The sequence below is a fragment of the Bradyrhizobium sp. 21 genome (genome assembly GCF_023073335.1).
GTDB lineage: Bacteria > Pseudomonadota > Alphaproteobacteria > Rhizobiales > Xanthobacteraceae > Bradyrhizobium.
In genome coordinates, this window is record NZ_JADPJG010000032.1 from 1 (window position 1) to 115,343 (window position 115,343).

Annotated in this window: 88 protein-coding genes; 48 read left to right on the top strand and 40 right to left on the bottom strand. The window is 63.8% G+C overall.

All coding sequences use genetic code 11. From position 1 onward, the window contains the following. Nucleotides 1–248 precede the first annotated feature (248 nt). A complete protein-coding gene (locus tag IVB31_RS25390; RefSeq protein ID WP_247329223.1) occupies nt 249–1,388 on the top strand; it encodes an MFS transporter in 1,140 nt (379 codons plus the stop codon). 6 nt (nt 1,389–1,394) lie between these two features. Here IVB31_RS25390 and IVB31_RS25395 read toward each other — a convergent pair whose 3' ends face one another. Then, nucleotides 1,395–2,384, bottom strand: a complete 990-nt coding sequence (locus IVB31_RS25395) for a tripartite tricarboxylate transporter substrate binding protein (protein ID WP_247329225.1) — start codon at nt 2,382–2,384, stop codon at nt 1,395–1,397. Between the two features lie 296 nt (nt 2,385–2,680). Between IVB31_RS25395 and IVB31_RS25400 the strand changes: the two genes are divergently transcribed. Next, on the top strand, nt 2,681–5,521 hold the full coding sequence (locus IVB31_RS25400) for a winged helix-turn-helix domain-containing protein (protein WP_247329227.1): 2,841 nt from the start codon (nt 2,681–2,683) through the stop codon (nt 5,519–5,521). Nucleotides 5,522–5,530: 9 nt separating this feature from the next. Here IVB31_RS25400 and msrA read toward each other — a convergent pair whose 3' ends face one another. Both msrA and IVB31_RS25410 read right to left on the bottom strand, forming a co-directional pair. After that, nucleotides 5,531–6,046, bottom strand: coding sequence for a peptide-methionine (S)-S-oxide reductase MsrA (msrA, locus tag IVB31_RS25405; RefSeq protein WP_247329229.1), 516 nt, complete (start codon nt 6,044–6,046; stop codon nt 5,531–5,533). A gap of 151 nt (nt 6,047–6,197) precedes the next feature. Beyond that, nucleotides 6,198–6,620 carry an OsmC family protein gene (locus IVB31_RS25410; RefSeq protein WP_247329231.1) on the bottom strand — a complete coding sequence of 141 codons (423 nt, stop codon included), beginning with the start codon at nt 6,618–6,620 and terminating at the stop codon, nt 6,198–6,200. Nucleotides 6,621–6,928: 308 nt separating this feature from the next. On the opposite strand from IVB31_RS25410, the gene IVB31_RS25415 reads away from it, so the two are divergent. Next, nucleotides 6,929–7,636, top strand: a complete 708-nt coding sequence (locus IVB31_RS25415; RefSeq protein ID WP_247329234.1) for a hypothetical protein — start codon at nt 6,929–6,931, stop codon at nt 7,634–7,636. A 171-nt stretch (nt 7,637–7,807) separates the two neighbouring features. Then, the gene (locus IVB31_RS25420; protein WP_247329237.1) at nt 7,808–8,788 is read left to right on the top strand and encodes an AraC family transcriptional regulator; all 981 of its coding nucleotides are present in this window, start codon (nt 7,808–7,810) and stop codon (nt 8,786–8,788) included. A 145-nt stretch (nt 8,789–8,933) separates the two neighbouring features. Here IVB31_RS25420 and IVB31_RS25425 read toward each other — a convergent pair whose 3' ends face one another. Further along, the gene (locus IVB31_RS25425; RefSeq protein ID WP_247329240.1) at nt 8,934–11,255 is read right to left on the bottom strand and encodes a molybdopterin guanine dinucleotide-containing S/N-oxide reductase; all 2,322 of its coding nucleotides are present in this window, start codon (nt 11,253–11,255) and stop codon (nt 8,934–8,936) included. A gap of 325 nt (nt 11,256–11,580) precedes the next feature. On the opposite strand from IVB31_RS25425, the gene IVB31_RS25430 reads away from it, so the two are divergent. Continuing rightward, on the top strand, nt 11,581–11,931 hold the full coding sequence (locus tag IVB31_RS25430; RefSeq protein WP_247329242.1) for a RidA family protein: 351 nt from the start codon (nt 11,581–11,583) through the stop codon (nt 11,929–11,931). 10 nt (nt 11,932–11,941) lie between these two features. On the opposite strand, the gene IVB31_RS25435 is transcribed toward IVB31_RS25430, so the two are convergent. Then, nucleotides 11,942–12,703, bottom strand: a complete 762-nt coding sequence (locus IVB31_RS25435) for a GntR family transcriptional regulator (protein WP_247329245.1) — start codon at nt 12,701–12,703, stop codon at nt 11,942–11,944. A 76-nt stretch (nt 12,704–12,779) separates the two neighbouring features. Here IVB31_RS25435 and IVB31_RS25440 point away from each other — a divergent pair, with 76 nt between their 5' ends. The 9 genes from IVB31_RS25440 to IVB31_RS25480 all read left to right on the top strand — a co-directional run bounded on the left by IVB31_RS25440 (nt 12,780) and on the right by IVB31_RS25480 (nt 22,904). Continuing rightward, the gene (locus IVB31_RS25440) at nt 12,780–14,096 is read left to right on the top strand and encodes a M20/M25/M40 family metallo-hydrolase (RefSeq protein ID WP_247329248.1); all 1,317 of its coding nucleotides are present in this window, start codon (nt 12,780–12,782) and stop codon (nt 14,094–14,096) included. Between the two features lie 18 nt (nt 14,097–14,114). Continuing rightward, nucleotides 14,115–15,662 (top strand): ABC transporter substrate-binding protein, encoded by a 1,548-nt coding sequence (locus IVB31_RS25445; protein WP_247329251.1) that lies wholly within the window; start codon nt 14,115–14,117, stop codon nt 15,660–15,662. A 15-nt stretch (nt 15,663–15,677) separates the two neighbouring features. Then, nucleotides 15,678–16,625 carry an ABC transporter permease gene (locus IVB31_RS25450; protein WP_247329255.1) on the top strand — a complete coding sequence of 316 codons (948 nt, stop codon included), beginning with the start codon at nt 15,678–15,680 and terminating at the stop codon, nt 16,623–16,625. Next, complete coding sequence (locus tag IVB31_RS25455) at nt 16,618–17,448, top strand: ABC transporter permease (RefSeq protein WP_247329258.1); 831 nt, start codon at nt 16,618–16,620, stop codon at nt 17,446–17,448. The genes IVB31_RS25450 and IVB31_RS25455 overlap by 8 nt, the downstream gene beginning before the upstream one ends. Further along, nucleotides 17,445–19,019 (top strand): ABC transporter ATP-binding protein, encoded by a 1,575-nt coding sequence (locus tag IVB31_RS25460; RefSeq protein WP_247329261.1) that lies wholly within the window; start codon nt 17,445–17,447, stop codon nt 19,017–19,019. Before IVB31_RS25455 ends, IVB31_RS25460 begins: the two co-directional genes overlap by 4 nt. An 18-nt stretch (nt 19,020–19,037) precedes the next feature. Next, complete coding sequence (locus IVB31_RS25465; protein WP_247329264.1) at nt 19,038–20,252, top strand: M20/M25/M40 family metallo-hydrolase; 1,215 nt, start codon at nt 19,038–19,040, stop codon at nt 20,250–20,252. A gap of 99 nt (nt 20,253–20,351) precedes the next feature. Beyond that, nucleotides 20,352–21,326, top strand: coding sequence for an ABC transporter substrate-binding protein (locus IVB31_RS25470; protein WP_247329268.1), 975 nt, complete (start codon nt 20,352–20,354; stop codon nt 21,324–21,326). A gap of 7 nt (nt 21,327–21,333) precedes the next feature. Next, nucleotides 21,334–22,152 carry an ATP-binding cassette domain-containing protein gene (locus IVB31_RS25475; RefSeq protein ID WP_247329271.1) on the top strand — a complete coding sequence of 273 codons (819 nt, stop codon included), beginning with the start codon at nt 21,334–21,336 and terminating at the stop codon, nt 22,150–22,152. After that, nucleotides 22,149–22,904, top strand: a complete 756-nt coding sequence (locus tag IVB31_RS25480) for an ABC transporter permease (protein ID WP_247329274.1) — start codon at nt 22,149–22,151, stop codon at nt 22,902–22,904. Before IVB31_RS25475 ends, IVB31_RS25480 begins: the two co-directional genes overlap by 4 nt. Before the next feature lie 11 nt (nt 22,905–22,915). Here IVB31_RS25480 and IVB31_RS25485 read toward each other — a convergent pair whose 3' ends face one another. The 11 genes from IVB31_RS25485 to IVB31_RS25535 all read right to left on the bottom strand — a co-directional run bounded on the left by IVB31_RS25485 (nt 22,916) and on the right by IVB31_RS25535 (nt 33,819). Next, entirely contained in the window at nt 22,916–24,295 is a 1,380-nt protein-coding gene (locus IVB31_RS25485; protein ID WP_247329277.1) for an amidase, read from the bottom strand. Between the two features lie 4 nt (nt 24,296–24,299). Continuing rightward, nucleotides 24,300–24,821: a hypothetical protein gene (locus tag IVB31_RS25490; RefSeq protein WP_247329279.1), complete on the bottom strand. Its 522-nt coding sequence runs from the start codon at nt 24,819–24,821 to the stop codon at nt 24,300–24,302. A gap of 12 nt (nt 24,822–24,833) precedes the next feature. Continuing rightward, nucleotides 24,834–26,042, bottom strand: a complete 1,209-nt coding sequence (locus IVB31_RS25495) for an FAD-dependent monooxygenase (RefSeq protein WP_247329281.1) — start codon at nt 26,040–26,042, stop codon at nt 24,834–24,836. After that, a complete protein-coding gene (locus IVB31_RS25500; RefSeq protein ID WP_247329284.1) occupies nt 26,042–27,157 on the bottom strand; it encodes a ring-opening amidohydrolase in 1,116 nt (371 codons plus the stop codon). The genes IVB31_RS25495 and IVB31_RS25500 overlap by 1 nt, the downstream gene beginning before the upstream one ends. Next, nucleotides 27,154–29,499 carry a xanthine dehydrogenase family protein molybdopterin-binding subunit gene (locus IVB31_RS25505; protein ID WP_247329287.1) on the bottom strand — a complete coding sequence of 782 codons (2,346 nt, stop codon included), beginning with the start codon at nt 29,497–29,499 and terminating at the stop codon, nt 27,154–27,156. The genes IVB31_RS25500 and IVB31_RS25505 overlap by 4 nt, the downstream gene beginning before the upstream one ends. Beyond that, nucleotides 29,496–29,984, bottom strand: coding sequence for a (2Fe-2S)-binding protein (locus tag IVB31_RS25510; RefSeq protein ID WP_247329289.1), 489 nt, complete (start codon nt 29,982–29,984; stop codon nt 29,496–29,498). The genes IVB31_RS25505 and IVB31_RS25510 overlap by 4 nt, the downstream gene beginning before the upstream one ends. After that, nucleotides 29,974–30,852, bottom strand: coding sequence for a xanthine dehydrogenase family protein subunit M (locus IVB31_RS25515; protein WP_247329291.1), 879 nt, complete (start codon nt 30,850–30,852; stop codon nt 29,974–29,976). The genes IVB31_RS25510 and IVB31_RS25515 overlap by 11 nt, the downstream gene beginning before the upstream one ends. 435 nt (nt 30,853–31,287) lie before the next feature. Next, nucleotides 31,288–32,136 (bottom strand): cyclase family protein, encoded by an 849-nt coding sequence (locus IVB31_RS25520; RefSeq protein ID WP_247329294.1) that lies wholly within the window; start codon nt 32,134–32,136, stop codon nt 31,288–31,290. A gap of 35 nt (nt 32,137–32,171) precedes the next feature. Then, nucleotides 32,172–32,756 carry an SRPBCC family protein gene (locus IVB31_RS25525; RefSeq protein WP_247329297.1) on the bottom strand — a complete coding sequence of 195 codons (585 nt, stop codon included), beginning with the start codon at nt 32,754–32,756 and terminating at the stop codon, nt 32,172–32,174. Between the two features lie 22 nt (nt 32,757–32,778). Then, nucleotides 32,779–33,183, bottom strand: coding sequence for a cupin domain-containing protein (locus IVB31_RS25530; protein WP_247329300.1), 405 nt, complete (start codon nt 33,181–33,183; stop codon nt 32,779–32,781). Between the two features lie 6 nt (nt 33,184–33,189). Further along, entirely contained in the window at nt 33,190–33,819 is a 630-nt protein-coding gene (locus tag IVB31_RS25535; RefSeq protein ID WP_247329303.1) for a hypothetical protein, read from the bottom strand. Here IVB31_RS25535 and IVB31_RS25540 point away from each other — a divergent pair, their 5' ends adjacent. Then, the gene (locus IVB31_RS25540; RefSeq protein ID WP_247329307.1) at nt 33,820–34,323 is read left to right on the top strand and encodes an XRE family transcriptional regulator; all 504 of its coding nucleotides are present in this window, start codon (nt 33,820–33,822) and stop codon (nt 34,321–34,323) included. Between the two features lie 4 nt (nt 34,324–34,327). Here the strand turns inward: IVB31_RS25540 and IVB31_RS25545 are convergent, their stop codons facing one another. The 5 genes from IVB31_RS25545 to IVB31_RS25565 all read right to left on the bottom strand — a co-directional run bounded on the left by IVB31_RS25545 (nt 34,328) and on the right by IVB31_RS25565 (nt 41,100). Next, on the bottom strand, nt 34,328–36,607 hold the full coding sequence (locus IVB31_RS25545) for a xanthine dehydrogenase family protein molybdopterin-binding subunit (protein ID WP_247329310.1): 2,280 nt from the start codon (nt 36,605–36,607) through the stop codon (nt 34,328–34,330). Next, nucleotides 36,604–37,092 (bottom strand): (2Fe-2S)-binding protein, encoded by a 489-nt coding sequence (locus IVB31_RS25550; RefSeq protein ID WP_247329313.1) that lies wholly within the window; start codon nt 37,090–37,092, stop codon nt 36,604–36,606. The genes IVB31_RS25545 and IVB31_RS25550 overlap by 4 nt, the downstream gene beginning before the upstream one ends. Beyond that, nucleotides 37,085–39,400 carry a xanthine dehydrogenase family protein molybdopterin-binding subunit gene (locus tag IVB31_RS25555; RefSeq protein WP_247329317.1) on the bottom strand — a complete coding sequence of 772 codons (2,316 nt, stop codon included), beginning with the start codon at nt 39,398–39,400 and terminating at the stop codon, nt 37,085–37,087. The genes IVB31_RS25550 and IVB31_RS25555 overlap by 8 nt, the downstream gene beginning before the upstream one ends. After that, nucleotides 39,397–40,269 (bottom strand): xanthine dehydrogenase family protein subunit M, encoded by an 873-nt coding sequence (locus IVB31_RS25560; protein WP_247329320.1) that lies wholly within the window; start codon nt 40,267–40,269, stop codon nt 39,397–39,399. Before IVB31_RS25560 ends, IVB31_RS25555 begins: the two co-directional genes overlap by 4 nt. Before the next feature lie 153 nt (nt 40,270–40,422). Next, entirely contained in the window at nt 40,423–41,100 is a 678-nt protein-coding gene (locus IVB31_RS25565; protein ID WP_247329322.1) for an isochorismatase family cysteine hydrolase, read from the bottom strand. A 370-nt stretch (nt 41,101–41,470) separates the two neighbouring features. Between IVB31_RS25565 and IVB31_RS25570 the strand changes: the two genes are divergently transcribed. The 4 genes from IVB31_RS25570 to IVB31_RS25585 are packed head-to-tail and all read left to right on the top strand — an operon-like array spanning nt 41,471 to nt 46,121. Next, complete coding sequence (locus tag IVB31_RS25570; protein WP_247329325.1) at nt 41,471–42,550, top strand: BMP family ABC transporter substrate-binding protein; 1,080 nt, start codon at nt 41,471–41,473, stop codon at nt 42,548–42,550. Nucleotides 42,551–42,567: 17 nt separating this feature from the next. Then, entirely contained in the window at nt 42,568–44,070 is a 1,503-nt protein-coding gene (locus IVB31_RS25575; protein WP_247329327.1) for an ABC transporter ATP-binding protein, read from the top strand. A 22-nt stretch (nt 44,071–44,092) separates the two neighbouring features. After that, nucleotides 44,093–45,169 (top strand): ABC transporter permease, encoded by a 1,077-nt coding sequence (locus tag IVB31_RS25580; protein WP_247329329.1) that lies wholly within the window; start codon nt 44,093–44,095, stop codon nt 45,167–45,169. Between the two features lie 10 nt (nt 45,170–45,179). Continuing rightward, nucleotides 45,180–46,121 (top strand): ABC transporter permease, encoded by a 942-nt coding sequence (locus IVB31_RS25585; protein WP_247329332.1) that lies wholly within the window; start codon nt 45,180–45,182, stop codon nt 46,119–46,121. Between the two features lie 26 nt (nt 46,122–46,147). Here the strand turns inward: IVB31_RS25585 and cutA are convergent, their stop codons facing one another. From cutA to IVB31_RS25660, 15 genes are all read right to left on the bottom strand, one after another. Next, nucleotides 46,148–48,541 carry an aerobic carbon-monoxide dehydrogenase large subunit gene (gene cutA / locus IVB31_RS25590; RefSeq protein ID WP_247329335.1) on the bottom strand — a complete coding sequence of 798 codons (2,394 nt, stop codon included), beginning with the start codon at nt 48,539–48,541 and terminating at the stop codon, nt 46,148–46,150. 59 nt (nt 48,542–48,600) lie between these two features. Beyond that, entirely contained in the window at nt 48,601–49,131 is a 531-nt protein-coding gene (locus IVB31_RS25595) for a (2Fe-2S)-binding protein (protein WP_247329339.1), read from the bottom strand. Next, on the bottom strand, nt 49,128–50,009 hold the full coding sequence (locus tag IVB31_RS25600; protein WP_247329343.1) for an FAD binding domain-containing protein: 882 nt from the start codon (nt 50,007–50,009) through the stop codon (nt 49,128–49,130). Before IVB31_RS25600 ends, IVB31_RS25595 begins: the two co-directional genes overlap by 4 nt. Continuing rightward, nucleotides 50,009–50,779: an alpha/beta fold hydrolase gene (locus tag IVB31_RS25605; protein ID WP_247329346.1), complete on the bottom strand. Its 771-nt coding sequence runs from the start codon at nt 50,777–50,779 to the stop codon at nt 50,009–50,011. Before IVB31_RS25605 ends, IVB31_RS25600 begins: the two co-directional genes overlap by 1 nt. A gap of 5 nt (nt 50,780–50,784) precedes the next feature. Then, entirely contained in the window at nt 50,785–51,756 is a 972-nt protein-coding gene (locus tag IVB31_RS25610) for a 2-oxoglutarate and iron-dependent oxygenase domain-containing protein (RefSeq protein ID WP_247329349.1), read from the bottom strand. 137 nt (nt 51,757–51,893) lie between these two features. Beyond that, complete coding sequence (locus IVB31_RS25615) at nt 51,894–53,141, bottom strand: amidohydrolase family protein (RefSeq protein ID WP_247329351.1); 1,248 nt, start codon at nt 53,139–53,141, stop codon at nt 51,894–51,896. Between the two features lie 152 nt (nt 53,142–53,293). Further along, nucleotides 53,294–54,319: an aromatic ring-hydroxylating dioxygenase subunit alpha gene (locus IVB31_RS25620; RefSeq protein ID WP_247329353.1), complete on the bottom strand. Its 1,026-nt coding sequence runs from the start codon at nt 54,317–54,319 to the stop codon at nt 53,294–53,296. Nucleotides 54,320–54,336: 17 nt separating this feature from the next. Continuing rightward, nucleotides 54,337–55,698 (bottom strand): amidohydrolase family protein, encoded by a 1,362-nt coding sequence (locus IVB31_RS25625; RefSeq protein ID WP_247329355.1) that lies wholly within the window; start codon nt 55,696–55,698, stop codon nt 54,337–54,339. Continuing rightward, nucleotides 55,695–56,495 carry an ABC transporter permease gene (locus tag IVB31_RS25630; RefSeq protein ID WP_247329357.1) on the bottom strand — a complete coding sequence of 267 codons (801 nt, stop codon included), beginning with the start codon at nt 56,493–56,495 and terminating at the stop codon, nt 55,695–55,697. The genes IVB31_RS25625 and IVB31_RS25630 overlap by 4 nt, the downstream gene beginning before the upstream one ends. Next, entirely contained in the window at nt 56,492–57,346 is an 855-nt protein-coding gene (locus IVB31_RS25635) for an ABC transporter ATP-binding protein (RefSeq protein WP_247329359.1), read from the bottom strand. The genes IVB31_RS25630 and IVB31_RS25635 overlap by 4 nt, the downstream gene beginning before the upstream one ends. Before the next feature lie 10 nt (nt 57,347–57,356). After that, nucleotides 57,357–58,352, bottom strand: a complete 996-nt coding sequence (locus tag IVB31_RS25640; RefSeq protein ID WP_247329362.1) for an ABC transporter substrate-binding protein — start codon at nt 58,350–58,352, stop codon at nt 57,357–57,359. Between the two features lie 425 nt (nt 58,353–58,777). Further along, on the bottom strand, nt 58,778–59,362 hold the full coding sequence (locus IVB31_RS25645; RefSeq protein ID WP_247329364.1) for an NAD(P)H-dependent oxidoreductase: 585 nt from the start codon (nt 59,360–59,362) through the stop codon (nt 58,778–58,780). Nucleotides 59,363–59,365: 3 nt separating this feature from the next. Continuing rightward, nucleotides 59,366–60,721: an FAD-binding oxidoreductase gene (locus IVB31_RS25650; protein ID WP_247329366.1), complete on the bottom strand. Its 1,356-nt coding sequence runs from the start codon at nt 60,719–60,721 to the stop codon at nt 59,366–59,368. Continuing rightward, nucleotides 60,718–61,545 carry a cysteine hydrolase family protein gene (locus IVB31_RS25655; protein WP_247329369.1) on the bottom strand — a complete coding sequence of 276 codons (828 nt, stop codon included), beginning with the start codon at nt 61,543–61,545 and terminating at the stop codon, nt 60,718–60,720. Before IVB31_RS25655 ends, IVB31_RS25650 begins: the two co-directional genes overlap by 4 nt. Before the next feature lie 3 nt (nt 61,546–61,548). Beyond that, entirely contained in the window at nt 61,549–62,007 is a 459-nt protein-coding gene (locus IVB31_RS25660; RefSeq protein ID WP_247329372.1) for a cupin domain-containing protein, read from the bottom strand. A gap of 126 nt (nt 62,008–62,133) precedes the next feature. On the opposite strand from IVB31_RS25660, the gene IVB31_RS25665 reads away from it, so the two are divergent. The 3 genes from IVB31_RS25665 (at nt 62,134) to IVB31_RS25675 (ending at nt 65,806) form a co-directional block, all read left to right on the top strand. Continuing rightward, nucleotides 62,134–63,036, top strand: a complete 903-nt coding sequence (locus tag IVB31_RS25665) for a LysR family transcriptional regulator (protein ID WP_247329375.1) — start codon at nt 62,134–62,136, stop codon at nt 63,034–63,036. 209 nt (nt 63,037–63,245) lie between these two features. Then, a complete protein-coding gene (locus tag IVB31_RS25670) occupies nt 63,246–64,076 on the top strand; it encodes a creatininase family protein (RefSeq protein ID WP_247329378.1) in 831 nt (276 codons plus the stop codon). Nucleotides 64,077–64,126: 50 nt separating this feature from the next. Beyond that, a complete protein-coding gene (locus tag IVB31_RS25675; protein ID WP_247329381.1) occupies nt 64,127–65,806 on the top strand; it encodes a CocE/NonD family hydrolase in 1,680 nt (559 codons plus the stop codon). Between the two features lie 103 nt (nt 65,807–65,909). On the opposite strand, the gene IVB31_RS25680 is transcribed toward IVB31_RS25675, so the two are convergent. Continuing rightward, entirely contained in the window at nt 65,910–66,965 is a 1,056-nt protein-coding gene (locus IVB31_RS25680; RefSeq protein ID WP_247329385.1) for a LacI family DNA-binding transcriptional regulator, read from the bottom strand. A gap of 137 nt (nt 66,966–67,102) precedes the next feature. Between IVB31_RS25680 and IVB31_RS25685 the strand changes: the two genes are divergently transcribed. Genes IVB31_RS25685 through IVB31_RS25705 form a run of 5 tightly spaced genes read left to right on the top strand, consistent with a single transcriptional unit; the run spans nt 67,103 to nt 73,249 of the window. Then, the gene (locus IVB31_RS25685) at nt 67,103–68,119 is read left to right on the top strand and encodes a TRAP transporter substrate-binding protein (protein WP_247329387.1); all 1,017 of its coding nucleotides are present in this window, start codon (nt 67,103–67,105) and stop codon (nt 68,117–68,119) included. 38 nt (nt 68,120–68,157) lie between these two features. Next, nucleotides 68,158–70,035, top strand: coding sequence for a TRAP transporter large permease subunit (locus IVB31_RS25690; protein WP_247330548.1), 1,878 nt, complete (start codon nt 68,158–68,160; stop codon nt 70,033–70,035). A 19-nt stretch (nt 70,036–70,054) separates the two neighbouring features. Next, nucleotides 70,055–70,594, top strand: coding sequence for a VOC family protein (locus tag IVB31_RS25695; RefSeq protein WP_247329390.1), 540 nt, complete (start codon nt 70,055–70,057; stop codon nt 70,592–70,594). Nucleotides 70,595–70,598: 4 nt separating this feature from the next. After that, nucleotides 70,599–71,840: a ribulose-bisphosphate carboxylase large subunit family protein gene (locus IVB31_RS25700; protein WP_247329394.1), complete on the top strand. Its 1,242-nt coding sequence runs from the start codon at nt 70,599–70,601 to the stop codon at nt 71,838–71,840. Beyond that, nucleotides 71,837–73,249 carry a four-carbon acid sugar kinase family protein gene (locus tag IVB31_RS25705; RefSeq protein ID WP_247329397.1) on the top strand — a complete coding sequence of 471 codons (1,413 nt, stop codon included), beginning with the start codon at nt 71,837–71,839 and terminating at the stop codon, nt 73,247–73,249. The genes IVB31_RS25700 and IVB31_RS25705 overlap by 4 nt, the downstream gene beginning before the upstream one ends. Nucleotides 73,250–73,398: 149 nt before the next feature. On the opposite strand, the gene IVB31_RS25710 is transcribed toward IVB31_RS25705, so the two are convergent. Beyond that, nucleotides 73,399–74,994 (bottom strand): alpha-amylase family glycosyl hydrolase, encoded by a 1,596-nt coding sequence (locus IVB31_RS25710; RefSeq protein WP_247329400.1) that lies wholly within the window; start codon nt 74,992–74,994, stop codon nt 73,399–73,401. A 246-nt stretch (nt 74,995–75,240) separates the two neighbouring features. Here IVB31_RS25710 and IVB31_RS33580 point away from each other — a divergent pair, with 246 nt between their 5' ends. From IVB31_RS33580 to IVB31_RS25760, 11 genes are all read left to right on the top strand, one after another. Further along, a complete protein-coding gene (locus IVB31_RS33580) occupies nt 75,241–75,363 on the top strand; it encodes a hypothetical protein (protein WP_256464352.1) in 123 nt (40 codons plus the stop codon). Nucleotides 75,364–75,559: 196 nt separating this feature from the next. Continuing rightward, nucleotides 75,560–76,570: a cytochrome c oxidase subunit II gene (gene coxB / locus IVB31_RS25715; RefSeq protein ID WP_247329404.1), complete on the top strand. Its 1,011-nt coding sequence runs from the start codon at nt 75,560–75,562 to the stop codon at nt 76,568–76,570. 2 nt (nt 76,571–76,572) lie between these two features. Next, nucleotides 76,573–78,480, top strand: coding sequence for a cytochrome c oxidase subunit I (gene ctaD, locus IVB31_RS25720; protein WP_247329407.1), 1,908 nt, complete (start codon nt 76,573–76,575; stop codon nt 78,478–78,480). Then, a complete protein-coding gene (locus tag IVB31_RS25725; protein WP_247329410.1) occupies nt 78,477–79,076 on the top strand; it encodes a cytochrome c oxidase subunit 3 in 600 nt (199 codons plus the stop codon). Before ctaD ends, IVB31_RS25725 begins: the two co-directional genes overlap by 4 nt. A 122-nt stretch (nt 79,077–79,198) precedes the next feature. Further along, nucleotides 79,199–79,426 carry a hypothetical protein gene (locus IVB31_RS25730; protein WP_247329413.1) on the top strand — a complete coding sequence of 76 codons (228 nt, stop codon included), beginning with the start codon at nt 79,199–79,201 and terminating at the stop codon, nt 79,424–79,426. After that, nucleotides 79,414–80,337, top strand: coding sequence for a cytochrome c oxidase assembly protein (locus IVB31_RS25735; protein ID WP_247329417.1), 924 nt, complete (start codon nt 79,414–79,416; stop codon nt 80,335–80,337). Before IVB31_RS25730 ends, IVB31_RS25735 begins: the two co-directional genes overlap by 13 nt. Nucleotides 80,338–80,413: 76 nt before the next feature. Next, complete coding sequence (locus tag IVB31_RS25740; protein ID WP_247330551.1) at nt 80,414–81,208, top strand: heme-binding protein; 795 nt, start codon at nt 80,414–80,416, stop codon at nt 81,206–81,208. 140 nt (nt 81,209–81,348) lie between these two features. Next, on the top strand, nt 81,349–83,148 hold the full coding sequence (locus IVB31_RS25745; protein WP_256464357.1) for a methanol/ethanol family PQQ-dependent dehydrogenase: 1,800 nt from the start codon (nt 81,349–81,351) through the stop codon (nt 83,146–83,148). After that, nucleotides 83,132–83,971, top strand: a complete 840-nt coding sequence (locus tag IVB31_RS25750; protein ID WP_247329425.1) for a substrate-binding domain-containing protein — start codon at nt 83,132–83,134, stop codon at nt 83,969–83,971. The genes IVB31_RS25745 and IVB31_RS25750 overlap by 17 nt, the downstream gene beginning before the upstream one ends. Continuing rightward, nucleotides 83,971–84,606 (top strand): cytochrome c, encoded by a 636-nt coding sequence (locus tag IVB31_RS25755; protein WP_247330553.1) that lies wholly within the window; start codon nt 83,971–83,973, stop codon nt 84,604–84,606. Before IVB31_RS25750 ends, IVB31_RS25755 begins: the two co-directional genes overlap by 1 nt. A gap of 12 nt (nt 84,607–84,618) precedes the next feature. Next, the gene (locus IVB31_RS25760; protein ID WP_247329427.1) at nt 84,619–85,008 is read left to right on the top strand and encodes a c-type cytochrome; all 390 of its coding nucleotides are present in this window, start codon (nt 84,619–84,621) and stop codon (nt 85,006–85,008) included. Nucleotides 85,009–85,116: 108 nt separating this feature from the next. Here IVB31_RS25760 and IVB31_RS25765 read toward each other — a convergent pair whose 3' ends face one another. Beyond that, nucleotides 85,117–86,073: a cation diffusion facilitator family transporter gene (locus IVB31_RS25765; RefSeq protein ID WP_247330555.1), complete on the bottom strand. Its 957-nt coding sequence runs from the start codon at nt 86,071–86,073 to the stop codon at nt 85,117–85,119. A 224-nt stretch (nt 86,074–86,297) separates the two neighbouring features. Continuing rightward, nucleotides 86,298–87,080, bottom strand: a complete 783-nt coding sequence (locus IVB31_RS25770; protein ID WP_247329429.1) for an SDR family NAD(P)-dependent oxidoreductase — start codon at nt 87,078–87,080, stop codon at nt 86,298–86,300. A 166-nt stretch (nt 87,081–87,246) separates the two neighbouring features. Here IVB31_RS25770 and IVB31_RS25775 point away from each other — a divergent pair, with 166 nt between their 5' ends. From IVB31_RS25775 to IVB31_RS25820, 10 genes are all read left to right on the top strand, one after another. Then, nucleotides 87,247–88,422 carry a zinc-dependent alcohol dehydrogenase gene (locus IVB31_RS25775; RefSeq protein WP_247329431.1) on the top strand — a complete coding sequence of 392 codons (1,176 nt, stop codon included), beginning with the start codon at nt 87,247–87,249 and terminating at the stop codon, nt 88,420–88,422. Between the two features lie 15 nt (nt 88,423–88,437). Then, nucleotides 88,438–88,983, top strand: a complete 546-nt coding sequence (locus IVB31_RS25780; protein WP_247329433.1) for a hypothetical protein — start codon at nt 88,438–88,440, stop codon at nt 88,981–88,983. Between the two features lie 9 nt (nt 88,984–88,992). Further along, nucleotides 88,993–90,126 (top strand): DUF305 domain-containing protein, encoded by a 1,134-nt coding sequence (locus IVB31_RS25785; protein ID WP_247329435.1) that lies wholly within the window; start codon nt 88,993–88,995, stop codon nt 90,124–90,126. Nucleotides 90,127–90,256: 130 nt separating this feature from the next. Beyond that, a complete protein-coding gene (locus tag IVB31_RS25790) occupies nt 90,257–90,397 on the top strand; it encodes a hypothetical protein (protein ID WP_247329437.1) in 141 nt (46 codons plus the stop codon). A gap of 512 nt (nt 90,398–90,909) precedes the next feature. After that, entirely contained in the window at nt 90,910–92,559 is a 1,650-nt protein-coding gene (locus IVB31_RS25795) for a hypothetical protein (RefSeq protein ID WP_247329439.1), read from the top strand. Nucleotides 92,560–92,701: 142 nt separating this feature from the next. Beyond that, a complete protein-coding gene (locus IVB31_RS25800) occupies nt 92,702–96,217 on the top strand; it encodes a fibronectin type III domain-containing protein (RefSeq protein WP_247329442.1) in 3,516 nt (1,171 codons plus the stop codon). Next, entirely contained in the window at nt 96,214–99,666 is a 3,453-nt protein-coding gene (locus IVB31_RS25805) for a hypothetical protein (RefSeq protein ID WP_247329445.1), read from the top strand. The genes IVB31_RS25800 and IVB31_RS25805 overlap by 4 nt, the downstream gene beginning before the upstream one ends. A 3-nt stretch (nt 99,667–99,669) precedes the next feature. Beyond that, entirely contained in the window at nt 99,670–101,286 is a 1,617-nt protein-coding gene (locus IVB31_RS25810) for an MBL fold metallo-hydrolase (protein WP_247329449.1), read from the top strand. Then, nucleotides 101,283–113,207 carry a LysM peptidoglycan-binding domain-containing protein gene (locus IVB31_RS25815; RefSeq protein ID WP_247329452.1) on the top strand — a complete coding sequence of 3,975 codons (11,925 nt, stop codon included), beginning with the start codon at nt 101,283–101,285 and terminating at the stop codon, nt 113,205–113,207. Before IVB31_RS25810 ends, IVB31_RS25815 begins: the two co-directional genes overlap by 4 nt. Nucleotides 113,208–113,736: 529 nt before the next feature. Further along, a complete protein-coding gene (locus IVB31_RS25820; protein WP_247329454.1) occupies nt 113,737–115,095 on the top strand; it encodes an integrase arm-type DNA-binding domain-containing protein in 1,359 nt (452 codons plus the stop codon). Nucleotides 115,096–115,343 lie beyond the last annotated feature (248 nt).

Consider the following 115,343-nt stretch of genomic DNA (forward strand, 5'->3'; position numbering starts at 1 on the left):
CAAGATCGCCCCTCTTGGTCGAGCCGGGATGGGCGACACATACGACAAATCCGAATTTCGGTAAAGGGGAATATTTTTGCGATCGATGCTTGACACCTTGCCGGGTGTTTTGCCCGACGGGTGGCCGGCGGGGATATCCGCAGGACACCATCTCGCCGCCTGCGGCAATTCAGGCACGCCCCGGACATAAAGGCGCGGCAATCGTGGGGCCTATCGTCCGTCCCGCCCCTGCCTCCTCCGGAGTTCCCATGCCTTCTGCCGACACGCCGGCGACGCGCCTTGCGACGCGGCTCGCCTTCCTCGTTGCGGGCTTCGGCATGGCGTGCTGGGCACCGCTGGTGCCGTTCGCGAAGGCGCGGCTCGCCGTCGACGACGGCATCCTCGGACTGCTCCTGCTCAGCCTCGGCATCGGCTCGGTGGTCGCGATGCTTCTGACCGGAATCATGAGCGCACGCCATGGCAGCAAGCCGATCATCATTGCGGGCGGGCTCGGTCTTGCCATCGTCCTGCCTCTGCTGGCCATCGCGAGTTCGCCGGCGACCCTGGCGGTGGCACTGCTCGCATTCGGCGCCGCGCTCGGCTCCATCGACGTCGCCATGAACATCCACGCGGTGGAAGTGGAGCGCGCCGCGGGACGCCCGCTGATGTCCGGCTTCCACGCGCTGTTCAGCATCGGCGGCTTTGCCGGATCCGCGCTGATGACCGCGCTGCTCTCGCTGCAGCTCGGTGCGTTCGCCTGCACGGTGATCTGCTCTGTCCTGATGCTGATCGCAATGCTGGTCACCTGGCCGCGCCTGCTTCGCTCCGTGCAGGTTCAGGACGGACCGCTGTTTGTCGTGCCGCACGGCTCCGTGCTGCTGCTCGCGCTGCTCGGCGCCATCACCTTCCTCGTCGAAGGCGCGATGCTCGACTGGGGCGCACTGCTCGTGATCGGTGCGGGCCTCGTCTCCAAGGCGCAAGGCGGGATCGGCTACATCGTGTTCTCGATCGCGATGACGATGGGGCGGCTCGGCGGCGACGCGGTCGTTGCGCGGATCGGAGACCGCACGACATTGGTCTGGGGCAGCCTCATTGCCATCGCGGGCTTCGCGGTCCTGCTCACGGCTCCCGTAGCTGCAGTCGCCATCGGCGGCTTCCTGCTGATCGGCCTCGGCGCATCGAACCTCGTGCCGGTGCTGTTCCGCCGGGCGGCGAGGCAGACGGTGATGCCCACCGGGCTCGCCGTCGCCGCGATCACGACCGCCGGCTACGCAGGCGTCCTCGTCGGCCCCGCCGGTGTCGGCTTCGTGGCGCGCCTTGGCGGATTGCCGACGGCGTTCTGGCTCCTGGCCGCTCTGATGGGCCTCGTCACGCTGTCGGCGCGCATTGTGACTCGCGCCGATGCGTGATGGGCCTCACAAATTGCCCAGCCCGATCGATTTGATCACGGGCGCCAAGCTTGCGGTCTCCGCGTCGATAATGCGCTGGAACTTGTCGGGGCTCGAATCGATGTCCGGCTCGATGCCTTGGGCACGATAGCTTGCCTGCAGCGCCGGATCGGCCATCGCGAGGCGTGTCGCCTGCGCGATCCGGTCGATGATCGCATCGTCGGTTTGCCTGGGTGCGAAGATACCAAACCATCCCTCATATCGGAGACCCGGCATGCCGGATTCCATGGCCGTGGGAATCTCCGGCGCACCGCTCAGCCGCCGTTCGGTGGTGACCGCCAGCAGCCTGACCTTCCCTGCCTCACCCAGTTGCTTCAACTGGTCGGACATGACGCCGATAACGAGCGAGATCTGGCCGCTCACGAGGTCATTGGTTGCCTGCGAAATACCCCGATACGGCACGTGAACCATGTCCAGCGCGCCCGCCTGCTGTTTGAAGGATTCGCCGACCAGATGATTTCCGGTGCCGATGCCGGGCGTCCCGTAAGACAGCTTTCCCGGATTGGCCTTCGCGTAGGCGATCAGGCCGCGCATGTCAGCGGCAGGCACCGAAGGATGGATCGCGAAAACCAGCGCCGTGCTGATCAGGCGATAGATGGCGCGGAAATCGCCGACGGAATAACCGGGATTTTTCGAGGTCAGCGGAATGATGACCTGCGTGCTGCCGTTTCCGAGCAGCAGCGAATAGCCGTCGGGCTCCTCGCGCGCGACCGCCGCGGTCCCGATCGCGCCGCCCGCACCCCCGATATATTCGACGAAGGTCGGCCCCAGCAGCGACGACATCCTGTTCACCCAGGGGCGCCCGATCTGGTCACCCGCTCCGCCGGCTCCATAGGGAATCACCAGTCGAATGGGGCGAGACGGATAGTCGGCGGCGTGTCCGCTGCGGGGAAGCGCGGCGAGCGCCGCTGCGCCCGATAACGCATGGACGAAGTGTCGGCGCGTGGAGGAAGCCATGCTGGAATTCCGGAAGTCGGCAGTCAATGTGGTGGCGGGACCGGCTCCCGGACCATGCCATCGCAGCAATCCGCCGCCACAGTCAATGCTCCATCCGGACGAGCTCCGACGTCATCGCGTTGTCACGCCGGCGCAACTCCTTCCTTTTCAAGCATTATTTCGGCGGACCGGCCGACCCAAGCCGTCCGCGCAGGGCTGTCAGCCCCACCCAGTGCTTTCGGCCAGTTTACTGTACCCCTCGTTCTGATAGACCAGAAGCGAATACCTTTTGACTCCCTTCGCGGGGGCGATGGCGCGTGCCAGATCGTAGCGAAAACTCGGCCATTTCCTTTGGGCCATTTCGACTGTTTCCGAAGTCCCGGCTCTTGGAGAAAGAGGGCTCGCCGCTTCATGTCGGCGGCCGCGCGCTCGACATTCTCATCTTCCTTGCCGGACGCCCCGGTGAAGTCGTCGACAAGAGAGAGCTGGTCAAGCGTATCTGGGCCGACGTCAATGTCGACGAGGGCAGCCTGCGCTTCCACATCGCGGCGCTGCGCAAGGCGCTCGGCGATACCGGCAAATCTGCCCGTTATGTCGTCAATGTGCCCGGCCGTGGCTATTGCTTCGTCGCCTCGTTCGCTCAAGCAGCTCAGCCTGCCGCCCCACCCCCGGCCGAAATCGCGCCGCCTCGCTCCCTGCCCGCTCAGCTTACGAAGATGGTCGGACGGGAAGACATCGTCGAGAAGATATCAAACGGATTGTCGCTCCATCGCTTCGTGACCGTGGTCGGCCCTGGCGGCATCGGCAAGACCGCGGTCGCCGTCACCGTCGGGCATCGCCGTTCTCCGGATTTCGGCGGACGTGTGTTCTTCGTCGATTTCGGTCCGCTGCGGGATGCCAGCCACATCGCGACCACCACTGCTTCGGCGCTCGGATTGACCATCAGCGCGGAGGATCCGACGCCGGCCCTGCTGACATTCCTGAAGGCCGGACCGGCCCTGCTGATCTTCGACAGTTGCGAACATGTGCTGGATCATCTGGCGCCGCTCGTCGAGCGCATCGTTCGCGAGGCGCCGCAGCTTCGTGTTCTCGCAACCAGCCGCGAGTCGTTCCGGAGCGAAGGCGAGCGGATTTTCCGGCTGTTCCCGCTGGACTGTCCGCCCGAGCGCGAGGGACTTGCCGTCGCCGAAGTCCTCGCCTACCCAGCGGCCCAACTCTTCGTGGAGCGAATTGCGCAGAGTTCGGGCCCATTCCAGCTCAGCGCGGAAGAGGCGCCCCTCGTGGCGAACATCTGCCGGCGCCTCGACGGCATCGCGCTGGCGATCGAGCTCGCAGCGGGCCGCGTCAATGCCTACGGCATCGCCGGCACGGCATCCCTGCTCGACAGCCGCTTTTCGCTGCAATGGCGGGGGCGGCGCACCGCCGTGCCGCGGCACCAGACGCTCGCCGCGGCGCTCGACTGGAGCTACGACCTTCTGCCCGCAGCGGAGAGCGCCACGCTCCGACGCCTGTCGGTCTTCGCCGGGCCTTTCGCGCCGGAAGCGGCCGCCGCGGTCGCCTCCGGCGACGGTCTCAACGCCTCGGAGACTCTCGAAGCGATCGACAGCCTCGTGACCAAATCGCTGATCTCGCCGTCGGCATCGCGGACGCTGCGCTATCGGCTGCTCGACACCACGCGGACCTACGCGCACGGAAAACTCAACGAGCTCGGCGAGACCAGGCAGTTCGCGCGGCGCCATGCGGAGCATTTTCGCGATTTCTTCGAGCGCGCCGAGGCCGACAATTCGACGCCGCTGCCCGAATGGCTGAGCATCCATGGCGCGGAGCTGGACAATGTGCGCGCGGCGTTGGACTGGGCCTTCGGGCCCGACGGCGAGGCCAAACTCGGTATCGCGCTGACGGCGGCCGCGGTCACGCTGTGGGTGCGTCTTTCGCTGTTCGCCGAATGCCGTGAGCGCAGCAGAACCGCGCTCGCCGCGCTCGGCGACACCGCAGACGACGACCGCATCCGCATGCAGCTCCTGTCGGCGCTCGGCTGGTCGCTGATGTATGGCGAGGGCCGCGCGCGCGAGGCGCGGCCGATCCTCGAGACGACCCTCGAGCTCGCCGACAGACTCGACGACAAGGATTTCCGGCTGCGCGCGCTCTGGGGCTTGTGCATCGACCAGTTCAACAACGGACAGTTCGGCAAGGCCCGTGTGCTCGCCGATCGCTTCGCGAATGCAGCGGCGAACTCGCCCGACAGGACCGATCCCATGCTGGGCGACCGCCTGATGGCCGTCGCACTACATTATCTGGGGGACCAGAACGAGGCACGACTGCGCATCGACCGGGTGAATGCATCGCTGCATGTGTTGGCGGAGAAGCCGAAGATCTTCCCGCTCGATCTGAGAATATCGACGCAATATTTCCGGGCGCGCATCCTGTGGCTTCAGGGCCTGGCCGATCAGGCCCAGGCCCTGACCGCGAGAAACATCGAGGAGGGCCGCGCCAACGGCCACGCGCTGACCTTCTGCAGCGTGCTGGGACAGGCCGCCTGCCCGATCAGTTTCTGGGCCGGTGATTTCGACGCCGCGGAGCGTTACGGCACCGAGCTGCTCGAGCACACCGAACGCCACGCGATCCGGCTGTGGGGCCTGTGGGCACGTGCCTTCAACGCCGCGGTCATTGCCAAGCGAGGCGACGTCGCGACGGGGCTGCCGCTTCTGCGCGACGAACTCAATCGCGCCGGCGATGCGCGCTTCCTGCCGCGCTTCCTTCCCCTGTTTGGTGAACTCGCGGCATGTTTTGGCGAGGCCGACGAGCCCGACCGCGGCCTCGACATGATCGAGGAGATACTGGCGCGCTGCACCGACCGGCAGGAGCTCTGGTACCTGCCGGAGCTGATCCGCATCAAGGGAGAGTTGATGATGAGGAGCACGCGGCATGCGGGAGACGCAGAGGCGCGCTTCCGCGAGGCCATGGACATTGCCGTCCAGCAGGGCGCACATTTCTGGCAGCTGCGCTGCGGCAACAGCCTCGCGCGGCTGATGAGCGGGGCTGGCCGGAACGCCGAGGCGTTGGCAATTCTGGAACGCACATGGAGGCCGTTCGCCGAGGGCGCTGGCATCGCCGATATCCGCAGCGCGCGCGGTCTGATCGAGCAGCTTCGGACCTGACGACCAGCTTTAACCTCCCACAGCCGCCGCGCGCCGCGGCAGCTTCCAGTCGGGCCGGATGAAGTGGCAGGTGTAGCCGTCAGGATAACGTTCGAGATAATCCTGATGCTCCGGCTCGGCCTCCCAGAACTCGCCGGCCGGCGCGACCTCGGTCACCACCTTGCCGGGCCACAGACCGGATGCCTGGACGTCGGCGATGGTGTCTTCGGCAATCCGTCTCTGCTCGTCGCTCGTGGTGAAGATCGCCGAGCGGTAGCTCGTGCCCAGATCGTTGCCCTGACGGTTGAGCGTGCTCGGGTCGTGGATCTGGAAGAAGAACTCGAGCATGGTCCTGAAGCTGGTTTTGGCCGGATCGAAGATGATCTCGATCGCCTCGGCGTGGCCTTCGTGATTGCGATAGGTGGCGTTCTTCACCGCGCCGCCGGTGTAGCCGACGCGGGTGGAGATCACGCCCGCCTGCTTGCGGATCAGATCCTGCATGCCCCAGAAACAGCCTCCAGCCAATACTGCGCGTTCCGTTGTCATATCATCGCTCCCAATCGGTCGGTCTGGTCGTTCTGCGTCTGTCGAATAATATGCTCTCGGCCGCCAGGCCGAAAGCCAGGCATTCCATATATGTCCATCCGGCTCCTCTCGTTAGGCCAGGAACCGGATGGACACGTCTCAAATGTCGGCTCTAGCCCAGCTTGGCGTCGAGCGTGATCGCGGCGTTGAGCACTTTCGACACCGGACAATTCTTCTCGGCCTCGCCGGCGATGCGCGCGAAACCAGCGTCGTCGAGATTCGGCACTTTCGCGCGCAGTGTCAGGGCCGACTTGCTGATCTTGAAGCCCTTGCCTTCGGGCTCGAGCGTGACGGCTGCTTCCGTCGAAAGCTCGTCCGGCGTGAAACCCGCCATCTGAAGGCCGAAGGCCAGCGCCATGGTGAAACAACCGGCGTGGGCCGCCGCGATCAACTCCTCGGGATTGGTGCCCTTCTCGTTCTCGAAGCGGGTCTTGAACGAATAGGGCGTCTCCGTGAGCACGCCGGACTCGCTCGAAATATGGCCAGTGCGGTCACGTCCGGTGCCCTTCCAAACGGCTTTTGCCTTGCGGATCATCTCAATTCTCCTTGTTGTTTTGCCACCGGCACTCTCTACCGGCGAAAGGCGACATCGGCATCACCGCTTGTCGCCTCCCCAACCGGTCGAGCGCCGCAGCGGTTCCGACAGGCCTCGTCGCGTGGTCAGAGGAGGACTTCAGAACCGCGATCCGATCGCCGCCGGGGAGCTGCGGGCCGCCCTGAATTGAGAGTATCTTCAACGAGATACTGCCATGCTGCGCGCTCGCAACTCCTAACAACTTCTAACACGCCAAGCCGCATCCGCCCCGCCATGGTGGTCGCACTTCACGGTGGATCTGGCGGGACATGGCGCTTCTTGACGATGTGATCGATGCCAGCGGCGGAATGGCCCGCTGGAACAGCTTGAACCGGTTCACGCTCCACCTCTCCGTCGGCGGAACGTTGTTCTCCAGCGCCGGACATGCCAGCGAATTCAAGGACGTGACCGCGGAAGGCTCGACCCGGACGCAATCGGTCCGCTTCACCGGCATCACCGGAGGAGAACACTCCGGCTCCTTTCAGCCTGACGCGATCACGATCGAAAGCCTGGAGGGTGAGGTCCTGCGCACCTGGAATAACCCGAGCCTTGCATTTCCACAGACCGGCTCGCCTGCGCTCGCGGACGAGCTGCACCTCGTCTTCTTCTGCGGCGTTGCGATCTGGAATTATCTGACCAATCCGTTCCTGCTTGCCCATCCCGACGTCGTCACGGAAGAGCTGACGCCGTGGCGTGAGAACACCGAGACCTGGCGACGGCTGCGGGCGCAGTTCCCCCCACACCTGATCACGCTCGCGCCCGAGCAAACCTTCTATTTCGACGAGAACGCCCTGCAACGAAGGACCGATCACGATCTCTTTGGAATGAAGGTCGCGCATTACTCCTGGGCCCATGACAGCTTCGGCGGCATCGTGGTGCCGACGCTTCGACGGGCGCAGACGCTGCGGCCAGACGGAACGGTGGTCGCCAAGCCGGTGCTGATGGACGTCGAAATCTTCGACGCCGTCTTCGGGTAGCCGCAACGCGCGCGAGCGCTCGCAGCGTTCAACAGTCCCACAAAAACTAACAGATCCTAATCACCACTAACGGGCGTCCTGGCCAGCTCACGCCTATCCTCCGAACATCGAAAGCGTGGGTTTGCGTGTTTGCCGGTCGCAAGCAGCGGCAAAGCCGGGAGAGGATGAGCCATGTTGACCAATTTGCAGGCGGCGCATGCCTGGATCGATTTTCCGGGCGGTGCGCGGGACCGCGAGATCCCCCGAGCAACACAGGCAATCGCCCGGGAGAGCCAATGGCGTCAGTTCGATCCCGGCCCGCAGGCGACCGAGGACGTCGCGATCTCGCGATGGGAAGAGGCGCGGAGCACGTCGTCGCACCAAGCGACGACGCCCGAGGATCGCTATTTCGTCGGCATCGCCCTGAAGACCACGCGCGCCAAACTGACCCGGGACCGCCAGGTGGTTTTCGACGGCGTCATGCCTGCGGGCACGCTGTATCTCACCGCGCCGTCGAAGCCGCTCGGCGTGCAATTCCAGGCGCCCTGCGCTTTCCTGCACTTTCACATCTCCGCGGATCATTTTCCGGCACAATTTTCCGCGACCGACGGACTGAATGACCTCGTCCTGTTGCGCGACCCGCTCGCGGCCGAGCTTGCCAAGACGCTGATCGAACATGGCGACGCCGCGGACCATCAGTTCGCGCGCTGCATCGGCCAGACCCTTGCGATGCATCTCGCGCGCCTGGAATTGCCGCGGGCCAGGGTGAATGCCTTGCCGAAATGGCGGCTGCGGCGCGTCGAGCAATATATCGCCGATCATTTCCACCGCGGTGTCAGCCTGTCCGAGCTCGCCAATGTCGCCGGCCTGTCCAGAATGCACTTCGCGGCGCAGTTCCGCGCCGCCACCGGTTACCGTCCCCGCGAATATCTGCTCAATCACCGGGTCGAGCATGCCAAGACGCTGCTGGCGACCACCGAGCGGCCGCTGGCGGAGATCGCGCTTGCCGTCGGCTTCAGCACGCAGGCGCATTTTTCGACCGTCTTCAAGCGCATCAGCGATCAATCTCCCGCGCGCTGGCGCCTCGCCAACAAGGGCGACCGGCGCGAGATGCAAGCGCTGCCGACGCGCCGTCGTTCTCCGGAGAGCGACTGGATCAGCGCAGCCGCGTGACGCATCGACTCGCGCCCTCCTCCTCCCGGGCCCGCGAGCCACTCAGGGCCGTCCCTGCTCCCAAACAGGGCGGCCCCTTTTTCTTCATGGACGCGCGATGAGTGGCGGCCGCTCGGGCAAGCGACTCCGGATTGCGCGGCGCTCCCTACACCGGATCAAACGCGCGGATCGGCGGCAGATTGCCGGTGAACTTCTCGATCTCGACTGTCGTGAGCTGGCCGGTGCAGCCCTGCGCAAAGGACGAGGTGCCAATGTCGCGGGTGAGCACGTTCGGATTGCCGTGAACGCAGAGCGGCGCGTCGTCTTCGGGGTCCATCGGGTCGTACCAGGCGCCGGTCGGGAGCTGCACGATACCCGGCGCGATGCCGTCGGTGACGTGGACCGCGGCGAGGCAGGCGCCGCGTGCGTTGAACAGGCGGATGACGTCGCCGTCCTTGATGCCGCGCGCATTGGCGTCAACCGGGTTCATGCGTGCGACCTCGCGGCCGCGATGTTTTGCGGCAAGCGAATGTCCGCCGAAATCGAGCTGGCTGTGCAGGCGCGTCACCGGCTGGTTGGCGACGAGGAAGCAGGGCGCGCCTGGCCTGGGCATGTCGGTCTTGTCGAGCCAGACCGGATGGCCCGGACAATCGGCATCGCCATGGCCGGCGATCTTCGCTGAGAAAATCTCGATGCGGCCGCTCGGCGTCGGCAGCGGATGCGCAACCGGATCCTCGCGAAAACTGCGCAGGCGGCCGCCGTCGTCGGGCTGCTGCGGCACGACCAGGCTGCCGCGCTGCCAGAATTCCTCGAAACTCGGCGCCTCCAGGCCGCGCGCCTCCAACGAGGCGCGGGTCGGTTCGTAAAGATGTTCGAGCCATTCCCGCGACGTGCGGCCTTCCGTAAAAGGCTCGCGCGCGCCGAGACGGTCGGCGAGATCGGCAAAGATGTCGTAGTCGTCGCGCGCAAGTCCGAACGGCTCGGCGATCCGGTGCATCGCGACCATCAGCGGATCGTTGCTGGAATAGCCGATGTCCTCGCGCTCGAGCGTCATGGTCGAGGGCAGCACGATGTCGGCATGCCGGGCCGAGGCAGTCCATGCTAGCTCGTGCACGACGAACGTGTCGACTTTCGCAAACGCCTTGCGCAGGCGATTGATGTCCTGGTGATGATGGAAGGGATTGCCCCCGGCCCAGTAGACGAGGCGGATATCCGGATAAGTGCGCGTCTCGCCATTGTAGCGATAGGTCGTGCCGGGATTGAGCAGCATGTCGGCGATGCGCGCCACCGGGATGAAATCGCGGACGCCGTTGCGGCCCTGCCCCAGTGTCGGCCCCGGCACGTCGTTGACGCGGCGGCCGTAATAGCCGATCGCCCCGAGCGAATAGCCGTAGCCGCCACCGGGAAGACCGATCTGGCCGAGGGCTGCCGCCAGCACCATGCCCATCCACACCGGCTGCTCGCCATGCTCGGCGCGCTGGAGCGAATGCGAGACGGTGATCAGCGCGCGCCTGCCGGCAAGGCGACGCGCGAGTGACCGGATGGTATTCGCATCGACGCCACAGATCGCGGCGGCCCATTCGGCATCCTTGGTTTGGCCGTCGCTCTCGCCGGTGAGATAGCGCAGGAAGACGGGCCACCCTTCCGTGTAGCGATCGAGGAAGGCCTGGTCGTGCAGACCTTCGCTCACCAGCGTGTGGACGATGCCGAGCATCAGCGCGGTGTCGGTGCCGGGCACGCAATTCATCCATTCGGCGCCGGCCTCGGCGGGCAGGTCTTCGCGCAGCGGGCTCATCAAGATGAACTCGCAGCCGCGCCGGCGCGCAGCCTCCATGGCGCCGCGCTCGACATGCTTGCTGATCGAGCCGCCGGCGACCATCGAGTTCTTCAGCGCCATGCCGCCGAACGCCAGCACGATGTCGGTGTTGGCGGCGATCTGCTCCCAGGTGACGTTGCGCTTGGTGATGTCCTCGTAGCCACAGAGTATCTGCGGCAGCAGCACCGAGGACGCGCCGGAGGAATAGGAATTCACCGAGCGGACATAGCCGCCCATGGCGATGTTGAGGAAGCGATGCACCTGGCTCTGCGCGTGATGGAAGCGGCCTGCGCTCGACCATCCGTAGGAGCCGCCGAACACGGCGCCGGGCCCGCGCGTGTCGCGGATGCGGCCAAGCTCGTCGCCCAACAGATCGAGCGCCTTCTCCCAGCTGACGGAGACGAATTCGTCGCGCCCGCGCCTGTTATCGGGACCGGGACCGCGTTCGAGCCAGCCGCGGCGGATCGCGGGTTGGGTGATGCGCGCCTGGTGACGGAGCGCGCCGGGGAAATTGTCGATGATGCCGTTGGGATCGGGATCGCCCGCATACGCCCTGACCTCGAGCCCGGCTTCGCTTTGACGCGCGGAAAACACGCCCCAATGCGACGTGTGCGGCTTGAAGCCGTCGGACAGGTCGAGGCCGGGGTCGGGGAAACCAATCGTATCGTCCATCGTCTGATCCTCATTTCGGGCGCGGCACGGTCCCGGCCGCTCCCGAGTCAATTCGGGTGGCAGTATACCGATCCGCTCTCCGATGTCGTCGGGATCAGGGTCGGCGGAAATGCCGGGCCCTTGTGCAAGGACGGCTTGGTGATCATTCGAGGCAATGGCCACTGTCGATTCTTCGACCCATTCATATTTATTTTCAAGGCCTTATCGGACCGCATTCGGAGACGAGCGATGCGTCTTCGGTAGGACCTCGCGCGCAATCTCTTCCAACGACAGTGACATTGAAATGTGCGATACGCCGCCATCCCACAGCAACAACGGTCCCATCATGATCAAGCGCGTCTTGCCCTACGAAGGTCTGCTCCACGAAGTGGTCGAGCACAATGGCGTGCTTTACATTGGTGGGATTGTCCCGGAAGACACTGGCCTCGATATGTCGGGCCAGGCAAACGACGTCCTCGGGCAACTTGCCCAACTGCTGAAGACTCTCGGATCCGATCTCGCCAACGTCTTGCAGGTGACCATCTACATGACGAACCTGAAGGAGAAGGCAGAGTTCAATGCAGCCTGGAAGGCGCATTTTGCGGAAGCCCATCTGCCGGCGCGCGCCGCAATCGGCGTGGCCGATCTCGGCCCGGGCGTCAAACTCGAGATGACGGTCATCGCCGCTCGACAATAGTCGCCCCTGATCATCGGATCTCGTTGACATAGTGATGATGCGCCGTCGTTGCGCGGTGCTCGCTGAGGAGCGCCAACACACCGGCTTGATCGTACGCCTCTTCGCGGATCACGAGGACTGCACTTGGCGAACGGAGAGCGAGCAACCGCAGGTCTTGCTTGTCCGCAACCTCTGCCAACAGTTTTTCGCGTACCGCCGCGATGCGGATGCCATAGGCATCGAGCAGATGCAGGTAAAGAAGCGCCGGTACCCTCGACGGCGATTGCGGGAAATCAGGCGCCCGCCTCGCAACAAGCCTGATCCGCGAATGCATGACCGGCACACCACCAATCCGCCGAACGCGATGGAGACACAGCAGCGGCTCACCGACGGGCTCCGAAAAGAGCGCAGCCTCCTCGGCGTCTGCCGGGCGGATCGCCACGGACAGGACCTCGGACGCGGAGCGTTGCAGACTGCCGTCTTCGCCGTGCAGGCGGAAATATTGAAAGAAGAAGCGGAGACTGTGCTGCGGCGCGCGGCCGGTCACGACCGTGCCGGTCTTGCGTCGACGCACCAGCATGCCATCGGCCGTCAGGTCCGCCAGCGCCCGGCGAATGGTGCCGACCGCGACGCCGTATCGGGCTGCAAGCGCGACTTCGCCGGGCAGCACCGCGCCGGGAGACAGTTCGCCCACCAAGATCGCTTCGGCAATCTGCCGCTTGACGTGTTCATACAGCGGGACCGGCAGAGTCGAAGGGGCGCTTGTCGCTGCTTTTGCCTGTTTGCCGGTCACAGGTGCCTCATTCTTTGGAATTGACAGCGACGGTTCGACCTATTTCTATATAGAATATAGATATGGGCTATCGCAAATGCTTTCGCCACCTCCAGGCCCCAGGCGGGCCAAGCCGACCCTGAGCGACGGTTTCGCTGAAATCGAACGCACCGCGGAAACTGCGGTCGACGATCTCGCGCGCATGGTGATGGTCGATACGAGTTTCCCGCCCGGCACGGGATACGAAGCGTTTGCCGGATTGATGGAGAACTGCGTCGCAACGCTCGGCCTGGAATGTCAGCGCATCGATGTGCCTGAGCGCTTGTGGCATGTCGCCGGCGGGCCGGCGCGCGGTGTCCGCACCAATCTTGTCGCGCGACGCCGCTCCGGCAGGCCCGTGCTGGGACTCTATTTCCATGTCGACACCGTCCCGGCTGCAACCGGCTGGACGACCGATCCACTCCAGCTGACGCGCGACGGCGATCACCTGATCGGCCTCGGTGCCGCCGACATGAAAGGCACCATCGCGGCCGTGCTGCTGGCGCTACGCGCCGCCGCCGCGATTGGTCTACCGCTCGCCTACGACCCGATGCTGCTGCTTTGTACCGACGAAGAAGGCGGGCTTTATCCTGGCGTCCGCTATCTCGCCGAACAGGGCTTGCTCGAAGGCCACATTCTCAACTTCAATGGAACGCCAGCTCCACGCATCTGGGCCGGCTGCTTCGGCCTCTTCACACTGCTGATACGGGTCCACGGCAAGACGCTTCATGCGAGCGAGGCCCGAAGCGCCGGCGCGAACGCCAACGCCATCGAGGCTGCGCTGCCGATCCTCAATGCGCTCGCCGCATTGAAGCCTGAAATTGCCGAGCGGATTTCGGCCCTGCCCGCGCAGCCGCACGCGACCAGTCCACTTGCCGCGCAGCTCGATATTTCTGCCGCCCATGGCGGCCAGTGCGGCGGCCAGATTCCCTCGCTATTTGAAATTCTGCTCTGCCGCCGCTACGCACCGGAGGAGGATTTCCTCGCCGCTCGCTCCGAGATCGAGAGCGTCATTACGCAGGCCGCGCCCGGTGCTGAGATCGAGATCCTTCTCACCGGCCACCTGATGCCGACATCCGATCCCACCGGCCCGCACTGGCCACGCTGGCAGCAGGCGTTGTCGGCCGGGTTCGGCTATGCGCCTGAAGATTTCGCCAAATGGGGCGCGACGAGCTGTTCCGATTTCGGCTGGGTGCAACAGACCGGAATGCAGGAGGTCCTGTTGACCGGCCTCGGCCGACCGGACAGCCGCATTCATGCGCCCGGCGAATTCACCACGCTCGCCGACATCGTGGCGCTGTCGAAATCCGTCCTTGCCTATCTATCCGCCGAATTCTGTCCCGATCTTTCGCCCGAAACAGCCGCCACTCGCTAACTCAAGGAACATGTATCCATGCTGTCCGTCACTCGCCGCCTTTTCCTTGCCGGCACCGCAATCAGCCTGGCCAGCCTCCCCAAGATCGTCCTCGCCGAGGCGCCGAAGCGCGGCGGCGTGCTGCGGATGTCGCTCGACCAGGCCGCGTCGGTCATTCATCCGATGCTGGCGCGCGTGAACCCCGAATATCTCGTCACCGAGCTGCTCTACTCCAACCTCACACGGTTGAAGCCGGACATGACGGTTGAGCCGGATCTGGCGATTTCGTGGGAGCCGAACGCGACGCTGACGGAATGGATCTTCAAGCTGCGTCCGGGCGTGACATTTCATGACGGCTCGCCGTTGACCTCCGGCGATGTCGTCGCCACCATCAACGCCATCCTCGATCCGAAGACCGCCTCGCCCGGCCGCACCAATGTCGGCCCAATCAAGGAGGCCGCCGCGATCGATCCCCTGACCGTCAAGTTCACGCTCTCCGGTGCCTACGCCGACCTGCCGGTGGCGCTGACCTATCTCAACGCACGCATCGTTCCGGCCAAGGTGGTCGCCGGCGACCTCGCCAGTCTTTCGACCTCCGCCAACGGCACCGGTCCCTTCAAGCTCACGTCCTACGAGCCTGATCGCCGGATCGTCGTCGAGCGCAATCCCGCCTACTACGATCCGACGCGCCCCTACCTCGACCGCATCGAGCTGCTCGTCTATCCCGATCGCACCTCCGAAGCGTCAGCGATGATCTCGGGCGAAATCGATGTTCTCCTCACGACCACACCGGGCGAGTACGAGCGCCTCGTCAAGACCGCTGGCGTCAAGGCTCTGCGCACGCCCTCCGGCCAGTTCCTGAACATCAATCTCGGATGCGACCAGAAGCCGTTCAACGATTTGCGCGTCCGCCAGGCCTTGGCCTTGGCGGTCGATCGCGAAGCAACCGTGGGCTTCGTCGCCGGCGGCTACGGCACGCCCGGCAACGACACGCCGCTGAACTCCGCCTACCACTTCTACAAGGGCATTCCGCTGAAGAAGCCTGATATCGCCAAGGCGAAGCAGCTCCTGGCCGACGCGGGTTATCCCAACGGGGTCGATGTGACACTGATCGCTTCCGACAGGCCGGCAAGCCGCACGCAGCTCGGCGTCGCGGTCCGCGAGATGGCCGCTGCGGCCGGTTTCCGCATCAATGTGCAGACCATGCCGCATGCCACCTATCTCGACCAAGTGTGGAAGAAGGGCAATTTCTACGTCGGCTTCTACAACATGCAGCCGACCGCCGACGCGATCTTCAACCTGCTCTATACGTCGAACGCCGCCTGGAACGAAACCCACTGGAACAATACCGAGTTCGACACCGTCATCGGCGCGGCCCGCGTCGAGACCGACGAAGCCAAGCGTACCGCGCTCTATGCCAAGGCCCAGGAGATGATGAACGCCGAAGTCCCCTCGGTGATTCCAGCGTTCTTCGACCTCCTGGCGGCGCAACGATCCTACGTCGAAGGCTACGCGCTGCATCCACGCGGTTCGGTCTTCCGCCTCGAATTGGTCTCGCTCGGCGCAGGCGCGCCGAAGCGCGCCTGACGCCGGAGGCGTTCGGTGTCACTGGCATGGTTCGCGCGCCGCCTGATCCTGACGGCCTATACCATCATCGTGGTCTCGATGCTGGTGTTCGCGATCACGCAGATCCTGCCGGCGGACGCCGCCCAGTCGCTGCTCGGAGAAAACGCGACGCCCGAATCGCTGGCCGCGCTCAGGTCGAAGCTTGGGCTCGGCGATCCCACCTGGCTGCAATATGCGCGCTGGGCCCGCCACGTCTTCATCGGCGATTTCGGCATCTCGATGCGCACCAGCCAGCCGGTCGGCCCTGAGATGCTTGCTGCGCTGTCGCGCTCGCTGCTGCTCGCGGTTTCGTCTATCCTGGTCACGCTGGTCGTCGCCGTGCCGCTCGGCGTGCTGGCAGCGCTACGCCAGGGCAAACTCGCCGACACGGGCGTCAGTCTCGTCGCCTATTTCGGGGTCTCGCTGCCGGAATTCGTTACCGCAACGCTGCTCGCCCTTTTGCTGGCCGACACGCTGCATTGGCTGCCGGCAACGGGTTACGTCTCGCCGCTGGAGGATTTTGGCAGTGGCATCCTTCATCTGGCGCTGCCGGTGCTGACGGTTTCGGTGATCCTCATCGCCCATGTCATGCGCATGATGCGCTCCGAAATGCTTGACGTGCTGAAATCGGATTATATCCGCGCCGCCCGATTGAAGGGGCTGCCGGAGCGGACCGTGCTGTTTCGCCATGCCTTGCGCAACGCGCTGCTGCCGGTCGTCACCATCATCGCCCTCGACGTCGGCTATTTGCTTGGCGGTGTCATCGTGATCGAGGAGATCTTCGCCATTCCCGGCATCGGCCGGGCGCTGATGATCGCCATCACCACGCGCGATCTGCCATCGATCCAGGCAGGCGCGCTGATCATGGCGGCGACATATGCGCTCACCAACACCCTCGCCGACCTCGCCTACGCCGTTCTCGACAAGCGTATCCGCTATGATTGAGCTGTTCATCCGCCTGTTGCGAAGACCACAGGGTTTCATCGGCGTCGTACTGCTTCTGCTCGTCGCCGCCGCCTGCCTGTTCGGGTCGGCCCTGGCGCCCTATGCGCCGGAGAAGATCGACTTCCTCGGAAGGTTCCGCGCACCCGGCTGGCAGAACTGGCTCGGCGCCGATCAGTTCGGCCGCGACATCCTGAGCCGATTGATGGTCGGCGCACGATCGACCGTGCCGATGGCGCTCATCGCCACGTTCATCGGTAGCGCGGCAGGCGCGATCATCGGCGTTGGGTCCGCCTATCTCGGCGGACGCTCCGACGAAGCGATCATGCGGACCAACGATGCCATGATGGCGATCCCCGGTCTTCTGCTCGCCCTGCTGCTGGTCAGCACGCTCGGCAACGGCGCCAGCAACGCCGTCATCGCGATCGCGGTGGCCTTTGCACCGGGCATGGCGCGGGTGACCCGCTCGGTCGCGCTCAACGTTCGCAATCAGGACTACGTGAAAGCCGCAATCGCGCGTGGCGAGAGCGCGTCGTGGATCATCTTCCGCGAGATGCTGCCCAACGTCATGGCGCCGATCGTGATCGAATCCACCATCCGCGTGTCCTTCGCCGTGATGCTGTTCGCGACGTTGAGCTTCCTCGGCGTCGGCGCCCAGCCGCCCGCATCCGAATGGGGGCTCATGGTAGCCGATGCCCGCCAATACATGCATCAGGCGCCCTGGGGGCTGATTGCGCCCTCGGGCGCAATCGCACTCACGGCGATTGCCTTCAACCTGGTCGGCGACGGCCTTCGCGACGCCCTCAATCCGAAGGACGAGCGGTGACCCCTTTACTTGCGATCCAGAACTATACGCTCGACTACGCCACTTCCGCCGGGCCCGTGCGCGTGCTGCACGACATCTCGCTCCAGATAGCTCCGGGCGAGGTGCTGGGCCTGGTCGGAGAATCCGGGTCCGGCAAGAGTTCGCTTGCCTGGGCCCTGATGCGCCATCTGCCTGATAACGCGCGTGAAGTGGCGGGCTCCTTGCGGCTCGGTGACATCGACCTGCAGCGCCTGGGTCCGAAAGAGCTGACCAGGATCCGCGGCCGGCGGCTCGGCATGGTGTTCCAGGATCCCTCGACCTCGCTCAATCCGACGCTCACCATCGGAACGCAGATCACGGAAGCGCTGATCCAGCACCGCGATCTCAAACCGCGCGAGGCGGACGCGCTCGCCGTCGATCTGCTCGGACATGTCGACCTGCATGACCCGGCCGCGATCATGCGGCGATACCCGCACGAAATCTCCGGCGGCGAGAAGCAGCGCGTCATCATCGCGACGGCCTTCGGATGCCGGCCCGACGTCATCCTGTTCGACGAACCGACCACGGCACTCGACGTCATCTCGGGCGCACGCATCCTTGAACTGTTTGCGCGGCTCCGTGCGGAGACCGGTGTTGCCGCCCTCTATATTTCCCACGATCTCGCACTGGTGACGCGGGTCGCCGACCGGGTCGCGGTCCTCAAGCACGGTCGTCTGGTTGAGCAGGCGCCGGCGACCGAGATATTCCGCGCGCCGCGCCATGCCGATACGAGGGCGCTCGTGGAAGCCGTGCCCAGGCCGGAACGGCGCCTCGTCCATGACCGGCCGAGTGGCGTGGTGCTGCTTGCCGCCTCAGACATCGACGTGCATTACGGCAATGCCGGCCTGTTCCGCAAAGCCGCGCCGCCGGCAACCAAGAAGATCGGGTTGGACGTCTGCGCCGGCGAAATCCTTGGCCTTGTCGGCGAGTCCGGGTCAGGCAAATCGTCGATGGCGCGCGCGCTGACCGGGCTTGCCCGCTTCTCGGGCAGGATTACCTTCGACGATCGCGTGATCCATGGCGCGCGCGACATGAACGCCGCCTATCGCCGTGACGTGCAGATCGTCTTCCAGCATCCGGATTCCTCGCTCAATCCGCGCCATAAGGTCGACCAGATCCTGTCGCGGCCCCTGAAACTCTATGGTGGTGATGCCGCGGACATTCCCCGCCTGCTCGATCAGGTTCGCCTGCCCGCATCCTATGCGGGGCGCTGGCCGCATCAATTGTCAGGCGGCGAGAAACAGCGCGTCGCCATTGCGCGCGCCTTCGCCGCGCGTCCGAAGCTCGTGATCTGCGACGAGATCACCGCACCGTTGGACGTCTCCGTGCAGGCACAGATCATCGAACTTCTGCTGGCACTGCGCGCCGAAACCGGCACCGCCTTCCTCTTCATCACCCACGACCTCAACCTCATCCGTCAGATCGCCCATCGCATCGCGGTGATGCGCCGGGGCGAGGTGGTCGACCTCCTGCCCGTCGAGAATTTCGACATGGATCACGTTCATCCCTACACCCGCGAACTGATGGCCGCCTCCCCTGTGCCGGTCGGCTGACTGCAAGGATTTCCCCCGATGGACCGCAACGCACTTCTCGCCCGGATCGACGTTCCGGCTTCCCTCGAGCTGCTGTCACGGATGGTGCAGCACAAGAGCTATTCCAAATCGGATGGAGAGAAACAGCTCGCGGCCTTCATGGCCGGGCGCATGCGCGAAATCGGCCTCGAGACCGAGCTCGCCGCCTTCGGCAACGAGGGACGGGTCAACGCAATCGGCCTCTGGACGGGCAGCGGCGGCGGCAAAAGCCTGATGTTCAACGGCCATCTCGACACCAACCCGGTGACCGAGGGCTGGACGGTCGACCCCTGGGCAGGCAAGGTCGATGACGCCTTCATCTACGGCATCGGCGTTTCCAACATGAAGGCGGGCGATGCCGCCTATTTCTGCGCGGTGAAGACGCTGATCGACGCCGGCGTCGAACTTAAGGGCGACGTCATTCTCACCTATGTGGTCGGCGAGCTCCAGGGCGGCGTCGGCACGTACTCGCTGGTCGAGCAAGGGCTCCGCGCCGACTACTTCATCAATTCCGAGCCGACCGATCTCAAGGCCATGACCATGCACGCGGCAGCGTTCATGTTCATCATCGAGTTAACCGGCAATACCCGTCACCTGTCCAAGCGCGAAGAGGCAGTCGACGCGATCACGGCAGCGTGCGATCTCGTTCCGCGCCTCAACGCGATGAAATTCTCGGGCGCGCTCTCACCTGAACACGAACGGATCAATCGCGTCCATGTCGGCGTCGTCCACGGCGCGCTCGGCCGCGAGTTGCACGAATGGCGCACGCCCCAGGTGGCTGATTTCGTGCGGATCAAGGGCTCCGGCCGCTATGCACCGGGCCAGACCGAGGTGGCTGCCCTGGCCGACATGCGCCGCGAGCTCGATGCGCTCGAAGCGCGCTTTCCGGGTCTCAAGGCCGAGATCATGTCGGAGGACCGCGCCGGCGTGCCAACCATGCCACCGTTCGAAGTGTCGCGCACAAGCCCGATCGTGGCGGCGATCAACCGGGCCTACCACGCGGTGCGCGGAGAAGATCAACCGACGGGAGCCGTCGCCCCGAGCTGCTTCTACGGAACCGACGCCGGGCATCTGCACCATTTCGGCGGGATGGAAGGCATCGTCTGTGGTCCTGGCGGGCGCTACAACACCATGCCCGACGAACGGGTCGATATCGTCGACTTTGTCGACATGATCCGTATCTACATGCTGGCCATTCTGGAGATCTGCGGATAGTCGGCTTGCAGGCGCGCACGATCGGTCATGCCCGACGGCAGATACCGAAACGCGGCACATTTCTTGCTCCTCCCAGCAGAATTTCGGGGAGCTTTCGGCATGAAATTGTTGAGCAAAATTACTGCATTCGCTGTCCTGCTCCTGGGCCTTACCGCGTTACCCGCTCCGTCCCGGGCCCAGGACAAGGTGTCCGTCGGCGTGTTCCCGGTCAGTTCGTCGCTTCCCTATTTTGTCGCGCTGGAGCGGGGCTTCTTCAAGGAGCAGAACATCGAGCCCGAGATGATCAAGCTGATGGGCGGACCGCCCAACGTCGCCGCCATGATGACGAACCAGATCGAAGTGTCCGCCGTGCTGGTGATGCTCGAAGGCCTCAATGCCGACGTCAAGAAGCCGGGTGTCGCGATGTACATCAGCCTCAACAGCCAGACCAAGAATTGGAAGATGGAGCAGTTCGTCGTCCGCAACGGCTTTCCGGCGAACTCGATCGCCGATCTGAAGGGCGCCAAACTGATGTCCGCGCCGGGCCCGGCCAATCTCAATACCGCGAAAGCCATTCTCGCCAAGAATGGCCTCAAGGAGGGCGACTACACCATCGATCAGCTCGACATGGGCCAGCACGTCAACGCGATGACCGCCGGTACCTTCGACGGCGGCTATACGCTGGAGCCCAACGCGTCGATGATGATCAAGGCCGGCATCGCCCGCTCGCTCGAGGCCGGCCTGATCTCGAAATATATATTGGGCAGCGAAACCGCGGACGCCTATGCCGCGGGCTGCGCGATGACCTCGGACTTCATCCAGAAGCGGCCCGACGTGGCGAAGCGGTTCGCGATGGCGTGGGCCAAGGCGATCGCGTTCATCAACGCCAACCCGGACGAGGCCCGAAAGCACCTCGCCAAGAACACGTTCACGCCCGACAATGTCGTCGACATGGTCTCGATGCTTGGCTACGTCATGGCCGCCGATCTAAGCCCGAAGCAGCTCGCCGACTTCCAGGCGTTTGCGGATTTCGGCACGTCGATCGGCGTGGTGCCGGAAAAGGTCGACGCCAGCAAATTCCTGCAGAAGTTTTGAGGGGCGCATGACCAGTCTGGCCTCGATCGCGGCGAGCCCGCCCGGCAGCTTTGACGAGTCCCGGCGGACAGCGCCGCATGTCACCATCCGCGGCCTGAGCAAGCGTTATCCCGACGCCGTCATCTATGACCGCTTCGACTTCGATATTCCGCGCGGCAAATTGATTTCAGTGTTCGGCCCGAACGGCTGCGGCAAAAGCACGCTGATCAATATGATCGCGGGTCTGGTCCCCGCCGACGCCGGCGAAGTGCTGTTCGACGGAAGACCGCTCAGCCGCGTCAAGTTCGGCTATGTATTCCAGAACTATCGCGAGGCGCTGTTTCCGTGGCTGCCGGCATTCGACAACATCGCCTATCCGTTGAAGGTGATGGGGGTGCCGAAAGCGGAACGCAAGCAGCGGGTCGAACGCCTGGTCGCCCGTCTTGGCGTCAAGATCGACCTTTCGCTCTACCCTTACCATCTGTCCGGCGGCCAGCAGCAGCTGGTGTCGATCATGCGCGCGCTGATCGTCGAGCCGGAGATCCTGTTCCTCGACGAGCCGTTCTCCGCGCTCGACTACGAGATGACCCTGTTCATGCGCGACCAGCTCCAGCGCGTGTTCATGGAGACCAAGACCACGACGGTGCTGGTCTCACACGACCTCGAAGAAGCCGTCTATCTCTCGGACTACGTGCTGCTGCTGTCGCGTCACCCGGCGCGCGTCGTCGAATTCGTCCCCTACGACGCACCGCGGCCGCGCACCGACAAGACCTTGTCGGAGCCCGGCTTCATCGCCACCAAGGCGCGTTGCCTGAAACTGTTTCAGCAGGAGGTACGCCGGGGATGAAGATACCCAATGCCCTGCTGCCGCTGGTCGGCGTCGCCATGTTGCTGGCGATCTGGGGGCTCACCGTGGCGCTGAGGCTGGTCGACCCCGTGCTGCTGCCATCACCCCTCGCAACCTTCCGGACCCTGTGGGAGGGCATGCTCAGCGGCAAGCTCGGGGTCGATTTCCTCAAGACCGTGATGCGGACCATCTCCTCGACCGCGATCGCCGCCGTGATCGCGATCCCGCTCGGTATCCTGCTCGGCTCTTCCGAAAAGCTGTATCGATCGGTGGAATTCTTGATCGACTTCTTCCGCTCAACACCGGCCTCTGCGATGTTTCCGCTGTTCCTCGTACTGTTCGGCGTCGGCGACCGCACCAAGATTTCCGTCGCGGCCTTCGGCGCCGCACTGGTGATCCTGTTCAACGTCGCCTACGGCGTGATGAACGCCCGCAAGACGCGGCTGCTCGCGGCAAAGGTGATGGGCGCGTCGCGGACACGGGTGCTGTTCGACGTGATGCTTCTGGAATCCTTGCCGCAGACATTCGTGGGCCTGCGCAACGGCGTATCGCTGGCGCTGGTCATCATCGTCGTCGCCGAAATGTTCATCGGCTCGACCGACGGCCTCGGCCAGCGCGTGTTCGAGGCGCAGCAGCTGTTCGACATGCCCGGCATGTACGCGGCGATTTTTGCCGCCGGCGCCCTCGGCTACACGCTGAACCTGCTGTTCTTGCTGATCGAGCGCCGCTTCGTGCACTGGGCGGGACGATAATCTCAACAGGCCTAAATGCGCGGCCAGCGATGGGCGAACAGCCGGCCTTCATATTCGCGGGCGAAGGCCAGCAATGGCCAATCGCGATTTGGTCCTGCGATCATCTGCAGGCCGACCGGTAGCACGCCGGCCTCGACCACACAGGGCAATGAAATCGCCGGCAATCCGAGCGCGTTGGCAATTGCCGTGAACACGGCATGGCCGCGCGGGCCGACCGGCTGGCCGTCGATCATGGTGGGGTGCGATTCCGCCGCGGGCCACGGCATCGCCGCCGCACTTGGCGTGACCAGAAAATCGTGACGCTCGAACAGGGATTCGAAATCCCGCCGTATCGACGCGATGGTGTCGAGCGCGTTGAGGTAATCCTTTGCACCGTATTTCTGTCCGGCCGCGGCCATTTCGGCGATCGCGGGAGCGACCCTGTTCTCCCAATCCCGATGCTGCGCGAGCAGCCAGGCAATGCCGGTCTGGCTGATGACCGGCCAGATCCCCGGGAGCGGTTCGGCCAGATCGAAGGGCGAGATCAATTCGACATCGATGCCGAGCGACCGCATCCCAGCCACTGTCCGATCGAGCGTGTCGCGAATGAAGGGGTCGACGGGGGCTCCGCCAAAACTTGGAGCATAGGCGATGCGGGGACGCGGTGCGACGGATTGACCGACCAGCCGCGGCCAGTTCGGACCCGCAATGACCTCCATGCCGAGGATGATGTCGCCGACGCAGCGCGCGATCGGCCCGATCACCTCGAAATCGTGCAGGATGGCGGGAAAGCCCTTCCCGCGCCGGACCGTGTCGCGCGACGGCTTCAAACCGAAAAGGCCGGCATGCGCGGCCGGGCGCCGGATCGAGCCGCCACCGTCGGTGCAGAGCGCGAGCGTGCCCATCCCGGACGCAACAGACGCGACCGCGCCGCCGCTCGATCCGCCCGGCGTCAGCGCCGGGTCCCAGGGATTTCCGGTGGTCCCGAACAGGGCGTTGCCGGTGAAGCCGTGGACCGAGAACTCCGGCACGTTGGTCTTGCCGAGGATCACCGCGCCCGCCTCGCGCAGCCGCCGCACCGGCAGTTCGTCTTCATCCGGCACGAAGTTCTCGTAGAGGCGGCTGCCCCAGGTGGCGGGCAGCCCGGCGACCAGGATGTTATCCTTGATCGTGACGGGAACGCCGTCGAGCCGGCTCAACGGCCGACCATCCTTCCAACGCCGCGCGCTGGCGTCAGCAGCGCGGATAGCGCCGGCTTCGTCCAGGGTGATGATCGCGTTGAGTAGCGGGTTGACGTCGCGAATTCGCGCCAGCGTCGCGTCGATCACGCTTCGGGGCGCGAGGCCATTGGCGTAGGCCGCGGAAAGTTGTTCCGCGTTGAGCGACCATAATGGGCGAGCGCGATCCTCCATCTCGTCAGCCAAGCTTCGGGTAGGTCGCCTTGTCGAAGAAGCTCGCGCCCGCGACGTATTTGCGGCCGGGCGACATGTCGGGCAGCTCATCGCCCTCGCCGCCGCACTCGAAGGTCAATTCGAGCTGGACCCCGCTGGGATCGTAGACGAACAACTGCCAGAGCGAGGTGCCGGGTACGATGAATTCGCGCCAATCCAGCCCAGACGCCTTGAAGCGCGACACATAAGAGCGATAGCCGGAGCAGGACAGCGAGACGTGATCAATCGCTGCCGTGCCCGCCGGCGCCTTGCCCTCCGGACCCAGTGCCGGGCCGCCGGCATAGACGTGAAGGATGGCGAGGCCGCCGGGCTGGGTGCAGCCGAGCCAAGCGCCGGGATAGCCGAAGTCGGGGCGGGGGAATTCGCGCAACCCGATGATGTCGACGTAGAATTTGCGGGTCGCCGCCAAATTCTCGGTCTTGACCGCGATATGATAGAGCCCGTGAACCGTGGCAAGCGGCAGTTGCTTCTCGATAGCGGCGGTCATGGCTTTATCTCCTCAGATCCTGTTTCCATCCAATGGCAATCCAACGTCGCGGTAGAGCGCCTTCAGGCTGTTCTGGAACGCGGCCTCGTTCTTGTGCCGCGTTCCCTCGACCGGATCGGCACCATCCAGCATGGTGTCGGTCGCCTCGAGCGAAAACGCCATCACGAAGCGCATGCGTTCCTGCCGCAGCGCCACGATATCGGCGAGCCAGCCGGCAACGTCGCGCTTGCCGCACGCATAGCGCAGCGTGATCAGCGCCGCCGCGTTGGCCGCATCTTCGAGCGCCTGCGTCGCCCCCTGCCCCAGGGTCGGCACCATGCCATGGGCCGCGTCGCCGAGATAGAGCACGTTGCAGCCGTCGGCGCGATACAGCAGTTCGTGTTCCTGCATCCGCGCCCAATGCGTGTCCGCGGCGTTCTCACAGACGGTGTCGATCAGCCACCGCGCCTGCGGGCTGGGCGGCGCATGACGCGGCGCGTAGGCCGCGCGCAACGCGTCCGGCGTTTTCAGGCTCTCCGCGATCGGCGCATCCTGCGCAATCGGAAACGTGCCGGCGACATAGATATGGCCGGGCGGCACCTTGAACGACAGCAGACGGTTCGGCCCGTTGAACCACTGCTCGTAATCGTCGATCAGCCCGCCCGAATGATCCGGCACCAGCAGGCGGAAGATCGCGACGCCGGTCTGCCGCACCTCCGGTTCGCCCGAGATCGCACGCCGCACCGCCGAATAGCGTCCATCGGCGGCTACCAGGAGATCGATATCATCGAGCCGACGCGTCATCCCGTCTTGCACCCATGCAATCGATGTCTTGCGGGGATCGGCGGCGGCGCGGCCGATCTCGGTGATCTCGCAACCGTAGAAAACGTGGTCCCCCGCGGCCTCTCGCAGCACGCGGTAGAGCTCCGACCAGCGGATCCGCCAGCCCGGCTCGTCGGCGACGTCAGCCAGCGGAAGATCGAACAGCACGGTGCCATCGGTGAGCGAGATCCGCCAATTGTGCCAGAGGTAGCTCGCCTCGGTGATGAGATCGGCAAGCTCCGGATCGATCGCCTTCACGGCCTTGACCGCGTTCGGTCCGACGTTGAGCCCGGTGCCGGCCTCGGAATGGTCGTCACGCGCGACCCGCTCCAAGCAGACCACCTCGACGCCATCCAATCGCGACAGCTGCCGCGCCATGACGCATCCCGCTACACCTCCGCCGACAACGACGATCCGCATCAGGCGCTCTCCTCTCGCGAGGCGATCACCGCAATTAGGCCGCCGCCGTCCGGACCCTGATGCTCGGCGCCGCCGGACACAAAGATCCGGCCATCGCCGATCACGCCGGCGACCAGGCCGGCAACCGCGCCGCGGACATGGCGCTGGGCGTTGATGTCGGTGTCGTCGAGCATGGTGTGCCGGTGGCCGCGAATCTTGCCGCGTCGGTCCGGCTCGCATTTGACCAGCACGGCCGCGATTCTCATGGCGTCGCCGGCAGAGACCTGCGGCCTCGCTTCGATGTCGAGATCGGCCAGCACATCGACGACGGCACCGATATCGAGCGCGTCGGCCATCTGGCGATGCGCGATGCGGAGCGGACCGGCCCAGCGCGCGCTGTTGCCGAGCACGACCACCTCGTTGCTCTCGACCTCGACGCCGGAAGAGATACTGGCGCGCGGCGACTGGATCGCGAAATCGGACAGCAGCGACCCATCATTGAATGCGGAAGGTGCGAGTTCGTGGAGCGCCACTGCCACCCCGAACGCGCCCGCCGCACGGGCAAACGCCATCGACTTGTTTGGATCGCTGGTGAGCGGCGTCTTGCCGGCCGCGATCGCCGCCGCGGCACGCGCGACCGTGACGCAGGGACATTTGACCTGCACGAAATGCACGTCGTCCAACCGTTCGATCCCGGCATTCGCTATCGCCGTGCGCACCGCATCGGCGACGCTCTCGACATGCGCGCGTCGGCCGACATTCTCGGCCGCTACAGGCTCGCTGAACGCGGTGCCGATCGCGAGCGAGGGTCCCGCGCTCGGGCCTTGCTTACCCTCGCCGGAACAGAAGACGCTGTAATGCGGACTCATGACCCCCTCGGTGCCGCCCGACAGCACGCAGGGAATTTCGCGGATCAACTGTTCCGCAGGCCTGTTCAGGTGCTTCGCCAGCAACGCCATCAGGCTCTGCGTGAAGTAGCCTCGGGTGAAATCATTGACGCCGCCATTGCCCTCGGTCTTGCCGATGATGGCCGCGATTTCAACCGCGTGGACCGTTCCGCCTGCGATCAGCCGATCGAGCTCGGAGAGATCGCCCGGATGCGCCATCGACAATCTGAAGACCTGCGCCGTTCTCACCGGACCCTCGCCATGCGCGTCAATTCGAACAGCCGGCTGGGACTGAGCGGAATCTCCAGCAGCTCGACCTCGTTGCGCTTGAGATCCAGCGCGTCCTCGATCGCTTGCGCGAACAACGGCCCGACCGGGATCGCTCCGGCTTCGCCGGCTCCCTTGATCCCCAGCGGATTGAGCGGCGACGGCGTCGTCGTATGGTCGAGCTCCATGCGCGGCACTTCCAGCGCGGTTGGCAGCAGGTAATCCGCCAGCGATGCGTTGAGGAGCTGGCCCTGCTCGTCGAAGGACAGCTTTTCGTAGAACGCGTTGCCGATGCCTTGGGCCACCCCGCCATGGATCTGACCGGCGAGGATCATCGGGTTGATCACCGTGCCGCAATCATGGACCACGACGTATTTGAGGATCTTCAGGTCAAAGGTCTGCGGATCGACCTCGATGATGGCGGCATGGACCCCGTTGGCGGTCGCGCCCATCGGCGGCCCGAAATATTGCGTCGATTCAAGCCCTGGCTCGGTCCCCGGCGACACCGCGCCGCGCATCGGATTGGCGCGTTGAGCGAGGTCCCCGAGCCGGATGAATTTCTGCGAGATGCCCGTGATCGACACCTTGCCGTCGGCAAGCACCAGATCGTCTTCAGAGCATTCGAAGACATCGCTAGCAAGCTTGAGCGCCTTCTTGCGCACCGCGCGCGACGCTTCGCTGACGGCGGTGCCGGCCACCACCGCGCCGCGGCTCGCAAACGTGCCGGCGCCCCAAGAGAACTGGTCGGTATCGCCGGTGACGATATCGACATCGGTGACGTCGACCCCGAGCTCGTCGGCAACGATTTGCGCGAAACTGGTGAAATGCCCCTGCCCCTGGGTGCCGATGCCGGTCGCGACGTTGACCTTTCCATTGGCCTGAATCTGGACCTTGGCACCTTCGTAAGGTCCGATGCCGGTGCCTTCGACGTAGCAGGCGACGGCGATTCCCACGCAACGGCCCTCAGCCCGCAGTCTCGGCTGCTCGTCTCGGATGAAGTGATCATAGCCGATCAGCTCCAGCGCCTTGTCGAGCACCGGCTCGTAATTGCCGCTATCATATTCGAGCGGCTGAAAGTCCTGAAAGATGATCTCGTTGCTGTAGGGGAACGCATCCGGCGGAATCAGATTGCGGCGGCGGATTTCCGCGGGATCGACCTTCAACGCGTGCGCGGCCAGGTCGAGCAGCCGCTCCATCACGAACACGCCGTGCTGCCGTCCGGCGCCGCGATAGGGGGTGACGATCGGCAGATTGGTGAACAGGGCCGTGAAGGTGCTGTCATAGTTCGGCACTACGTAGGGGCCGAGCAATGTGCACTGGCTGTTGATCGGAACCGTCAGCCCGTAAGGATCGTACGCGCCGGTATCGTGCATGAACACGTCCTTGATGCCGAGAATGCGCCCGTCCGCGGCAAGCGCGATCTCGGCGTCATGGATCTGGCCGCGCTCATGCGTGGTGGCGAAAAAATGCTCCAGCCGGTCCTCGATCCACTTCACCGGACGATTGAGCCGCATCGATATCCACGGCAGCACCACCTCTTCCGGATAGAACATCATGATCTTCGGCCCAAAGCCGCCGCCGACGAAGGGCGCGATCACGCGCACCTGGCGTTCGCCGAGGCCGAGCATGGCGGCAAGGCCGTTGCGCACGAACACCGGCGCCTGCGTGGTGTCCCAGATCGTCATGTGCTGGCCGCGCGCGTTCCATAGCGCCACCACGCCGCGCGTCTCGATCGGCGAGGAGATGCCATGCTCATAGAGAAAACGGCGCTTGAGGATCAGATGCGCGTTCGCCGCCGCGCGGCGGTAGTCGCCCTTGCTCTGGCGGACATGCGCCGCCATGTTGGAGCCGAGATCGTCGTGCACATGCGTCGCGGAGTTCAACGCGTCCTCGCAATCGACCACCGCGGGGAGGATCTCCAGATCGACCTCGATATCGTCGAGCGCGTCCTCGGCAATGTAGCGGCTATCAGCCACCACGACCGCGAGCGGCTCGCCGACGTGGCGGACCTTGTCCTTCGCCAGCGGCACCTGCGTCCGCGCGTTGAAGATGCTGCCTTCGATCGGCGGCGGCGGCACCAGGAGCGGGCCGGCCTTCCAGTACTCGCCGAGGTCGGCCGCGGTATAGACGGCGGTCACGCCGGGGCGAGCCAGAGCCCTCGATACGTCGATCCGCCTGATCCGGGCGTGCGCGACCTGGCTGCGCAGGAAGGCTATGTGCAGCATTCCCGGCAATTCGACGTCGTCAACGAACAGCGCCTGTCCGGTGAGGAGCTTGCGGTCCTCATTGCGCTTGACCGGGGCACCGAAGAAGCGGGTCGTCATGGCGCCGCCCGTATCGTCTGCGCCGCCGCCAGCATCGCGTCGACGACGTTCTGATAGCCGGTGCAGCGGCAGAGATTGCCGGACAGCGCCTCGCGCACCTCGTGCTCCGAAGGCTCGGAATTTTGCTTCAGGAAAGCCGTCATCGTCATCAGGATGCCCGGCGTGCAATAGCCGCATTGCAGGCCGTGATGGTCGTGCATGGCCTGCTGGACCGGATGCAGTTCGCCGTCGCGGCCCGCAAGCCCCTCCACCGTCGAGAGTTCATGGCCGTTGGCCTGGACCGCCAGCATCAGGCAGGAGCGGATCGGGGCGCCATCGAGCAGGATGGTGCAGGCGCCGCACACACCGTGCTCACAGCCGACATGGGTACCGGCGAGTTCCAGATCGTGACGCAGGAAATCGCTGAGCAGGATCCGCGACTCCACCGCACGACGATAGATCGTACCGTTGACGGAAAGCTCGATGTCGTGTCGCTCAACCTGCATGGCCTGCCCGTGAATACGCCGCGGTGATCGCGCGCTGGGCAAGCACTCCAGCGATATGCCGCTGATAATCGGGGCTAGCGTGCACATTGCCCGGCGGATCGATCATAGCCTGAACTTCGGATACGACAGTCTCGATCGCTTCACTGGCCCAGGGCTGCCCGATCAGAGACGCAGCGGCGGTGCTGGCATCGACAGCCGTTTCGCCGACACCGCACAGCGCGAGCCGCAGTTGCGAACAGCGTCCTTTTGCGTCGGTGGTTACGACGGCGGCGACACCCGCTAGCGCAAAGTCGCCACGTCGCCGTGCCACCTCCATGAAACAGGTCCCCGTCCGAGCCCTTGGCGCCGGAAAGGCGATCTCGACCAACATTTCATCGCTCCGGATATCGGTCGTCAGCAGGCCCTGGAAGAATTCGGATGCAGCGACCTCGCGTCCACCCTTGGCCGACTTGATCCGCATGCGCGCCTGCATCGCGACCGCGACCGCCGGCAGTTCGGAAGCCGGATCGGCATGGGACAGATTGCCGCCGATCGTTCCCCGATTACGGATCTGCGGATGGGCGATGTGAGGAAGGGCGTCGGCGAATAGCGGGCAGTCTGTCAAAAACCTGCTGTCGCTTTCGAGGGAACGATAGCGCGTCAGCGCGCCTACCCGGATCTCCGCGCCCTCCGAACGTTCGACACCCGCCAGTTCGCCGAGACCATTGATGTCGATCAACACGGAAGGCCGCGCCAATCGAAAATTCATCGCCGGTATCAGGCTCTGCCCGCCGGCGAGAAAGCGGGCTTCGTCGCCGTGTTCGGCCTTCAGGGCGAGGGCGTGGTCGAGAGACGAAGCTGCAATATATTTGAATGGGGCAGGCTTCATCGATCTCGCTCGGAAACCGCGCCCGCTTCGGCCTGGCGCGTGCAACGTCGAAAAGTATCGGTCGTCAAACCGCGCAAGTCAAAACCCCGCGATCGAAAACGCGGCCGGAATGCATCGAAATCCGGCGATTGCTTGCTCATTCTGCTCTCGACCTGCATAAACATCGTGCAGACGCGATGTAGCGCCGACCGCGGCAGTGTCATCCGCGCTGCTCCTCCGAGGTGAGCGCGGTCAGGAATTTCGCGAGCGCCTGCCTTCCGGCTTCCTCGGCGGCTCTCTGCGACGAATACCCGTCGCCGCTCAACTTGACGCCCATCGGCGCCCTTCGGCGCCGGATTTCCCATCGCCACGCGGAGCGGCAATCGTCGCTCATCGTCACGGCATAATAATCTCGCGAAAACGGGATCATGACGTCATCGGCCAGGCCGCCTCGGGTCAGCGCCGCTGGAAGATCGCCTTGGCGACGTCGCCGACCGCCTCGACATCCTCGTCCATGCCGTCGAAGCAGACGATCCGGCACGGGCACGCTTCGAGGCCCTCATAGCGCCACGGAAACGCGCCGATGATCGCCCGCTTGTTCAGCATCTTCTCGATATCGCCGCCAACATTCTCGGCGTGGATCAATCCCTCCTGGAAGGCATAGGAGTGGAACGGGAACATGTCCTCAGTCACCTCCCGACCCGATTTCTTGTGCACGTAGCTGTACTCGCCGAAGAACTCGTCGCAGCCCATGCCCACCTTGGCTTCGAAGCGTTTGGTCAGATCCGGGCGCATCAGACGGATCGAGGTGTTCATGGCGTGATCGCCGGAGCCGCAATCAATCCCGAACCACTTGATCTTCTTCTTCAGCATCCATTCCAGCAGTTCGATCTTGCCACCGGGATGCATGCAGAAATAGCGGACCAGGTCCTGCTCCTTTTGCCCCTCCCAATAGCGGTGCCAGCCGGTATGCAAGATCAGGATGTCGCCTTCCCTTACCTCGACCGGCGCTGCCTCGATCATCTCAGGCGTGATGACCGCCCAATCGTCCATGTGGGCGGAGACGTCGACCACCGCGCCCGGGCCGACCAGAAAATCCAGCGGATAGGACGCCATGTCGCCCATACCGTCAGTGCCATGCATCGCACCGTCGATGTGGGTCCCGACATGAAGCGCCATGTCGATGCGCTGCGCGACGATCATCTTGGTTTGGAGATTCTGCGCATAATACATCTTGTTGCCGGCGTATCCGACCCAGCCGGGCGTGTGCACGTTCATCAGATGGGTCATGTCGACGATCTTCAACTTGGATTCCTTCCGTCAAATAGCGGCACGACCACTCACGCGGTCCGGCGAAACAGGGATTTGAAGCGCCCGCGCAGCGCCAGCATCAGCAGCGCAACAGCGCCGATCGGCTTGGCTCCCGACGGAATGGACGGACTCGCCGCCACATCCGGCTCGCTTGCCACCGTCGTCCCGCGCGCGCCGATCGCAGCCTCGGCATTGGTGACGAAGTTGGCGACCAACGCGTTGGCGATCTCGGTGATGAGCCCGGTGCGGCCGAATTGCGCGATCGTGCCGGACAGCTGAACGTCGGAATCGACGACGATCGCGGTGCCGGCTCCGCTTTCCTTCAGCGTGCAGGCCATCGACATCTTGCCGCGGCTAGCGCCTTTGCGGTCAACGCCCTTGCCTTCGAGCGCGACCGACTTGGTCGCCTCGTCATAGCGAACATCGGCCTCTCCTTCGAAACTCGCCTGGAACGGACCCACTTTGGCCGAGACCTTGCCGGCATGCCGAGCATCGTCTGTGGGACCGATATATTCGGCGCCCGGCACGCACATTGCGACGCGCGGAACGTCGCGAAAAAAGCTCCAGACCTCGTCGATCGGCCGCGCAATGACGAATTCCTGGTGCAACTTCATGGCTCGGTTCGCGGCTCCGCCTTCATTTCGCCTGCGGCGGCTTGGCATCCGCCGGCAGCGCGCCGGCCGCTTTCAACAGCGGAACGTCGGCCGGGGCCGGTCCGCCGACGCTGACGGTATTGGTGCCGCGATCGGCCTTGACCGCATGCTTGATGCCGACGGGGACATGGACGACACAGCCCGCGTGGAACGGCAGCGCGATGTCATTGGTGTAATCGTAGACGGTCCCCTCGCCTTCGAGGATGAAGATCGTATCCTCCGACAGCGTGTGAACGTGGGGAACGTTGCCCTCGCCGGCCTCGAGGAGAACGTAGTTGAGGTTCGCGTCCCAGGCGTCGACGCCGGGCCAGATCACGAAGCGCGCGTCCTTTGAGATCAGCGGCAGCCGCAGGGTGGGATGATCGCGGTGGAACAGACGAATGGCCATTGCGCGTCAGCCCTCGCCCGAGGTCATGTTGGCGTAAAGGCTCGGATCCGGTGGACAGGGCCCGCCGAGCACCTTGATGCCGGTCGCGCCTGCTTCGATCCGATAGAGGTCGCCGGCATCGATATGCACCATGTGCCCCTCGGCGAGATCGATGCGTGACCCCGCCGCTGCATCGACAATGGCGCCGGCACCCTCGATCACGTAGTAGACGCAGTTCGACACGTGGCGCAGGCTGATGGTGCGGGCATTTTCCTTGAGTGTGACAAGCTGGAAGCTGCGGAACGTGGCGCCATTGTGCGGTGACAGCACAACCTTCGCGTTGCCCTCGCCCTCAACGATCGGTATTTCTGGACAACCAACCGCGCTGTCGATGACACGCACACGGGGAATCGGGAGATCGGGCATCATTGCCTTTTTGAATATTACTAAATTATTTTTGACTATAGTCAAAAATTTGAAGTTGCGCAATATCGCGATGCGCACGACAAGAGCGAAACGACGCCGGGAGCGGTAGGCATGAGCGAATCCGAGACTGACTTGAAAATCGACAATGCCGCCGCCCTGTCGGGTGAGCTCGCCGAAACCACCGCCAATACCCTGGCCGCGATCGGAGTCCGGATCCGGGAGCTGCGGCAAGTGCGCGGTCTGACGCTGCAGGAACTCGCCGACGTCTCCGGCGTCTCGACCTCGATGCTCAGCCTCGTCGAACGCGGTCGCGCTTCGCCGTCGATAGGCTCGCTGATCGTGATCGCGAGCGCGCTCGGGGTTGCGATGTCGGACCTGCTCGTCAACGGTGCCGAGGGCGAGGAGAAAATCGTGGTGCGCGCCTCGGAGGCGCGCACGGTCGAGACTGCGCAGCATGTCGTGCGTCGGCTGATGCGCGAAGACCGTTCCCGCGGCGTCTCGGTCGCCGTCAACGAATACGCCCCACACACGGGAAGCGCCGAGCATCCCATTACCCACGACGGCTTCGAGTATGGCTTTGTGCTCCAGGGCGAACTGACCGTCGAAGTCGACGGGACCAAGCACGTGCTGCGCCAGGGCGATCTCATCGCCTACAGCTCCCGCCGCAAGCACAAGATCTGGAACCACGGCAAGACCAAGGTTCGCACGCTGTGGTTCAACCTCGACCGTGAATGAGATGTCATGATCGCGGCCCTCGCAGAATCTCGTGCAGTCGGGCGGGCGTGATCGGAAGCTGCGTCACGGCCCCGGGCTTTTGAAGCGCAGCGTCGATCGCGGCAGCCAGCGCGGCCCCAACGGCATTGATGCCGGCCTCACCGGCTCCCTTGACGCCCAAGGGATTGAGGGGCGACGGTGCATCCTCGCGCAGCAAAACCTCGATCTCCGGCACCTCATGACAGGTCGGCATCAGATAATCGGCAAAACTCGCCGCCAGCGGTTGGCCATTCTCGTCGTAGACGAACTCCTCCAGCAGCGCGCCACCGATGCCCTGCGCCGCTCCCCCGACGATCTGGCCCTCGATCAGCATCGGATTGACGGCGCGCCCGACGTCATAGCCGACCAGATAGCGCTCGATCGTGATCCCGCAGGTCGACGGATCGACCTTCACCTGGGCCGCATGGACGCCGTAAGGATAGGTCATATGGCCGGCAACGAAGCGGCCCTCGCCGGTGAGGCCGCCGGAATCCTTGAGATGCAGCGCAATCTCGCCAAGCGGCAGTGAAGCTCCGCCGCTGACTGCCTCGACCATGCCGTCCGACAATTTCAGCGCATCGGGCGTCGTCTGCAGCAGCCCCGCCGCCGCCTCGAGCGCGCGGTCACGCAACGCTTCGGACGCGATCTTCACGGCTGAACCCGCCATCACCGTCACCCGGGAAGCAAAGGCACCGAATCCGATCTCGATCCGGTCGGTTTGGCCATGGATCACGTTGATCCGTTCGATCGGAATTCCAATCGTCTCGGCGCAAATCTGCGCCAGCACGGTCTCGACGCCCTGACCGACGGAGGCGACGCCGGTCACGATCTCGACCGTTCCGCGGCCATCGACCGTGATCCGGACCAGATCCTGTGGCCCGAGGCCGCTCTTTTCGACGAAACAGGCGACGCCAAACCCGACAAGCTCGCCGCGATCGCGGCGCGCGGCGAGTTCGTCCTGCAGCTGATTGTAGCTCAGACGATCAAGCACGCGCTCGAGCAGATCGCGGTACTGCCCGGAATCGTAGACGACGCCGGTGCCAAGCGTCTTGATGCCGCGATCGAATGGCATCGCCTCGGCGGCGATGAAATTGACGCGGCGCACCTCGACCGGCGATAGATCGAGTTCGGTCGCGATCTTGTCGATCAGCCGCTCGCGGGCAAAGGTGGATTCGTAACGGCCGGGCGCGCGATAGGTGCCGGCCGGGGTCTTGTTGGTGAGACGGATGTGCCCCACGGCCGCGTACGCGGGAATGACGTAGGGACCAGGCAACATCGCCGCCGACAGATCGGTCACCGTGGTCCCGTGGGTGCGCACATAGGCGCCCTGATCGGTGAAGAATTCCGCCTCGAGGCCGAGGATGAATCCTCGTCGATCGACGGCGGCGCGCAGCCGGTAGACCTGGTCGCGCGAATGGTTGGCCGCGAGCAGATGCTCCTTGCGGTCCTCGATCCATTTCACCGGGCGCCGCAGCCGCAGTGCCGCGGCACAGACCAGCACGTCCTCCGGATAGAGTTCGCCGCGAATGCCGAAGCCGCCGCCGACATGGCCCTCGCTGAGATGCAATCGGCCCTCGCCGAGGCCTAGCATCCGGCTGATGGCGTCGCGGTTGTAGTGCGGCACTTTTGCGGCGCCATAAAGCGTCAGCACGTCCTTGTCAGCATCGTAGACGCCGAGCGCGCCGCGGGTCTCCAGCGGCACGCCGGTGTGGCGTCCGACCTTGACCTCCAGCGCGACGATCTTGTCAGCCGCGGCGAAAGCCGCATCAACATCGCCATAGGCGCGGCGGAGCACCGCGGGTTCCGACAACAGCCCGGGATGAATGTCAGGCATGAACGCGCTCGGCGCCGCGGTGGCATCGAGCTGCGGCGCGAGCTCCTCGATATCGCAGAACACGAGATCGGCTGCGTCTTCCGCGACATACGGATCGACGGCGACGACCACCGCTACGGGATCGCCGACATAGCGCACATAATCGCGCGCCAGAACCCATTGGCGGTAGGGCGCAAGCGCCTCGAGGCCCATCTGGCGAAAGTCGATCGGCGGCAGCTCGGCAACATCGTCGGTCGTCCAGATCGCGACGACGCCTTCGAGTGCCGCGGCCTCCGCGGTCTCGACCCCAAGAATCCGTCCGAAGGCGACCGGCGAACGCACCACGCGCATATGGAGCTGGCCGGGCGCATTGCAGTCGGCAGCGAACGAGCCCTTGCCGAGCAGCAGCGGACCATCCTCGATGCGCCGGAACGACCGGCCGATATGGCTCATGCGCGCGGTCCTGCCCGCAATGCGCGCGCGGCGATCCGGACCGCCTTGACGATGTTCTGATAGCCGGTGCAGCGGCAGAGGTTCGACGACAACACGTCCCTGATCTCGTCATCCGACATGTCGGGGTTTTCCTCGAGCGCGCCCGCCGCGAGCATCAGGAAGCCGGGGGTGCAGAAGCCGCATTGCAGCCCGTGATTTTCCCAGAACGCTTGCTGCAGCGGGTGCAGGGTGTCGCCGTCAGCAAGCCCTTCCACCGTGCGGACGGCCTTGCGCTCGGCCTGCACGCCGAACATCAGGCAGGAGCGGACCGGCTTGTCGTCGACCAGCACCGTACAGGCTCCGCAGACACCGTGCTCGCAGCCGATATGGGTCCCGGTCAGGCCGCAGTCATCGCGCAGCACGTCGGCCAACGTCCGGCGCGGCTCGATCGACACCGCATGAGATTTGCCGTTGACGGTGAGATCGATGTTGAACTTGCTAGCCATGGGTCGCTACTCCGGCACGGCGCAGCTGCTCGCGGATGCGTTGCGGCGTCGCCGGCAGTTCAAACAACTGGATGCCGAACGGCGACAGCGCGTCGACGATGGCGTTGACGACCGCGGCCGGCGCGCCGATCGCGCCGCCCTCGCCCACACCCTTGGCCTTGGTGATGCTCTCCGGCGACACCGTCTCCATGTGGATGATTTCAATCTCCGGCACCTCGGCCGAGGTCGGCGGCAGATAATCGGCGAAGGATGCCGTCAGCAGATTTCCGCTCTCGTCATAGATGATCTCCTCGAACAGCGCGTTGGCGATGCCCTGCGCGACGCCGCCGGCGATCTGGCCGTCGACGATCATCGGATTGATCAGCACGCCGGCGTCCTCGACCACGATGAAGCGTTCGATCCTGGTCCCGCCAGTCTCGATGTCGACCTCGACGATGGCAACGTGGCAGGCGTTCGAAAAGGTGCCGCCGGGATCGTAGACGGCACTTTCGTGCAGGCCCGGCGACAGGCCCTTGAAACGGTGGCTCTGGTGATAGGCGGCGCGCGCCAGCACGCCGATTGCCGTCGCCTGGTTGGAATTGCTGACCCGAGCCCAGCCGTTCTCCAGCGTAATGCTTTCGGCGGTCGTCTCCATCAGCTGCGCGGCGATGGTCTTCAGCTTGTGGGCGACCTTGCCCGCGGCCAGTTTCGAGGCGCCGCCGGCGATGACCATCGAGCGGCTGGCGAAGGTGCCCCAGCCGTAGGGCGTAGCGTCAGTGTCACCGGAGATGATCCTGATCCGGTGGGGCTCGATGCCGAGCTCATCCGACACCAGTTGCGCGAGGCTGGTTTTCAGGCCCTGACCATGCGGTGATGAGCCGATGCGCAGCACCACGTCTCCGGAAGGATCCATCGTGCAATCGACGATTTCGTAGCCGGGCACGATCTCCATGCCGCGCGCGGCATAGGCTGGCGTGCCATACCCCGTGCGTTCGCTGAACACGGAAAAGCCGACGCCGAGAAAGTGTCCACGCAAGCGCGCCGCGGCTTGCCGCGCCCGGAACGCCGGCAGATCGACGCTTTTGGCCGCGGCCTCCATCGCCTGGAGGTAGCTGCCTTCGTCGTAGACGAGTCCGGTTGGCGAGCGGTGCGGAAACGCGGTGATGAGGTTACGGCGGCGGATCTCCACCGAGTCGATGCCGAGGCGCGTGGCCGCGACCTCCATCAGGCGTTCCATCGAAAACGTCAGCATCGGCCGCGACACGCCGCGATACGGTGCCATCATGCAGGTATTGGTGGTCACTCCGCGGGAACGGACCCCATATTCCGCAAGGTCATAGGGCCCCGGCAATTCGGCCAATGCCATCAAGGGCTCGACGCCGCAGGTCACGGGATAGCACGAGAACGCCCCGACATTGGAGCGCAGATCCGCGTCGAGCCCCAGCAGTCTGCCGTCCTTGGCAAAGGCGCCGCGCAGACTGAACGCCTGGTCGCGGCCGTGGGCGGAGGCCGTAAAGTTCTCGCGGCGGTCCTCGATCCAGGCGACGTCGCGTTTCAATTTTCGCGCCAACCAGACCAGCACGACATACTCCGGAAAAAGCGACATCTTCTGGCCGAAGCCGCCGCCGACGTCGGGTGCGATGACACGCAAATCCGACTCAGTCATGCCCAGCGCGTCAGCGATGCCTGTCCGCAGCATATGCGGCATCTGCACCGATGCCGTCAGCGTCACCCGTCCCGATGCAACATCATAGACCGCAACGCCGCCGCGATTTTCCATCGGCGCGGCAGATTGCCGGTGCGAGCGCAACTCCAGCGTCACGATCTCCGCGGCTTCCTCGAAGGCCGTGTCGAGGCCCGCCGTCTTCATTCGACCTTCGACCAGCACGTTCGAGACGGCCTCGGGGTGGACCGGCGCGGTACCGGTCGCCAATGCGGCGTCGAGATCGACGATCGCGTTCTCCCCCTCGATGTCGACGAAGACCCGGTCCGCGATGTCCTCGGCGCGGGCGGGATCTTCGGCGACCACGACGGCGACGGCCTGTCCGCAGAAGGTGACGCGGTCCACCGGCAACACCGGCTGGCCGATCGCGACATAGTCGGGACGGTGGAGGATCGGCCGGATCGGCTTGACGCCGGATAGATCGCGTCCGGTAAACACCACTGTCCCCGACGGAATCTCGATGCCGGTGATCGCTCCGCGCGCGAGCGGGCTGCGGACGAACCGGACGGAGGCGGCATTGCCGATGCGATCGGCGACGTAGCTGCCGTTTCCCTTCAATAGCGACGGATCCTCCAGCCGCGGCAGCGATCGCCCGATCCAATTCATGCGGCAGCCTCGGTCAGCGCGCGCTTGACGGCAGTGGCAACGAGATCGCGCCGGTATTCCGGCGTAGCGTGGATATCGCCGATCGGGCTGACCGAGGCCCACGCCTCGCGGGCGATCGTGTCGATCATCTCCTGCGACGCCGCACCTCCGACCAACCGCTCCTCGAGTTTGCGCAACCGGATCGCGCGGTCGGACACGCCACCGACGCCCAGCCGTGCTTCGCGAACGACACCGGCTTCGATCCGTAGCGCCGCCAGCGCCATGCCGAGCGCGAAATCGCCGGCGCGCCGCGAGAATTCGTAGAAGCCGGTCCGCCAGCCCTGCCCCATCGGAGGCAGGTGAACCTCGGCGAGCAACTCGTCGGGCTCGAGATCGGTCGAGAACGTGCCGTTGAAGAAATCGCCGATCGCGATGGCCCGCTCGCCGCGCGCGCTTTTCGCAACCACCGTGGCGTCGAGCGTGGTGGCGAGGAGACACCATTCGGATGCCGGATCGGCATGGGCCAGGCTTCCGGCAAAGGTGCCGCGCTGTCTGATCGGATAATGCGCGATGTGACGCGCGACGGCGGAAAAGAGCGCGCCCAGCGGGCCGTCGACGACGCGCCGGTGGAACGCAGCGTGGCGGGTCAGCGCGCCGATATGGAGGCCGCGATCGTCCGCGTGAACGTAATCAAGTTCAGCGATATCGTTGATGTCGATCAGGATTGCGGGCCGCGCGAGACGGAAATTCATCGCCGGCACGAGGCTCTGCCCGCCGGCCAGAATCTTGCAGTCGTCCTTGTACTTCGCGAGCAATGCGAGCGCGTCGGAAAGGCTCGCGGGTCTGAAATAGTCGAACGCCGCCGGCTTCACATTTTTAACCTTGCTCAATATTATTTAACATGATTAACATGACGATGCCCGGGTGTCCACCAATCACGATGACGAGCTTGCATGGGCTGGTTCAAAGCCATCGAGAACGGGCGCAAGGACGCGTCCGGCATCCTCTCCGGATCCGTGAGCCCTTCGCTTGCGCCCGCGCCTCTATCGGCCGCTCCGCCATTGCTCGAGCAGGTCGGCGGCGTCGGTCACCACGCCGAGATGCAGCGAGACCATCTTCAGCGCGGCGTCCTCCATATCCTCGTCGGTGCCACGAACGAGGTCGCGCAAGACCACCACGCGATAGCTGAGATTGCTGGCGTCGAAGGCCGCGTTGAGAATGCAGCAATCTGTCATGCCGCCGTTGAGCACTACCGTACGGACGTTCATCTGGCGCAGCAGGAAGTCGAGGTCGGTGGCGAAGAACGGCGACAGCCGCTTCTTGCCGGCGACAACGAGATCCTGTGGTTCGACCTGGGTCACGAATTCCGTCCAGCGCGAGCCTTCAATCGCGTGCGCATCGGAATTGGCAATCGGACCGACATGGAGCGGAAAGGTCCGCCGCCATGCCGACGGAATGCCGGCGATGTCGTCGACGCCGCCCTTGCGCAGCACCGATTTGACGTGGATGACCGGCACGCCGACCAGGCGTGCCGCCGCATGAAACGCGTCGATCGGCGCGACGATCTCCCGCGCGCGCGGCGCGGGACAGGGGCACTCCGGCGTATCGGCAAGATGCCCCTGATGCATGTCGACCGACACGATCGCCGAACGCGCGGCAGTGGTGAAATCCTCAAAGCCCCGTGGCAAATCGCGCCTTGCGCCGTACACGTAAGCCTTCATCACGCTCTCCCGCCGAAACCCACTACGCTCCGCATCGCGCGGGCGAAGCAATATCCAGGCCGTACGCCCGCCAGACATGCACCTTTTCTCGATTGTGCTCGGCCAGCCGCCGGCCCGTCTCCTACGACCAGACGCGAAGCCGGCGGCTGCGCCAATACCCGGATTGGAAGGGGACGGAGCTTGCGCGGTGCGTCCTCAATTCCTGCAGCGGCCGACACTGGCCGCGTGACGACAAGACGAGGAGGGGATGCCCAGCGAATGGGTCGAGGGTGACTAAACAATCGGCGTGCTATTTTTTCCAACAATGCGACGATTTTCGAACGTCCGCCTCATGCGGCCGAAAAATTCGCACAGCTAGAGGATTTGCGTGATGCGCTGGACTTACATTCCTGTTCTTGCTGCTGCCCTGACCGGCGGCGCGGCGATTGCCTATGCGGCCGGGTTCACATTGCCCGCACCGCCGAAGATCGCGTTCCTGTATTTCATGGATAAATCCGACGGCGGCTGGACGCAGGCCTTCGAGGAAGCCCGTGTGAAGGTCGAGAAGTCGCTCGACCAGCAAATTGTCTACGTTGAAGGCGTGCCGGAAGTCGCGGGACAGATCACACCTGCGGCCGAACGCTTCATCCAGCGCGGCTACAACGTCATCATCGGCACGGCGTTCGGCTATTCCGATACGTTCAAGGAATTGTCGAACAAATACCCGAAGGTCGCCTTCCTCAACGCCTCCGGCACCACCAACGGTCCGAACCTCGAATCCTTCTATGGCCGCACCTATGAGAGCCAGTATCTCTGCGGCATGGTCGCCGGCGCGATGTCCAAGACCGGCAAGCTCGGCTTCGTCGCCGCGCATCCAATCGGCCCGGTAAACTGGACCATCAATGCCTACGAAATGGGCGCATTGAAGATGAATCCCAAGGCGACGACGACGGTGGTCTTCACCGGTGCCTGGAATGATCCGGTCAAGGAACGCGCCGCGGCGCAGGCCATGGCGGACCAGGGCATCGACGTCATCGGCCAGCACGTCGACACCCCGACGCCGCAGATCGTCGCCCAGGAGCGCGGCATCTACGGCACCGGACATCACCGCGACTTCCGCGAATTCGCGCCGAAGGCAACGCTGTGTTCCTCAGCCTGGACCTGGGAAAAATTCCTGGCGCCCGAACTGAAGAAGGTGGCGGCCGGCAACTGGGAGCCGAGCCCGTATGGCGCCTTCCCCGGCATCAAGGAGGGCGGCACCGACATCGCCTGCTGCAACGCCGCGGTACCGAAGGAGGTGGTGGACAAGGTGATGGCCGAACGCGACGCCATCATCGCCGGCAAGAAGATCTTCACCGGGCCGATCAAGGACATCGCAGGCACCGAACGGGTCGCGGCCAATGCCTCGCTCGACGATGGCGGCTTCTGGAAGATGGACTGGTACATTCCAGGTGTCATTACCCAGAAATAAGCGAGCACTCTCCGCTGATGGCATCTGCGCTGAAACTCGTCGGGATCAGAAAATCCTTCGACGGGGCCCTGGCTCTCGACGGCGCGTCCTTCGAGAGCCGGGCCGGCGAGGTGCACGCGCTGCTGGGCGAGAACGGCGCCGGCAAATCGTCGCTGATGAACGTCGCCGCCGGGCTCTACGCGCCGGACGCCGGATCGATCTCCATCGACGGCGTTCCGATTGCGCTGAGCGGCCCGGCGGCCGCGCGCCAGCACGGCATCGGCATGGTGCATCAGCACTTCAAGCTGGTGAAACCATTCACCGTGGCAGAGAACGTTCTGCTGGCCAATCCGCGGCCACATTTCGCCTCCGGCATCCGCAACATCCGCGCCGCGATCGAGAAGCAGGTCGGCGAACTCAAATTCTCCATCGATCCCGACCGGCGCATCGAGACCATGACGGTGGCCGAGCAGCAGCAGGTCGAGATCGTCAAGGTGCTGGTCGGCGGTGCGAAAATTCTCATCCTCGACGAGCCGACCGCGGTTCTGACCGACGCGGAAGCGGTCGGCCTGCTCGAGATCGTCCAACGGCTGGCGCGCTCCGGTACTGCGGTGGTCCTGGTGACGCACAAGCTGCAGGACGTGAAGCGTTTCGCCGACGCCGTGACCATCATGCGCGGCGGCAAGACGGTCGCAACGCTCGACCCGCGCAAATCGAGCGCGGAAGAGCTGACCGAGCTGACGGTCGGCCAAACGTTGCCGCTGCCGGTGCGGACGCCGCACCAGGGCGGACCGACAAAGCTCAATGTCGGCGCCCTCTGCTACACACGCGGCGACGGCCGCACTATGCTCAACAACACCAGCTTCCACATTCGCGCCGGCGAGATCTATGGCATCGCCGGCGTCAGCGGCAACGGCCAGGCCGAACTCGCCGAAGCGCTGATCGGCGCCATCGAACCGTCGTCGGGTGAAATCTGGCTCGATGGGACCGGCGACATCAGCCGCGCCAGCCAGGCCAAGCGCCGCGAGGCTGCAATCGCCGCGATCCCCGCCGATCGCTATACCTACGCATTGGCCGGCAGCCTGCCAATATCGGACAACCTCGCGGTGGCGCAGATCCGTTCCGGCCGTTACGGCGGCCTCATCAAGCTGGATCGCGCGGCGATGCGCCGCGATGCTGCCACTGCCGTCAAGGACTACGACGTCCAGGGCGTCCGCAGCGTCGGCCAGAAAGCCTCGCTCTTGTCCGGCGGCAACGCGCAAAAGCTCGTCATCGCGCGCGAATTCAGCAGACAGCCCCAGGTCGTGGTCGCGCACAGCCCGAGCCGCGGGCTCGACGCGCGAGCCTGCGCCGCCGTGCATCAGCGCTTGATCGCGGCGCGCGAACGCGGTGCCGCGATCGTGCTGATCAGCGAGGACCTCGACGAAGTCCTGAGTCTGTCGGACCGCATCGGCGTGATGAGCCGGGGCGCCATCGTCGGCGAATTCGAGCGCCCGGCGGACCGCCAGGCGATCGGCCGTGCTATGGTCGATCATGGATGATTTCTCACGCCAAGCGGATCCCTTGATCTCCCCTGCTCCCGCTGCCTCCCGCGGTCTCGGCCGCCTCACCCTCGACGTGCGCCAGGACCTGTCGCCGTGGAAGCAAACGGCCTTCGTCGGTTCATCACTCGTCTTCGGGCTCGCGATTTCACTCGCCATTCTTGCTGCGGCAGGCATCCCGCCTCTGACTTTGGCGAGCGAACTTGCCGCCGTGTTGACCGCAGAAAACCTGCGCGGCGTGCTGGTGCAGGCCGCGCCGCTGATTCTGGTCGGGCTCGGCGCCAGCCTCGCGTTCCGCATCGGCTTCTGGAATCTCGGCATCGAAGGCCAGATGATATTTGGCGGAATTTTTGCCGCGGCAATTTCGATCTATGACGTCGGACCGCAGGCGACTCGGCTGTTGCTGATGGGATCGGCCGCGGCGCTGGGCGGCGCGCTGTGGGTGCTGCTGGTGGTATTCCTGAAACGTCGTTTTCGCGTCAACGAGATCATCGCAACGCTGCTGCTGAACTATGTCGCGATGTATTTCCTGTTTCACCTCCTGTACGGCGCTTGGCAGGACGCCAAAACGGCGTTCCCGCAATCTTCCCCGCTCCGCCCCTTCGAGCGATTGGGGGATATCGGCTATGGCATCAACAGCGGTCTGCTGATCGCCATCGCCGGCGTGCTGGCGGCGGGCTGGCTGATCCATCTCAGCCGCATCGGCTTCTACACCCGCTTCATCAGTGCCAATCCGCGGATGGCGAAAATCGTCGGCGTTCCCGTGCAGGCGGCGACGCTGTGGATCATCGCGGCCTCCGGCGCCTGCTCCGGTCTTGCCGGCTTCGTCAATGTCGCGAGCCAGGAAGGCCGCCTCACGCAGTCCTACGCCAACGGCTATGTGTTTTCCGGCGTGCTGATCGCATTCCTGTCCCGCAACGATCCGGTCGTCGTCGCGGTCGTCGGCTTCCTGATCGCGGTGCTGTTCATTACCGGACAGACGCTGCAGGTGTTTTACCAGATTCCGCTCACGATGGTGCAGATGATCGAGGCGATCATCGTGATGGCGGTGGCGTCCTCGGAATTCTTGATCCGCCACCGCATCCGCTGGCTTCGATAAAGGTATCCCCGTGAACCTGGGCGACTTCCTGATCAATTGGATTGCCAACGCACCGGTCACCGCGGTACCGTACGCGCTCGCCGCTCTCGGCCTGATCGTGGCGGAACGCTCCGGCGTCTTGAATCTCACCGCGGAAGGCTTGATGTTGATCGGCGCGCTGGCGGGCGCCGGGACCTCGCTGCTGTTCGTCGGTCATCCCGCGGTCGCGCTGCTGGCCGCGATGGCGGCGGCGAGCGTGGTTTCGCTGTTGTTTGCGGTGCTCGTGGTGGTGCTGCGCATCAACCAGGTGATCGCTGGATTGTCGGTGGTGTTCTTCTGCCAGGGCCTGACCGGACTGATCGGCACGCTGGCGAAGTGGCAGAACAAGCAGTTGAGCGGGCTCGCGCCGCTGAAGATCTGGCCGCTGTCGGAAATCCCGATCATCGGGCGGATCTTCTTCATGCAGGATCCCGTCGTCTATCTCACCATCTTGATATTCATCGCGGTCAACTTTCTCTTGTTCAAGACCATGCTGGGCTTGCGCATCCGCGCGGTCGGCGAAAACCCGGGTGCGGCCGACGCCGCCGGCGTTAGCATCACGCTGCATCGCATCCTCGCCATCGTTGCCGGCTCCTCGCTGATCGGGCTCGCCGGCGGCTACATCTCGGTGGTCAGCGTCAAATTATGGGTCACGGGAATGACCGGCGGCCGCGGCTGGATCGCGGTGGCGCTGGTGGTGTTCGCGCGCTGGGCGCCTTGGCCGGCGCTCGCCGGCGCGCTGCTGTTCGGCTGCATCGAGGCGCTGATCCCGCACGTCGCGGCAGCCGGCATCCAGGTGCCCCAATATCTGATGCTGATGACGCCGTATCTCGCGACCATCGCCGTCATGATTTGGGTCGGCGCCAAGGACAGCCGCGGCAGTCAGGAGCCGGGCGCGCTCGGCCAGCCACATGTCCGCGAGGAACGAAGGTAGCTTTCAAGCTGCGGGGCCTCATCCCCTCAATGCCGCACCTGCTCCAGCGCGTCGGCGATCATCGTCGGCGACAGCGGCACCTGGCGGAATTTCAAGGCGCCGAACGGGCGGAGTGCGTCCTCGACGCCGGACGCCACCACCGCACCCACCGCAATGCAGCCGGCTTCGCCGACGCCCTTGACGCCCAAGGGGTTGAGCGGAGACGGCGTTTCCAGGTGCAGAATCGAGACATCCGGAATCTCGGTGGCATACGGCACCAGGAAATCCATCAGGCTGGCGTTGGCGAGGTTGCCGTCGGCCTGGTAGTCGAGACGTTCGTACAGCGCACCGCCGATACCTTGGGCGATGCCGCCCATCACCTGGCCCTCAACCAGCATCGGGTTGATCATGTTGCCGCAGTCGTGGATGCAGACGTATTTCCTGATCTTGACGGTGCACAGTCCCGGATCCACCTCGACGATCGCGGCGTGGACGCCGTAGGCCCAGGTCGATTGCGACGGGCTGTAATAGTCGGTCGCTTCCAGTCCCGGCACCTCGCCTTCGGCCAGCGGCGGGCCGTCGTGCTTGCTGGACGGCGCGAATTGCGTCGCCGCTTGCGCCGCCTTGTTGAAGGCGTAGCGCAAGGGATTGCTGGCGGTGGCGATCGCGGCCAGCGGCACGAAGCGGTTGGAGCCTTTCACCCAAGCGGCGGAGTCGCGCAGCTCGATTGACTCGACGTCGATGTCGAGCATGTTGGCAGCGGCCTGCAGCACCTTATTGCGCACGGTGATCGCGGTCTTGTGGATCGCGTTGCCGCTGACGACTGCGGCGCGGCTGGCGAACGTCGCTACGCCCCAGTCGAACGCCTTGGTGTCGCCCTCGACCACGATGACGTCCTGCGGCGAGACGCCGAGTTGATCGGCGACGATCTGTGCGAACACGGTGTCGTGCCCCTGCCCCTGCGTGCTGAGGCCGGTGTTGACGTAGACCTTGCCGGTGATGGGATGGATCTTCACGTGGCCACCTTCGTAGGGGCCAAGCCCGGTGCCTTCGACGTAGCAGGCGAGGCCCAAGCCCAGATAGCGGCCTTCGGACAGCGCCTTTGCCTGCACGGTCGCGAAATCTTCGGCACCGAGTTCGGTCGCGGCCATCGCCAGCGCCCTGGCGTATTGGCCGCTGTCGAGTGTCACCTTCAATCCGTCGGCGAACAAGAGGCCCTCGCGCGCGTAGGGAAACTGGTGGTCGGCGATCAGGTTGCGGCGGCGAATTTCAAAACGGTCGAGCCCGAGTTCCTGCGCAAGTTGATCCATCGCTCGCTCGAGCGCAAAGCAGGCCTGTGGCCTGCCGCAGCCGCGATAGGGCGTCACCTGCACCGTCGGGGTATAGACCGCCTTGAACTCCACGAAGATGTTGGGAATTCGATAAGGACCGGCGATCGAGGTGGAGGCAACTTGCGCCACCGCGATGCCGTAGGGAATGAAGGCGCCGGTGTCGTGCAGAAAGAAATCGCGCAGGCCGATCACTTCCCCCGACTTCAGCGCCGCCAATTCGATGGTGTGGATCTGGGTGCGCTCCTGCGAGGAGCCGATAAAATTCTCGCGGCGGTCCTCGATGTATTTGACGGGGCGGCCGAGCTGCATCGCCGCCATCGGCACCAGCAACTCATCGGGATAGAACAGCAGCACCTTCTGGCCAAAACCGCCGCCGACGTCGGGCGCGATGACGCGGACCTTGTCCTCGTCGATCCCGAACACCGAAGCCAGCCCGCCGCGCACCGAGATCGGCGCCTGCGTTCCGTCCCACATCGTCAACTCACCGGTGACCGCCTCCCATCGCGCGGCAACCGCGCGGCATTCCATCGGTGCCGCGGTCGAGCGATCGACCTGCACGGTGATTTTGGTGACGTGCTCGGCCGCGGCAAAGGCGCCGTCAGGATCGCCGCTGGTCTGGACGAAGTGCGCGGCGAGATTGTTCGGAACGGTAGCGTGCACCAGCGGCGCGCCGTCGGACAGCGCTTTCGCCATATCCATCTCGACCGGCAGCGGGGTGTAGTCGACCTCTATCAGCGCGGTCGCGTCTTCCGCGACGTAGCGGTCCACCGCCACCACCATCGCCACGGTCTGCCCGACATAATGCACGTCGCCGCGCGCCAGCGGACGCTGGGTCTGCGGGTTGGTCATCGACGGATGCGGGATCAGCAGCGGCATCTCGATGTCGAGCGCGCCGATGTCGTCGCTCGTGTAAACCGCGACCACGCCGGGGTTCGCTTTCGCAGCCTTGGTATCGATCGAATTGATTCGCGCCCGCGCATGCGGGCTGCGCAGGAAGGCGACATGCAGCGCATCCGGCAGCGGAATATCGTCGACAAAGGCGCCCTCGCCGCGCAGCAGCTTCGGATCGACATTGCGCTCGATACGCGCGCCAAACGTCCGTGTCGACATCCAACCGCCCCCTTATTTGCGCATGATCCGGTCGGAAAGTCGGCACCCACTTTTCCGGATCATGCCGTTCGCCCGAGCAGTTCGGCGGCGCGGCGCACCGCGGCGATGATGTTGAGATAGCCGGTGCAGCGGCAGAGATTGCCGGACAATAATTCCCTGATGCCGTCGTCGGAGAGATCGAGCGGCTCTTTCTCCTCGAAGCGGCCGAGGATGTTCATCACCATGCCCGGCGTGCAGTAACCGCATTGCAGGCCGTGGCACTCCTTGAAGGCCTGTTGCACCGGATGCAGCGTGCCGTCTGCGCTCGCAACGGATTCGATGGTGCGGATCTGGTAGCCGTTGGCCTGCACCGCCAATGTCAGGCAGGAGCGGCCGGGCTTGCCGTCGATCAGGACGGTGCAACATCCGCACACGCCATGCTCGCAGCCGACATGGGTTCCGGTCAGGCCGAGCTCGTGGCGCAGGAAATCCGACAGCAGCATCCGCAGGCTGACAATGCGGCGAACGACCTCGCCGTTGACGGTCAATTCCACTTCGGTCTGCGCATCGGCGGAGCGAACGGGCGTGGTTCCTTTCATCATGCGCGTCATGACGCGACCTCCGCCATTTGCGCGCGCTGAGCGGCCTTGGCAACCATCCGGCGGATCAGCGTGCCGAGCGCACGGCGGCGATAGCTTGCGGATACGTTGATATCGTCCGGCTGGGTCACGGCGGCCATCGAAGCCGCGACCGCGGCATCCAGATCGGAGGTGCCGAGCGCCGTCCCGTTCAGGACCGTCTCAGCCTCCTTGAGCCGGACCGGCCGGTCGGCGATGCCACAGGCGGCGAGCCGCACGCCCGACGCACGGCTGCTTTCATCAAGCGAGAGCACGCAGCCGACGCCGACCACGGCGTAATCGCCGTGCCGTCGCGTCACCTCGTCGAACGCCCAGCCCGCCATCGGCGGCAGCAACGGAAAGCGCGCCTCGACCACGATCTCGTCGTGGCTGCGCGCCGTGGTCAGGAACGACTGGAAGAATTTTTCTGCTGCGATCTCGCGCGATCCCGAAAGCCCCTGCACGATCACGGAGCCGCCGAGCAGCACCAACAGCAGCGGCATTTCGGCCGAGGGATCGGCATGGCAGAGGCTGCCGACGACGGTGCCGCGGTTACGGATCGGGATATGGGCGACGTGCTGCATGACCTCCGCGATCAACGGATTGACCCGCCGCACGTCCGCGTCGAGCTCGAACTCACGATGGCGAACCATCGCCTTGACGACGATAGCCTCGGCGCCGACCACGATGCTGCGCAGGCCGTCGATGTGCTGGATGTCCACCAGCAGGGAGGGATTGGCGGCGCGAAAGTTCATCGCCGGCAACAGCGTCTGCCCGCCGGCGAGCACCGCGGCGTCGGGGTCGCCGGCGAGCAGGCTGATCGCTTCGTCAAGGGTTGTTGGCGCCTGGTAGCCAAAGATGGAGGGCTTCATCAGGTCATTGACCTCGCATGTTCTGCGACCGCGGTCATGAACAGCGCGACCAGCGCGTCGGGATCGGAGAGCTGCGGCGCATGATCGCTGTCGAGACCGTAGACGGCGCGGCAGGGCGACATCGCCTGCATCTTCCGCTGCAGCGGCAGATGCACCGAGCGGTCCTCGCGCGCCTCGATATAGACCCGCGGCACGGCGCCGAAGCGTTCGCCCGATAGCTTGAGGTGCGAGCGGCGGCCGCCTTCGGGCTGCGGCGTCAGGCGGCGCGCGGCGGCCTCGGCCTGCACGCGGTCGGCCTTGTGGTAAAACACCTCGACGGCGGCGGCCGGATCGATGCTCGACAACAGCCCGGCCGCGTCGTAGGTGACCCGCTTGTGCGCGCCGACCATCCATGGCTCGAGGTGCCGTTCGTAGAATTGCAGCACCGACATGCCGTCCGGCAGCAGGAACGCGGCGAGGAAGATCGCAAGTGCGATCCGCTCGGGGCGCAATTCGCAGGCCTGCGCCGCCGCGGTGCCGCCCATGCTGTGGCCGACCATGACGATCGGACCTTGGGTGGCGTCGACAATGCTTGCGACATGGGCGGCGTAGCGTTCGAGATTGACTTCGGAAGGCGTCATCGGGTTGTGGCCATTGCCCGGCAAATCGACGGCGATCGCGTCGTGGCCGAGTGCCTTCAGGCGCGGAACGATGGTCTCCCAGGCCCAGGCGCCCTGCCAGGCGCCGTGGATCAGGATGAAGGTGAAGCGGGGCGAGGCGGCATCGAGCATGGCGGTTATTTGTAGGTCCGCTTATACATCGCCCGCATGTGGTCCTCGACCGTGATGGGCGGGTATTTCGGCGCCTCGCCCGGCGGCACGCAGGTTGGGATGCATTCGACGTTGTGCGCATAATTGCCGGTGTAGAAGAACGGTACCGAATAGCGCTCGCGGCCGGAGGCGTTGACAACGCGATGCAGCGTCGAGCGGTACTTGTCGTTGGTCCAGCGCGCGATCATGTCGCCGAGGTTGACGACAAAGGTGCCGGGGACGGGGTCGGCGTGGATCCAGCCGTCCGAACCCTGATCCCAGACCTGCAGCCCCCCGACGTCGCCCTGGCGCAGCAACGTCAACCCGCCGAAATCAGTGTGGGCGCCGGCGCCCTTCTGATCGGGATTGCCGCCTGCCGGTTGCGGCGGATAGTGCAGCAGCCGCACGGTCGCCATCGCATCGGTGCAATAGCCGGCGAAATAGGCCTCCGGCAGATCCAGCGACAGCGCGATGCCGCCCATCATCCGCGCCGACAGATCCAGCATGACCTCGAGAAAGGCCTGCATCACCGGCTTGAAGTTCGGCCGCGCTGCCGGCCACTGGTTGGCGCCGTGGTTGAACATGCCGGCGATCACCCTGGGATCGTCGGCTGTGTGCTCGGGGCCGATATAATATCCCTCCTTCAGGTCGGGCGGCGCACCGGGCTCCAGCGTCTGGCCCTGCAGCGGTTCGTAGCCGCGATTGGCCTTGGAACGGGATTTATCGACCTCGGCCTTCTGCGACGGCGGCAGATCGAAGAAGGCGGCGGCTTCTGCAAAGACGTCGGCGACGAGGGCTTCATCGACGCCATGATTTGAGATGTAGAAGAAACCGTTGTGCAGGCAGGCCGCGCGCAGGTTGCGCGCAACCTGCTTGCGATCGGACAGGTTCGGCGAAGACAGCCCGCCGATATCGATCACCGGCAGGCTGGCCTTTGATACCCGTGCCGCTTCGAGCATTGTCGTCCTCCGTATCCCGGCCGACCTCTCCCCGTAAGTTCTTTCTGAGGGAGCAGATCGCCAGAACTAGGTTACGCGGACGGCGCCGGCATGGACGCCCGAATATTCGGCAAAACGCGAGGTCTTCTGGCGAAAAATCAGTCAGGCTGAGGCTGGGCGAGCTCGCGCATCTTGTCGGCATCGACCAGCCGTCCGTGACTGATGACGGCGGCGGGCGGGGTGTGAAAGCGCAGCGCCTCGCCGACACTGGGTTGATCGAGCACGACAAGATTGGCCGCGCAGCCCGCCTTCAGGCCGTAGTTCCGGAGATTGATGGCCTCGGCCGCGCGCGTGGTGATCATCTCGTAAAGCGTGGCGATCTCCTTCTCCCTGGTCATCCACAGCAAATGCGAGGCGAGGAACGCGACTTCCGGCATGTTGTTGCGGCCGAAAGGATAGTACGCATCCGAGATGTCGTCCTGGCCGAGACAGACATTGACGTTTCCAGCCAAGAGCTCCCGCACCCGCGCATGCAGCGGGCCGGTGTGGGGATCACTGACGACGCTGATGCGCGCCTGCCGCAACAGCTGCATCAATTCGTCGAGATAGTCTTCGGGATAGAGCGCCATCGCCCGGCAATGATGCGCCAACGCCCGCCCCTGATATCCACGCGCGAGGGCTTCGCGGGCCATCGCTTCCAGCGTCTTCATGTTGGGATCGCCGACATCATCCAGCAGCATCGAGACGTCGGTGTCGAATTCGGCGGCAAGATCGAAGCAGAATTTGATGTGGGCTCCGGCGTCGGCGGCATTTGCCTCGATCCAGGGAATGCCGCCGACGACGTCGGCCCCAATCGCCATCGCTTCCCGCATCAGCGCGTCCGTTCCCGGCTCGCGAATGAGGCCGTCCTGCGCGAAGGCCACGACCTGGAGATCGACGATGCCGCGGAATTCCTCGCGAACGGCGATCAGCGCCTTGACGCCCTCGAGTCGCGCCTTGGTGTCGACATCGGCGAAGCCGCGGATGTGGAGGTTGCCGTGCAGCGCCGCCAGCGCCATCGCACGCCGTGCGTTTGGAATGATCCAGGACGCATCATAGCTGGCCTTGACCGCGGCCGCGAGATCGATCGCCTTGGCCGCCTCGCTCATGCCCTTGGCATGGTAGGCCTCGATGGCCGCTTCCGACATCATTGGCAAAGTCCAGACCTTGCAGAGGTGCAAATGCGCGTTGACATAGGCTGGCGTGACGAGATTTCCGCGCGCATCCACCGTGACGCGGGCATCGATTTCGATCCTGGGTCCGATCTCGGTGATGATTCCGCCCGAAATCGCGATATCCGAAAACACGTCGCCACCGCCCGGCATTCGGGCATTCTTGACCAACAGGTCGGCCACTTCAGACGTCACCGCTGATGTTCTCCTCGCCCGGCATCGTGCCTACAACGGTCCTGATGTCTGCAAAGCGCATGCCGCGGCGCGTCTCAGGGGGAAGGGAACGGTTTGCCCGTCTCTCTCCGCAATCCCGGACATGTTTTCGGGAGCTTGCCCAAGGGGAGCGTTTAGGCCACCTGCTCTTGCGGTTGCTCTTCTTCGCCGTGCTGCCGAAGCAGATCGAGCAGACGCTTGCGCATGATCATTCCAGGGCGATCGGATGGCATATGCATCTCGATCTTGCGGCCCATATCGACGATGGCATCCGGGCTCGTGGATTCGAGCATGTCGCGATCTTCGGCAATGATCGCGGCGTCCCAGTCGATCAACTCCTGCGTCGAGCAGTCAGCTTCGGTATCGTTGCGGAACAGCAGCTGAACGACCTGGATCTGACCGTCCGAGATCGGCGTCGCGCAGTTGAAGATGATGTGACGGATGCCGGACGGATACTCCATGTCGAGGCGCCGGCAGAAGGGCATGAACCATTTGTTGCGCTGATGCCGCCGGGTCGTCGGCTCGGTCGTGCCGGTGATCCTGCTGGCCCCTGGCGGATTGCGGATGGTGATGATCGTCTCGGCGTCAAAGCCTGAATCCGTCTCGACGATTTCGTACTTCTCCGGCTTCGGCTGATTTATGTCGCCAAAGGTACCTTTGTGAACGAAGGCGAAGTGAGCATTGTCGAAGGAATTCTCCATCAGCCGCAGCGCGGCCGTATTCCACTTGTCGTAGAACTGGTTGATCCGGCGATAGCCGGGCATACCGTCCTCGGGAATGTCGGGGATTTCGCTCAAGGGCTCATCGAGTGCCACCCAGACATAGCCGTAGCGGGCCTTGGCACGGAATGAGCGCGCCTTCGCTTCGGGAACCGGTTGCTCGAACGGAAATTGCGGGATCATCACCAGCTTGCCGTCGCGGTCATATTCCCAGCCGTGATAGCCGCAGACGATGTTGCCGTTGTTGCACCAGCCCTTCGACAGTTTTGCCGTGCGATGGCAGCAGCGGTCTTCCAGCGCGGCGGGCTCGCCCTTGGCATCGAGGAACAGAACGATCGGCTCGCCGAGCAGCGTGAACGGCTTTGGCCCGTCCTTGAGATGATCGATCGGCATCAGTGCATACCAGAACCGGCGCAATACGGGCTGCTTCGTGTTCAACATGATCGTCCTCCGCGAGTCTAGGCGGCCAGGCGCGTGACGACACGCGCGGCATCGGTTTTGAGCTTTTGCAGATCGAGCCCCGGAATGGCGCCGTCCTCGACGACGATCCGGCCGCCGATCAGGAGATAGCGCAGTTTGGCCGAGCCGCCGCAGGTCACCGGCGCAATCAGGGGATCGTGCATGCCGAAATGCCTGACCTCATCGAGCTTGAAAATGGCGATGTCTGCTTGTTGGCCGGGCGCCAGCGTGCCGACATGGGGCATGCCCAGCACACGGGCTCCACCGGCGGTCGCCCAGTGCACGACGTCCTCGGCGGTCACCGCACCCGCCCCCTTCACCGCGCGATGGGTGTGCCAGGCGCTGTGCATTTCGCAGAGCATGTCGGCCGCTTCATTGGAGGCCGCGCCGTCAACGCCGAGCGAGACGGCGCCGCCAAGGCGCGCCATCGCGTCGGCGGGCGCGATGCCGGAGCCGAGGCGGCAATTGGACTGCGGGCAATGCGCCATGCCCGTACCGGTGCTCGCGAGAATGCGTACCTCCTCCTCGTCGAGATGCACCAGATGCGCGAACCACACGTCCTCGCCGAGCCAGTCGTGATCGGCAAGCCAATGCACCGGGCGTTTGCCGTGCACCGACAGGCAGAAATCGACATAGTCGGCGGTTTCCGACAAATGGCTGTGCAGCCGCACCCCCATTCGCCGCGCCGCGGCGATCACTTCGCGCAGCTCACCGGGATCGAGCGACCAGGTAGGCGTAGTCGGCGCCAGCGCAACCCGCGACAGCGCGCTCGGCGAAGGATCGTGGAAGCGCTGCGCGCAGGCCTCCACCGACTGCAGCATGCGATCGAGCGTCTCGACCGGCATCGCGGCAAACCTGTCGGTGTCGACATGGCGCGCCTGAGTGCCGCCGCCGCGGCAAAATACCAGGCGAATGCCGAGACTGCGCGCGACCTCGAAGATCACATGTGCCGGGTCGAACCCGAAACTGTCGCTGAAGAGATAGTGGTGGTCTGCAACCGTCGTCGTTCCCGACAGCAGAAGCTCGGTCAGTCCGATCCGGGCCGCGACAGCCAGCGCCTCCTCGTCAAATTTCGACCAGAACCGATAAGGCACCGCGCGCAGCCAGCCGGCCAGCGGCAGATCGATGCCGGACCGCACGCCCTTCAATACGCTCTGGAACAGATGATGGTGGGTCGAGACCAGGCCGGGATAGACCACGCCACCCCTGGCATCGAGCCGTTCTTCGCCCGGCTCCGGCTTGAGCGCGCCGATTTCGACGATCACGCCGTCACGGATGCGGATTTGGCCGGCGGCGCGCATGGCGGCGCCCGGCAGGCCGGTAAAGATGCCGGCGGCATTGTCGATCAACATGGCGGTCATGCCTCGGCCCTGGTTTCGCTATCGTGCCAATTCGACAGAGCCAGTTGCGACAGCGCAACCATGACCCCGAACAATACGACCCCGGTCAGCGTGATCAGGAACAGCGCTGCAAACATGCGGGGAATATCAAGAGAGAATCCCGCATCGAGGATTTCGTAGGCGAGCCCCGACGAACGGCCGCCAGTGCCCGCCACAAACTCCGCGACAACCGCGCCGATCAACGCAAGGCCGCTCGATATCCGCAGACCGCCGAAGAAATAGGGCAGCGCGCCGGGAATGCGCAGCTTGACCAACGTCTTGAAACGGCTGGCGCGATTCATCCGGAAGAAGTTCGCAAGTCCGGGGTCGACGCTGCGCAGGCCAAGCGTCGTATTGGAGATGATGGGAAACAGCGCCACCATCGTTGCGCAGATGGTCAGGGATAGCTGGGTGTTTTTCACCAGGATGATGATGAGAGGTGCAATCGCGACGACGGGTGTCACCTGCAGGAGCACCGCGTAGGGAAAGAGGCCGACCTCGATCGCCCGGCTCTGCACGAACATGAAGGCGATCAGCGTGCCGAGAATGACGGCGGCCACGAAAGCCTGCAAGGTCACGCGCAAGGTCACCAGCAGCGCGCGGAAGAGCGAGGGACCATGCTGCAGGAAGCTCGTGAAAATGTCGGACGGCTTCGGAAACAGATAGACCGGAACGGACGTCAGCCGAAAGCCGATCTCCCACACGGCGAACAGGACAACACCAACCGCAACCGGGGCTGCAATCCGCACGAAGACCTCGGACTCGAACAGCGGCTTCACGATCCGTCTCCCATGGCTGACTGAATGGATGCCTCAGCAAGCCAGGTCGACAATTCGCGGCAATAGGCTGCGAATTTCGGGCTATCGCGGAATCCCTGATCGCGTGGCTGCGGATGATCGATGGTCATCGTGCGGAAGATGCGACCGGGGTTCGCGGCCATGACAATGATCCGGGTCGAGAGGAACACAGCTTCGTAGATCGAGTGGGTGACGAAGACCGTGGTCAGCTTACGCTCCCACGACAGATTGACGAGATCATCGTCCAGCTTGTTCCGGGTGAATTCGTCGAGTGCGCCGAACGGCTCGTCCATCAACAGAAGGTTGGGGCTCGTGACCAGGGCACGCGCGATCGAGACGCGCATCTTCATTCCGCCGGACAGCTGCCTTGGAAAATGCCGATTGAACGCGGACAGGCCCACACGCGCAATCGCATCCGCGACTTTCGGATCCGCCGTCCCCCGTGGCATGTTGGCGAACTCGAGCGGCAAGCGGACATTGGCCTCGACCCGAGCCCATGGCATCAAGGTCGGTTCCTGGAATACGAAAGCGAGGCGCCTTCCCTCCCGTCCCACTTGCGCGAAGTCGCCGCGCCACCACAACAGCCGGCCGTCGGACGGCTCGATGAGGTTGGCGATCAGCTTGAGCAAGGTGCTCTTGCCGCAGCCGGACGGACCGATCAGGGTCAGGAACTCACCGTCTGCGACGGAAAGATCAATCGGCGCCAGTCCGCGCGCGCCGTTGGCAAAGACCTTCTCGGCGGACAGAACTTCAACGGCCGGTGGCTGGCCGCAACCCGGCGTCATTTGCCTTGCTTTCTCGCCGAGCGGTTCAACGGGCAGCAGCGCCGTCATGTCGGCTCCCCTAGTTCACGCCGATCTTCAGGTCCTTGACGAAACGATCGTCGAAGCTCTTGTGCCAGTCCACCTTCGGGTCGAGCATCCCGCCCGTGACCAGAAAATCGTAGATCTTCTGGTAGCGGTCGGCAGTGATGATCCCCACTCCGAGCGTTGCCGCATCCCCACGGTCGATTGCCTTCATTTCCTTCATTTTCTCGAGCGCAAAGGCGAGCTGCCCATCTGTCATCTTGCCGTTATCGGCCTTGATCAGGGCATTTGCCGGCGCCGGATTCTTCATGTAGTCGCGCCAGCCTTCGAGCGATGCCTTGACGAAGCGCGCCACGACGTCGGATTTTTCAGCGATCATCTTCTCGGTCGTGACGATGGTCGAACCGTAAGGCGGGTAGCCGCCGTCGGCGAGCAGGAAGAATTTGGCCTTCTCGTTCTGCTGCTCGGCTTGATACGGCTCGGACGACGGATAGGCCTGCTGCGCCACGGTTTTGTCGGCGAAGAAGGGCTGCAGGTTGAAAGTGTAGGGTCGGATCTGCTCGTCGGTATAGCCATATTTGGCACGCAGCCAGGGCCAGAACGTCGTACGCGACGATCCCGCAATCAGGATCGGCCGGCCCTTCAGCGCGGCGAGATCAGCCACGTCGTCATGGGTCATGATCCCCTGCAGGTCGAACTGAAACGACGAGGCGACCGTCACCAGAGGCAGATTCTGCTCACGGCCTTTGAGAACCTGGATATCGTAGCCCATCATGAAATCGGCGTCGCCGCCCAACAGGAGCTGCGAACCGTTCACCTGCGGGCCGCCCATCTTGATCGTGACGTCGAGGCCAGCCTTGTCGTACAGCCCGGTCGCCTTGGCCTGGTAGAATCCGCCATGCTCGGCCTGCGCGAACCAGCTTGTGAGGAATGTCACCTTCTCGGCAGCCCGCGCCGGCGCCAGTGACGCGGACAAGGCGACGCCTGCGACCAGACCGGCTGCAACAGTTCGGGACAGATTTTTCATGGTCATGCGGGGTGCACTCCTGGATCGCGCCGGCGATGGCCGGCGGGCACTGTGCTGGGAGACGTGACAGCCTTGAAGATGCATGGGCAGACTGTCACCTCAAAGCATTTTAATTCGCGCAATCTGTTGCCTTTCGAGCAACGCCACTTTCATGGGCAAGCGGCGTCGGCCTGAGGACTGGCCAACCGTATCAGGTCAGCCGCCTGGCATGTCTCCATCCATCAAACCAAGCCGATCGTGGTTTGGTGTAGGAAAGGAATCCAGGATTTGCGTGTTTCGTTGCCTCCGCGGCAATGCCGGCTTCATGGGCAACCGGCTGCCGAAGATACGCGCAGAGCAGCAAACAGGACGGCCCTGCGCGCCAGTGACCAAGTAGCCACCGACGTAGAGTTCGCCAGAACTTCGCGGTGACGCCGCTTCGCAAGACGGGGCTAGAACCGGCTCATGTCCCGCCGCAGCCTCGCAAGAAAGCGGCTGCGCTTGTCTGCCGTCGCGACGTTCATGTGATAGAGCGCGTAATAGCGCACGCGCGCCTTGCCGCCCGTGAACCACGGCAGATAGCGCTTGATGATCTTGCGCGGCGGATCGGCCATGCCAATCGCCTGCCAACGCGGCCGACCATAGGTCGCAATACCCGTGATGCGTTCGATGTGCTGCAGCATCGGCCGGGCATGGCCGGGATCGGACAGATCGAGCGCGATGCCCGGGCCGAACATGCGATCGAACCAGCCCTTGAGCATCGCCGGCGGCCCGAACGACCAGGTGGGAAACTGCACGATCAGCGCATTGGCCGCCATCAGGCGCGCGACATGGGCCTCGTTGTTGCGTCGGTTACGCCCCGGGTCGTGGTAGTCGCTGCGGCGCTGCGCAGTCAGGATGGGATCGAACCCCTCCGCATAGAGATCGAGCAGATCGACGGTATGGCCGGCCTCGGCAAGTCCGGCGAGCGCCTCGTTGCGAATGGCCGCGTGGAAGCTGTCGGCGAGCGGATGGCAATACACGTAGAGCACGCGCATCGCTCATAACCTCGCGCTGACAAAGCTCCGCATCTTGCCGGGATTGAGCAGGCCGAACGGATCGACCTCGTGCTTGAAGCCGAGTTGATCCGCATCGGCGCGCTTGTAGCGGCTACCGTCCTCGACGGTGAAGACGTGCGGGTTGGCAATGAAGACACCGCGCTCCTCATGCAGCCGTATGATCTCGTTCAGGCGATCTGAATCGGTGTAACGGATCACCGGCAGGCTACTGCAGGTGACGCGGCCACCAAAGCGAATGAACTCGAGGTGCTGCAAAACCTCGTCTCCAAACAGCTCCCGCATCTCGACGACCTTTTCCAGGACACGGTCATGCGGGTAGAGGCATTGCAGGTAGGTCACGGAGCGATCGGTCTTCAGCACCTGCAGCGTGGTGTGGTTCCAGCAATATTCGTAGAGCGGGACCCGGCTCAGGCTGTCATCGGTCGGCATCTCGAGCGTGATATTGCCGCGGCGACCGAGCAGTGACTTGAAACTTTCGAGAGAGGGCTCGGCGATCATCGCCATCAACACGCTCTTCCCATCCGGACAATACGGTTTCAGCGCGCCGAAATAGGACGGTAGTGGCCAGGTGACCGGTGCGAGAACCTTTTTCACGATCCCGTCGGCCAGGGCAGCCTCGTAGCCGAAAGCCGCCGCCTCGACAAAATCGTCAAACACCACCACGACGTCGATCCATTTCCACGCTGGCGCGAGCGGCATCTCCAACGCAGTGATGATGCCGGTCGTGCCATAGGCGCGATTGACCTTCTGCGCCGCGTCGCCGCGCAATTCGATGACACGCGGCTCCTCTTCAAGGGTGACGATGCGCGCAGCCAGAATGTTGCCCGGTTCCCGCAAGCCGCCATAGGCGACGGAACCAATCCCCCCCGATCCGCCCGCGACAAAGCCGCCGATCGTGGCCGTGCGCTTCGTCGATGGATGCATCCGCAGCTCCCGCCCCTGGGCCTGCGCAGCGGCATCGATCGCATTCATCTTGGCCCCCGCGCCGACACGGACGACGCCTGGCTTGATCCATTCGATGCTGTCGAGCCCGGAGATATCGAGCAGAACACCGCCCTGGAGTGGCACGGCCTGCCCGTAATTTCCGGTGCCGCCGCCACGCACGGTCATCGGCACCCGATGGCGTGCGCAAAGAGACGCTGCTCGAACCACGTCATCTTCGTTGCGCGGCAACACGATCAGGTCGGCCGACTTCCCGTCGAGCTGTGCATTCAGGATCGGACTGTACCAGAAGAAGTCGCGCGAGCGCCGGCGCACGACCTTTTCTTCGGTCACGACAGGAATGTCGCCGAGATCGGCGACAAGCCGGTCGAGAGCGTTGGACGCGAGATCGTTCACGATCGGTCACCCCTGAATGCACGCTGCGCGAGCTCAGCCGCGAGCGCCTCGGATCTGACGACGAAGCCAAAGCACTGGTTAACGTTGTAGATGGTCGCGGCCATGCAGTAGTCGGGCGAGGTCGTGGCGGCGCAGTCCTCCAGCAGTACGCAGTCGTAGCCGCGGAAATTCGCGTCCTGCAGCGTGCAGAGCACGCACTGATCGGCATTTACGCCTGCGAACATCAGCGTGGTCGCGCCGAGATTGCGAAGAATACTGTCGAGCTCAGTATCCTGAAAACCCGACATCCGGTACTTGGCAACATGGATGTCGGTCGTCTCGACCGGAAGCTCGTCGACAATGGCCGCCGACCAACTGCCCCGCTCCAGCACTTTCGCGCCCGAGCCCGGCAGCGCGTCGCCGAGGCCAATACCGACGCCGCTCGGATTGTACACATGCAGCAATGACGGACTGAGATTGAGCCGGTCCGGCCGGTTGCCCCAGTTGACCCAGATGACCGGCACCGAAGAGCCGCGCAGCAAGGGCAGCAACCGCCGCAACGGCGCGATCGGGCGACGCGCCGGCGCGACGTCGACGCCGATGTGCGCCAGCCAACCCTCGGGGTGGCAGAAATCGTTCTGCATATCGACAATCACCACCGCAGTGCGCGCAAGGTCGAACGTGATCAGCTTGCCCTGCGCTTGGACCGTCATCGGCCGCGGCGGGACCGGCTGACGCACCAGATCGGCCCGCCCTTCGGAAACCATCCAGCTGTTCGAGCCGCTTGACCCGAGCGGTAGCAGACCTTCGTCGCTCACGGCAGGATCGGGTGATACCGCGTCCATCGACTAGAGCCCTTGCAGAACGCGCATGTCTTCGGCGTCGAGCTCGACGGACTCGCCGCTGCGGATCAGCTCGGAAAAGCCCTCGTTGGGAGTCATCACGGTCAGCGTATAGAGCTTGCCCGGACCGGTGTTCTGGACCACGTGCTCGGAACCGGGATGCAACAAGAGCGAGTCCCCCTTCTTGATTGGCAGGGTCTTGCCATCGCAGCGCGCAACGCCCACCCCGTGCAGCACATGAAAGAACTCGTGCGCCGCGGCATGCTCGTTGGGGGGCGTCGCCCCACCAGCCTGGAAGATCTCGATGACAAAGATGTTGCTGATCCGGTCCGTCACCTCATCGAACAGCACGGCGAAATAGTTGGTGTCCTTCGGCGAAATGCGAAAGGCTTTCGCACGCGAGAGATCGGCGACGCTAAACGACATTTGATGAATTCCTCGAACGGTGTGCGTGTCGTCAATCATGGATGTCGCACGCGCCAACGTCACTTCAAAGCGCTTTGATTCGACAGACCCGTTGCCTTTTCGGCAACGAGCCGCCATCCTGCGAAATTCCTTGGGGCGCAAGGATATTTCGAGGATGCATCAGGAATGCTTCACAGCCGGCTGCTGAACTACATCGACGAGGTTGCCCGCACAGGCTCGATCCGCAAGGCTGCGGACCGTCTGAATGTCGCCGCGTCAGCCATCAGTCGTCAGATTCTGGCGCTCGAAACGCAGTTGGGAACGCCGATCTTCCAGCGTCTTCCAAAGAAGCTGATCCTCACTGCCGCGGGCGAAGTCCTGATCGGCCATGTCCGTCAGACGCTCAAGGAGCTGACCCGTACACAGACAAAGATCGAGGAATTGAAAGGCCTGCGGCGGGGCGAAATCACGGTGGCGATGATGAGCGGTCTCGCCTCGAACCTCGTCCCCAGCACGGTGAAGGAGTTTCGAGCGGCCAATCCGCGGGTCAAGCTCAACCTGACGCTGTTCAATACAGGCGCGGAGATTCAGCTCGCCGTTGCAAGCGGCGAGGCGGATCTCGGTATCGGCTTCGACTTCGGCAAGGACAGCAATCTGAAAGTCCTGGCCCGTGGCGTCGGCCGGCTCGGCGCGGTCATGGCCCCCAATCATCCACTGGCAAAGCGAACCAGCATCCGTCTCAGCGATTGTACCGATTACCCGCTCGTCATCGCCGATGGCACCAGTGCGATCCGGCCCTATCTGGATGCGGCTTTCGCCCGCGTCGCGATCGACCTGCAACCGGCCATCGAGACGAATTCGATAGAGATCATGCGGCATGCCGTCATTTTGGACGATGGCATCACTTTTTTGACGCCGTTTGACGTCGAGTTCGAACGACGTGCCGGGCGGCTTGCCCATGTGACCGTGCGGGAGCTCTCTCACGAGACTCAGGCGCTGATGCTGGTCGGCCATACGCGCGGGACCAGCGCGATCGCCAGCGTGTTGGCAGAGATGCTGAAGACAATGATCCGGGACGTTGCCGTCTGACCGGAGGCCGGCTGCGGAGGTGACAGATCGATCATCACCGTCGTCGACGCGCCCAAGGCTCTGTTGCCGAAAGGGCAACACAACAGACGAAATTAAGCGCTTTTCATGCCGTCGCGGATATCTGACAGTAACTATGGCAACCCGAGCCTCGTCGGCGTGTGAGAGCACGTCATGCACTGGGGCCCCTGCCAAAGCAGAAAGCGACCGAGATGAAACTAAAATCGCATTGGTGGTGGGACCTCTCCGCCGAGGATTTCCGTCACCTCGACATGAGCAGGATCGTCGCTGTTCTGCCGGTCGGTGCCGTTGAGCAACACGGCCCCCATTTGCCGGTTCGCGTCGATACCGCCATCGTCGACGGCATCATGCGGCACGCAGTGGCCCGGATGACCGACGACTTTCCGGCGCTCATCTTGCCGACGATGTCGATCGGCAAATCGAACGAGCATTCTGTGTTTCCAGGCACGCTGACGCTGTCTGCGGAAACTCTCGGGCGCGTCTGGTACGAGGTCTGTGAAAGCGTTCATCGGGCTGGGGTACGCAAGGTCGTCTTCGTCAACTCGCATGGCGGACAGCCGCAGGTCATGGAAATCGTCTGCCGCGAGCTCCGGGTCAAGCTGGGAATGCTGGCCGTCTCCTCGCAATGGTCGCGCTTCACTGATCTGTCCGACCTTTTCACTGCGAGCGAACGCAAGCACGGAATCCACGCGGGAGAAATCGAGACCAGCGCTATGCTCTATCTGCATCCCGGTCTCGTCAACATGACGCTTGCCGAGGATTTCCGATCTCTGTCCCAAACCCTGGAGGTGGAATGCGAGATGCTCATGCCGGAGAGCAACGCAGTTGGCTTCGGCTGGCAGATGCAGGACATCAATCCCAAGGGAGCCTGCGGCAATGCAGCCCTCGCGGACGACAAGCGTGGCCACATGGCAATCGACCGCGCGGCCAGCCGCTTGATCAAGCTGATCTCGGAGGTCGACAATTATCCGCTCTCCCGCATCAGAGCGACGGCGGACTTCACTCCCTCGACCACGGAATGAGTCCAGGGCCGCGGGACGTTCAATCCAATTGAGGACATGAGTTCACGTCGATGAAGTTGCAGCAGATGCCAGCAAGCTCCACCCGAATACCCGTCCTTCCGCCCAAGCTCGAAACGATGACGTTGAAGGACGGCACACGGCTCGATGCGGACGTATATCGTCCGGCGGCGCCAGGATCGTACCCGGTTCTGCTTCAGCGCCAAGCTTACAGCAGGCGCATCGCGTGCAGCATCTGCTACGCGCATCCTGCGTGGTACGCGTCACATGGGTACATCGTCGTGGTGCAAGACGTCAGGGGACGCGGCACGTCGGAGGGGACATTCCGGCCTGGCGAAACCGAAATCGAGGACGGCGCGGAGACGGTTGAATGGGCGGCGCGTCTCGATGGCGCCAATGGCGATGTCGCGATGTATGGCTTTTCCTATCAAGCCTACAACCAACTGCTTGCGGCTGCGGGAGACTGCCCGTCCCTCAAGGCCCTCGCGCCGGCGATGGGCCCGTGGAATCCAGCGCACTGGGCTTACGAGAACGGCGCCCTCCAGATGAAGCACATGATCGGCTGGGGCATTCAGATCACCGCAGAGGCAGCACGACGGGCCGGCGATGACGACGCATTCAGCGCCCTTCAAGCCGCCACGGGTAACATGCCGTTCAACGGCCCGATCGCGGCAATGCCGCAGCTGCTGCAAAAGTACCGGCACTATTCGCACGTCATGGACTGGCTCGAAACGCCTGTCGATTCGCCGTACTGGGACCGCGTATCGCCCGTGACGCGCGTGGACGCCATTCGCGCCCGCCATTTGCCGATGCTGTTCGTCGGCGGCTGGTTCGACCCGTTTCTTCCCGCCACGGTCGAGGCCTTCCGCGTTCTCGCAGCCAGCAGTGAGGACACGAGCCTTATTGTCGGACCCTGGATCCACTTCCCGTGGACACGGAAGGTCGGCTCGGTCGACTTCGGGCCCGAGGCGCAACGCAATGTCGATCTGGATCACATCTGGTTCTTTGACCGCGTTCTCAAAGGTTTGCCGAGCGATGCGGAACACCGAAGGATCGAGTTGTTCGATATGGGACTGAAGACGTGGCGACAGTACCAGGATCTACCGGACGAAACGCAGCCCCTGTTTCTGGGCGGCACGGGGCGGACATCGATGGACCCGCAAGATGGAGCTCTTGGTCCGCGGCAAAACCGGGACGACAATGTCGAGCATATCGTGCATGACCCTTGGCGGCCCGCACCGACCACCGGCGGCTACTATGGCGTTCCGACTGGCCCAGTCGATCGTCGGGTCACTGATGAACGCGGCGATGTCCTGACTTTCACGACGGAAACTCTTGAGCACGCGATCGAAGTGGTCGGTGACCCCGAGGTCGAACTCGACCTGAGCTGCGACCGTCCAAGCTTTGATCTCTCTTGTATCCTTTCGCTCGTGACCTCCGATGAAAGGGCTTTTCAGATTTCCAGCGGATATGCGCACTATCGCAGTGCGACGCCCGGTCGTTACCGGCTCAAATTGGCTACCACATGCGCTACGCTCAAGAAGGGTGAGCGGCTGCGTCTCTCCATCGCAGGAGCGGACTATCCGGCGTATCCGATAAACCCAGGAACCGGCGGCGATCCGATCAGCTCACCGAAGACGCATGCTGTCGTGACCACAATTGCGGTGTGGCATGGTCCATCCCGGCCATCGCTTCTCCGGCTGCCTGTTGGGCAAGTCGGCTCACAAAAGTGAGGCGACCGGCAAGCGCACCATCTTGATCGCGGCGGGTGGCGGCTGGTTCGCCGTCGGCTCGCTCGGCGTAGGCATGCCGGGGCTATCATCAAGTCCTTTGGATCTAGCTCCCCAGCGCCGGAATGTTCTCGCGAAATATGATCTCGCTGCGCGGCGCCTCGATGCCGTGCATGGCGCTGCGGCCGGCGCGCAGATTGTCGAAGATGCCGACACAGCTCATCATCGTGTTGAGCTGATTTTGGGTGATGACGGCATCCATCGTTCCGTCGAGCAGGAAGCCGCGCGTGTCCGAGGTCAGGCCATGACCGATGAAGACCACGTCGCGCTCCCGGTTCATTTCCTTCAGGGCCCGGGCGACACCGTCCGCGGCGCCGCCGATGTTGTAGATTCCCGCAAGATCCGGATGTTGGCCAAGCAGCATGCGCGTCTGGCGATAGTTGCGGTCGGCGTCGTCATGGCCTTCGCGCAGGCCCACGACCTTGATGGCCGGGAATAGTTCTTCGAAGACATGCAGGAAGCCCATTTCGCGCTCCTCATGCGCGCGGTAGCTGCGGCTGCCCGCGATCATCGCGACCTTGGCCGCACGCTCGCCCAGAAAGCGCGCGATCAGATAGCCGGCCGTGCGCCCGATAGAGCGATTGTCCAGTCCGATATAGGCGGCGCGGCGCGCATTCAAGATATCCGAGATCAGCGTCACCGTCGGCACGCCGTGCTCAGCCAGCCTGTCGACAACCTCCCTCACCACCGGATGCTCGAGCGCCATGAAAGCGATGCCGTCGGCCTTGTCGCGGGACCGCCAGAGCTGGCGCGCCAGCAGGTCGGGATTGAAGCTCTTGATGGTGTCGACCTGGCAATGGACGTTGAAAGGCGCGAGCCGCCCATCGGAATGCACGATCAGCTGCCCCAGCGCGGACAGGAAACGGTTGGTGCCCGACGGCAGCAGGAACAACAGCCGCATCGGTTTGGGCCGCATCGCCGCCAGGAGATTCTCGGCCGGCATGTAATCGAGCTCGGACGCGGCGGTGAGCACGCGCTGCTGCGTCATCGCCCGCACACCGGGCCTGCGATTGAGCACGCGGTCGACGGTCGCCGTGGACACGCCGGCGCGGCGCGCCACATCGACGATGCGGCTGAGCGAGGAGGCTACCGGTTTGTCCATCTCAGGGTCGTCCAACCTCAGATACATCAAAAACCATCATCATTTTCGTTTGACACCGTAGCTCGAAGTCGCAATTTTCGCATCAACATTGTCTCAGAAACATCAAATAACATCAAATACCCCTGGAGGAGATGCTCATGCCCGTGACCCGTCGGCGCGCCTTGCAAGCCCTGTCCGCCCTTCCCGCGGCGGGTCTGATCGGCGGCCTCTCGCGCCCGGCCAGGGCGGCCGAATTTTCGCTGAAATACGGCAACAACCTGCCGCTGACGCATCCCCTCAACATCCGCGCCCAGGAAGCCGCCGATCGCATCGCCAAGGAAAGCAACGGCCGGGTCGAGATCGCCATCTTCCCGAACAACCAGCTCGGCGGCGATACCGACATGCTCGCCCAAGTGCGCAGCGGCGCGCTGAACTTCTTCACGCCCTCCGCGCTCGTGGTCGCGACCCTGGTGCCGGTCGCCGCGATCAACGCGGTCGGCTTTGCCTTTGCAGATTACGATCAGGTCTGGACAGCAATGGACGGCGCGCTTGGCGCGCATGTCCGCGCCGCCATGGCCAAGGTCGGTCTCCATACGTTCGAGAAGATGTGGGACAACGGCTTCCGCCAGATCACCAGCGGCGCCAAGCCGATCGAGAGCGCCAAGGACATGGACGGGCTCAAGATCCGCGTGCCGGTGAGCCCGCTCAGCATCTCCATGTTCAAGGCACTGTCGTCGTCGCCGACGAGCCTGCAGTTCAGCGAGGTCTACTCGTCGCTCCAGACCCGCATCGTGGACGCGCAGGAAAATCCGCTGCCGATCATCCAGGTTGCGAAGCTCTACGAGGTGCAGAAGTACTGTGCCATCAGCAACCACATCTGGGACGGCTTCTGGTTCATCGCCAACGCCCGCGCCTTCAACGCGCTTCCCGCCGACCTGAGGACCATCGTCAGCAACGCCATCAACGATGCCGGGCTGAAGCAACGCGACGACATCAAGGCGTTCAATGCAACCGTGCACGCCGATCTCCAGAGCAAGGGCATGAACTTCACCAAGCCTGCGCCGGACTCGTTCCGTGCCAAGCTGCGCGACGCCGGCTTCTACGGCGAATGGAAGGGCCGCTTCGGCGACGAGACCTGGGCGCTGCTCGAAGGCGCCGTCGGCAAGCTGGCCTGAGCGCGATGACGATCGCAGAGCATCAGATGACGGACTACATGGAGGTCGCCGCTCCGACTGCCTCCAATGCAGGCGCGCGCAAATCCGCGAGCGGCCTCGGCACCGTCGACCGCTGGCTCGGCGCGGTGGTCGAAACCGTCGCGGCCGGCCTCGTTCTGGTCGAGATCGGCATCATGCTCGCCAGCGTCGTGATGCGATACGTCTTCCACAACCCGCTGATCTGGTCGGACGAGCTGGCCTCGATCCTGTTTCTATGGCTCTCGATGCTGGGCGCGGTGATCGCGTTGCGCCGGGGCGAGCACATGCGCATGACGGGACTCGTCAGCCATATCGGCCCGGGCGCGCGCGCCTTTTTCGACACGATCGCGGCGGTGGCGCCGCTGGCCTTGCTGGCGCTGATCCTGCATCCCGCCTTCGACTATGCGAGCGAGGAACAGATCATCGTCACCCCGGCGCTGGAGATCAGCAATGCCTGGCGCGCAGCCGCAATTCCTGTCGGGATGACCCTGATGGCCGTCGTCGCCGCGATCCGGCTCGCAACGCATCACCGCCCCGCGCTGATCGTCGCGGCCTTTGCCATGACAGCCGTCCTGATCGCCGCGTTTTGGCTTGCCGGACCACTCCTCGCCCCGCTCGGACGCTACAACCTGATCATCTTCTTCGTCGGCGTGGTCGCGGCCAACGTGTTCGCCGGCGTGCCGATCGCCTTCTCCTTTGCGCTCGCGACTTTCGGCTATCTGGCGCTGACGACCAGCACGCCGATGATGGTGATGGTCGGCCGTCTCGACGAGGGCATGTCGCATCTGATTCTGCTCGCGGTGCCCCTGTTCATTTTCCTGGGCGCGCTGATCGAGATGACCGGCATGGCACGGGCCATGATCCAGTTTCTGGCGAGCCTGCTCGGGCATGTCAGGGGCGGACTGTCCTACGTGCTGGTCGGCGCCATGTATCTGGTCTCCGGCATCTCCGGCTCGAAGATCGCCGACATGGCCGCGATCGCGCCGGTGCTGCTGCCGGAGATGCAACGGCGCGGCGCCAAGCCCGGCGACCTCGTCGCGCTGCTCTCGGCCACCGGCGCGCAGACCGAAACCATACCGCCGAGCATCGTGCTGATCACCATCGGCTCGGTGACCGGCGTCTCGATCGCGGCGCTGTTCACCGGCGGGCTGCTGCCGGCGCTGGTCGTCGGCACCGCGCTCTGCGTGGTGGTGTGGCGGCGCTACCGGCATGAGGATCTGAGCCATATACGGCGTGCCTCGAAGCGCGAGATCGCGAAACTCGCCATCGTCGCCCTGCCCGCCATTCTGCTGCCCTTCGTGATCCGCACGGCCGTGGTCGAAGGCGTCGCCACCGCCACCGAGGTCTCGACCATCGGCATCGCCTACGCCGTGCTGATGGGTCTTCTGGTCTACCGCCAGTTTCCCTGGCGACGGCTGAAATCCATGCTGGTCGAGACGGCGTCCCTGACGGGCGCGATCATCTTCATCATCGGCTGCGCCACGGCGATGGCCTGGGGCCTGACGCAATCCGGCTTCTCGCAGCAGCTGGCGAAGGCGATGGCGGCGATCCCCGGCGGCGCCTACGGCTTCCTCGCGATCTCGATCCTGGCCTTTGTCGTGCTCGGCAGCGTGCTCGAGGGGATTCCGGCCATCGTGCTGTTCGGGCCGCTGCTGTTTCCGATCGCCAAGCAGGCCGGCGTGCATGAAGTGCACTATGCGATGGTCGTGATCCTCGCGATGGGCATCGGCCTGTTCGCACCGCCCTTCGGCGTCGGCTATTACGGCGCCTGCGCCATCAGCAAGATATCGCCGGATGAAGGCCTCAAGCATATCTGGGGCTATGTCGCCGCGCTTTTCATCGGTCTCGCCATCGTCGCCGCCGTGCCGTGGCTGTCGATCGGCTTCCTCAAATTCTGAAGACAGTGGGAATGATGCAATGAGCCGTTTTTTTGGCGAGATCCGGCAAGCCGGCTACGTCGTTGACGACATCGAAAAGGCGATGGAGTATTGGAGCCGGGAGCTCGGCATCGGGCCTTGGTTCTACAATCCGCGGGTTCCAATCGTGAACTACCGCTATCGCGGCGAGGCCTATGAGCCCCACAACTCGGTGGCGCTGGCGAATTCGGGACCGTTGCAGATGGAGCTGATCCAGATCCGCAACGATGCACCCTCGATGTATGCCGACTTCCTCAAGGCGGGGCACAAGGGTCTTCAGCACGTCGCCTACTGGACCGAAGACTATGATGCGGATCTGGCGCGGCTCGAAGCCGAGGGTTTCAAGCCAGTCATGAGCGGCGAGGTCGGCGCGCGCGGACGCTTCGTCTATTTCGATACGGAATATCATCCGGGAACGGTAATCGAATTGTCCGAGGTCGCCGGACCCAAGGGCAAGATGTTCGACCTGATCCGCGCGGCCGCCAAGGACTGGGACGGACGCGATCCCGTGCGTCCCTTCCCCGATCTGACCAAGCTTTAATCCAGTGACGGAAAATCCTGTTCGCATCGAAGCCGACTATCTGATCGAGACGCCGGTCGCTCCGCAACTCGCTGCGGAAACGATGGCGGGCGAGCAATCGAGCGGGACGTTCGTCGCGGTGCCCGGCGAGACGCCGGAGCTGAAGGCGCGTGCGGCGGCCCGCGTCGAGAGCATCGCGTTGCTTGGCACGGTCCCCGCACCGTCGCTTCCGGTCGCCCGTCCCATCAACCCCGACGGCCCCTGGCACCGCGCGCGCGTCACCTTGTCGTGGCCGCTCGACAATATCGGCGCGTCGCTGCCCAACCTCGTCACGGCGATTGCGGGCAATCTCTGGGAACTGCGCCAGCTGACCGGTCTGCGGCTGCTCGACCTGCGCCTGCCGCTCGCGTTCGCCGCCGCCTATGCCGGGCCGAAATTCGGCGTCGCCGGCACGCGCGAGCTGACCGGCGTCAGCGGCCGTCCGCTGATCGGCACCATCATCAAGCCGAGCATCGGGCTCAGCCCGGCCGAGACCGCGAATCTGGTCGCCACGCTGTGCGAGGCCGGCATCGACTTCATCAAGGACGATGAATTGCAATCGGACGGCGCCTATTGTCCGTTCGACCAACGCGTCCGCGCCGTGATGCGTGTTGTCAACGACCACGCGATCCGAACCGGCAAGAAGGTCATGATCGCCTTCAACGTCACCGGCGAGATCGACCAGATGCGCCGCCGCCACGATCTGGTGCTCAGCGAGGGCGGCACCTGCGTGATGGCGAGCATCAATTCCGTCGGGCTCGCCGGCATGGTCGAGCTCGGGCGCCACACACAGCTTCCCGTTCATGCGCATCGCAACGGCTGGGGCGCGCTCAGCCGTCACCCCGCGCTCGGCTGGGACTATACGGCGTGGCACAAGATCTGGCGGCTGGCCGGCGCCGACCACATGCATGTCAACGGCATCGGCAACAAGTTCAGCGAGACCGACGACAGCGTCGTTACATCGGCCAAGGCCGCGCTGACGCCGATGTTCGCGCATAAGCCGTGCATCGCGATGCCCGTGTTCTCGTCGGGCCAGACGCCGGCGCAGGCGCTACCGACCTGGCGCGCGCTGGGCTCGACAGATCTGATCTTCGCAGCCGGCGGCGGCATTCTCGCCCATCCCGATGGACCGGCCGCCGGCGTTGCCGATTTGCGCGCGGCGTGGGACGCCGCGATCTCGGGCGACGCGGCGATCGCGGGCGACGCGGCGATCGCTGGCACGCCATGAGCGGCGCATCCGCCCTGCCTGACGGACCCCTCATCGCCTTCTATGGCGACGATTACACCGGTTCGTCCGCGGCAATGGAAGCCCTCACCTTCGCGGGCCTGCCGACAATTTTGTTCCTCGAGCCTCCGACGCCGGAACGTCTCGCGGCCGCCCGGCAGTTCCGCGGCATCGGCATTGCCGGCACGGCGCGGGCGAAGGATCCGGCCTGGATGGAGCTGAATCTTCCGCCGGCCTTTGACGTGCTAGCCGGCATCGGTGCGCCGATCGCGCACTACAAGGTGTGCTCGACTTTCGATTCCGCGCCGCATATCGGCTCGATCGGACGTGCGATTGATCTGGCGGTGCCGCTTCTCGGCGGCAGCTGGCATCCGCTGCTCGTGGGATCGCCGGCGATGGGCCGCTATCAGATGTTCGGCCATCTGTTCGCGACCGTAAGCGGCGTCGGCCATCGCCTTGATCGGCACCCGACCATGTCGCGTCATCCGGTAACGCCGATGGACGAAAGCGATCTCGGCCGGCATCTTGCAAAACAGACGGCGCGATCGATCGGGCTGATCGATTTCGTCACCATGGCCAATGGCGGCGCGGATCTGGCGCTCATGCGCGCAAGGCGCGCCGGCACTGAGATCATCTCGCTCGACGTGCTCGACCAGGCATCGCTGATCGAAGCCGGGCGCCTCATCTGGGAATATCGCGATAAGCGGCTCTTTGTCGCCGGCTCGCAAGGCGTCGAACAGGCGCTGGTCGCCTATTGGCGGTCGGCAGGACTGATCCCCAACAGCAAGCCCGATCTGCGCCTCGCTGGCGTCGGGCGCATCGCCTGCATCTCCGGCTCCTGCTCGCCGGTCACCGCAGGACAGATAGCGCACGCCGCAGAGAACGGCTTTGAAGTCGTACGGCTCGACGCCACGCGCGCCGTCCACGCAACCGAATGGACCAATGAAATCGGCCGCGGAGTCGTGTCCGCGCTCGCAGCGCTCTCCTCCGGGCGAGATGCGCTCCTGATCACCGCGAGAGGCCCCGACGACCCTGCGATCGGTTCTCTCAACGCGGCGATCGAGACGAGCGGCGCGGCGGCGACCGCGGTGAACGACCGTATCGGCACTGGACTCGGCCAAGCGCTGGACTCCATCCTAGAAACCGCACGACTCCAGCGCACGGTGGTCGCTGGCGGCGACACGTCAGGGCATGCATTGCAGGCCATGGGCATCTATGCGCTGAACGCGATTGCCCCGCTTGCAGAAGGGGCACCGCTCTGTCTCGCGTCATCGGATCGTACGCACGCGAGCATCGAGATCGCACTGAAGGGCGGACAGGTGGGCGAAGTCGATTTGTTCTGCCGCGCGAGAGACGGCGGATCGCGCGAGCAACCGCACGAAACGCAGTCCGGCCAAGCCCGTCCCCAATGAGTGTAGCTCGGACCAATTGGCCTCCTCGTCTGCTTTCGGCGGCTTCGGCACGCTTTCGCTGCGCCGAGGTCGGCGGGCCTCCATATCCGGGTCAGCAGCATCAGGCGGCCTAGCGACGCTCGGTGCCCAACGCGGCGGCGAGGACATCCTCAGGCATCGATTTCGATGATCAAGCCCTCGCCGCCGCGAAGCAGGACCGTTGGCTTTTCCAGCCGCTCGGTTCGACGGTCCGGATTGGTCGCGATCAAGATACGACCATGACCTCGGCAATCCCATTTACGCGGCTCGTTGGAAAGATTGAGGACGATTAGAACTTTGCGGTCGCCGGCCACGCGCCTGAAGGCGAGCACGTCATGGCGGGACGGGATCGCTTCCTGCTCACCGTACTGAAGGCAAGGGTGCGCTCGCCTCAACGCGATCAACTGCCGGAACAGTTGCAGGATCGTGTCGCGATCACCGCGTTGCTGCGCGACGTTGGGCGTGCCATCATGCTCCAGCGGCAGCCAGGGTTCGCCTGTGGTGAAGCCTCCCTTTGGGCTGTCATCCCAGCGCATCGGGGCCCGTTCCGGATCACGGCAAAGACCATATCCTGGAACGAGCTTCTCGAAGGGATCGCGCACGCGATCGGGCGGGATCGGGACACGCTCGCGGCCGATCTCGTCGCCCATGTAGAAGAACGGCGTCCCCTTGAGCGTAAGCAGGAGCATCGCCAACAGCCGCATCTGCCGCTGCCCGATCTTGCTGGCGACGCGCTGCTTGTCGTGGCCGCCGATCACCCAGACCGGCCAGGCGCCCTTGGGCAGAGCATTCCGATAGGCATCGATCGTGGCCTGCAGGGAGAGCGCGTCCCAGGCGGAATCCAGCAGGGCGAAATTCAACGGCAGATGCAGCCGCGGCCGCTCGTTGCCGTAAAAATGGCCGATGCGATCGGTCTTGCCCTGAACCTCACCGCATAACAGCCGGCCGGGATATTCGTCGATCACCTCGCGAATGAACTCGATGCAGTGCATCGTCTCGGGTCTGTCGTCGGTGAAGACCGGCGTGTCACGCTGCGGCGGCGGCTTGCCCTTGGCTTCCGGATTTGGGGGATTGTCGCGCAGCAGATGGTCCTTGATCAGCACGGCGCTGGCGTCCACGCGCAAGCCATCGACCCCGCGGTCGAGCCAGAAGCGCATCACATCGGCGAGTGCGGCACGCACCTGCGGATTGCGCCAGTTCAGGTCGGGCTGCTCGACCAGAAAAGAGTGGTAGTAATATTGGCCGCGCGCCTCGCACCATTCCCATGCACTGCCTCCGAAGCGGCTCAGCCAGTTGTTGGGCGGGCCGCCATTGTCGGCGGCATCGGCCCAGATGTACCAATCCGCCTTGGGATTGTCGCGCGACCTCATGCTTTCAAAGAACCAGGCGTGATCGGACGATGTGTGGTTCGGCACGAAGTCGAGGATCAACCGGATGCCAGCCTCGTGCAGCGCGGCAACGAGGCGATCGAAATCATCCAGGTTTCCAAAGACGGGATCGACCGCGCAATAGTCCGCAATGTCATAGCCGAGATCGCGAAATGGGCTCTGGTAGATCGGTGTCAGCCAGACCGCATCGATCCCGAGCCATTTCAGGTAGTCTATGCGAGAGAGCACTCCCCTGAGATCGCCTTTGCCGTCACCATTGGAGTCCTGAAAGGAGATCGGAGCGACTTCGTAGATCGTGGCAGTTCTCCACCACTCATCTCCCATTGCGTTCAGCGTCATCTCATCGCACTCAAAATGGAAGCTCAAAGGCGGTTGATAACTTTGCTTCCCGGTGCGCGTTCCTACGCGTAACTTGTCGCAGCCGTCTGCTTGCCTCTACGCCCAGGAACTGACGACGTGGAGCTTTGTTGATACCGCATGCTGGGCTGCTCGCACGTCCCGGCTCTCGCGGCCCCGGCGACCCAACCCCCGGACCTTGCCGGGGCCGCGCATGCTGTAGCGAAGAGGTTCATCAGGACCAGAGACATGCGCGAAGATATCCGCGTTCTTGCCCAGCCCGGAGCGATGATCGCCATTCTCGCCGTCCTCTTGCTCATGGCTGTCGGCGACGCGGCGATCGTCATCGCCGCAAAGGGCTGGCCGCTCTAGCCCACCCGGTCCGCTGAGTGGATCTCTTGCGCATGTTCTCCAGGGCCGGAATGCGCTGCTGCGAACTGCCATCGGTACGGCCTCGCCGATATCTCCGAACTCCGCGGCTCCCACGCGGCCAGTAGATCCGAGACCGAATAGGAACCTTCAAAGGATTCGCCGGTTCCGCCTCGTAATGGGGAGCCATGCGAAGGTCATGTCTGTTTGGGTGAGAACGGCTCTGGTGCTGTCGGCGACGTGGCTCCTGGCCGGTTGCAGCGGACGGCAATCTGCGCTCGATCCGCAAGGGCTTCAGTCCGAGCAGATACGGCAGACGCTTTTCGTATTCCTGGTCGTCGCGACGATCATCTGGATTGCTGTGGTGTTCGTCCTCAGCATGGGAATGTTGCGCCGAAAGCGCGAGGCCGCCCAGCCACTCGGGCTCCATGAGGAATTCGAAGAACGCAGCGGCCGTGTCATCCTCATGCTCGGACTCGCGACCACGGTGGTCGTGCTCGGCCTCTCCGTCGTCAGTTATGCCGGACAGCGCACTGTCTTCGCCAAGAGCGAGAATGCACTCACGCTCAAAATCATCGGCCACCAGTGGTGGTGGGAGGTTCACTACGAGGGCGACAGCCCGGACAAGACCTTCGCTACTGCAAATGAGATCCGCATTCCGACCGGACAGCCAGTGAAGGTCGAGCTGGAGTCCGCCGACGTGATCCACAGCTTCTGGGTCCCGAGTCTCACCGGGAAGATGGACCTCATCACCGGACAGAAGAACGAACTGCAATTCACCGCCAAGAAGGCCGGCGTCTACCGCGGGCAATGCGCCGAATTTTGCGGCCTTCAGCACGCGCATATGGCGTTTGCGGTGATTGCACTGCCCCCGGACGAATTTGGCCGCTGGCGGGATCATGAAAACCAGAGCGCGAGCAGCCCTCCGGATCAGCTCGGCAGGCAGGGCGAGGCTTTGTTTCGCGCCCGCGGCTGTGCACTGTGCCACAACATCAGCGGCACGCCGGCCGGCGGACAGATGGGCCCTGATCTCACGCATATCGGGAGCCGCACGACGATCGCCGCCGGAACGCTGCCGAACACGCCGGCGACGCTCGGCGCCTGGATCGCCGATCCCCAGCACATCAAGCCCGGCAATCTCATGCCGCAAATGCCGCTGCAATCGGGCGAGCTCATCGCCATCCTTCATTATCTGGAGCAGCTCAAGTGAGCATGGCCGCTGAACCAAATGAGTTGCGCGACGACGTCCTGAATGGCCTTCAGCTTTCCACGCAGCTCGAGCGGGTATGGCGCACGCCGTCCGGTCTGTTCGGTGCGCTGATGTCGGTCGACCATAAGGTCGTGGGGCGTCGCTACATCGTGACCGCCTTTGCATTCCTGCTTCTGGGCGGCGTCCTTGCGATTCTGATGCGCGTTCAGCTTGCCGGACCGGAGAAGACGTTTCTCTCCGCCGACAAGTACAACCAGATCTTCACGATGCATGGCTCGACGATGATGTTCCTGTTCGCCGTGCCTGTCATGGAAGCGTTCGCGGTTTATCTCGTGCCCTTAATGGTCGGCACGCGAAACATCGCCTTTCCTCGCCTGAATGCCTTCAGCTATTGGATGTTTCTGTTCGGCGGCTGCTTTCTGTGGATCTCGTTCCTGTTCAATGTCGGCCCCGATGTCGGCTGGTTCGCCTACGTTCCGCTTTCCAATCTCCAGTTCACACCGACCAAGCGCGCCGACGTCTGGGCGCAGATGATCACCTTTACGGAAGTCGCGGCGCTCGCCGTCTCCGTTGAGATCGTCGTCACCGTGTTCAAGCTCCGGGCGCCGGGCATGACGCTCGACCGAATTCCTCTCTTCGTCTGGGCGATGCTGGTCACGAGCTTCCTGGTGATGTTTGCCATGCCTTCGATCATGGTCGCATCGACGTCGCTGATCCTCGATCGCCTCGTCAACACCCGCTTCTATGATCCCTCATCGGGCGGGCACCCTCTGCTGTGGCAGCATTTGTTCTGGTTCTTCGGGCATCCCGAGGTCTACATCATCTTCATCCCGGGCACGGGCATGGTCTCGGCCATCCTCGCGACCTTCGCCCGCCGGCCAGTGATCGGTTATCCCGTCATCATCCTCTCGCTGATCGCAACGGGCTTCCTGTCGTTCGGCCTGTGGGTCCACCACATGTTCGTGACAGGACTGCCCCAGCTTGGCGCCGGGCTATTCACGGCTTCGAGCATGCTCATTGCAGTGCCGAGCGGCCTGCAGATATTCTGCTGGCTGGCAACGCTGTGGGACGGGCGGCCGGTCTACCGAACGCCGCTGTTGTTCGTGATCGGATTCATCGTGATCTTCGTGCTCGGCGGCCTGTCCGGCGTGATGGTTGCCTCGGTGCCGATCGACACCCAGGTGCACGACACCTATTTCGTCGTCGCCCACTTTCACTATGTCCTGATCGGCGGCGCCGTCTTCCCGCTGCTGGGCGCAGTCTACTACTGGCTTCCCAAGATCACCGGACGCATGCTGAGCGAACGGCTTGGCCGCTGGAATTTCTGGCTCGCCTTCGTCGGCTTCAACATCGCGTTCTTTCCGATGCACATCCTCGGGCTGATCGGGATGCCGCGTCGGGTCTACACCTATACCGCGGAGATGGATTGGGCGCATCTGAACCTCTTGTCGAGCGGCGGCGCGCTCCTCTTCGCGCTCAGCTTTGCACTGTTGCTCGTCAATGTGATCTACAGCCTCCGCAAGGGTGAGCTCGCCGGCGACAATCCGTGGAGCGCGTCGACGCTGGAATGGGCGACGACCTCGCCGCCCCCGCCTCAGGGTTTCGATCGCATTCCGGTGGTCAAACACCGCGATCCGCTGTGGGCCGATGGCGAGAGCCTGCCCGTCGTTGCGGGCTTGAGTGTCGAGCGGCGCGAAGTCCTGCTGACCTCGCTGGCGGAGGCCGAGCCACAGATCCGCGAGGCATCCCCCGAACCGAGCATCTGGCCTTTGCTCACAGCCGTCGCAACGACCGTGTTCTTCATCGGCTCGATCTTCACCCCCTGGGCGGTGCTCTGGGGTACGCCACCGATGGCCGTGACCTTGATCGGCTGGTTTTGGCCGACCGGCAGCAAGGAGGACGAGGAGTGAGACAGACCATTGTCCGCAGCGTCGCTGAGTTGCCGACTTACGGCTACGGTCCGCGCAGCGGACCGTGGTGGGGCGCCATGGGCTTCATGGCGCTCGAAGGCATGGGCTTTGCCATTGCCATCGGCGCCTATCTCTATCTTTACGCCGTCAATCCGAACTGGCCGATCGGCGCCTTGCCGCCCGACCTCTGGCCGGGTACGACCGAGACGGCGGTCTATCTGCTGAGCATCATCCCGAACGAGATCACCAATCGCGCCGCACACCGGCAGGATCTTGCGAAGGTGCGGGCCGGCCTTGTGGTGATGGCCCTGATCGGCATCGCGCTTCTGGTGCTGCGCGGCTTCGAATTCGCCCATCTCAATACGCGCTGGGACAATTCGGCCTATGGATCGATCGTGTGGCTCATTCTTGGGCTGCACACGACGCATCTTGCGACCGATGTCGGCGATACCGTCGTCCTGGCGGTGCTGATGTTCACGCGGCACGCTAAGCCCCGCAGGTTCAGCGATGTGACTGACAACGTGTTCTACTGGAACTTCGTTGTGCTCGCCTGGCTTCCGCTTTATGTCCTGCTCGATTGGGTGCCCCGTCTATGACCGAAGCTACCGGACGCGCTCGACTGCTGTATTGGGCTGGCGTTGCACTTGGGCCCCTCGCATGGGGCATCAATTTGCAAGGCGTCTACGTGCTGGCGCACTTCTCCTGCGAGAGCGCCAGGATGAGCGGCACGATCCTGAGCGCTGCTCTGACGATCGTCGCTCTTCTGGGCAGCGCCATATCGGCGCGCGCCGTCCGTCGCGGAGCCGGCGCTGAATGGACCGATGCCCAAGGCGGCGGACCGCGGACGTTCATGGCCTGGGTCGGCGTCGGCAACGGTGTGTTGTTTGCGCTGGCGATTGCGAACCAGCTTGCCGCATCATTGATGATCAGCCCATGCCTGCGATAGGCTTCCTCCTCGCCTTGCTGTTTGCGCTGCTCGCGCGGCCAGCGCTGGCTCACAGCATATCGGATGTCGATCAAGGCTCGCTCTGGAGCTACGATCCCTGGCTTGTGACCCCGCTCTATCTCGTGGGCATCGTCTTCTTTGTCGGAACACAGCGACTTTGGCACAATGCCGGAGGCGGTCACGGTGTGAGCTATCGCCAGGTCGCCGCCTTCTGGAGCGGCTGGCTGGTGGCCGCGCTCGCGGTCACCTCGCCGCTACATTGGCTCGGCGAGCACCTGTTCGCAGCACACATGGTCGAGCACGAGCTCCTCATGGTGGTCGCCGCTCCATTGATGGCTTATGCCCGGATCAATGGTCCGCTGCTCTGGAGCCTGCCGTTCTCGTTTCGCCCCGCAGCAGGCCGGTTTCTCAATCTTCGCCCGCTGGCGGCGGCGTGGGCCTTCGTCAGTCATCCCGTGAACGCGACCGTGCTGCACGGCGCGGCGCTGTGGATCTGGCATGCGCCTCCGCTCTATGCCTGGGCCCTCAGGGATACCGCCGTGCATCGTCTCCAGCACATCAGCTTCTTTGCCACTGCTCTGCTGTTCTGGTGGGTGCTCCTTCATGGCCGCGGACGAGGCCGCAGCTTGCGCCTTCGCGACGGCATCGCCATCATCTGCCTGTTTCTGACCGTCTTGCATTCCGGCGTGCTCGGCGCCCTCTTGACGCTATCGACACGGGTCTGGATCCCCGACCAAGGTGCGCTCGCGGGCGAATTCGGCCTTTCGCCGCTGGAGGACCAACAACTTGCTGGCATCCTGATGTGGGTCCCGATGGGCCTGCTCTACACCGGGGCCGCGCTGTTCTTTGCCTATCGCTGGCTGACGCTTGACGCGCGTACGGGTCTGCATTCGCTCCAGCACGCCGGCTGACTGGTCCGACGCGATGAGCGCGGAGGAACTGCGGGCCCGATTTGAGCGTTCGCCTGCCAGCTTCAATGGAGGTCACATGACCAAGTTACCGATTGCGGCAGCTGTTGCGATCCTGGCCGCAACATTGTCGAATCCACCGAGTTCGATCGCGCAGGATCAAGCAGGAGCGAATGCCTCATCTTGCCCTATCGACCACGATCACCTCGCCGATATCCTCAAGAAGAGCGTGAAGCCGTCGGGTGGTCCCAGCAATGGCGGATTGGACAACAATGAGTGGGCGGCCGTGGTGAACCGGCAGGGTATCGTCTGCGCGGTCGCCTATAGCGGGGATAAAGTCGATGATCAGTGGCTCGGAAGCCGTGCGATCGCCGCTGAGAAAGCCAACACCGCGAATGCATTCAGCCTGAAGAACAAGGCGATGGCGACAGCCAACCTGTACGCCGGCGCGCAACCCGGCGGCTTCCTGTTTGGTGCAGCCCTGAGCAACCCGCCTGCTCCGGACGTGATCTATGCCGGCTCGCCGGGTGCTTTCGGAACAGCGCAAGATCCGATGGTCGGAAAACCCATCGGCGGGGTGATCGTCTTTGGCGGCGGACTTGCTCTCTACGATGGCAACGGCATTGCCGGTGCGCTTGGCGTCAGCGGCGACAGCTCCTGCGCGGATCACAACGTGGCCTGGCGCGTGCGTCACCAGCTCGGGCTCGACCGCGTGCCGGCCGGCGTCAGTCCCAACATGAAGGACGCGATCATCTACGACATCGGGCCTGACGGAAAGAGCCCGTCAGGGTTCGGTCATCCGAAGTGCGATGGCAAGGAAGATCAGATCGCGGTCGATCTCGGCGCCGGCGTATCGGGAAACGTCGTGAGATAGCGCGACCGTAGGAACTTAGCCAGAGCACAATGTTTGTACCTTCGCGAAACGGCCTGCACGCGGCACGGCCGCGTCGATGCCGTGGAGTACTTCATATGATAATGCGTGGCTTGAAGCTATTGCTCGAGGGGGTGTTGAGCATGCTTTGCGCCTGTTGTCTGTTGTCCCCCGCCTTTGCGCAGAGCGATCTGGCGGCGCGCATGAAAGATGCCGGCCAATGGCCCATGGCAGCGCGCGATTATGCGAACACCCGTTACAGCGAGCTCGACCAGATTAACACGGGCAACGCATCGCACCTGCAGCTTGCGTGGACATTCTCGATCGGTGCCGATCGGGGCCAGGAGGCGGCGCCGCTCGTGGTCGACGGCACCATGTATGTGGTCGGCCCCTATGCGGGCCCCTACCCCAATCGCGTGTTTGCCCTCGATGCAACGACGGGTGAATTGAAATGGTCCTACGCACCGAAGCCCGAGCCTGCGGCCGCGGGCGTCGCCTGTTGCGATGTCGTCAACCGCGGTCTCGCCTTTGACAATGGCAAGGTGTTCCTCAACACCCTGGACAATCACTCGGTCGCAATCGACGCCGAGACGGGAAAGGAGCTTTGGCACACGAAGCTCGGCGAGATCAACAAGGGCGAGACCATCACCATGGCCCCTGTCGTGGTGAAGGGCAAGGTTCTGATCGGCAACAGTGGCGGCGAACTGGGCGTGCGCGGCTGGGTCACCGCGCTGGACGAGAACACCGGGACCATCGCGTGGCGTGCTTATGCGACAGGCCCGGACAAGGACGTCTTGATCGGCGACGACTTCAAGCCGTTTTATGACAGTCTCAAGGGCAAGGACCTCGGCGTGAAGAGCTGGCCTGCCGACCGCTGGCAGGTGGGTGGCGCCACCATGTGGGGCTGGATTTCCTACGACCCCGACCTCAACCTGATCTATTACGGGACCGCCAATCCCAGTCCGTGGAATGCGAACCAGCGCAGCGGCGACAATCTCTGGAGCACGACCATCTTTGCGCGCGACCCCGACAATGGGCACGCAAAATGGGCCTATCAAGTCAATCCGCATGATTTGTTCGACCACGACGAGATCAACGAGAACGTGCTGGTCGATCTCGAGCTTAACGGCCAGCCGCGCAAGGTTCTGATCCATCCCGGCCGCAACGGTTACATGTATGTGATGGATCGCGCCACGGGCGAGGTCCTTTCGGCAGACTCATATGATTTCGTGAACTCCTACAAGGGCGTCGATCTCAAGACCGGCAAGATCATCCCGAACGAGGACAAGACCCCGCTCGTCGGCAAGACGGTGGAGGACATCTGTCCCGCCGCGCCGGGCGCCAAGGATTGGCAGCCGACGGCCTGGTCGCCGCGCACCAAGCTCCTCTATGTGCCGCATCAGCATCTCTGCATGAACTTCAAGGCCTCGCAGGTCGGCTACATCGCCGGCACGCCCTATATCGGTGCTGACGTCGATATGTATGCCGGCCCCGGCGGCTACCGTGGCGAGTTCATGGCGTGGGATCCCGTAGCGCGCAAGAAAGTGTGGGAGATCCACGAGAAGCTGCCGGTCTGGAGCGGCGCACTGGTCACGGCCGGCGACGTTGCGTTCTACGGAACGATGGACCGCCTGTTCAAGGCGGTGAACGCCAGGAATGGCCAGGTGCTGTGGCAGTTTCGCGCAGGGTCAGGTTTCATCGGGCAACCCGTTTCCTACCGCGGCTCTGACGGACAGCAATACATCGCGATTCTGTCCGGAGTCGGCGGATGGCCCGGCGTGGTCGCCAATGCCGAGGTCGATCCTCGCGTGCGCAATGCCGCGCTAGGCTTCACCGGTGCCACGCAGGATCTGCCATTCTATACCGCCGGCGGCAGCGAGCTGCTGGTCTTCAGGCTCGGCGGCGTGAATGGCCAGGACACCAGCCATGCGCCCGCGCAATAAGCACATCGTCATCGCCGTTGCCCTCCTCCTCGGGCTTGCGGACACCGCGACCGCCGAACCGAACGGCGAGTTTCGGGTCTGCGCCGATCCGAACAATCTGCCGTTCTCGAACAGTGCCGAAGCAGGTTTCGAGAACCAGCTCGCGCGCATGGTGGCAGAGCAGTTCGGCAAGCAGGTAACTTATACCTGGTGGGCGCAGCGGCGCGGCTTCATCCGCAATACCCTGAAGGCCGGCAGATGCGACGTCGTGATGGGCCTGCCCACCGGCTATGACCTCGTGGAGACGACGAAGCCCTATTACAAATCGACCTACGTCTTCGTCACACGCGAAGACCAGCACCTGGATCTGTCCTCCCTGCTCGACCCGCGGCTGCGTCATCTGGCCATAGGCGTTCATCTAATCGGCGATGACGGCAACAATCCGCCGCCCGCCGAGGCGCTTGGCGAACAAGGCATTGTCGACAATGTGCGCGGCTACTCGATCTTTGGCGACTATCGCCAGGCCGACCCACCAGCCCGGCTGATCGATGCCGTCGGACAGGGTGAGATCGACGTTGCGGCCGCCTGGGGACCGCTCGGCGGCTACTTCGCCAAACAATCCCCCGTGCCATTAACGGTCACGCCGATCGAGGATTACCAGCGCTTCGCACCTCAGCAGTTCCAGTTCGCAATTTCGATGGGGGTCCGCAAGGGTGACCATGCCCTGCGCGATCAGCTCAATGCGTTCATCGACCAGCATCGACCCGAGATCACATCCCTGTTGCGCAGCTATGGCGTCCCGCTGGTCGGGCTTCCGGTCACCGCTTCTGGAGGACATGAATGATGCCTGCCATTGGGCTGCGCGCTTGCACCACATCTCTGCTGTTTTTAGCAGGACTCAACAACCATGCTCTTGCCCAGCAGAGCCTGCCGCAATCGCAGGAAGCACAGACGCCGACGGTCGCACCGCGCCCGAACTTCGGCGAGAGCGTCGGTAACGGCAGGCCCGGCGTATTCATGCAAGTCCCGGTGAGCCATCTCTTCCCCGGCGCGCAGCCCACCCGGCCGCAGATCAAGAACCCCGCCCAGGGTGATCCCAACGCCGAGCAGCGTGGGATGACCTACTTCGTCAATCTCAACTGCGTCGGTTGCCACGCGGCGAACGGCGGCGGCGGCATGGGCCCGGCGCTGAGCAACAGCACTTTTACCTATGGCCCGCAGCCCGAAAACATCTATCTCTCGATCTACCAGGGGCGGCCGAATGGAATGCCCGCCTGGGGCGGCGTTCTGCCCGACAGCGCGATCTGGGATCTCGTCACCTATATTGGCAAGATCAGCAATGAACCGAGCCATCAGTGGGGCCGCACCTTCTCGGCAAGCCCATTGTCTCCCGATGTCGAGCAGGTCCCGACGGAGCAGGTCTCGACCACGGACCCATGGTCTGCCACCAAGAAATTCGGTTTCGGACAGAAGCCTTGATCGGAGCAGCCGATGAGCGGCGACTTCTCTCATGCAGTGGTAAACTCGCTTCTCGTCGTGTCGCTGGCGGCTATGCTCACGGGTTGCCAACAGGGCAACGCCACCGGTACCGACAACTTGAGCGGAGATGCGAAACAGGGCGCCGATCTGGTCCGAAACTACGGATGCGGCGGCTGCCACACTATTCCCGGAATTGCCGGGGCTGACGGAAACGTCGGCCCGCCGTTAAATCGGGTCGGCACCCGAACCTACATCGCCGGCTTCCTGCACAATTCTCCCGACAACATGGCGTTCTGGATCGAGAATCCCCAAAAGGTTCTGCCTGGAAGCGCCATGCCGCAAATGGGCATTTCCGCCGCCGAGGCGCGTGATATAGCTGCTTTCCTCTCAACGTTGAAGTAGGCCCATGGCGGACGGCGGACGAACGGAGCCTGGAGATCCGCGACCTGATGCATACGCCCGCTGCTCGCCTGCGATCACCAATATTTGCGGCGGAACTCCTGTTCGTCCTTACCGCGCCAGTTTGCCGAAGCGGCTCTTTCGCGCGGCGTGATAGCGCGCATGGGTCTGCGGTTTGACGAAAAGGGCTGCGACGCTCGGGTGTCGCTTCCGGACTTCCGTTTCGATCGCAATGACCGCACGCTCGATATCATCCGCCCTCTTGTCATCTGCAAACTCGATACTCAACGCGGCAACGACCTCGGTCGGTGACAACTGCACCGTGATGAGACCGTTGGCCCGGAGCACGCAAGGCGAACGCCTCGCGATTTCAAGAATCGATCGGGCGAGTCCGGAATGGGCCGGCTCGCCGATCAGGAGGCTCTTGCTCTCACGGGCCAGGGCAATCGAGGCGATGGCCAGGAGAATGCCGATCAGAATCGATCCGGCACCGTCCCAGGCAGGCTGTACGAACCATACCGCTGCCGCCGTCGCAGAGCCTGCGATGATGATGCCGACGAGCGCCGCGCTATCCTCGAACAGAACCATGAAGGCTGGAGGGTCTTTGCTACGGATGAACGCCTCATAATATCCGTAGCCCTTGTTTTCTGAACGAAAGCGGCGCCAAGCGATCAGCCAGGTGGCGCCTTCAAACACAAAGGAGAGGCCGAGGACGACGAAGCTGACGAGCGGATCTTCGATCGGCTCGGGCTTCAGTACGCGCGCAATGCCCTGGTAGAGCGAGACACCGGAGCCAAGCGCGAAAATGAGAAGCGCGACGATGAAGCTCCAGAAGTACAGCTCGCGGCCGTACCCTAGCGGATGCACCTCGTCTGGCAGGCGTCCCGCACGGCGGTAGCCGTAGAGCAGAAGTATTTCGTTTGTGGTATCGACGCCGGAATGGATGGCCTCGCTCATCATGGAGGCACTGCCCGTCCATAAGGCGGCGCCAACTTTCGTCGCGGCAACGAGCGCGTTGCCGATGAGAGCGGCGTAGACGGTACTCTTCGACGATGACCCTGCCCGCATATTCGCCGTACTTGGCTGTGCAAAATCCTGCACTCGTTCCGCATGCTGCTCCAAACTCGACTCAAACCTCCGGCGCCGGTAAAAACGCGACCATCCGGATTAATTTGGACGCGGGAGTACCTGCCTTCTCAATGCCCGGGCCTCTCGACGTGAGGCACGCGCGGCCAGTTCGTCAGGTAGCACGTCAAAACAGGTCCCTGCATTTCCACAAGTTAAGTGCCTCCCTACGATTTTGCTGTACCCGGTTCGGCCATCTTGCGGTGCTGCTTCGCAAGCATTTCATTGGGCGTGACGTTGGCGACACTCGACTGAATCTTGTTCTTCAACCCGGTCACGATGTCAGATTCTCCCTTCATCATGGCCTCGAAACCGGCGCTGGCCACATCCGCCGCGCTGTCCTTCTCTTCGGTTCCGACCTTCGTGTCCATCATGTCGGCACGGCGGAAGAACTCGGTCTCGGTTGCACCGGGCATCAGACAAGTCACCGTGATCTTGGTGTCGCGGAGTTCCTCGCGCAGCGCGAACGAGAACGAATCCAGGAATGCCTTGCTGCCGTTATAAACCGCCTGAAAACTGCCCGGTGTAAATCCCGCGATGGAGCCAGTGATCAGGATTCGGCCGGTGTCGCGCCGGCGCATCTGGTTGCCCGCACGATGGACGAGGTAGAGCGTCCCGGTGATGTTGGTGTCAATCACGCGCCGGATTCGGCTGAACTCCTGATCCAGAAATGCCTTGCCGAGACCAACGCCGGCATTCGCCAGCAAAGCATCGATCGGGCGATCGCCGATCGCGGCGCACAGCTTGTCGACGCCTTCGATGGTTGCGAGATCCGCCTCAACCGGCTCCACGCTGACGCCCAGCTTTCGGAGGTCACGGGCCGCATCCTCGATTGCTGGCTCGTCGGCGGCAATGACCAGATCAAAGCCGGCCTTGGCGCAACATCTGGCGAGCTCCAGGCCGATGCCGGTGGAGGCCCCGGTGACGATGGCGAGTTGGTTGGCTGGCATGGCGTACCCTCGATGATCTTGTGATCGGGCTCAATCGCCGCTCAAACGGCTGGTTCCTATCTGTCGACCAAGCCCCATTCTGGATGCGCAGATTTTCTGCTGCCAATAGCAACCATCGTTGATGCTTCGACTTGGATGCCTCGTGGCTCGAACCGGAGGGACAGACATGAAGGCGCTCGTTTGGCACGGCAAGGAGGACATCCGTTGCGATACCGTCACTGATCCTGAGATCCAGGACCCCCGCGATGCCATCATCAAGGTCACAAGCTGCGCGATCTGCGGCTCCGACCTGCACCTGTTTCACAATTTCATTCCCGGCATGCTGCCCGGCGACATCATGGGCCACGAGACCATGGGCGAAGTGGTCGAGGTCGGCTCGGGCATGGACGGCAAATTGAAGAAGGGCGATCGCATCGTGGTGCCCTTCACCATCATCTGCGGCGAATGTGACCAATGCAAACGCGGCAATTTCTCGGTGTGCGAGACCACCAACCGGAAGCGCCATCTCGCGGACAAGGCATTTGGGCATACCACGGCAGGGCTGTTCGGCTACACGCATTTGACCGGCGGCTACCCGGGTGGACAGGCCGAATATCTGCGCGTCCCGTTTGCCGATGCCACCCACATCAAGGTGCCCGATGGCATTCCCGACGAGCAGCTGCTCTTTCTCAGCGACATTTTCCCGACCGGCTGGCAGGCGGCTGCTCAATGCGACATCGTGCCGACCGACACCGTCGCGATCTGGGGTTGCGGGCCGGTCGGCCAGATGGCGATCCGCAGCGCCATACTGCTCGGAGCCAACCAGGTGATCGCGATCGACCGCCTCCCTGAGCGGCTCAGCATGGCGGAAGCAGGCGGCGCCACCACGATCAATTTCGAAACCGAAAGCGTGGTGGACCGGTTGAACGAGCTCACCGACGGCAGAGGCCCCGAGAAGTGCATCGATTGTGCCGGGATGGAAGCGCATGTCATGGCGTCGCAGCCCGACACCGTGCTCGACCGTGCCAAGCAGATGGTGATGCTCGAGAGCGACCGGCCGCACGTGCTGCGCGAGATGATCTATGTCTGCCGGCCCGGCGGCATCATCTCGGTCGCGGGGGTCTACAGCGGCTTCTCGGACAAGATGCCGATGGGCGCCTTCATGAACAAGGGGCTCACGATGCGAACCGGCCAGACCCACGTCAACCGCTGGACCGACGACCTGCTCCGCCGCATCGAAGAAGGCGAGATCGACCCGTCCTTCGTGATCACTCACACTGTTCCGCTGGAGATGGGGCCTGAGATGTACAAGGTCTTTCGTGACAAGCGGGATAGCTGTGTGAAGGTTGTGTTGAAGCCCTGAAGAGCGAGATCAAACATGTTCCATTTCTCAAACATCGTACGTTCCGAGGGCGACCCAAAGATCATCGAGGGCGGCCCGAGCCTGAAGCAGCCTGAAGATCAGCTCGCCCGTGCGCTCGGCTGGTTCAGCATCGGGCTCGGCGCGATCGAGCTGTTTGCCGCGCGGCGCGTCACGGAGACGTTAGGCATGGAAGGCAAGGAGACGCTTGTCCGGGCCTTCGGAGTCCGGGAGATTTTCAGCGGCATCCTCTCCCTGTCGGTCGACAAGAACGCCGGACTTTGGGCGCGGGTCGGCGGCGACGGGTTAGATGCCGCCGCCCTGTTGTCCGGACTCACGGCCGATAATCCGAAGAAGGGCAATGTCGCGCTTGCACTCCTGATGGTCGGCGGCATCGCGATGCTCGACTATCGCGTCGCGCAAGACACCAAACCCCAGCGGCCACCGCCAGATGCACGCCGCAAGCTTTACCCCGGCCGCAGCGGGTTTCCGAAAGGAATTTCCGCGACACGCGATCGTGCCAAGGATGCCATCAACCACATCCCGGCGAATGTCAGATCCTAGAGCGGCGGCGTGGAACCGGACCGTCGACGATCCCGCTGGGTCGCCGCCGTCGAGCTCGGCCTGATCAGCAGCACCTTCTCGACCCTTGTCAGCCAGCTCGCCGCCGGCCGGATCGGCCGCGACGCGGCCGTCGACTGGATGACGGTCGCCGCGATTCCGGCCCGCGATTGGGCAATCAGCGCCGCTCCGTCGTGGAGCTCGATCGTCACCGGCATCGCGTTTCATCAATGGGCAGACTTTTCCTGGGCGGTGGTCTTCTTTGGTCTGCTCGGGCGTTGGACCGCCAACCTTCGCCCGCTGATGATCCTGCTGCTCGCCCTGCCCTGGGCCATGTTCTCCTCGGCGACCGAGTGGTTCCTCCTGGTCCCCTTATTTCCGTTCTGGCAGCCGTTGTTCACTCTGCAGCAGCCCTACTGGATAGGCCTGCTCGTTCATGGCTCCTCGGCCGTGATGTATCCGCTGTTCGCCCGGCTGCGCTGGCGACGCGGCGCGGCACCGGAACGGGACGTGCGCTTCACTAACGCCTGGACAATTGGCGCCGTGGTCGCAATCGGGCTGCTCGGAACGGCCGCGCTGTTCGGCAGCCATGGCTACGAGCCAGCGTGGATGGGTCACGACAGGGATGGGGACCAGACCTACATCCGGCATATGACCACTCATCACGCGCAGGGCATCGAGCTTGCGCACCTAGCCGTGACACGCGCGAGCGATCCGCATCTGCAAAAGCTCGCCATGCTGATGGTCGCGAGCCAGGCCGGCGAAAACGCGATCTTCGAAAACTGGTGGTTGAGCTGGTTTGATACGGAGATGCCGGATTGCACCGCTCAAGAGCGCGCCACGATGGCGGGCTTCCTGACGCCGGACGAAATGCGGCACGTCAGGGCCGCGCCGCCCGACCGGTTCGACCAGATCTTCGTCGAGATGATGACCCGGCATCACAAGGGCGCGGTAAAAATGGCCGATCAGATGTGGCGCAGCCGTGGCGATCCGCGCTTGCGCATCATGGCTCACGCCATACGCCACGAGCAGCAAGGCGAAATCGCCTTGATGGACGGCGTCAGTGGCACTGTCGCCGTGGCGACCGCTTTCAGCAACATGATGAACGATAACGTCAACGCTCGATCAGGAAACTCGGCGCAGTAGGACCCTCGGAGCTCCTGCCGCGTCAATCTATGCTCCGTCGATGCACGTCACCGCGAATTGTCAAATGCCAATGACCGGTCACGATGGCTTCCTCCAGACGGACGCGCGTGCTGCGCCAACGGGATGACAGATGCAACCAGGCTTCGCCGGCCTGGTCGAGGTCTCACCGGGAGGCCTCAAGCTGCTTGCAGCTATGCCCACCACCATCGGTCACCTCGAGTCTCATCAGATGCTCGCGAGCGCGCGCGAGCGGCCGCCGTCGCACTTCTAATTAATGAGATCAACCAAGGGCAGTTTGGTACTGGTCTTCGAATTCATCCGGGCCGAAATCACCCGCCTTCTGATTGACGACGAGCTTGGCGAGACCACGTCCTCGGAGCGGACTTCGCAGGGACAGCGTATCTCCGTCAGATCCGTGTCAAGAGCTCAGCTGTCAGCGGGAAGCAGGCTCTCGAGCTTCATCGGATCGACTCCATGCTCGGGTTCGGCGAATTCACGGACGCTGGCGATCACCAAGGCGGACAGCTTTCCGAGCGCTTCAACGTAGTCCGCGGTGTGGTTGGCGCTGCTTAGGAACCGGAAAAACAGGAGCTCAATACAAGGAGGGTCATACACACCTTTACATTGCTGAATAAGAAAACTACAATGTAAAGCTTACGGACCATTGTCGCGGGTGGCACACCGCCTCCAGGTCATGCTGTGCGCAGCAAGGCCGGGCGGCGCGTGTGGTTTGCCATTTTTCCTGCGCACGCTGGACCGGTATGCTGAAGGGGAGGATCCCGAGTGCCAGCCAACATCTCGCTGCCCGATTCCGCGCGTCATGCGCTCACCGCCCTAATGGGCCAGTTGCCCCCCGATGTGCCGACCTCACTCGACCCAGCAAATTCTCTGCACCGCGACGCGATCACGGCAGCGCTGAACGCCGCCGGCCGCGATGCCACGCGCTATCCGGCGCTGCATGGCGCCACCGCGGGCGGCCATCAGCCCGACCATCTCGTCATCGCCGACATGGGGCAGGATACCCAGGCGCGAGCCACCGCCATGGTGCTGCACGCAGCGAATGGACCGACCCTGTTGCAAGGCGGCACGCTATTCGTGTCGAACAGCAAAACCGGCGAATTGCTGGCGGCCGGCGCCAACAGCAACGTGCAGGAGGGCTTCATGCCGGTGTCGACCGACACGGCGAACGCGAAGCCGCCGACGGGAGATGAGATGTCCGTTCTGGCGATCCATCATTCGGTGACGCCGGACCACCAGGTTCGTTTCACCGCGATCGCCAACACGGCACGCGCCGGGCTGAAGGGTATCGGTCCGGACAACATCAATGTCTCCTTGCCGACCCAGACTCCGAAAAACGGAAGGTGGCTCATCATCGCGGTCGGTCGCAAGCCGCTCTGGATCAAGAACGTAGACGCCGACTACTGGTACACTGAGCCGGACAATGTGGAGGGGTCTCCTTACCTGATCGTGCCCTTTGCCGGCACATGCCAGATGCCCTACCAGGTGAAGGGGACCGCAGGGTCGCCGATCGCCGGCGCGGTCTATAGCAGCGTGATTTATTTCGTCACGTCGAGCACCCAAACCGTCAACCTTTATACCCCGGCGGCCACGGTTGCCGCGAAGATCATCCTGACAAATCCAAATCTGATCACCTGGAACTTCCCCTATGATCAGAAGTCCTACAAGGACACGGGCTCGCTGGTCTACAATCCGCAAGCGTTAGTGAACGAGAAAATCTCCTATTTCTTCTTCAAGTTCACGGTGCCGATCCAGTCTCCGCCGATGCCGGATCAGCCCTTCACGGTCTGTAGCGTCAATACACCGGGCGACAAGAGCCCGAACTGCAAGATCATCCCGAACGTCATGTTCTGGTGGCATTGTCTCGACGAGAAAACCCAGGTGACGATGGCCGGCGGCAATAAACTGGCGCTTGCCGAGATCGACAACTCGCACCGCGTGGTGACCGACCTCAAGGGCGGCACGCTCGGCGTCGAGGCGACGACAACGGGGATGCACACCGGCCAGCAGAGCCAGCGCGGCGCGGACGCGGTGTACCGGCTACAGACAAAATCCGGCTTCGAACTGATTGGCAGTGGTCTGCATGCCATTGTCACGACCGACGGGCTCTGTGCCCTGTGCGATCTGAAACCCGACGCACAGGTCATCACGGAGCGAGGACCAGACGCGGTTGCGTCGTGTCAGGCAATTACCTGGCAAGGCAGGCTGGTCAATCTGAAGCTGGGCAACGAACAAGACGCGATCAGCGCCGACACGATCGGGACCTATTTCGCCAACGGCATACTTGTCGGCGATCATCTGGCCATGCACCGCGACCGCCGCCGCATCCACATGGAGGTCGACAACTCGCGCAATGGCGTCCCCGCCGCACTGAAGACCGATTACGCCAGCGCCGTCTCCGACATCCAGTACTGATCATGTTGCCGCGAGACGACCGTAGCGCCTGAAGCGGTCGTCAGCGGGACGGACGACCGCGCAACATTCACGAGAGGAAGGCCGCGGCGCCCGGCGCCGTGGGGGAAGCGGCGGAATCTACCGACGAAAAAAGGAAACTCAGATGGCGAAGGTGACGTTTCAGGGGATCACCTATCAGTCGCCATGGTTTCCGCGACCTGCGTTCGGCCCGATCGGCCTGACCGTCACGGTGGATGCACTGACAGACCCCAACCCGAAGCTCGCCATCCGGCTACGCGACGGGCAGAACCCGCTCAAAACCGTCACAGGCGACCCCGGCGAGAACTCGCTGACGCTCATTCCCGATGCGCCGCTGTCGAACCTGCGCGGAGCTTTCGTCGACGCGCAATGGTTCACCGGCTCGCTGAACTGGTCGGATCCACAGCAATATTCTTCCTCTGTCGTCATCACCGACGTGCCGACCTTGGCCGAAGGCTCTCTCAGCGACGAGCTGACGCAATTCTGGTTGAGCTGGCGCTATCCAGACAGCTACGTCCCGGGGATCGGCGCGCAAGCGATGGTGTACAACTCCAATCCGTTGACATACGTCGGCTATGCCCAGCTGCAAGGCGTCTCCGGCGTCGTCGCGCTCAACAACGGCGTGGTGCCAGCGCCGGGTGCCTTTGTGCAACTGCAACTGATGGCCCCGATCAATGGCATAGCGTTTGCCGCACCGTTTACCATGGGACCGGTAATGCAGGTTTACGACATTCCGGTCGCAGGCCCGATCGTCACCTCGGCCGACTATGACGGCCGTACTGTGCAGGTCGTCTGGACGCCGCCGGCGATTCCCGACGGTAGCACCAAATTCCTCGCCGGCGAGATCGGCCTCGATCTGGTAATCCGGTCGACTGGCACCAATGCGCTCAGTCTCAGCGTCGGCGCCGGCCCCGGCGGTGGGATCGCCGAAGTCGGTGTCTTCGATACAGCCAGGAGCTGGATTGCCGGCGGCCGGACGCGCTTCGGCAACATCGTCGGCCCCGTTGTCGCTTCGGCCGCACCGCTGCTGACATCGAGCCCAACCCTTGCGGCGATCACCGTCACACCGACCGCGATCACCGCAACCGCGACGCTACCGGCGTCGGCGCCCGCTGGCACCAAGATCATGGTCGATCTGCTGTCGAGCGGCCGGCTGATCAAGGAAGTGACCGCCGCCGGCACGGCGGTATCGGTGCCGATCAACGCCGCCGGCATCGGCGATCTCGGTCTTGTGGCCTATGCGCAACTCGCCGCCACCTCGCAATTGCCCGCTCTGACCGGACCACGCTCGGCGCCGTTCCGCGTCGCCGCTATCGCACCAACCTTCACCGGCATCACGGTAACCCCGGCCGCCAACGGCACCGACTGGACGTTGACCATCAACTGGAGCTATCCGCCGCCGGCAGGCGATATCTCGACCCAGACGCTGGTGTTGAAGGACTCAAACGGCGGCACGACGTTCACCTTCAGCGCGGACGGCCCGCTGACCACCTATACGCGCGCGGTGCCGATAAACTCCGTCTCCGGCATGCTCGTCTATACGCTGACACTGACGGCGGCGACTGCCTCCAGCACGCTGCCGGTTGCCACGCAGACAATCAACTTTGCCGCGGCGAGCTTCGTTTCCGCGACCAGTGCGCGCGACAGCATAAACGCCAGTTGGACCGCGCCCGCCGCCGGACCGGTCTCGGCCTACCGGCTGCGCCTGCTCGACCTTTCCGCTGCGACGCCGGTCATCGTCGCTACGGTCGAGACCGGAGCGACGGAGGCCTCCTTTGGCTTCGGCATCGGTGCCGTCGAGAGCGGAAATCTCGGTCTCGATCTCGTCATCCTCAATGGCCCGGTGACCTTCTATGCCAAGCCTGACGGCACGCCAAAGACCGTCGCCAAACTGCTGACGACGGCGCCAACCGGCCTGCTCGCCACCACTTCGGAGGCAAGCAAGACAACCATCACCTGGAACGCGATCGCGCAGTCGACCTATCTCATCGCCTTCGCCGACGGCTCGGCGAGCGTGACGACCGCGAGTAACAGTCTGCTGCTGGCCAGAACGCTCGTCCTAACGGATCGGTTGCAGTTGACGGTGCAGGCGCAGGCAATCGCCAACGGCGTGACAGTCACCGGACCGGCCTCGCTGCCGCTACAGGTGCCGACCGCCGCGCCGAAACTGCTGGCGGCTGACACCGACGGCGCGAGCATCAGCGCGAGCTGGGAGCCGGTGACCGACAGTGTCAGCTATACCGTCTCCCTGATGGGCAATGGCGCCGTGATCAAAACGGCCAACACCACCGGCGCCGAGATCAATTTTCCCGTCACGCTGACCACTGACAAGCAGCCCTACGCGATCATCGTCCGTGCGGTCACGCCGGCAGGAACGGGCCTGCCGTCCGATCCGCTGCTGGTGTTTCGTACTGCGTGGTTCGTCTCGACGGAGCCGCCGTCGCAGGCGGTGCAACATCTGTTGCCCGCGAGCGATCTCAACTTTGCCGCCGCGCCGATCACGCTCTACGTACCACCCCTGGGGCCGGCAACGTTTGCGCCGCCCGCTGCGGTCGGCGCCTTCCAGCTGTCGCTCAATACCGACGAGGCAACCAAGACGGCGCTGCCCTACCTTTTGAGCTTCGCCGCCAGCAGCAATGTCTGGACATTTCCAAAAAGCGATGCATCGCCGATCCGCTCCCAGGTCAAGAGCGATTATATCGCGTTCCTGAAAGCGGTGGAAGAAGCCGGCGCCGCGCCTTGGGGCATTGCGTTGATGCAGCAGTTGATCGCCCGCTGGATGCCGCAGACCTTCGCCGAGATTCCCTATTATGCCTTTGGCCTCGAGCTCGGCAACGGCAACGGCACCGGCAGCATCGACCTCAGACCTGGGTTTGTTCTGCGGATCGGCGCGGCCAATTACGTCAATGCCTGGTCCGGCGATCAGCCGTCTTTTCTGAACGGCTTTGCGGGCGGTCCGGTGATGGATTTCGACATCGGCGATGCGGTCGCAGGCAATGGCGGCTGGACGGTCTCCGCCGATGCCTTGATGTCGCGGTTGGTGGCATCGGGCGCCGTCACCGTGATGGCGCCAACCACCGACATCGGCAACAATCAGGCCGCCGGCGTCGCGGAGGCGGCGGACATGTTCTTTACCGGCTTCATGCAGCCCTTCTACCGGCTGTTCTTTCCCGGCACGCTGCTCAATCCAACCTCGATGGGAAACCTGGCGCCCGACGCCAATTTCGCGCTCGCCGCGGCCGATACCTACAAGCATCTGAGCGAAAGCACGCCGATACCGAGCGCGAATTCGACTGTGGTCTATTTCCGCGGTCGCGCGGTGGTGCGGGTGATGATGCGGGTCAGCGTCAACGGCGTCGAAGCGGTCGTGCCTGTCGGCACCACCGTCGGCAATTTGCTCGATCGCTGCGGCAGCAGGCCGCCGGCAACGGCATTGCATCTGACCGGGCTGCGGCTCGACCGTTCCGGCGGGCCGGCGCTGGCCATCGTCAGTGCGACGCCGTTACCGCCGCCGCTGATCTACCCTACCGGTCAGCGCTATCAGGTCCGGCTCGACTGGGCGGCAATGGCAACCTTTGGCGGCCCTTTCAGCGCGCTCGACCTTGCCGTTCTGCCCGGAGACAGGATCAGCTTTCCATGACCGCGGTCGCTTTCAACCGGATCGGCGCGACCCGTCTGTTCAGCTCCAATGCTTCGGGCGACGCAGGCGTCACCGGCTATTGGACCGGCTATCTTGCAAGCGCGACCCTCACGTTGCCGTCGACGCTCGATCTTGCGACCACCTGGAATGATATCGGCGGCACCTATTTATTTCTCAGCGCCACGCCAGCCGATCCCGCAACGTTCGCCGTCGCGCTCGCCACATGGCTGCCGGTCATCACCAGGGCGGGGCCGCCGCGCCTGCTATGGCTGATCAATCCGGCCGACCCGCCGGGCTACTGGCGCGCAGTGACCTGGTATGCGGTCGCCTCCGGTCCGCCGAGCGCGCCGGACTGGACGACATTCGGGATCTGGGCTTTCAGCCTCGGCACATACGGTTTGCGCATCGCCGCCGGTACCACCTTGACGCTCGATCAGTCCGTGCCGGCGAAGGTGATGATCGCGGCCGGCAGCGCCACGATCGCAGCCCCCGGCGCCCAGTTCCGGCCCGCCGCCGCGACCACGCTGCCGTTTCAGGGCAGCTCGATCGGGGCGTGGAGCGGCACCTTCGCAGTCAGCGGCAGCGATCTCGCCGACCTCGGCGTCGAGTTGCGCTACGCGATCCGCACCAGCCGCAAACCAGCGGATCCGCGCATCTGCCCGGTCTCGATGAAGATTATGGGCGACCTGAGCGCCCCCTCCACGCTCGCCATCGCTTGGGATCCCCTGCATCCGCAGATGCGCGGCCGTAGCGAACTGCGCTTCGTCGCGCCGTTCCCCAGCATCGCTGCCGGCTTCGTATCGCAGCGCGGCTACAAAACCACGCTGCAGCCGGCTGCGGTTGCCGCGCCCTTGACGACGGGCGGCTTCATGTTCTGCCGCTGCGCCTCGCACCTGTCTTCGAATGCCGACATCGCCTCGGAATTCGATCTCTATAGCCTTGCGCCGGACGGCGCCTATGCGCTGACAGTCGTGCCGCCAAGCGGCGGCGCCGGGCCCGGGCTGGTCGATCAACTGATGCTCGGCATGTCCGGGCTGGAGACGATTCAGCTGGCGCCCTCAAGCAGCACGCTCGTGGTATTCGATGCCGGCCAGCCGGCGTTCGCGCCATCGGTCGCGCTCGACGGCACGTTGCCCGGCAGCGATGAAGCGCTGCTGACGAGCGTAGCGACAACCGCGTGGATCTCGGTGATGCCGTCGGCGGCAGGCAATCCCGGGCTCTATTATTACGCGCAACCGCGCCAGTCGCCGCTGTTTTCCGGCATCGCGGACGGAGCGATGCCGTATCAGCAGGTTCCGGCGGCGCAACTGCCCGCGCTGCCGGGTAGCAGCCAACCGAGACCGGTCAGCTACCCTGTCGGCGCCTACGCGGGGGTGGCGGCATCGCAGGCCACGGCGGCGCGCGCGCTGGAGACCGCAGCGCTTGTGCCCAAGCGGCGCCTGCAGATCACACAACCGGCCCAGCATCTTGCCATGGCGCCCGCGACCGACACCCTCGCCGTCACGCCGCAGGGCCTCCTCATCGAGATCAATGACACGCAATCGGCGATCAGCGAGGTTATCATCGCCAGCCTGCCGGACACGGATACGCCGTCGCTGGCGTTTGCCAATCCAAACGCGGCCTTTACGGCCGCGTTGTTTGCCAATCAGCGGTTCTTCGTCGTCGCCAATCCCACACTGTTGGCGACGGCCGCGACTTGCGTGCCGCCTTTCGCACTCAATCTCGACGGCTGGCGTTTCCAGTTCGATCCGAGCCTGTGGCGCACCGGTGACGATCCGACGATGATGGTGTGGAAATATGCCAATCGTTCGTTGGTCGACCTCGCAGCCGACGGCGCCGCCTGGGGCTGGCCGGAGGCTGCCATCCCTGCAGGGGGTAGCCTGAACGCGACATGGCAGCGGCTCGACGCCTATATCGCCGACGCCCGCGACATCGCCGCGAAAGATCCGACGAGCCCGATCGGCGCTTTCTATCGCGATGTGTTGATCGATCCCGGCTGGAACGGTGTGCTGTTCCTCAACGCGCCGATCGGCCTCGGCACGTTGCCGCCGGCGCTGACCTTTCTGGCAGCCGGCATCGATGCCAGCCGGTTCTTCGCGCACCACATCGGCGTCGGGCTGACCCCGTTCGACTCCAGCAGCAATCCGATCAAGCTGAAGCAGAGTAGCGTTTTTGGGCTGATCAACTACGTCGACCCGGTTGACCTCGTGATCGCACAGACGACGCCCTTCGCCTTCAAGACGATGCAGTTGAAGGCACAATTTGCCAACGCGCATCTGAATGGCTTTTCGTGCCGGATCGAACTGGCGCTGAACCGGCTGTTCGGCGCACCGCTGCTGATGATTGACGCGCAGCACGGCAACAATCTGGTCGTTTCCGGCAGTCTGCAAAACTCCTCCGGCTCTCCTGCCTACGCCTTCGGGCTCTCGGGCCAGAACCGCTTCAATGCCAGCAACACCGCGCTTGCGGTGGTTGAAATCGCCTCGTTGCGCATCGAGACGCAAGCCAATCCGGCGCCCGGCCACGTCAGCTGCAGCTTCGTGCTCGGCGGCAAGTTGCAGTTTCTCGATGTCGAGGGTTTCGATCTCTTCAGCTATGGCGGCGCGCCGACGCCGCCGGACGAACTGGCGCCGCCGCCAAGTTTCCTGATCTTCAGCCAGCTGGCGCTGACGCTCGATTTCGCCACGACGGCTCCGACGGTGCAGAGCTGGAGCGCCAACGAGACCGGCATCGCCTTCGACATCGTCAACAGCGTGGCGCGCGATGACAGTCTGGTCAATTGCTTCCCCGTCACCGTGCGTAGCCTCGTTACCAGCCCAGACCTGACGCCGCTCAGCGATACCGCGACGGGTCTTGCGCCCGAGGACATGGGCTATCTATCGGTGTCGGCGCCTTTCGACCAGATGCCGATGACGCCAACTTGGTACGGGCTCGTGATGTCGCTCGATCTCGGCAGCCTCGGCGCGCTCGCCAGTGGCGTTGGCCTCAAGGTGGAATTGCTGGCGGCGTGGTCGGTGGTCGACAACCGCAGCGCGCCAGCGATCTATCTTGGCCTTAAGCTTCCCGGCACGTCGCCACGCGACGGCAGCTTTCCGCTACAGGGCGTGCTGAAGCTCGGCTTCAAGAGCTTCATTTTCTCGACCTACCAGCAGAACGGCAAGCGCGCCTATCTGCTCAGGTTGTCGCGCTTCGGCCTGTCGGTGCTCGGCTTTCATTTTCCGCCCGGCAATCTCGACCTCAGCCTGTTCGGCGGCCCGGACGGCCGCTCCACCGGCCAGCTCGGCTGGCTCGCTGCCTATCAGGCGGGCAAGCCGAAATCGGTCGACGGCAAGAGCACCTCCGCCTTGACGGCACCCGGCCACCACGGCCCGGTGGACGCTGCAAGGACGGGATCCGAACCGAGGCTGAGCCGCGCCAAGCGAATCGGCCGTATTCCGCGAAGGAGCTAGCTGATGGCGATCGCTTCGTTGCGCTTTCACGTGCTGAACGTCGGACAGGGCGCCTGCAACTTCGTCGAAATTCTCGACGCCAACAACAACGTGCTGCACAATATCCTGATCGATCTCGGCACGGCGTCGCGCAGCTTGGCGCTGTCGGCGCGCAATGTGGAGTGGCTCAACGACCGCATCAAGAACCGGGCCGATCCGCGCATCGATCTCGTGATCCTCACGCATGGCGATTTCGATCACTACGGTCTGATCACGCAATTGGCGCCAGGCCTCGGCCAGCCGGCCAATCAGGCCCGCATCGGCATGGTTCGCTATGGTAACCCATCGTGGCGCTTCAACTCCAAGAGCCGCGGCCACACCATCGAATGGCTCAAGACCTATTGCAAAGACGTCCTGGGCTGCGAGTCCAGCTACAGCGGGTACAATGCGATCAACAAGAAATGGGAGTATCTTTGGATTGCGCCGGATCAGTCGTTCCCGGTGGATGTCGGAGTGGTCATCGTCAATGTACCGCATCCGGAGAAGGGCAACCTCGAAGAAGATGTGATCGAGACCGCCCCCGACGGCGAGATCGTCAACGGCGAGTCGCTGGTATCGATGATTTCCTGGAAAAGCCGTACATTCGTCGCCACCGGGGACGCCACTGGAAACACCTTTAAGGCCATCAACGATCACCTGCTCACCGTCCCGATGCCGACCGCGACGATGATGACCATGCCGCATCACGGGTCGCGGAGATCCACCTATGACCTGAGCTCTGCCCGCGATGACATCGGCGATGAGGCGCGGAAGACCGTCGAGGACTTCGTCGGCATCTTCAAGCCCCGAAATCTGACTGTCAGCGCCAATATGCACAGGGGCTTTCTGCATCCATTCGTCGACGTTCTGAACCAGTTCAGCAAATACCTGGACCCTTACCAATTGTGGGTCGACCCAAAAACCGGCGACCAGAAAAACCACTTCCTCAATGCATACTATCTGGTCGCGACCACGGCCGACGGCGAGGACGCCGGTCCAGCGGTAGGCAACTGGGCGACCACGCAGACGGCGATGAATATCTATTCGACCCGTTATTTCAGCAATGATCGCTACAACGAGGGCAAGCTGCGAAGCACCGCGAAAAAAGCACTGAAGACCGATAACGACGTCGATATGCTGTCCGTGCAAGCCAGAGGTGTGCTTGCCCGCATGTTCGCTCCGCTGCAAGTGAACGCGACGAACAAGAAAAAGCGTGGGCGCGATGATGATGAAACCGAGACCTATTATCCTCGCTACGCGTATCCGCCGGGACCCGCAACGATCCTGAGCAAGGACGATACGAAGACGATCAGCGACATCCCGGAATATCACAACTGGACGTTCACGATCGACAGCGACGACAACATCACGCTGGAGCCGACGCCGGATACAGCCTCACCGGAACAGGTCGCGCACCGGTTCGTGCGTCATGCCGTGGCACGCGCCGATGTGCCGGCGACTCATGTTCTAGCGCGCGGTCAGCGCTCGCTCGCTGTCCCGGCCGCCGCCACGCGCTTCGTCGCCGCCTCGGGCCGGCCCTCGTCGGTCGAACGCCGCACGCCCGCGGTCTCCAGGCTTGGAACGCTACGGGCAATCCCATGACGCTCGTCGCCGTCATCGCCGCCCTGACCCGCTCGATCCGTGCCGATGGCTCCATCCCTTTGGTTCATGCCGTCGCGATCGAGCCGGCCTTGACGCCGCTACAGCCTGCACTCGCGAGATTCACGCTGCTCGACACATTCGAATTGACCGGCGCCCGTCTCGAGTCCGGTGCGATCACCGCGACATTGACGGGCATGGGAAGCTGGGGACCTGGCTCGACTCCATCTTCGGCCTGGCAGCCGGTCGCAGCGCGGCTCGACTGCACGGCGGCGAGCGCGGTCGCCGAGGCCGTCACCTTCCGCCTGACGCTGACACTTCAGACACCCGGCTGGACCTTCGGCAAGACCTTCCTGACCTTGCCGGAAACCCAGATCGCCTCACACGGCGTGATCAAGCCGGCGGCATCGTTTCTTGTTTCCGTGCAGGTCGACAACGCCGCCTTCGTCGGTTCGACTTTACCGGGCGAAACCGCGCTCGCTTTCAGCGGGACGATGCCGGTGAGCGATGTCTGGCGCAAGCTGCCGAACTGGACGTGGCTGAGCGGGTTGATCGGCACATGGCCGCTGCGGCTGGCCGGTACAATCGCTCTGCCAGCGACTGCAACCGATGTACCAATCATTGACCTTCTGGCCACTGATCCGGCCGCGAGAATTTCATTGGGACAGGGACTTCCCTCCTTGACCGACCTCGGCTTCGGCATGATCACCCGCGCCGCGGTCAATCGCGCGATCATCCCGATCCCGGCCTATTCGCTTCTGACCTTTGGCGGTCGCGTCAACGTCGGCACGCTCTCGGCCCGCGTCACCTATCCGGTGCAGGGGGTCAGCACTTCGCTGCCGTTGTCGTTCAATTTCCCGCGCGAGAACGGCGACATCGTCAACAATATGAGCCAGCTCGGCCAGCTCTTCGGGCTGCCTGCATTGCCGACGCCGCCGAATTTTCTGCCGGTCAGCGGGTTCCGCTTCAAGACGTTGCAGTTCTTCATACGACCCGACGGAAGATCCGGCCTCACGCTCGACTACATCGTCGCGACGATCGAATCAGACAAATCCTGGGTGTCGCCGCTGCCGTTCATCACGATCGACAAGGCGGGCATCAGCTGGATGCTGTCCTTCGGCAGGACCACGACGATTTCCGCGCAGCTCTACGGCACCATCGCGTTCGAGTCGAAGCGGCGAGTGCGGATCGACGTTAGTCTGTCGATCCCGAGCTGGGAGGCTGCCGCATCGTTGCGTGACGGAGATTATATTCCGATCACCGAAGTGCTGAAGACCTATTTCGGCGGCGTCGGCCCCCTGACGCCGCCCGACATGAATGTCGTCGAGCTCGAAATTGCGGCGGATCCACGCAACCAGACCTATTTCGCCGGCGCCGTTATCGCTTTCGGTCAGCCGGCAAAGCAGATCCCCCCCGGATTGATCGGGGAACCGGATCCGCTCGCGAAGCTGCCGGTGGTTATGGCCCCGGTATTCCAAGGCTGGGAGATCGACCTCGGCATCCTCAAGGTCACACTTGTCAATCTATCGTTCCAGGTCAGCATGATCGGCGGCGAATTGGCCGGCGGCATTGCCGGCGAATTCCTGCTCGGTGATCCGCCGCCGGGCGGCCGGGCGCCGACGTTTACGCTGCTCGCGGATTATCCCGGCGCCTCGAGTACGGACGGCTGGACCTTTGCCGGACGGCTGACGCCGGGCGACAAGCTCGATCTTACCCAGTTGGCAACGAAGTTTCTCGGCGTCACTGCGCCTGACTGTCTGCCGGTGCTTTCGATCGATCGGCTCTACTTCAGCCTCACTACCCAGTCGAAGGCCTATACGTTCGGCGGCACGATTTCGACATTGTGGAATCCAAAACTGTTCGGCGAGACGCTGGCGATCGCGGCGGCTGCCTCGCTCGACCTGATCAAATTGCCGACGTCCGACAAGGCCACCGGAAACCTCTCTGGCAGATTCGCGATCAACCGTCTGTCGCTGCAACTCGCCACCAGCATCGGCTCGCCGCAGCCGACCTATGAGATCCAGGTCCAGTTCGACAATGTCTGGTTCCGTGCCGTCACCTCATGGCGCAAGACCGGCAAGGAGCCGGAGCATCAGGTCGTCACACTGCAGCTCGGCGGCGTGACGGTCGGCGGCATCCTCGAATATCTCGTCAATCTGGCATCGCCGACGGTCGGCTATTCGCTGCCAGCGCCATGGAACATCCTCAACAGCATCGACCTGTCGCGCTTCACGCTGACGCTCGACCCGACCGACAATGTCGTCGAGTTCGTCTACCTCGCCAATGCCGACCTCGTGTTCATGCGGCTCGACACCATCGGCATACGCTACAAGCGTGGCGAAGGCGGCGGCGTATCGCTGATCCTGACCGGGGATCTGCTCGGCCAGCCCTATGATGGTGATGATCTTTCCTGGGACGTCATCAACGACAATCCGCCGGCGTTGCCCGGCGCCGGCGACAGCTTCATCGACCTGCGCTATCTCGGGCTGGGTCAGCGCGTGGCGCTCTCGAGCCTGCCGGATACGGTAGCTGATACACTCAAGCTGCTGATGACCGAGATCAAGCCGGTCGACGGCAGCAACAAAAATCCATGGCCGGGCGGTCCGCTGCAATGGAGCCCGGCAAGCCAGTTGCTGATCGGGCTCGACATCGGTCTGCTCGACACGCTGGATCTCGGGATCATCTTCAACGATCCTTATCTCTACGGCCTTTCGATCGCCTTGAGCGGGCCGGAAGCCGGCAGCATGGCCGGGTTGAAGTTCGAGATCCTCTACAAGAAGATCTCCGACAGCGTCGGCATGTTCCGCATCGAGTTGGCGCTGCCGGAAGCCTACCGCACTTTCGAGATGGGCGCCGTCTCGGTGACGCTCGGCGTCGTCGTCATCGAGATCTACACCAACGGAAATTTCAAGATCGACCTCGGCTTTCCACATAACCGGTCGTTCGCGCGCAGTTTTGTCGTGCAGGTGTTCCCGTTCATCGGCCGTGGCGGGATCTATTTCGGCCTGCTCAACGGCACGACCTCGCGCCGTGTCCCCCGCATCACCAACGGAACGTTCGCGCCGGTGATCGAGCTTGGCGTCGGTTTGTCGGTCGGTGTCGGCAAGGAGATTCATTTCGGCCCGCTGTCCGGCGGCATCTATGTCGAGGTTCAGGTCATCTTCGAGGGCGTCATCGGCTGGTTCCACCCGGCCGCGGCGGGTGAGCCGGTGTCGATCTACTACTGGGCACAGGGCATCGCGGCGATCCACGGCAAACTCTATGGCTCGGTCGACTTCGTCGTCGTCAGGGTATCGGTGACACTGGAGGCCTATGCGGCGGCCATGGTGACATTCGAGGTGCATCGCCCGACGCTGTTCGCGCTGTCGGTGCGAGTCTCCGCCGAGGCCGAGGTCACCATCCTGTTCGTCAGCGTCAGCTTCAGTTTCTCAGTCAACGTCGACGTCAGCTTCGAGGTCGGCTCTTCGAGTGCGACGCCGTGGATCCTCGCAGCCGACCAGTCCACCACGACGATCCCGTCGCTGCGTGCGCAGGCGGCGCTGCCGTGGCAACCGCGCCGGATCAACGCACGCTCCGTGCTCGGCCAGTCGCGGCAGCACAACCCGCTGCCGCGGCGACGGGCGGCCCAGCGTCTCGCAGCACTGGCGGCGATGCATCAAGCTGCCGTCCTTGCGCTGCGCGGCGCCGAGGGACCGGCGGCTCTGGCAGCGCTGGACGCGCCTGCTTTCAAATGGAAGCCCTGCAAGAAGGTCTTCGTCGATTCGCCGCGCACGCGCGCGATGGTGGTGCTGCCGTCGTTCACGGTCGCCGATGTTCCGCTGTCCTGGACGGCGGTGGTGCCGGTCAATCCTTCCCCGGCCTATCGCTTCGCCATGCAGATGTTCGCGCCCTCCGGCGTGCCGCCGCATGCGCGGACCGCGGAAGCGGCGAAGCTCCGCTCCGCGGCACTCAGCGCGCACGCCCGCGACGACGGCGATCTCGATGCGCTGGCCGCCGATACGCTGGTGCGCGGGCTGCTGCTCTATTGTCTTTATGCGATTCCCGCTGGCCCCGGCAGCCTGGGCGATACGATCACCGCGGGACAGCTTGCCTATTGCGCGACGCATCTGAACGATCCGAAAGCCACTGCGGACGGTTTCGACCCGAAGATCCTCGGCTCGTTCTTCACCGCCAATATCCATCTCGCAGTGTCCGGCCAGCCGAGCGGCACGACGACCTATCTCGGCGCCATGGCCGTGGCGATACCGCCGTTCTTCACGTGGACGTCCGAGCAGACGACGGCGGTCAATCTGGACGCCGACAACAAGGTCGGTCCGCGCTATATCTGGGATCTCGCCGTCGCCGCCGCCAAATTCTCGCCGAACGTGGCTTCGCCTGGAAAGGAACCCGAAGATCCGGAGGCGGCCTACCGCTCCTATGCCGGCCACGTCTTCGGCGACTGGTGCCTTATCATTGCGCGTGCCGCGGTGCGCGAGGCGCTGGCGTTGCTCGACAATCGCACGCTGGCCGCGGCGACCTCCACCGATACGCTCCACCTCATCGCCGGAAGCATAAAGCAGGCCGACATCAGCTATCAGGTGCGACCGGGCGATACGGTCGAGACAGTTGCCGACGCCGTGGGCGCGACGGTCGACGACCTGATCTATCTCAACGACGACCTCGCGAAGAAGCTGGCGGCAACCCCGGTTGGCGGCAGCTTGTCGCTCTTCATCGGCATCTCGCCCGAGGTACTCGCGATCGATAACCCGGACTGCGTGCTCGTCGGTAAGAACCTGACGCTCGGCGATATCATCGCTCCGGTTGCAGCAAGAGACACGCTGACGGGACTGGCGACGACCTATAATATCAGCGCGTCGGATATTCTGGCCGTGCCTGGACAGGGTACCGACCGTCGCCTGCTGCAACCGGGCAGCGTCTTCGACGCGCCGCTGACGAACTGGACGGCGGCGCCTACGCAGATGAGTGTGCTGCGAGCTGCCGCGATCTTCTACGTCCGCTACGCCGCGCCGGCATTGATCGCGGCCGACCCGGACCAGCGGATGGCGATCTGGTATTCGCAGGCCGTGTCGGACCTCAACAATAGGGTGATCAAGGATCCCTCCAACATCGATCTGGCGACCGGCGAGCTGAAGCCCGGCGTTTTGCTCGCGATCCCGAACGCCTATAACGATCCGACACCGGCATCGCAGGGCTATACGACGGTGCCCGGCGATACGCTTGTGCGCATCGGCATGACGCTCAACCTCGAGCAAAACCGGGCCAATGAAATCGGCACAGAGGGCTGGCCGCTGTTCCGAACCGGCGTGAGCGCAGTCTCGGGCGGTTACCGCTTGCCGACATGGCCGGCCGTCGCTATCGAACCGAACGAAACGGCCGAGCAATTGGCGCGGCGCACGGTGGTCAATTGGGTCAAGAGTCAAGCCGCTGTCTGGGGACCGGACTGGACCGGCCTCGTCGGCTGGATCGGCGCAGCTCCGGTGTTGACACCGATGACGCTCATCACGCTGCCTGGTGTCACGCTCGCCGACGCGGGTGGCGCGAGCTTTGCCAAGCTCTCTGAAACCTATGGTCTCAGCCTCGCCGAGGTTGGTCATCGGCTCAGCCAAGTCGTCGGACTGGTCACGGGCCGCAAGCTCGTTGTCAGGCATCTGCCGATTGATACGGTTGATTCACTCGCGACCCGAGTTACGGCGGAGGCCACCGGCAAAATTTCCGCCGAGGCATCGCGTTTCCTGTTTTCCGGCCAACAAGTGCCGGTACCGATCATCGTCGACGGTCATACGGTCGCCTCGACTAATTTCAGCCCGCTGTTCGACCAGACGCGGCAGCAATGGCCGCTGCCGGTCAATTCCGCAACGCCGGACGCGGTGGCGCTCGACCTGGCGCTCAGAGTGCTGGCCGGAATCGACTGGATAACCCTCAATCAAAGCACCACGGTAGGGCCGGGCGAAGATGGAGCCGCGCTACGCACCCGCGTGCCCTCCGCTTTCACGACGCGCACCAATGACGGACTTGTCGGCGGACGGAACCTCCCGGCCGGCGCGCTGGTGCATACCGGGAGCGTCACGGAACTCCACTACAGTTACACCGTCGCGAAAGTTCTGGATCAGGTAAAGGCGACCGGACTTGCCTGGCCGCCGAAAACGCCCGCCGCGCCGATCCAGGTTCTGGCGCATGTGCCGGTCACCTACGGGCTAGCTCAACACATCACACTGCAGACGCCGATCGAGATTCCCAAATTTCCCGCGCAAGAGGTCACGCCGGACAAGGCGGCGGCAGATGATCCGCCACCGCAGCCGAAATCCTTTACGCTTTCGGTGTTTCCATTTCCGTCGGCTTTGCTGGCGCGGGCGCGCGCCAATTCCACCGACGACTACGCCGTCTATTTCGGTCAGAGCGACACGGCGGATGCCGAGCCGCTGACCTCTGGCGGTTTCCTGTCGATGATCGAGTTCAAGGTACGCCGGCAAATCGAGACGCAGGCAAGCTATGAGCTGGTGGGCGCGGACGCCCAGCAGCGTCAATTGCTCGTCGACCTGATGGCCGTCGACCTCAAGACCATCAAGAAAGCCTATCTGGCGCTGTCGCCATCGACGACGGCAGCCAATCCGTTTGGGATGCAGGTCGTTGACGGCAGCGCTGATGCCGATGGCGGCGGATGGCTGATGAAGACCAATCTGTCGACCGAGACCGTGCCATCGGCGTCGCGCGCCGCGCTTGTCGCGGGCGGACCGGGCGTCGTCAGGGCCGATCTCGCCCATCTCGACGATTTTGTCCGCCTTTTGTGGGAAGGCTCGGTCGTCGGCGGCGCCGGTTATCTGTTCGGCGTGACTGGCGGCATCGCCGATGGCGCCTTCGACGCATCGGACGAGGCGGTCCTGCGCCTGATTGTGTTCACCACCCCTGTGCCTGTCGCGTCGGCGACGGTCGACGCACCGATCGCTGCTCCCCTCACCCACAAACTGAAGCGCTACGACACCTGCTTTTTCATTGTCGATCAAGCGTTGCCCGACGGCACGCTGTTCGTTCAGGCCGACTTCACCGACAAGCTCGACGATACGACCATCGATCCGGATGAATTCGTCGTACAGTCACTGGTGCCAGCCGGCAGTGCTGGCATCGATCTGACGCTGCCGCGCCCGATCCCGCCGGCGAAAGCGCCAGATTCCGAGGCCGAACTGATGTTGCGGCAGAGCTACAGCCTGTTGCAGCCTTTCGCCATCGCAACGACGAACAGCCCCTACGACATTCCGACCTCTGCCCCAACCGTCACCCCGCGACCATCGGACGGCAAGGCAGTCGTGCCGGCCTGGCGGCGCGATCGAACCCGCCGGTTGGCGCGAGCCGAGGCGCGCAAAGTCTCGACACCGGTCAACGCCACGGACCCAGCGCCGCTGCCCTATTGGGCTTATCAATCGGTGCTGCCGGTGTATCGCTTCGGTCCGGCTTCGGTCGCTCCCACAGGCGTTGTCGGCCTGCCGGATGCGACGAGCGATCCGTATCGCGGCGTAGGCGCGGCCGCAGGTAAGCCGAGTATCGATTTGACGCTCGCCTTTGGCGACATTCTCGGCCACCGCAGCAAGACCGCGGGTTTGCCGGTCAATGTACCGCTCGGCTATACCGATCCACTGATCGGGCCGAGCGGCTGGCCCGGCACAACGATCGCCTATGTGGTCGCCGGGACGGCCGCCGCGCCTGAGATCATCGTTACACTGGCAGCCAAGGCGCAGTCGCTGATGCCCGCGACCAACCAGCGCGGCGATGCGCTGCGGATCGCGGCAAAAAAGCAGCAGCAGCTGTGCCAGACGATTTATTTCCAGTACGCCCAGCCGGGCCTCACGCTCGCGCTCGATACCGCGCTCGATACCGGTTCGCCGCTGGCGGTCACGGGTGGCGACAGGCTCGCCGCCTTTGCCGCCGGCTCCTATGCCGCGGCATCGGTCGCAACCGGCTTCACGCCGGTGATCCCCCCGAGCGCAACGCTTGGCACCACCGTGGCCAACTACGGCATCGGCTGGGAGGCCCTGGCGGCCGCCAATGCTGGCGCCCGGCTCTCCGATATCTTCGGGAGCGGCGTCGGATTGACTGTGCCCGCCTATGTCGTGTTCGCCACCGGCGACAGCGCCACGACGATCAGCACGGCAACTCGTCCCACCGGCTGGCCGACGCCGACCGCGACAGCGATCCTCAGTGCAAGCGCGAACAGGGACGAGCTGCCGTTGAAGGCGAACGCCGTGCTGAGCTATACTCCACGCGCTGTCACCTTCGCCGTGCCGACCACCGTTCCGGTCACGCCCTATACGCTCGCCAATGCGGCGGCCGCGCTGGCCACCCTGCCCGGCTGGCTGGCCAAGGACAGCGCGGCCGATGCCATCATCAACAGCGGTTTCGTCTTCACCGTCGATGGCGTCGAAATCATCCTCGGCGCAACGCCGATCGATCCGGGCACGCCGGAGGTCTTGGTCGAGACTCTCGCCGATGCGACGGTTGCGTTCGAAAATCGCGGCGTCCATGTCAGCGCCTATTATCTCGGCGAGCTCTACGCCGACGATGCCACGCTGCTGCTGGTCGCCGCGCCCGGTCATACGGCGCATTATGTTGCGAACGGCACGGCGACGCTCGCGAACAACGGCAGCGGTGCGACGGCGGACGACCTGATCGCGAACAATCTGACAGTGCCGGACCTCTATGACCCCGGCGCGTTGATCTATCTCGGCCTGTTCGGCAGTGGGACGGTAATGCCGGGGACCACCGACACGTTGGCCGGCTTCAGTGCCCGCTACGGCTGTCCGCCGGCGACGCTGCTTGGCGCCAACGCTCCGCTGGTGTTGCCGGTCGCGACCAAGCTCACGATTCCCGGAGCCGTCGCACTGCCCGCTGAAGCCGACATACTGGCGCCCTATACGCTGACGGCGACCGACGCAAAACTAAGTGCAGTGGCCGCCCGTTTCGATCTGCCGGTCGCGAGCGGAGCAACCGATCTCGCCACCCGCAACGCCGGGATGCCCGGCACCGTTGCGCCAGGGCAGTCGTTTGATGTGATCGTCGGCGGCGAGGCCGTGCCGATTCAAACCGACGGCCTGACGAGTTTTGCCGCCGTGCTCGCGAAGGTACGAGCGACCCGGTCGGCGGCGACGATGGCCGATGTTGCAGCGGCCTTCGAGACCGCCGGCCGGTTGCGCATCGGCGGGCTACTGATCTGTCCGGCCGCGGTGCTGTCTTCGACGACCAAGCCCGAGGACATTCCAGCGCTCTACGGCGTCTCGGCGACCTCGTTCGGTCTGGCCAATGCGGGCATCATCGGCCTTCTGGTGACCGGGCAAAGCCTGGCGGCGCCGAACACCAAACCGGCGCTCACGCCCGTAACGGTGCTGGCGCTCGACACACTAAATAGCGTGGTCAGCCGTTTCAACGCAGAAGCGGTCGCTAGCGGCCTGCCAGCGAGTATCACGATCGGCGACGTGCTCGCCGCCAATGCCGCCAAGCCTATTCTGGCGCCGGCAATCCGCGCGTTGCTGCCGCCGGCCGACATCCAGCTCACCGCGCAACCCTCGATTACGGAAAACTATCCGGCAGCCGCCTTCGCGCTTACTGTCGGCCTGACGGTGACCCGGCCCGTGGACCGGATGCATCCGAAATTCGCCGACACTCCGGCTGCGAGCACGCGGGCAGAGATCGTCGCAGCCGCTACCGCGGTCGGCGACGGCTCGATGACGTTCCAGGCCTTCTCCGCGGGATTCCTGAGGGTCTACCCGAATCTGCGCCTCGCGACCGCCAAGGTCGAGGCGGAAGCCGCCGATATCTGGGCGGTACAGTTCGGCAAGGGCGGCATCGTCAAGGTCGAGTTGAAGCCCACCGTTGCCTTCGATACCACGACACAGCCGCGGATGCTGGCGCTGGCGCCGCTGTACAATCATCTCGTCAGCCGCCCGCTGGTCTCCGTTGCGCCACTGAAGAGCGACGGTACGCTCGACACTGCGCATCCGCTGGTTCTTGATTATCAGGGCATCGATGTCGAAGTCTGGGCGACGCGCTTCCTGACCGATTTCGATCGGCTGCTCGGTCCGGCGATGGCCACGGCGTTGAACGATGCCGGACTGTTCGACGATTTCACCGCGCTGATGAAAACCAAGGCGAACCTGCAGACCGTCATTCCGCGCGATCTGACCGGCGTCTTCAAACATTCCACCAATTCAGATCCGCCGCCGCGTACGGTCCATGATGCGGCCTACGACCCCGGCTTGACCGAGGCACGGAAACATTTCACGCAATGGCTCGGCGTGTCGCTGACCGCGGGCTGGTCGATCTCGACCGTCCTGCAATACGACGCCATTGTGGATTCCGCCTGGTTAAAACCGAAACCAGCCGGTGGCGCTGCGCTTTACGGTCAGCCCGAAGCCGTCACGACGACGCCTGCTTCGCTTCCCTCGCCGCCCCCGAGGAAGGTTCCGCCCTGCGAATCCTGGAGACTGGCGGCGGGCAAGGTGTCACTCGACACGACAGCGCCATTCCTCACCGTACCGCTGACGGTCAGCGATCCAACGCGGCAGGCCGTGGTGCGGCTCGACATCAGCTATCCCGTCTCCAATATCGAGATCAACGTCCGCAATGTGGACAACACCGGCTATAATCGCTCCGACTGGTTGGCGATGACACCGATCCTGACCAAGGACAATCGGCCGGCGCAATTGAAGCTGGCGCTCGGCGCGGCCGATGTACCGATTCCGCTACGCTCGTTCCCGGTGCTGCCGTTCCTGCTGGCGCAAACCGCGCAGCCAGTGGTGCCGACGACGTTGTCGAACGCGGCGGAGTGGATCTTCGAAACGATATACTCACATCAGCATGCTTCCCAGGACCATGTGATGGTGACGGCGGAGTTCAACCTCACGCCGCCGGCCCGGCTGAATGCAGCGATCGTCGATCCCGTCGATCTCTTCACGGCTCTCGCCCAATACATCCAGATCGCTGACCAGCTGAATGGCATGCTGGCTGTGCTCGATCTGGCCGAGGGACCGCCGGCGCCGGCTACGCGCCATGCGGTGGCGACATTCAATTCCGTTGCCGCCAAGGTCGCCGAACTCTGGCCGATCCGCCTGCTGCCGGTGACCGGAACGGCCGCTGCCAACGGCGCTGACTGGACCGCCGCGGCGGCGGTGACTTTCGCCGCTGTGATCGTTTATCCCGATGTCGGCCCGCGCCGGCTCGGCTCCTACACGTTGACGCGAGTGGGCGGAGATGGCGACATCGTCAACTTTCCCGACGTTGCCTGCCGCCGGCTCGACGGAACATGGATCACGCTCGCTGGCGCCACGCCGGTGGGCTCGACGCGCACCTATACGCCGCCCCCGGGCTCGGATCTGCTGCTCGATGTCTGGCCGCAGCTGCAACTGTCGTGGCCGGGGCTCAACACCGGTCGGGTGCAGAACGCGCGCACCCGGGTGCAGGTGGTGCGCAACCTCGACCTGCTCGGGCCTAGCAAGCCCGAAACCGCTGACGCCTTCATCCAGCGCACTGCGATCGTCACCGCGACATCGATCGTGACCCCGACGATTGCGCGCACCGAACCGCTCGCGATGCACGGGGCGAATTTCCAGGCGGCGCTGCAGGCCGCATTCGACGAGCTCTATCCGCCCGCCACCCGTCCGGCCAATCTGACACTGGCCATCGGGCTCTACTACGGATATCGCTTGACCACCGCCATCGACGGTCCGGTCAGCGAACTACCAGTCGGCCTGATGCCGGACCAGACGCTGTCGGCGACGACGGCGGCAGCGGTCGCCAGTGTGCTCGACATCTGGCGCGGGAAAGTCAAACCGGAGACGACCGGCGGCTCCTGGGTCGTGTCCCTGTTGCAATATTCTTCCTTCGACCCCGGCAAGCGTATCCTGCTGTCGATCGAACGGCTGACCTATCCGCTGTCGTGAGGCGGAAACGCTCAAAGAAGATCATTCGCGCGCCGGTGTGCGGGAAGAACTGTCGTTCATCTCGTTCCGGCACGGCGGCTTCACCGAAGGAGCCGATAGCCATCTGACTGACGCCGAGCTCAGGGCTGCAGGTGGCCACCGCTCATCGCGGCAGTTGCCGACCTATGCAAAGCGCACACGGAAAAAGCTAATTTCCGGGACCAAGAAACGACGAGAGGAAAGAACAAAAGCAGCGTTTGTCGGAATAGCCGCGACCCTTCTGTCGGAAGGACGACCGCGAGAAACCCCTAAGCTATTGAAAAGCTTGGTGGGCGCACCAGGGCTCGAACCTGGGACCCGCTCATTAAGAGTTCAAAACCGGCGCCTCTCTACGATTTCTGAATCTGCGCCACACTACGATGAGGTCGAAGAAGACCTTTTATTTATAGGGGCTTGTCGCATAGCTTCGCAGTCCGGCGAACGCAGACCTTCAAACACCTCGGCTCGCCAAAACCGTTTGAAAACCGTTTTAGCAGTTCACGTCGCCCCCATGACTGATATTCGCATTGCGCTCAGCGACAAGGCCATCGCTCAGCTACCGACTCCTGAAGATGGTTGGTATCTGGCCCGCGACACCGAGCTGAAAGGCTTCTTCGTGGTCGTGGGAAAGCGGAAAATGACCTTCACCGTTCAAGGTGATCTTAGGCAACGAGGAAAGCGGACCTCATCCATTAGAGTGTCTATTGGAGATGCCAGCGAGTTAACGACCCGAGCGGCCCGCGCGATTGCCAAGGAATATCTTGCTCAAATCAGCAAAGGAAAGCACCCGAAAGCGAGGCAAGACGGAAGCGCCGAACAGGGCAATATCAACCGGGATGAAGCTGAAGCGAGCGTTACCCTGAAGCAGGCTTGGCAACGCTATCTGGAAGCCCACTTGATTCGAAAAGGCCATAGCGAAAAAACGATAAGCGGTTATCGGGATCACGTCGAACGTATCTTTTCCGAATGGCTTGACACCCCTCTGCTCGACCTCGCGAACGACCCCGGTCGCGTCGCCGAAAAGCATGATGAGCTTTCCAAGGAGAACGGTCCCTACATGGCGAATGGCAGCATGCGGACGCTGCGGGCCATTTACAATCATGCTCGGAAGACCAATCGATCGCTGCCGCGCGACAACCCCGCAGATGCAGTCGATTGGAATCAGGAAGAGCGCAGGAACACGGGTATGGGGACCGGCGATTTGAAAGGATGGTTTCTCGAGCTAGCCAATCTAGACAATCCAATCCGGCGCGAATTCCATCTTTTCACATTGCTGTGTGGGTCTAGGCCCACCGCATTGCAGCAGGCTAAGCCCGAACACATCAATTTTCGACGGCGAACGCTCCACATCCCTAAGCCCAAGGGAGGCAGCAAGCGAGCATTCGACATTCCGCTGTCTCGGGAAATGATCCTGAGCCTCATTCGAGTGCTTCGTTTCGGCAGGCAAATGCATCCGTCTAAGGCGCAAAAATGGTTATTTCCGGCTGAGAGCGCCTCAGGCTACTTAGCGGAAACAAAGGAAGATCGAGATATCCTGTCAAAATGGGGCAATGACCTTCGTCAAACATTTCGAACGGTTGCCGCCTCTGCCGGCGTATCCGAATTCGATGCCAAGCTCCTCATGAACCATTCTATCCCTGGTGTGAACGCAGGCTATGTCACTCGACACAAGCTGGTTGAAGACCACCTGCGCAGCCAACAACAAGCTATCAGTACCGTCGCGTTTTCCGCACTCGGGAAGTTGCGCGCAGAACAGGGAGCTCTGATCAATTGGCTAGGTCACCGGGCAAGCCGAAGAGTTGTGAGCCAATTCCGATCGAAGCCAACCGCTCCCGACGAGAAGCAAGAAAGAATTCCGCAGGCAGCCTGACCTCAGCCTGCCGGTCCGGGTTCCCAGAGACTTTTACCCAGGCGCACGTCGGGGGTTCGAGTCACTAGACCGCTACATAGCTAAACCCACTACCGTGGAGGCGCTGTTCTCTTACCGGAGGGCAGCTTAACTCCCGACCCCGCGCCTTGATAGCCCGCCAGAAGCCGCCGTTCTTACGCGGCCCACGCCACGCCAGTACGTCGACGTAAAATTCACGATTCCGACGGAGCCGCTGATTAAGAGACGTA

Excerpts from the sequence above, each read along its gene's own strand:
- IVB31_RS25390 (WP_247329223.1), top strand. The coding sequence starts at position 249 with ATGCCTTCTGCCGACACGCCGGCGACGCGCCTTGCGACGCGGCTCGCC.
- IVB31_RS25395 (WP_247329225.1), bottom strand. The coding sequence starts at position 2,384 with ATGGCTTCCTCCACGCGCCGACACTTCGTCCATGCGTTATCGGGCGCA.
- msrA (WP_247329229.1), bottom strand. The coding sequence starts at position 6,046 with ATGACAACGGAACGCGCAGTATTGGCTGGAGGCTGTTTCTGGGGCATG.
- IVB31_RS25410 (WP_247329231.1), bottom strand. The coding sequence starts at position 6,620 with ATGATCCGCAAGGCAAAAGCCGTTTGGAAGGGCACCGGACGTGACCGC.
- IVB31_RS25415 (WP_247329234.1), top strand. The coding sequence starts at position 6,929 with ATGGCGCTTCTTGACGATGTGATCGATGCCAGCGGCGGAATGGCCCGC.
- IVB31_RS25420 (WP_247329237.1), top strand. The coding sequence starts at position 7,808 with ATGTTGACCAATTTGCAGGCGGCGCATGCCTGGATCGATTTTCCGGGC.
- IVB31_RS25425 (WP_247329240.1), bottom strand. The coding sequence starts at position 11,255 with ATGGACGATACGATTGGTTTCCCCGACCCCGGCCTCGACCTGTCCGAC.
- IVB31_RS25430 (WP_247329242.1), top strand. The coding sequence starts at position 11,581 with ATGATCAAGCGCGTCTTGCCCTACGAAGGTCTGCTCCACGAAGTGGTC.
- IVB31_RS25440 (WP_247329248.1), top strand. The coding sequence starts at position 12,780 with ATGCTTTCGCCACCTCCAGGCCCCAGGCGGGCCAAGCCGACCCTGAGC.
- IVB31_RS25445 (WP_247329251.1), top strand. The coding sequence starts at position 14,115 with ATGCTGTCCGTCACTCGCCGCCTTTTCCTTGCCGGCACCGCAATCAGC.
- IVB31_RS25455 (WP_247329258.1), top strand. The coding sequence starts at position 16,618 with ATGATTGAGCTGTTCATCCGCCTGTTGCGAAGACCACAGGGTTTCATC.
- IVB31_RS25465 (WP_247329264.1), top strand. The coding sequence starts at position 19,038 with ATGGACCGCAACGCACTTCTCGCCCGGATCGACGTTCCGGCTTCCCTC.
- IVB31_RS25470 (WP_247329268.1), top strand. The coding sequence starts at position 20,352 with ATGAAATTGTTGAGCAAAATTACTGCATTCGCTGTCCTGCTCCTGGGC.
- IVB31_RS25475 (WP_247329271.1), top strand. The coding sequence starts at position 21,334 with ATGACCAGTCTGGCCTCGATCGCGGCGAGCCCGCCCGGCAGCTTTGAC.
- IVB31_RS25480 (WP_247329274.1), top strand. The coding sequence starts at position 22,149 with ATGAAGATACCCAATGCCCTGCTGCCGCTGGTCGGCGTCGCCATGTTG.
- IVB31_RS25485 (WP_247329277.1), bottom strand. The coding sequence starts at position 24,295 with ATGGAGGATCGCGCTCGCCCATTATGGTCGCTCAACGCGGAACAACTT.
- IVB31_RS25490 (WP_247329279.1), bottom strand. The coding sequence starts at position 24,821 with ATGACCGCCGCTATCGAGAAGCAACTGCCGCTTGCCACGGTTCACGGG.
- IVB31_RS25495 (WP_247329281.1), bottom strand. The coding sequence starts at position 26,042 with ATGCGGATCGTCGTTGTCGGCGGAGGTGTAGCGGGATGCGTCATGGCG.
- IVB31_RS25505 (WP_247329287.1), bottom strand. The coding sequence starts at position 29,499 with ATGACGACCCGCTTCTTCGGTGCCCCGGTCAAGCGCAATGAGGACCGC.
- IVB31_RS25510 (WP_247329289.1), bottom strand. The coding sequence starts at position 29,984 with ATGCAGGTTGAGCGACACGACATCGAGCTTTCCGTCAACGGTACGATC.
- IVB31_RS25515 (WP_247329291.1), bottom strand. The coding sequence starts at position 30,852 with ATGAAGCCTGCCCCATTCAAATATATTGCAGCTTCGTCTCTCGACCAC.
- IVB31_RS25525 (WP_247329297.1), bottom strand. The coding sequence starts at position 32,756 with ATGAAGTTGCACCAGGAATTCGTCATTGCGCGGCCGATCGACGAGGTC.
- IVB31_RS25530 (WP_247329300.1), bottom strand. The coding sequence starts at position 33,183 with ATGGCCATTCGTCTGTTCCACCGCGATCATCCCACCCTGCGGCTGCCG.
- IVB31_RS25545 (WP_247329310.1), bottom strand. The coding sequence starts at position 36,607 with ATGAGCCATATCGGCCGGTCGTTCCGGCGCATCGAGGATGGTCCGCTG.
- IVB31_RS25550 (WP_247329313.1), bottom strand. The coding sequence starts at position 37,092 with ATGGCTAGCAAGTTCAACATCGATCTCACCGTCAACGGCAAATCTCAT.
- IVB31_RS25555 (WP_247329317.1), bottom strand. The coding sequence starts at position 39,400 with ATGAATTGGATCGGGCGATCGCTGCCGCGGCTGGAGGATCCGTCGCTA.
- IVB31_RS25565 (WP_247329322.1), bottom strand. The coding sequence starts at position 41,100 with ATGAAGGCTTACGTGTACGGCGCAAGGCGCGATTTGCCACGGGGCTTT.
- IVB31_RS25570 (WP_247329325.1), top strand. The coding sequence starts at position 41,471 with ATGCGCTGGACTTACATTCCTGTTCTTGCTGCTGCCCTGACCGGCGGC.
- IVB31_RS25575 (WP_247329327.1), top strand. The coding sequence starts at position 42,568 with ATGGCATCTGCGCTGAAACTCGTCGGGATCAGAAAATCCTTCGACGGG.
- cutA (WP_247329335.1), bottom strand. The coding sequence starts at position 48,541 with ATGTCGACACGGACGTTTGGCGCGCGTATCGAGCGCAATGTCGATCCG.
- IVB31_RS25595 (WP_247329339.1), bottom strand. The coding sequence starts at position 49,131 with ATGACGCGCATGATGAAAGGAACCACGCCCGTTCGCTCCGCCGATGCG.
- IVB31_RS25600 (WP_247329343.1), bottom strand. The coding sequence starts at position 50,009 with ATGAAGCCCTCCATCTTTGGCTACCAGGCGCCAACAACCCTTGACGAA.
- IVB31_RS25605 (WP_247329346.1), bottom strand. The coding sequence starts at position 50,779 with ATGCTCGATGCCGCCTCGCCCCGCTTCACCTTCATCCTGATCCACGGC.
- IVB31_RS25610 (WP_247329349.1), bottom strand. The coding sequence starts at position 51,756 with ATGCTCGAAGCGGCACGGGTATCAAAGGCCAGCCTGCCGGTGATCGAT.
- IVB31_RS25620 (WP_247329353.1), bottom strand. The coding sequence starts at position 54,319 with ATGTTGAACACGAAGCAGCCCGTATTGCGCCGGTTCTGGTATGCACTG.
- IVB31_RS25625 (WP_247329355.1), bottom strand. The coding sequence starts at position 55,698 with ATGACCGCCATGTTGATCGACAATGCCGCCGGCATCTTTACCGGCCTG.
- IVB31_RS25635 (WP_247329359.1), bottom strand. The coding sequence starts at position 57,346 with ATGACGGCGCTGCTGCCCGTTGAACCGCTCGGCGAGAAAGCAAGGCAA.
- IVB31_RS25640 (WP_247329362.1), bottom strand. The coding sequence starts at position 58,352 with ATGACCATGAAAAATCTGTCCCGAACTGTTGCAGCCGGTCTGGTCGCA.
- IVB31_RS25645 (WP_247329364.1), bottom strand. The coding sequence starts at position 59,362 with ATGCGCGTGCTCTACGTGTATTGCCATCCGCTCGCCGACAGCTTCCAC.
- IVB31_RS25655 (WP_247329369.1), bottom strand. The coding sequence starts at position 61,545 with ATGGACGCGGTATCACCCGATCCTGCCGTGAGCGACGAAGGTCTGCTA.
- IVB31_RS25660 (WP_247329372.1), bottom strand. The coding sequence starts at position 62,007 with ATGATTGACGACACGCACACCGTTCGAGGAATTCATCAAATGTCGTTT.
- IVB31_RS25665 (WP_247329375.1), top strand. The coding sequence starts at position 62,134 with ATGCTTCACAGCCGGCTGCTGAACTACATCGACGAGGTTGCCCGCACA.
- IVB31_RS25670 (WP_247329378.1), top strand. The coding sequence starts at position 63,246 with ATGAAACTAAAATCGCATTGGTGGTGGGACCTCTCCGCCGAGGATTTC.
- IVB31_RS25675 (WP_247329381.1), top strand. The coding sequence starts at position 64,127 with ATGAAGTTGCAGCAGATGCCAGCAAGCTCCACCCGAATACCCGTCCTT.
- IVB31_RS25680 (WP_247329385.1), bottom strand. The coding sequence starts at position 66,965 with ATGGACAAACCGGTAGCCTCCTCGCTCAGCCGCATCGTCGATGTGGCG.
- IVB31_RS25685 (WP_247329387.1), top strand. The coding sequence starts at position 67,103 with ATGCCCGTGACCCGTCGGCGCGCCTTGCAAGCCCTGTCCGCCCTTCCC.
- IVB31_RS25690 (WP_247330548.1), top strand. The coding sequence starts at position 68,158 with ATGGAGGTCGCCGCTCCGACTGCCTCCAATGCAGGCGCGCGCAAATCC.
- IVB31_RS25695 (WP_247329390.1), top strand. The coding sequence starts at position 70,055 with ATGAGCCGTTTTTTTGGCGAGATCCGGCAAGCCGGCTACGTCGTTGAC.
- IVB31_RS25705 (WP_247329397.1), top strand. The coding sequence starts at position 71,837 with ATGAGCGGCGCATCCGCCCTGCCTGACGGACCCCTCATCGCCTTCTAT.
- IVB31_RS25710 (WP_247329400.1), bottom strand. The coding sequence starts at position 74,994 with ATGACGCTGAACGCAATGGGAGATGAGTGGTGGAGAACTGCCACGATC.
- IVB31_RS33580 (WP_256464352.1), top strand. The coding sequence starts at position 75,241 with ATGCGCGAAGATATCCGCGTTCTTGCCCAGCCCGGAGCGATGATCGCC.
- coxB (WP_247329404.1), top strand. The coding sequence starts at position 75,560 with ATGTCTGTTTGGGTGAGAACGGCTCTGGTGCTGTCGGCGACGTGGCTC.
- ctaD (WP_247329407.1), top strand. The coding sequence starts at position 76,573 with ATGGCCGCTGAACCAAATGAGTTGCGCGACGACGTCCTGAATGGCCTT.
- IVB31_RS25730 (WP_247329413.1), top strand. The coding sequence starts at position 79,199 with ATGAGCGGCACGATCCTGAGCGCTGCTCTGACGATCGTCGCTCTTCTG.
- IVB31_RS25735 (WP_247329417.1), top strand. The coding sequence starts at position 79,414 with ATGCCTGCGATAGGCTTCCTCCTCGCCTTGCTGTTTGCGCTGCTCGCG.
- IVB31_RS25740 (WP_247330551.1), top strand. The coding sequence starts at position 80,414 with ATGACCAAGTTACCGATTGCGGCAGCTGTTGCGATCCTGGCCGCAACA.
- IVB31_RS25745 (WP_256464357.1), top strand. The coding sequence starts at position 81,349 with ATGCTTTGCGCCTGTTGTCTGTTGTCCCCCGCCTTTGCGCAGAGCGAT.
- IVB31_RS25750 (WP_247329425.1), top strand. The coding sequence starts at position 83,132 with ATGCGCCCGCGCAATAAGCACATCGTCATCGCCGTTGCCCTCCTCCTC.
- IVB31_RS25755 (WP_247330553.1), top strand. The coding sequence starts at position 83,971 with ATGCCTGCCATTGGGCTGCGCGCTTGCACCACATCTCTGCTGTTTTTA.
- IVB31_RS25760 (WP_247329427.1), top strand. The coding sequence starts at position 84,619 with ATGAGCGGCGACTTCTCTCATGCAGTGGTAAACTCGCTTCTCGTCGTG.
- IVB31_RS25765 (WP_247330555.1), bottom strand. The coding sequence starts at position 86,073 with ATGCGGGCAGGGTCATCGTCGAAGAGTACCGTCTACGCCGCTCTCATC.
- IVB31_RS25770 (WP_247329429.1), bottom strand. The coding sequence starts at position 87,080 with ATGCCAGCCAACCAACTCGCCATCGTCACCGGGGCCTCCACCGGCATC.
- IVB31_RS25775 (WP_247329431.1), top strand. The coding sequence starts at position 87,247 with ATGAAGGCGCTCGTTTGGCACGGCAAGGAGGACATCCGTTGCGATACC.
- IVB31_RS25780 (WP_247329433.1), top strand. The coding sequence starts at position 88,438 with ATGTTCCATTTCTCAAACATCGTACGTTCCGAGGGCGACCCAAAGATC.
- IVB31_RS25790 (WP_247329437.1), top strand. The coding sequence starts at position 90,257 with ATGCAACCAGGCTTCGCCGGCCTGGTCGAGGTCTCACCGGGAGGCCTC.
- IVB31_RS25800 (WP_247329442.1), top strand. The coding sequence starts at position 92,702 with ATGGCGAAGGTGACGTTTCAGGGGATCACCTATCAGTCGCCATGGTTT.
- IVB31_RS25805 (WP_247329445.1), top strand. The coding sequence starts at position 96,214 with ATGACCGCGGTCGCTTTCAACCGGATCGGCGCGACCCGTCTGTTCAGC.
- IVB31_RS25810 (WP_247329449.1), top strand. The coding sequence starts at position 99,670 with ATGGCGATCGCTTCGTTGCGCTTTCACGTGCTGAACGTCGGACAGGGC.
- IVB31_RS25815 (WP_247329452.1), top strand. The coding sequence starts at position 101,283 with ATGACGCTCGTCGCCGTCATCGCCGCCCTGACCCGCTCGATCCGTGCC.
- IVB31_RS25820 (WP_247329454.1), top strand. The coding sequence starts at position 113,737 with ATGACTGATATTCGCATTGCGCTCAGCGACAAGGCCATCGCTCAGCTA.